The following is a 115343-nucleotide window of genomic DNA, read 5'->3' on the forward strand; positions in this document are numbered from 1 at the left end:
CCCGTGATCATCTGGTTTGCGAATCCCGGAAATCGTCGTCGTTTTATAGATGACATCCTTGAACTCACGGTGTTTCGTATCGATCGCGTCATCGATGATCGCAACGCGAACGTCCGATTTCCCACGGCTGTACTTCCAGTAAGCCGGAATTCGTGACTGATCGAGGTACGTTTGCTGGAATTGGGCAGAATCCGTCGCTTTTTTGACGTCCGTGATCGGAATCAAATCGGCGTCGATATCTTCTTCCTCGAGGTGCGCAAGGGGCTCGACGAGTGAGAATCCTTTTTGTTTCAGGGCACGGATCTCGGTCAGACCTTGATTCGCCAACCATTCTTGTTTTTGTTGTTCTGTAAAGGTTGGGTCGTATTGTACGTATTGAGACTGCGCGAAAGCAGACGTTGGCATGGCGACGATTGTCGCTAGCGTGAGTAGTGCAAGTTGCTTTTTCATGGGAACCCTGCCCTTCTCTGTTTACGCGCCGACCGAAGAATCGTTTGGACTAAAGCGGAACCGTACCGTCCGGTTCTTCGCTGACTTCAAAAGGAATGATCTTTCCGATCGTCACGTAAGCATAATAGCGTGCAAGGACCGCACGCCAACGCGTTGCATCGATACCCGTCAAATCTTCACCTAACGGGGAACCGTCGAACGTCTCGAACTGTTGGCAAAAGAACGCTTCTTCATCTTCATGCCACGTTACTTCTTCGCCGATGAACCCGGTCGAAAAGCGGACGAAGTCCGCAATCGAGGGTCCAATCACTTCTGCCGGCAAGCGTTCGCTCATCCGTCCGACCAGTTCATACCGGTCACGTTGTGCTTGTTCCGCTTCTTCAATCGAATGACACAGGAGCACTTCACGATTTATTTCTACTAACACGACATAGTCACCACTCGGTAAATTGACGTGAATCATCCCTACACCCCTTGGATTGGATTCGTGCGGCTTCTAGGTGTCATTTTTTCTTCGATAATTTATAATGTCCATTTTCGATCAAATGTTAATTCAATCGGCTCGTTATCTTTCGACTTTAACATAACGACCCGTGTCGTTTCAATTTGATCGACGAGATCCGCTTGACGAAGAGACTGAATTTCCTTCGATGAACCGGCTTCAATCCGTTCTCTGTACGGGGCAAGCAACTCTTGTTGATTGCTTGCGAGTGCGTACCAGGCAAGACGAGCGAACGGTTCATCCTTTGCTGTCTCGAGCGCATAGCTCTCGAAAATATCTGGAAGATAACTGCTAAATTGATCGAGCGCGTCAATCCGTTCTGCGACATCTAAAATCGTCAACCAGCTCGGGAGCGACAGTAAGGATTCACTTGACCACCAGTCGAGTAAATCAACATGTTCTTTAAGTAATTGCTGCGCTTCTGGTCGATCGATCATATGTTGTAGGGTCTGGATGAGTTCGTTCCAAGCAAGTGACCAGTATTCCTCTGACGGATTAGCTGAGAGGAAGAATTGACGATACACCGTCAGTAGTTCCGAAACGTCCGTTAATGGTTCGACTTCCAATCGTTGATTAAAACGACTAACTGCTTTTGTAAAATAACTTGGTTCAAGCGTCAATGCCATATAGAGTAATTTCGGTGCATTTTTAATTTCGCCTTGATCGACCGTCTCAAATAATTCTTGGATCCATTCTGGTTGTGGTTGTGTCATAATCCTTTTCCTCCGTTTAGTAAATTTGTTTACTATACCCGAAAAAAGATTAGTTGAATCATGCCCGACCTAAATTGCTCCGATTCGTTGGGCGGTTTCCTCCGAACATAAGACAATCAGCGTGCCATTTTTCGGAATCGTTTCGTCGAGACGTTGGTTCAAATCAAGCCGCTTCCCGTCAGATAAAATCGTCACCCCTTCTTCTAGCAAAGCATGAAACGCATCGCGGTATGTCGCCCATTCCGGTCGTGTCGGAATCGAGAACATTCCCTCACCATCCTTCGTTAATAGATTCGTCACGACTTTCGTTACGCCAGGATGATGGGACGCGAGGATCGCCATCCGGGCAATCGTCTCGTCACCGAGCAATACCTCATCGACCTTGACCTGTTCAAAGCTATCGAGGTGTTCTTCAAGCATCATCTCGACGATCGTGTAGATGTTCGGATTCGCCCGTTCGATGCTTGAAGCGATCAACAGTGTTCGTCCATCAGCATGGACCGGTGGAATCGAATGGTCAGCGAGGACGATCGCACGGACCGCCTTTTCGATGTGTGCTCGCTCAAGCGTCGACGTCAGCGCCGGATCACCACAGACGTAATGGAACCGGGGGTGACTGAATGGCTCTCGCTCTAGGTCGTCGACGAGGACGACATCCGTATGTTCGAGCAATGACTCGATGACGTGCTTCGAACGCCGACTGTAACCGAAGACGACCGTATGCCCTGTTTCCTTCACTTGTAACAACCCTCTTTCCTTTTGATTACGAATCAACTGGACACCGTCGACCAGTTTTGAGATCAATCCACCGACGATTCCGATCCCGAAGATGAAAACGAAAATCGTCAGAATCCGACCGGTATCCGAGTTCGGGAAGAAGTCACCGTATCCGACCGTGACGACGGTCGTCATCGTCCAGTAGACGGCGCGGAAGTAGGACCCGAACGTCTCCGGCTCAAGCGCATACATGATGCCCGCGACACCGAAGACGAAAATTAAGGACGCATACCCGAGCGTCCGCATCCGTAGAAACGAGACTTTTCGTAAAAAACGTAACCAGACCATGTTTTTTTCATTCCTTTCGAACAATCCGGTCTCTTCCCCTGTCAATAAGGGCGAAGGAGGTGATACACATGACACAAGCAGAAGAGATTAAGACGAGTCTCGTCATCGTCTTCGAGCGTAAAGACAAGGTGACAGCGAACGGTGATGCCGTCGTCGCTCGCCGCCGCTACAACGGCTTACGTTCGAATCTTCCAGCAGACGTCGTCGCTTCGATCGGGCAATCGATCGGTAGCTTACTCGACGGACGCTACGCGCTGACGGAAATCAGCCGTGACTATGCTTTACTGAAGGCATAACCCATCCTCTACATTTCATGAAAGGAGTGACCATTGATGGAACATACAATCGTCCTGACGTTCGATACGGTGACGAAAAAACCGTATCGCTTGCGCATCGCTGGTGCGAAGGAGAATGCGACCGTGGCGGAGATCAAAGCAATCGGTGACTTGTTCGTCGCCCATGACCCGTTCATGAACGGTGTCACACGTCTCGCGTCCGCCGAATTACAAAACAGTTCGGAATCGGCATTCGTCTTGTAAGCTTTTTCAGTCCATCGTCACGGGATTACGTGACGATGGCTTTTTTTTGGTATACTAGAAACATCAACCAGCTGAAAGGAAGTCAATTTATGGCCAAACGCCCACTCACTCCTCGCGAATGCGAACTCGTCGTCTGTAGTCTCTACGTAATGGAACTCATCCCGTTCGAAGGCATCATGGAACGTCTCGAATCCATTACGCTCCGAGACATCATCGGCCCCGTCGCACGTGGTGAATCGACGCGGGAGCAAGCTGCTGACGCGCTTGACCAGTACATCAAGGTCCGACGTCGCCGGTTCCGCAACGTCCCACCGGAACATCTTTGGTCGCTTGACGACCGGATTGAACAAGAGGCACTGCGGATGATCCGCAAGCGTTCGCCGCTCTCGGCAGGAGAAAAGCTCCAGCCGAAAGCCATTCCTCATGAAATGGGGGATACGGTCGAGATGAAAGTGACCGAAATTCAGGATCGCAACAACAAAGTGACCTTGATCGGGAAAGTCGGTAATGTCACGGCGAAGCTCCCGGTCGCGAACCGTCAAGCTTATAAGGGCAATAAGACGATCTCCGCCTGGATCACGGGTGTCGAGAAAAAACCTGCCTTACTTCATCTGTCGACATCCGACTACGGCAAACATCAGCCGTCAGAAGACGTCAAGGCAGCGTATGCGACTGCCGTCGCCGCGTTACGTCGCTATTTCGAGACGAACGAGCTCCCGACGACCGAAGAAGTCGATCTCGCAAAATCACTGTTTCAACGGATGATCCGCCGCGATCAGAACGATTGGTTCACGGTATACGTCGCGATGGGTCGCCCGCAACTCGATCACGTCCGGCGCTGGGTCAAGGTCATTCAGATGCTCGCCCGCTCCCTGCGCGGGGACGAGGAAGCAACACAACAACTCGCTTCGCAGGAAGATCGTTTTTTCAAGGATGCCTTATTGCGTGCCTGTAAAGCAACAGAGAAAAACTTCACGTCTTGATGCTTTCGCCTCACGACGTATCGATTCCTAGTCAAAACGAAAAAAAGAACGCTTCGCACCGGATAACTTTTTCCGATGCGAAGCGTTTTTTTAGGCAGACTGACGCGAGACCAGTTTGTAACAACCCCAGCCGAACAAGAGAATTGTCCCGATGCTACTGGCGATGACGACTACTGGTAAAATAATCGGTTGCCCAAACACCGGTACAGCGAGGTAATCCCTAAACAATACGAACACCATCAATGAATGCCCTTGTGTCAGGAGAAGAAGTGAGCGAATCGTTTCGCTCGCCATGATGCCTCCAAAGAACTTTTCAAGTATGAACGGACCAATCAACCAGATCGATGCGAGTATCAGAACAGCAAGGACATGCCGGACGAGTAACGAGAAAAACGTGAACGTCATGACTAACGAGATGCCGACCAGCCACTGCATCAAAATAGCGAGCAGATACAGTTGCCCGAATGTCAACGGATATGGAGAATCATGATAGTTAAACTGAATCGGTAACTCCCAGCCGCTCGACTGACGGAAAAATAAGAGCCACTGCACGATATTGTAAACGAGGATGATGCCAGTGACGAGCAGGATCGAGAGTGCTAATTTTGCCGTCAGGACGTCTTTGCGACCATGCTTTGAGCTATAGAGCAGTTGCAACATCCCGGTCTGCGCTTCGCGCGAAAAACTCGTCGCGGTTACTAACGTCAAGACGATCGCCAGCAACGCAAATCCTCCGACACCGAGAAATACGATGAATTGATCAAGCGTCCGGTAGTTGCCAACGTGTTGATAATCGATTTTCGCAAGCAACGACGCTTCTTGTTCGAGTTTTCGTTTTTTGATGTCAGATGTCGCAGAGCGCGCTTCTTGACGCAATTCGTCGACACGTTGCGATTGCGACTGATGCCGGCCGTCTGCCTTCAAAATCTGCAAATAAATGTCGTGTTCACGCTGTTCTGCTTTCGTGATCCCATTCTTCGTTACACGCTTTACCCCTTCTGTTGCCAGTTGCACGAAGTCCCTCGTCAATTTCCCTTCGAACGGTGCATTCGTCCGTTCCGTTCCAGGCAAGCCCATCCGACTAAATGAAAAAATCAGACCGACGATAAACACAAGGCACAGGAGAACCCACACCATCTTTTGTTGCTTTACCTTTTGCCATTCCACCTTCAATAAGTCGCGGCTCATGTCAGCTCCCTCCTTTTGACAGATCGCATCATGAATACGTAAAGGGTGACGATCAGTACAATCCAAACGAGCATCACAAAAATCGGTAAGACGAACGGTATATCTGTCTGGAACAGTTCACGCGTCAGCACGCCGCGGCTTGGGAAAAAGAAGATCAACACTTGCACGAACTCCGGGAAGAAAACGTCCGGAATGACGTAACCATATGTCAATGGTAAACCGATCAAAATCGTCACGTAAACGAAGGCGTGACTGTACTGTTTCGCGAATAACGAGGCACATAAAATAGCTGTCGCTAGCGTCACAAAGGCAAGTTCCTGATAAATGAACGTACACAGTACATATCCACCAATCGATAACGGATACGGTGCTGTAGCAAGTCTGTCCATCGCTTGCATCGGTGCCGACCAATCGATCGGTCCGAGTTGATAACGGACGACTAAAATCGTCGCAAGATACGTTAATACATGGATGATCGTCACGTACATAACGGCAGCCATCCATTTCGCACGTAATAAGAGATGTCGTCCATTCCGCGACGTCAACTGGTACTGTTCGACTCCGGTCATGCGTTCACGTGTATAACTGATTGTCACGAGCAGGAGTCCGATCAACGGGAACAGGAGTCCGGATTGATTGACGAACGTCGCTACGATTTCCGCCGGATCGTGATAGCGAATCGATGCGACGTTGATACGATTGACGAGCTTTTGCTCGAACGTATCGCTTTTTAAAACGTCGAGGCGTTGCTGCCGCTGAATTTGCGCTTCTTCCATATGTAAGATTTGAGCATAGATTTCATTCTTGTAAAATATGTCGTCTTCTCCCATTCGTGTATCTGGATCATTGATGATGTTGCCATCTGCCTCAATCCTCTGAAAGACGTCTTTCGTCGCTGGTCCTTCGAACGAAGGATAGCGGGACTTGACGACATGATCAATCGGTTCCACTAATGTCGGTAAGAAAAAGATTCCCATACCGATCAACAGCAACCAGACGATTAGCGATTTGTATAATTTATATGATTCGAATCGTAACATCGACATCACGCGCCACGCATCCGTTCATCTAAGTGATAAAGGTATAAATCTTCTAGTTGCGGCTCTTCCTGAACCGCATCTGGATGCGGTCGATCGGATGAGATGATCCGGACGCGGTTTTTACCAGACCGTGTTTGGTGAATCGCACCCATTTGGTACGTCTCCTGCAAGACGAGTAATGTCTCGTCCGATACATCGACGGACCAGATCGAGGTCGCGATCTCATCGAGCAAGGTATAGGGATTGGCTTGGCGGATGATCTTCCCTTGCTGCATCAGGATGATTTCCTTTGCGATCGACCCAACGTCCGAGACGATATGTGTCGACAGTAAGACGATTCGTTTTCGCGCAAACGTCGCGATGACGTTTCGAAAATGAATTCGTTCTTTTGGATCAAGCCCTGCCGTCGGTTCATCGATGATCAAAAAGTCCGGGTCGTTCAACAGTAGTTGCGCGATTCCGATCCGTCGTTTCATTCCACCTGAGAAGCGGCGAAGTTTCTGATTTTTTTGTTCTAGCAAATTCACATCGATCAAGGCTTGCTCAACGCGAGAGGTGATGACGGATTTAGGAACGCCCTTGACCGTTGCCAAGTACGTTAAAAACTGTGTTGCCGTGAAATCACCGTAAAGCGGTGTCTCTTGCGGCAAATACCCGATTCGTTCGCGGTACGTCTCTTCTAGCGGTGAGACGACGTGACCATCGACTCGAATCCCCCCTTGCGATGGATGTAACAGTCCAGCAAGAATCTTCATCAACGTCGTCTTCCCTGCTCCATTTTCACCAAACAAGGCATACACTCCGGCTTCCAGCGTCAACGTGATATCCTGCAACGCTTGTTTTCGATTCGGATAGATTTTTGATAACTGTTCGATTTCTAGTTTCATATCATTTTATCCTTTCAAAAAGACGTCATCCGGTTTCGGTATGACGTCTCCGTTTCATTGAACTGCAAAATCGTAGATACTCGTTCCTTTTTTCTGATTCGCATCCTTGATTTCCCCTTGGTACATCAGTTGTTCATTTTTTAAATCGATCACGGATACTTGGAATCCTTCGTTCGTCTCGGATGAGAGATAGAGCTTCATTTCGTCCGTCGAATCCAACCAATCAATCTTTTTCAAAACAAGCGGACTGCTTACACTATGCTCGGATACTCGTTTCGTTTCCAAGTCGAACATCGACCATTCGATTCGTTTCGTCTCCCCTTCCGGCAGACGGAATCCGATTAAATAACGACCGTTCGCATAGGGTGTAAACCCGATTTGTTGCTGATTTAACTCCTTGATGGACCGAACGACCTTCCCGTCATCGAGAAAATAAGATAGTTTTGTGTTCTCTTCATCGCTGTCAGACGGTTGTTCCGTGTAGACGACTTCATTTTGGTGAATCGCTAAAAATTGACGAGCGTTTTTAGGCGCTACTGGTTTTTGAAGAATGATTTCTTCGACCCGATCGCCTGCTAAATCAAGCACAAGGAGTTTCGTTTCCATGGGCTGATCGACACGATCAAGTTGGATGTAGACCTTCATCGCCTGCTTATCAACGACACTGGCTTGTAAGTCCATCCCCGTCTCAAGTTTCGTATCGTACTGAAATGTTTTCTCGAACATTTCCTCGGTCTTGAACGTAAACATCTTAAATCGTAATTTATTGTGTTTGATCTGAATCGCATACTCTGATTGTCCATCTCCACTCACATTCGTTTCCATTTGTGTCGTGAATTCGTAATATTTGTCTGGCAAATCCGCCATGCTATCTTCACGAAATAGTTGTCCGACGTAAGAGTTTGACTGTTTTTCGATGTCTCCATTTGCATTGGCATCATAAATCGTCGAACGCATTCCTTTAGTCTGTAAACGTAAATTAAAATTTTCTACTTGCGAAGATTTCCCACTGATGGTCTCGAGGGAAAAGTCTGCGCTTTTGATTGACAGTGTATAGCCGATGTAGCTTCCGATTGTTATGAAAATGATCAATCCATAGATCAGGAGTTGTCGATATCGCTTCATGAAGTCTCCTCCTTAAACGGATAGTCTCGTCTGGACTAGCCGCAGATTTTTGTATGACACGTATAACGTTAATAGTACGACGTATCCGAAATAAAATTGCATATGCAGTTGACTCAGGTTGCTTGAAATAGCTGACAATGCTAAGCCTAAAATGATATAACCACCAATCAGCGCAATCCCGTGTAATCCGACGATCAAGAACGCTTTTCCTCTTCGAAACGACCGCTCAAGTAATACTGTCATGAAGACGAACGAGATGACGATGAATGTCATTAGTAAAATGAATAAAATGTCAGTTGGGTACATCGTATAGAACAACTTCATGTAGAAGGAGTATTCGTTGATGCTGGCTGTGACCTGTTGAGCATCTGGCAATAGCCATAAGTAAAGATTGCGACTAAGTAACAACAACACCCACTGAATTCCGATCAAACTCGTAACGACAAGTAAAAGTGCCGTCATTTTCGATGCAACAATCGCCCGACGTGATCCCGGTAACAATAGTAGTCGGTAGATGTATTTCGTCTCGCCCACCCAGTCGCGATACCAAATCCAGAACGCGAACAAGAGAATCATCCCCATCGTTAAAACAATGATTGAATCGTAAAAATCCGTTGCCTGTGCGAAGGTCAACGCACCACCTGCTTGTGCAATTGCGTCCATTTCTGAAATCTGATCGATACGCATCGTTTTCTCGATCGTGCTTTGATAATCGTAAATCTGATAGAGCAGTGACGCGATTTCCGCGACGATCAATCCTGAAATCAACAACATCAGTAGTTTCGTACTTCGTTTCAGTTCTTCATTTGTTAATAACAACCAGCGTTTCATCCTTGATATACCTCCCGCATCCGGTCCTGGACCGATTGATGATGACGGCCGCGCAGCTCATCCGTCTCTTTGACTTCGACGATCTTCCCGTCCCGTAAGAACAACACTCGGTCAATCACCTGCTCGACCTCGGCAATTTCGTGAGTCGTCATCAGGATGCTCCGTCCTTCCATGAACTCACTTGAGAAAATCCAGGCAATCTGTTCCTTCATGAAGAGATCGATTCCTGCGAGCGGTTCGTCGAGTAATATGTACGGTCGATCGAGGGCGAATCCTAAGACGAGATTGAACTTCGCCTTGTTCCCTTTTGATAAGTTCGCCATTTTATCCGTCGTAAACAGCTGGAACGTCTGCAGCAACCGTTCCGCTGTCTCTTGATTCCAATCTGGATAATGATCCGCCATATACGCGAGCGCTTGTCCGATCGTCATGTAGCTCGGCATCGTCTGGAGATCAGGCACGAACGCGATCTGGTCGCGCGACGCTTTACCGTCGACCGTCACCGTCCCGGCATCTACCGGAATCAGACCGAGTATCGCTTTTAAAATCGTTGACTTCCCTTCCCCGTTCAAGCCGATCAGACATGTCACTTCGTTTAGACCGACAGAGAACGTCACGTCACGCAAGACGTGCTTCTTTCGTCCGTATCGCTTTTGTAGCCCCTTCACTTCAAGCACTAGACTTTCCCTCCTTCATTATCACCATTGTATTAAGACAATAGTACATCTGTTAACTGTATGGTACATGCCATACAGTCTAGCGTCAACCTGTTTTTTCCTGCTATCATCCAGAAAATGAAAAGGAGCCGGACAAAAATGTCCGACTCCGCGAGTATTTCGACTTCGTTTCTACTTTTTATGACCGGAAGAAAGGAGAGCGATTTGTTCACTCGAAATCACTTCCCAGGAAAACGATTCGAGATGAACAAAAAAAGAGAGGACGCCCTAATGGACGACCTCTCTGAACACGTGACTGGTGTTTCAATAAATATCAATCGTTGACTCCAGTGCCCGGCATGTCCGACGCACGGTCGGTAAGAAGTCGGTCCGTTTTGCGACACCGCCTTCAATCTGGACATGCTGAATGCCTTTCGTCCGCTGCATCGCTGTTAAGACGGTGACCAGCTCGATGAACCAATTCGAGATCAGTTCGACGACCTGTTCGTCAAAAGCGGCAGCGCCATACACATCATACCCGTTCTCGCAGAGATGGTTCGGGAAGCGGGCTTTAAACCGATGAATCAAAGTGTCCGTCGTCGGAATCAAAAATTCGTCGTAGATGACACGTTGTTCGGCATCAAGCGTTTGTTCTGTCACACCATCCATCATTAAATGTGGCTGATTGCCGATATTCAATGTCCAACTCGTCTTCTTTCGCTCGCCAGTGGAAGTGATCGTTCGCATGGTTTCATCCATCTCCTTTTGATGTGTAAGCGTTTACCCTCTCATTCTACCTGTCATTTGACCTGTTCTGCAACCGTCAACTTGACCAATTTAAACGATGACTTCGCTTGACATTCAGTCTACCAAATTCAACGCTTTTTGACGATGTCAGGAATTAACATCGTCCTTGTAAACGTAGACGGCGACGAGGTCAATCAAGACATGGATGATGATTAGCGGCCAGAGCGTTTCGAGCGCTAGATACAAGTAGCCGAATCCCGCTCCGATCAGTCCTGTCACGAGAATCGCGAACCACCCTTGATAGCGATGGGCAATCCCGAACAGGATGGCACCGATCCAGACGAAGCTGACTTCAGAAAACGGTAAAAATAATCCAAGCGTATGGAAGAGAAACCCGCGATAGATCAACTCTTCCGTCACCCCTGCCATTAGCGCGACCATTTGGAATCCGGTCCGCTCCTCTTTCGTTCGCGGCAGAATCAGTCGCTCCGCTTCACTTTGATAGAGCGGCAACAAACGTTTGCGAAACGCTGGAACGGTCGCTGTCAAAAGCAAGATGATACAAAGAAAGACGATCAGTCCGATCGTCGCGTACCAGACTGGTCCACTTGGGACAAAAAACGTCAAGCCGATTTCCGGCAATAGCGTACCGCTAATCAGCGTTCCACCGACGAGCAACAGACATAAGATTCCGCTCGACTGGACCATCGAGGGGTAGAATTCCTTGCGGGGGACGATCGTCAAATCGACCGGACGGACCGCTGCGATGATCGAAAGGACAACGAGCAACCCGAGTAATAAACCATTTACGAAGAGATACATGACTTCGACTCCTTTTTTGATTCCACACTCCCGTCACAGAAAGTGCTATTAGACCCTACTAAAATATGATACCATTCAGTGGAATCCTATATAGAGGAGAGAACAACATGCGAAAAGTTTTTCGAATCAGCATCTTGTTCGTACTGTTCGCCCTCATCGTCAGTAGCTTCATCTACTGGCAAAATCGGGAACGTGTTCAAAATGAAATGTATCGTACGTATTATGGACAGCATGGCGTACCTGCCGAGAACATCGACATCTACGAACAAGCCGCGGCACGTTACGGCATCGACTGGAAGTTGCTCGCCTCCATCCATCGCGTCGAGACGATCTTCTCAAACTCGTCAGCGATGCAATCGTCCGTTGGCGCCATCGGTCCGTTCCAATTCATGCCGAAAACATGGGTCGGTTGGGGATACGAAGGTGGCACGTCGCTCGGTGACATCGAGCATGACGGCATCGACGTGACAGATCCGGAAGCCATCGAGAAATATGGTGGTCTCGGAGTGGACGCGGACGGCGACGGGAAAGCCGATCCGACGAGTCTCGTCGACAGCGCCCACACGGCAGCGAAATACCTGAAACAACACGATGTCGAAGAGACATCCGACCGAGACACGCTCGCGACAGCACTGTTTGAATACAATCGCAGTGAACAATATGTTTCTGACGTGCTCGCCCAATATGATCGTTACCAGCAACACGTCGAGGCGATCGATGCGAACGATCTCGACCTCAAGAAGAAGACACTCGCATTCTTCCTTCGCATCAGCTCACGTTTGACCAATTAAAAGGAGGCACCACCCATGACACCAGCCGATTCTTCCGAACTCTTGATTGAGGAATCGTCGATCCGCGTCCAGACGACGTTTGATCGAGACAAGACGAAACGCTATTTACGCAGCTACATCTTTGACGACATCCCAGAAGGGACGCACGTCGCCGCTTTAATCTACACACCACGGACGACGGACGCCTTTCTCTCTGGAACGACGACACAACGTGCGTACAATTTGATGAAGAAGTATGTCAGTGATCCTGTTAAACAATATGACATCATCAGTTTGATGCCGGACCTGCTCGTCAGCGAGGATCTGCCGTTCGCGCAAGCGAGCTTCGATGAGACGAACTATGAATTCGTCGCGAAGACACTTGCTGAGGTCAAAGCGAAAAATGGCGTCGTCCTCTGTGGCTGGGGATCGCCTGGTCGACTGATGCACCACCTGCCGGCTTACGAGGATCTATTCAATGAATATGCCGACATCTTGTACTGCTCCGGCATCACGAACAAAGGTGAACCGAACCATCTGCGCTTGACGATGGACGATAGCCCGATGATCACGTACAACGACATGAAACAAAAAGCGAAAAAGTTGCGTCGTAAATGACACAATGGACCCTTCCATAACGGATAGGGTCTTTTTTTGAAACTTTTTCCATCAGCTTCGCGTATAATCAAGGTCTACATACTACATAGCAAGGAAGGTCATACGATGCCATTTTGGGATAAAGAGTTACAAGAAGAAACGATGATTTCAGTCAAAGAAACAGACATTCAACGAATCGAGCAAGCCGTTAACGGTCGACTCCCCGTCCGTTACCTCGAACAAATCCAGGAACAAAACGGTGGTGCCCCAGAAGCTATGGCCGTGATGGTCGAGTTCAAGAATACATGGTCGGACGCAGAAAGCAAATTGCACCTCCCACTCCGCTCCATGACGTCATTGACATTCGAACGGTATCTGGACGAATTGTCGGTCCTCAGGGAATGGGATGTCGAAGGAAACGTCATGATGTTCGCGGAAGGAGAAGGGAGCTATTTTTGGTACTTCCACTTCACGGAAGCTGCTGAGCCGACTGTCTGGTGCCTCGATATTTCGGATGAGACGACCCATTTCGTCGCGGCGACATATGACGAGTGGTTAACGAAGCTGAGTAGCGATGTTCCGGAAGTCGTCATGCCGGATGTCGTATTTCTGACGTTACCTGAAATCAAGGACATTCTCCGTGGAGATGACGAAAACGAAAAACTTCTCGCCTACTCCCACTGGATGATTCTCGATGAAGAACAGGAAGAACTCATCGAAGCGTTCATGACACTGATCGAACGAAACGACCAGCCTGATTTCCTCGACTCCTATGCGTATTACCTCATGGAAGTCTTGACGAACAACCCGGAGTTGTTAGAACAGAAACGAGATGACGTCACGACCTTGATCCTCAGTAAAGGTGACGATCTCGATGCAGAAGACTTGCTATCTTGGATGGATGAAGAGATAGACGAAGAGTTCTGACCTCAACCATAAAGCCAGTATTCCTCGTCCATACGGATGACGAATACTGGCTTTTTCGCATGCCTATCCAATCATTTAAGACAACATCAACTCAAGCAGGCAGTCGACGAGATCCTTCTCGAGTTCGAGTGCTTGCAACTGGTGCATCATGTTGACCGGGTCGAGCTTTTGTGACAGCAGACGGTACAAACGATCCTTCAAATCATAGCTGATTTCCGCTTGGTCGAGAAATGCATACAACCGGTCCATCTTATTCTCGTTCGTCGAGATCTCAACTTGGAGCGACAACGTGATCGTATCGGTCACTTCACCCAGTTCAACGCGAAGGGACTGCGTCGCATGATCATAGACGCCGGTGACACTCTCTCCGTCGCGCTGAACGTATCCTTCACGGACTCCACGTAAGATCAACGTAATCGAGCGGTTTTCGGGTAACAAGTCACGGTGTCCGGTTGGTGCCGCGATCGTCAACTCACGTGCTTCCCAGTCGAGCGCAAACGTCGTCTCAACGTTGACACCATCGCGGTGCGCGACACCCGTGCTATCGTCTTCGAACAACGTAAACCGGTTCGATGCTCCCGGGAAGACGACGACTTCGAGATCGTCCGGATTATGCAGGGCATTCGACTGTTCGAGATGACGACCGAGTGGAACAATCGCACCGGCTTTTGCGAGTACGCCTTGGTCTTCGAGATAACGGAACAGACGGATCTGCTTGCCGCCGCGGTATCGGTGCCCATTAAAGAAATCGAACCATTCCCCTTCCGGCAACCACGCTGTCGTCGCCGTCATGTGCAGTTTCCGGTGCATTGGTGTGACCATCGGCGCGACGATCAATTCCGTTCCGAAGTAGAACTGATTCGGAACGTTGTATGCTTGATCGTCTTCCGGATGCTCATAATACATCGGTGAGACGAGTGGCAAGCCGTCAAAGTGATTACGGGCATTCATCGTGTAGATGTACGGCACGAGCTGGTGCCGAAGTCGTAAATATTTCTTCATGACGTTCGACGCATCGGTCGAATAACGCCATGGTTCTTTCCCGTTGAAGATGCTCATCGTACTGTGCAGGCGCATGATCGGACTAAAGACACCGTACTGGAGCCAACGTGTCGATAACTCGTCATCTTTCTCCCCGCGTTGGTGACCCCCGATGTCATGGCTCCACCATCCATAACCGATGTTCGACGCCGTCGCCGTGAAATACGGCTGGAATTGGAGCGATGCCCAAGAGATGATCGTATCGCCTGAGAAACCAACCGGATAACGATGACTTCCGGGTCCCGCGTAACGCGAGAAGATCAACGGTCGATTACCATCGCGGGCAATATCAAGCGCGTGATAATGATTGAGCATCCAGAGCGGATCAAGCCCCTTCATCTTCGAGTTCGCGCCCTGCTGCCAGTCGATCCACCAGAAGTCGACGCCATCTGCCTCGTGCGGATGATGCAGCTTCGTAAAGTAGTTCTCGATGAACGTCCGGTCCGAGAAATCAAACGGGATCCGGACATCCGATTCGGGATCGACGCCCATCGCGACCGCCATCGCCTCGTAGGCTTCTTCAAACCCACGCACACCGTCCGCCGGGTGCAAGTTGAGCGTGACCATCCGGTCGTCGTCCTTCAACCATTGCAAGAATCCGCGTGGATCCGGGAATAGATCACGGTTCCACGTGTAGCCTGTCCAGCCACTTCCGTAGCGTTCCGGGATATCGGTGACGTGCCAGTCCATGTCGATGACACTGACCGAGAACGGAATGTCTTCCGTCTTGAAGCGTGTCATCAAATCCTTGTATTCCTTCTCACTATAACGCCAGTAGCGACTCCACCAGTTGCCGAGTACCTGACGTGGTAACATCGGCGTCGGTCCTGTCAGGTGGTAGAAGTCACGCAGTGCCTGTTTGTAGTCGTGACCGTATCCGAAGTAATAGATGTCATGCGTCCCGGAGCGTCGCGGTTCGACGAAGTGGTCTTCCGTCAGGACGAAGGCGTTCGAGTCGTCAATCGCCGCGTAACCTTGCCGGGAGAGAATCCCTTCTTCAAGTGGGATGACGCCGTCCGCATGGTCAAGCGTCCGTGCCGTTCCTTTTAACGTCCGGAGCGGTCCGCCGAACGTATAGCGGCTGTAGTAGGTACTGAAGTTCCCTAAGACATCGATATAGAGTGTGTTCGCAGCGAACGGTCCCTTCGTATAATGCAGATGGACGTGCTCGGTGATGATTTGCAATTCTTCCTCGTTTTCGACGATGCGGTAAGCAGGTACCGGAAAATCACGATTGAAGACCGTTTGGGTCGGTCGATCCTCGAACTGTCCATCCGCCGCGTACTCAAGTCGGATCATCCGACTCGTCAAGACCGTGAAACGGTAGACATCTCCTTGGATGATGGCGTCTGGTCGTGCTTGTGGTTTCATGTCGCGCGTGTAGAAATGGGATTCATCAATTGTTCGCATACGGGTTCGGGACTTGCGCCCCTTTCACTTCCTTCCAGGCTAAGTAGTGTGCAACCGATTACACATCTAGTGTATAAGAGTTCATGTTCCCACTTCAAGGAAGAATGAATCAAAAAAACGTCCCGCACCTGAAAATCGATGCGGGACGTTGCGTCATAATAGTGGTGAAATCAAGCGCGAGAGCGACTCAAAAATGCGGAAGCGAAGCGGACGTTTGACGTAATCGTTCGATGATAACTGAATCGACACATCGAAATCAGCGATGAAGTCACGCTCGAGCTGTTCCGTACTTTCTGTGTCGTACAAGAACGCCATCAGTTCATAGTTGAGGACAAAACTGCGAATATCCATATTCGCAGTTCCGACGGCACCAATCTTCCCGTCGACGAGAAACAGTTTCGCATGGATGAAGTGACGGTTATACGTATAAATCTTGACGCCGTCCTTCAAGAGTGGTCCGAAGTAAGACCGGGTCCCGTAATAAGACGTAAAACTATCGCCTTTACCCGGTGTCAGGATGCGAACGTCGAGTCCGGCACGTGCCGCGAGTCGGAGTAGCGTCATCGTCTCATTGTCCGGAATCAAGTACGGTGTCGCAATCCAGATCGAACGTTGCGCTGCGATGATCGCGGCAATCAACGCATTGCGAATCGCCGGGTCCTTTGAGGTCGGTCCGCTCGTGACGATTTGAATCGCCCCGTCTGACGCCACATCATGTTTCGGGAAGTACTGGTGGATTGACTCATCCCCCGCAAACGTCTCCCATGTGTCATCCGATTCGATTTGGGCATAGATCCAGTCGTCGAGGAACGTCGCTTGTAATTCTTTGACGGCACGTCCTTCGAGCCGCAAATGCGTATCACGCCAAAACCCGAACTTCTTACTCTTGCCGTCGTACTCATCCCCGACGTTCAATCCGCCGGTGAAGCCAACTTTTCCATCAACGACGACGATTTTCCGGTGATTGCGGAAGTTCGCCGTGAAGATGAACAAGGGACTCGAGATTGGATCATAGGCTGCGATATGCGCTCCAGCATCGCGTAGCGGGCGCAGGAAGTTCTCACCGAGCATATAGCTTCCAAGTCCGTCATACATGAACCGCACCGTTACTCCGGCTTCGAGTCGCTCGATCAACGCTTCACGGATTGCCTTGCCTGTCTCATCGTTCCGATAAATGTAGTACTGGATGTGGACATGATGCTGTGCTTGACGAATCGCCTCCAAAATCGCTGGGAACGTCTCTTCCCCGTTCGTCAGGATGTCACTTGCTGTATGAACGTCCACCCCGCCGCCACCGAAGTTACGAATCGTGTTCGCAAGCTTCAAGTGATTCGGTGGCAACTCACTGACAGCAAGCGACCGAACTGGACGAATCGCTTGCTTGAGCAATTTCCGTTCGTCATGCGAACGACGATTCCGACGGCGACGCCGTGGATTCCGACCGAACATCAACCAGATGATGACTCCGAGAATTGGTAAGAAAATCAGAACGAGGAACCAAGCGATCGTTGATTCTGCCGTCCGGTTTTCGATGAAAATGATCATGATGACGGCGAGCGGCACGACCGTCGCTGAAATCGTTAAGACATAAAATAAATAGCCGAGTTGATATAGTCCCCAAATGATGCCACCGGCGACTAAAAATACGAGTGCGAATTGTAAAATCCGGTTGCGCACAGATTTTCCTCCTTCAATTAACATACCTTCACTAGTATTCTTTCCCCATTCACTATGAAAATATAACAAAAAAGAGAAACCGCAGATACGGTTTCTCGAAAGATTGACCTCTTATAAAAATGTTTCTTCGTACATCTCGCGACCAGGAATTGGATCATTCAATGACGCCCAGTCCGTTTCGTCTGCTTGGACGAGACACGCATCGAATAGCGCTTCGAGCTTCTCTTGTTCTAGTCCTATGCCGATCAAGACGAGTTCGGTCCGTCGATCCTCATCTGATGCAAAACGACCAGCGTATTCCATGTTCGACGCATATCCTGCCTGATGGAACAGCAATGCCATCTCGGGACGTGTCGCAAGGAACAAGAATCCCTTCGCCCGAACGACTTCTTGCGGCCAGTCTTCGATCAAGGCAAGCAAACGCTCCGGGTGGAACGGCACGTCGCGCTTGTAGACGAACGAGCTGATCCCATACTCTTCCGTTTCCGGAATATGTTCTTCCGCATTCAACTCACGGATCCAACCAGCACTAGATGCCGCTTGTTCAAAATCAAATAGATCAACATCTAAGATGTCTGCCGGATCGACTTGACCATACGTCGTCTCGATCAAACGGGCAACTGGATTTAATGCCTTTAGATAACCGATGACGGTATGGCGCTCTTCCGGTGTCAGGCGATCGACTTTATTCAAGACGATGATGTCCGCGAACTCGACTTGATCGACGAGTAGATCGACGACTTCGCGCACGTCTGTTTCATCGACTGCCTGTTTCCGTTCAATCAACGATTCACCGGATTCAAAGTCCTTCAGGAAGCGATACCCATCGATGACCGTGACCATCGCATTGATTTTCGTGACTTGTGATAAGTCGATGGCACTGTCCGGATCTTCGTACGTGAAAGTCTGGGCGACCGGAATTGGTTCCGAGATACCACTCGACTCGATGACGATACCGTCAATATCGCCTTGGTCGACGAGGCGTTTGACTTCAAGTAATAAATCGTCACGTAACGTGCAGCAAATGCACCCGTTCGAAAGTGTGACGAACGACTCTTCCGTCCGCGAGAATCCGCCTTGCTCAATCAATGCCGCGTCAATGTTGACCTCACTCATGTCGTTGACGATGATCGCGAGGCGGCGCCCTTCGCGATTATGTAGTAAATGGTTCAATAGTGTCGTTTTACCGGATCCAAGATATCCAGATAAAACGGTGATCGATATCGGTTGCATCATCATTCATCTCCTAAAACGTAATCGTTACGTTTTATAGATTAACCGACTTTTTACCTGACGTCAATCGTAATGATTTCGATTTATTTTGTTCCCTAAAAAAGCCGATAAGCATCGACTAAAGGAGTAGACCGGGCTGACTCCAAAAAAATGACGCATCTTCTCACGCCCTTTCCTCAGGCGAGACACAAGCCAGTTTTCCTGCTTCCTTCAAGCAGGAAAGCGGGTCTTGTTTGTCTCTGACAGCGCATAATGCGCTTTTTCCTGTAGGAGTGGCGTGTGACGCGTCATTCTTTGTAGATACTGGCTTTAAAGTCAGCTCCGTCAGATATTCCGAAGCACAAGAAAAGAAACTTTTTTCGCTCGGAATCTCTTCTTAGGGAAATACAAGCAGGAGCGACCCTGCAACGAAGTGAAGCGGCGCGATGCTTGTCCCAGGAAAACGATTCGAGTGAAACGAAAAAGCGTAACCTTACTACTGACTTTGAATCGGTAAATCCCATGTCACCCCGATCAAATCCGTGATCCGTTCCGCTGCCTCATGCGAAAAACCAGCAATCGTGTAATGGTTCGTATCCGCAATCACATGATACATCCCATTCGGTAAACTGTCGGCGAACGCAGCGTGAGCCGAATTGATTTGTTCGGTCAATGCCGGATTCAACCAACTTTCCGGCATACCGCCTGCCCAGTTCGAAGCAGACAGGACGAGGACCGGCTGTGTCACGTCTTCAAGCAACGAAAGAATCAGCTGATTGTTCTCCTCGACCGTTTGCCATTCGTCGAGCGTCCCCCGCCAATGTCCAGGTGCCGCAAAATGCCGCCACATCGGTAATTGATCGGCTTCCGGTAAGACACTGAACATCTTTTTGCCGAGACGATCAGGAATCATCCAGGCGATCGGTCGGACGTGACTAAGGAAATAGAGGAATCGATTCCACTCCTCTTGTGTTCGTTCGTACCAGTTCGGTAATGCTGCATCGACATCGGGATGCGACGGATCGAGCAAGACGATGCCGCGTGTCTCGTCTGCAAACAATCGTCCACTCGCGAGTGAGATATAGGCTCCGAGCGAGTGCCCGATGAAGACATACGGTCCTTCGACACGAAGCATCCGTAAGACGTCCGCGAGCTCATCTGCTTGATGCGTAAAGAGTCGTTTGTTTTTACCACGACTCGACCGTCCATATCCGAGACGCGAATATTCAAAGACCCGTCCCCGTTTCAATAATTCAGTCCGTAACCAGCCCCACTGGTGTCGATTCGACATCATCCCGTGATCGAGGACGAATGTGACGTCCCCACTTCCTGTCAGCCGGGTATCAAAGCGACCGGCTGATGTTTCAACGATATATTCCATACACTACCCCTACTTCCATTCATTCAAATAACAAGATCTCTAGCTCGTATCCAAGGATGTTCAAATAATCAAACAGCTGAGACCGATGATGATAGAGATGCACGGCTGCTTCGATTGCCCAGCCGTTCATCGAGTCGGTAACGCCCCAGTACGTCGGACGCGTCGTAAATCCGGTCGTGACTTTCTTCTGATAGATAGAAAACGCACGATTGATTCGTTCATTTAACTGATCGCGCGGGACCGGTTCCGCATAAAACGCCTGCATCGCTTCATCCGTCGCCCCTTCTGCGATCATCAAATCGGCTTCAAGTAACACAGCGAGATGGACAGCGACTTCACCGACGGTCCGTTTCCCGGGGATTGGTCGCGCGTCCCAGTCCTGCTCCTCGATCTTCTCAAACAACGCTTTCGACGTCTTCACACCAACGCCGACATGGCGGATGAGGGCATGTTCCCAGTCAGTCATGCGCATTCCCCCAAGCGATCGCACGTTGTTCGAGTTCCTTGACGAACGCATCCTTGCCGGCGATATAGGCTTCGATCTCAAGCGGATATGTCGTTGCTAATTGTTCCTTTAATGCCCCGTAAGCAGCGGCTTCTTCTGGATGGGTACGTAAGTAATCCCGAAAGACGAGATGACGCTTTATTTCTGGATTTCCCGCCGCATAGAGATGGATGTGATGCGTCCGTTCGTCGCCGCCTTTTCGATAATAGCGGCGTCCCGGCATCCCGAACTCACCCTTCGCCTCGTAACCGAGCGCTTCCATCTGTGCGTCGAACTGCTCGATTCCCTCGAGCGTATCGACGACGGGTAAGATATCGATGATCGGTTTTGCTGCGAGTCCCGGAACTGATGTACTCCCCATATGATGGATCTGCTTAAGACGTGCTCCGAACACCTCTCGTAAACGGTCCGCTTCTCGCGTATATGCACTCGCCCATTCTGATTGATACGGTAACACATTGACTTGTCGCATGGTCGTTTCCCCCTCTCAATTCAGTATGCCAGTTTTTGGGGTAAAACAAAACGACCATCCATTTTGGAGGTCGTTGATGTTAGAGAGTCGTTAATCCGTTAAATAATCATACAGTTTCGCAGGTCCACCAAGTCGAAGATCAGCGATGATATGCTGGGCATCGACGACCTTCCGAACAGGGAAGTCAGCGAGTGGTGCCATGACATGTTCGAATAACTGAAGTCGCGCCGGTCCACGATATGCTTCTTTAATCTCAAGATCCGTGATTTGACTCCGCGTCAGTTCGGAGATAATCAACTCGCCTTGATAACCGCGATGTTGTTTGAGCATGAATTGCGGCGCACCGATGATTGATTGTGCTTCTTCAACTGCCATCGGAATATACTTGTATCCCATCGTCGCTTGAACGACACGGAGTGAATGGTAGTCAAGCGTTCCAACGAGTACATCATTATCGAGATAAAGCCGGGGTGAACCATACTTCTTCGGAAACGCAGCCACTTCACGACCAGAGGCGATTGCCGGCTGATTGTTGACATACATCGAGAGGTAAAACTCACCGACCTCGCCTTGATACCGAACCGGAATGACTTGCCCGCACTCGAGATAACTCCCAAGACCTGTGCTATCCGGCATGTTGATGATCTCAAACTTGATCTGATTACTCAGCACCTCGAGCGGTTCCGGAACGACTGCTTGTAACGCTTCGATGTCCGTCTCATAGATGATGTTCAAGTATTCCCGATTCCGAAAGAAGATATCGACCGCCGGAAAGACCGGTGCATTGATCGGTGTCGCGACGATATTTTTTACATCTTCCTGTCTCATCTGAATCCCTCCTTTATGCGTTTAACAATGCGGCAAAGCGTGCGACACTTGTTTCAAAATCTGGAACCGTCTTCGCTACTTGCGCTTCTTCGACGATTTCTTGAATGAGTGAGTTGAACGGCGTTTTGATATCATACGTGTTGCCGTACATCGTGACGATCCCATTGATGAAACGAATTTCGGTCGGTTGCCCTTTTTGTAAGTCCTGCAACATGCTCGCTTCTAAGTCACGCGACCCGTGCATCAATTGTGGCACGGTGATCAGTTTTTCATCGATATCGTCTAGTGTTGCGTAGGCTGCCGGCTCAAACGTACTCATCGGCGCGAATGTGATGCCGTGGGCGTGACCGACTTCAACGACTTCCTGCATCGTATGAATTGCTGCCCGTAACAAGACCGGATGATCAAGAACGTCGCCGTACGTACCGTTACACGCAGCGGATAACCCACTGAACGTACTATTGATGACGAGTTTTGACCATTTCGTTCCCGGTAGATTATCAGAGATTTCCGTCCCACCGATGTGATCAAGGATTTCCTTCAAGTGAATGATCCGGTCCGTCTTCTTACCGTACAGTTCACCGATTTGCATCGCATACGTCTTGAAGTGCTCGTAATCCGATGTCAGACGTGACTCGCCTGGTCCGACGTATGTCGCTCCGAACTCGACGGATCCCGCGATGATACGTTCGCGTGGAATCTGTTGTTGAATGAATTCTTCCGGTACACCGTTTTGCAAGGAGACGAGAATACCGTCTTCCTTCAAGATCGTCCGGACTTTCGCCAGGACCGGTTCATTGTAGACCTGCTTCGTTAGCAACAATACGATATCGTACATCTCCGTGATGTCATCCGGATGCATCGCATGGACGGCTTGCGTCAAATCTGGTCCAATGACATGCGCGCCTGTTGTGTTTAGCGCTTCGATATGTGCGCGATTCGTATCAATCAAATCGACATCCTCATACTGTTGACTTAAATAAGCTCCCATGATGGTTCCTAGTGATCCTGCTCCGTAAATTCCGATTTTCATTTCTATCACCTCTAGTATTTACGATATACTGGTTTCATCATAAACAGAAATATATATATTTATATATTTTAATAACCTGTAGATTATGTCAGGAGGATATCATGGAACTCTTACATTTGAATTATTTTCGTCACGTCGCGGAGGAATTGAACGTGACGCGTGCTGCCGAACGATTATTCATCAGTCAGCCTGCCCTCAGTGCGACGATCAAAAAACTGGAGCGTGAATTGAACACGACGTTGTTTCATCGAAAAGGCAGAACGATCAGCTTGACCGATAATGGACGACTTCTACTGCAGTCAGTCGAAAAAATTGAACACGAGCTGACACGGGTCCAGGAACGCATGGCGCGAAATGATGCCTCTACCGAAACGCCACTCAGCCTTGCCAGTTCGCATGGTCGCTTCATCCAATTGATTCTACGAGAATTTCTCCTGCCGCAGACGGCACCCTTGTTCAATTCGGACATCCTCTCGAATCGCGACATTTTAAGCGGCTTGCTCCATCAAGAATTCCATTTCTCGATCAGCTTCATGGAACTCAAGCATCCGCTCATTACGAGCGAACCGATCGTGGAAGAGGATATCGTCATCACCTATCCTGCTTCTTATTCAGAGAAAGAAGCGATTACGACGCTCTATACGGATGCAACGGAGACTGCCTTTTTGTTTCCCTCCCACAATAAGGACTACAACCGCTTCATCCAATTGAAGATGGCGGAACTAAACATCTATGCCGATACCTCGCACTATATTGATGACGTCTCACTGCAACTCGCCTTACGCCAGCAACGGTATTTCAGCTTCGTTCCCGTCTCCGTCTGTCGCGAGATGGGACTTCCCTTCATCACAGACGATGTGTTTACCATTACGTCACGACTCTACATGTCGCACGCGACGAATCAATTAACAGTCGAGCAAGCAACCATCTACGAACGCATTAAACGATTTCTGCTCTCACAACGCACATATCTAACCACATGAAAACGGATGCCTGCATATGCAGACATCCGTGTGACATATTACTTCGTGATGAAGTAGCGTGACTGATCGAGATGATCTTTCGCTGTATAGATGTTGAGTTTGTACGAGCCGTTCGTCAATGCCTTACGCATCTTCAAGACATAGTTCCCGTGCTGATCCGCCACGTCTTGAGCGATCAATTGATAACCAGATTCTGTTTTTTGGTAGAGTCGGACAATTTGTCGTTTTTCGACTTTACCTGTCAACGTCTTTTTGCCTGACCATTTTTTGACCGGATACGTGTTCTTGATCGTGAACGACGCCTTTTTCGTGATCTTATTCGAGATGTCTGTCGACTTGACCGTGTACGTACCTGTCGTTAGACCGTTCTTGACCGCAATCTTGAAGCCGCTTGCCGTCGTTTTCGCTTTCGCGATCTTCGTTGATCCTTTATAGAGCGTCACGTCAAGACCTTCAGTTGCTTTGCCGCGGAGGACCGTTGAACCGTAGACTGCTGACTTTTTATCGATCGCTGGTGTCGCAACGACGCCTGTTCCGACTGTGACGTTCGTTTCTGTCTTCATGAAGCTAAGTTCAGAGACGATCGTCAACTTGTCACGCAATTTGAGCGGACGTGTTCCGACTTCGTATTGACCCGCTTCGTTTGCTGTTGCTGTTCCAAGAACTTTTTCGCCAAGTTTGACTGTGACTTTCGCACCTGGAACGGCTTGACCAGTAACGACTTTTGCACCCGGTTTAACTGCTTTTGCCGAGACCGTGAAGTCTTTCATCGGAACGTTCATATTGAATTTAAGGAACGTACCTGTCTCACCTGGACGTGTTTCACCTGTGTTCGTGATGCCTTCATACCGCTTGACGTACGGTGCAGCTGCAGCCGCTGAATCAAAGCTGACCGTCGTCGGTTTGCTTGCGACGAGTGACCAGTTGTCATCGGCTTTATAATCAACCGGTTGTTTCGCTTTGATGAAGTCCGAGATGACATTACGTGTTTCGTAGGCTGATTTGTAGACGATATTCTTTCCGCCACCAAGACCTGGGAACGTCGCACTGCCTGCGCGGTAGTTGTTCGTCGCAACAAGGAATTCTTGATCGTCTGCGATCGCTTTGCCTTGATACTTGATATTTTGGACGCGATTTGCGTCTTTATTGACAACGACACCGTTAAAGTCGAACTTCGCTGGTTTCGTGATATCGATTTCATACGTCAATCCATCGAGGATATCGAAGTTGTAGCTACGGAAATCTTTGTTCAACAAGTTCGTTTGCTCACCGCCGACTTGGTTGAACTGACCGGCTGACATTTCGAGCCAGTCTTTGACGTCAGCACCTGTTACTTTGACGACTTCGAGTGTATTCGGATAAACATAGAGATCGGCGACGTTCTTGAGTGCGATTGGTCCTTTTTTGATCAATGTATAATCGGATGCGTTGACTTGGTTACGACCACCTGTCTTGAATGGTGCACCTGCTGACAACAACGGGAGATCTTTATATTTCGCGAGATCGGCATTTTCTTTGAGTTGTTTCTCGACATACCATTTCTGAGCGTTCGTTACGAACTGAACTGAATCATCGTCTTGCGCGAGAGCGAAGAAACTTTGGATGTCGTCATTAATCGTTCCGACTTCTTGACGAATGTACGCGAGTGTTCCTTCATGTGCTTTTTCAATCAACTTGACGGCACCGGCATCTGCTGTCGTGTCTTTCGTCACGTCCGCTAGTTTCGCACCTGACGTATCAACGACCCATTTCCCGTCGACTTGCTTCAACTCAAGATCGATGACACCGACGTTCTTTCCTTGTGTGTTCGCCATGACGACTGGTTTACCATTGATTAGACCTTTTTCTTTATCAACATTCGGCAATTTATTGAACGCTGAATCGACTGCCGGGAACTTTCCGTGCTGATGACCTGTCATCAAGACATCGATGTCTGCAACTTTTGTCAATGCGTAGCCGACATTCTCATCGCCGTCTTTTTGATCCGTCGTATCCCCGATACCTGTGTGTGCGAGTGCAACGACGACGTCTGCGCCAGCATCTTTTAATTTTTTCGCTGTTGCTTTAGCAGTCGGGATGATATCTTCAGCCGTGACTTTCCCCGTCAGGTTCCCCGCATCCCATGCCATGATTTGTGGCGTGACGACTCCGAACACACCCACCTTGACTGTTTTCATGTCACCGTTCTGGTCCTTGACTTGACGTTCGATGATTTGATAGTCTTTTCCATCTTTGTTGTAGTCCGCGACGATCGGCTTTTTCGTGACGGCATCCAATACGTTCGAGTTGACGAACTTGATTGAACCGCTCGAAGCACTCATCGCTGACTTGAGGAAATCAAGACCGAAGTTGAATTCATGGTTTCCGAGCGTGACCGCATCATAACCGAGGTATTCCATCAATTCGTACATCGGATGTTTGCCTTTGTTTCCTTTGTCGTACTGGTTCTTGACGTAATCGCCAAACGGCGTTCCTTGAAGTGTATCTCCGTTATCGAATAAGAAACTGTTCGTAACGCCCACTTCAGTTTGTTGCTGTTTAATGACCGTAGCCGCTTTGACGAGACCAATCGTTTCGTCCTGCGCATCCTTGAAGTAATCGTAGTTCATTGAGTTCGTATGTAAATCCGTTGTTTCTAGGAAGCGTAACTTGACGACACTGTTGTCGGCAGCAAGTGTCTTGACTTGAACGACTGGTACGAGCATCGGTGCGATCAATGTCGACGCGATGACGAGTTTCGTTGCTTTTTTCATATGGATTTTCCCCCCAGGATGTTTTGACTGCTTCATTAATTTAGCATGGTTCGATTATAGCTAATAGTCCTTTCAAATAGGTCGGACATCCGTCTTATTTAACTTACTTAACTAATTCCAAATACTGGCTTAACATTGTTGATTTTACCTTTACAAACCAAGTTTACATGGTAAAAAAAGGAGATGATGCAAATGAGATGAACCACGCAAAAAAACGATACATTTCAGGACATGAACCTGAAAACGTATCGTTTATGCTTGATGTAGAACGTAACTGTTCCTTCTCGACTCCTACAGGCAAAGAAAGCATGTTTTTCGCTTTCGTCAGGGTCAGGTGAGACCCGGTCGTAGTTTAGGATACGTGACTTACCTCTCGCCTGTGGAAAGCGAGCATGACAGCAACGTTCTTTAAACCGCTTTGTCTGGCTTCCGTCGGACGACATAACCAAGAATTCCACCAAGTAACGCAAGCCCTGCGGCGTATAGTACTGTCCAGCCTGCCGTCTGTTGAGCGAACTCGAATAAGACGTCACTGCGCCATTTCATTGCGAACTGAACGTACGAAGCTTGACTGACGATGAAGCTGATGACACCGATCGCGATCGCAAAGACGAACGGATCGATGATCGATTTGAAGCTTCGGATACTACAGACGAAGTAGATCGCAAACGTTACAAGCAACAACACCCAATACGCACTCTCACTGGAGACATTCGGTGGCGTCGCTCCTGCCGATTCCGCATCAATCACTTGAATCGTCTGCCGCGCGACGCCGTAATCAACAGGATTGAGCTTCAATTGTGTTGCTGACAAATCAGGACGTTCTCCACCGAGTAACGTCAACAATTGTTCTGTCACCCGGTCCGTGTCGATCCCATCGACGACTTTTTGGATCGAGTCATTGAGCTGATCCGTTGAGGTCTCCCCGTTCAACATCGAGACGGGGATTTCCGCATTCGCTCCAAGGACGTCTGCTTGATACACGACTTGACCGCCGTGGATCCAGTCGTACATCCCGCCACTTCCGGCGTTCAGACTCGCGACGGTGAGTGCCGTCCGTAGTGAAGAATCGCCGTCATATTCCGCTTCGTCCTGTACCGTAAAGACGAGTTGAAGCGTACTTGCGAGCATCAAAATCAGTAAGCTGGCACGTCCAGCAGCTGTCAGACCGGATAACTTTTGCGGGAAGAACGCCATCCAACCAAGCAAACTGACGACGAGAAGCGGTAAGATGCCACTCATCGCATAGCCGTCTTGTAACGAGAGGAATGGCACGTCGTTTCCGCGTCCGGCAAGGACGAACCAGATGATCCCGACGGTTAAGAAGAAACTAACCAATCGAATCGTCCACCCAAGACGACTTGCCTTAATCCGTAATACTAAAAATAACAGGACAATCAAACCGATGCCAAAAACGGAATAGAGTAACGTGCCGTAAGAGACATCAAACGTAAGTGGTGCAAGAACTTGCTTTAAGTCAATCCCAAACAACGATAAGACGTCGCCGGCAGAACTCGCATCGAGCACCTGATTGATGATCCCTTCCCGGACCGCGCTCGGCATCGTGATCGATAGCCCACCGACGAACAGAAGTATCAATGACACCGTGATGTCTGCATCTTTCCAGGAGACGTCCGCCTGTTGCATCTGCGTCACAAGATCCTGATAGTCTGAGGATGAGGTGATTTGTGAAGTCAAAAATGCCATCACACCATAGATGACACCGAAAAAGATGAGACCGATGAGGACGCCAAACAGGACATCCCAGACGGAAAACCGTCGTTGTTTCCTTTCTTGCCTTGACTCCATCCCATTTCCTCCTTTTAATGTCTGATGTTTGAATATTCCTGCTACAGCGAAACCAAAAACATCAATTTCATTCAACAGCCATTATATCCCACCTTTTCTCTGACTGTCTCCACTGATTTCCAAAATAAAAACCGACTTCTCACAGTGAGAAGCCGGTTGAACGATCAGGTGCCATGGTATTTTTTTCTCTATTAGATGCCTTCGTATGCTTGTTCCATGATCGTCCGTAACTCAGCGACAAGCGGCATCTTCGGATTCGCCGTCGTACATTGATCCTCGAAGGCATCGACTGCCATCTTATCGAGTTTTGCCTCGAAGTCTGCTTTTTGAATGCCTTGCGCCTTGAATGACATCTTGATGTTGAGACGTTGTCCAAGATCAGCAACGGCTTGGATGAGGGATTCGACCCCTTGCTCCGTCGTTGCTGCCGGAAGACCGAGGTAGCGTGCGATGTCGGCATACCGTTCATCCGCAACGAATGATTCGTATTTCGGGAATGCTGCTAGTTTCGTTGGACGTGATGCGTTATAGCGAATGACGTGTGGCATCAGGATCGCGTTCGTCCGTCCGTGTGGCGTATGGAACTCGCCACCGATTTTGTGCGCGATCGAGTGGTTGATGCCGAGGAAGGCGTTCGCGAATGCCATCCCTGCCATCGTTGACGCATTGTGCACTTTTTCGCGTGCTTCAGCGTCTGATCCGTTAGCATATGCTCGTGGCAAGTAGTCGAAGATCATCTTGATTGCTTTGAGTGCCAGTCCATCCGTGTAGTCGTTCGCAAGCACCGAGACGTATGCTTCTGTCGCATGCGTCAAGACATCCATTCCGGTATCAGCAGTGATTGAAGCTGGGACGGTCATGACGAATTCTGGATCAACGATTGCGACGTCTGGTGTCAATGCATAGTCAGCAATCGGGTATTTGACGTTTTTCTCTTTATCCGTGATGACGGTAAACGGTGTTACTTCTGAACCCGTACCAGAAGTCGTCGGAATCGCGACGAACTTCGCTTGACGACCGAGTGTCGGGAATTGATACGCCCGTTTGCGGATATCGAGGAATTTTTGACGTAAGTTTGAGAACGTTTCGTTCGGTTGTTCATAGAAGAGCCACATTCCTTTTGCAGCATCCATCGCTGAACCACCACCGAGGGCGATAATCAAGTCAGGCTTGAAATCACGCATCGCTTGAGCACCTGTCTGAACAGTCGTCACCGATGGATCTGGTTCGACTTGGTCGAAGATCCGGTAACTGACGGACTGTGGTAAGTTTTGAATTACTTTATCGGCATACCCGAACTGTACCATCGTTGGATCCGTCACGATCATGACACGTGAGACGTCAGTCATCGACCGCAAGTACTGAACGGAGTTCTTTTCGAAGTAGATTTTTTCAGGGACCTTGAACCATTGCATGTTCACGCGTCGTCTCGCCACCTTTTTGACGTTGAGTAAGTGCTTCGCTGTCACGTTTTCAGAAACAGAGTTTTTCCCGTATGATCCACAACCGAGTGTCAGTGATGGTGTCAACTCGTTGTACAGATCACCGATTCCGCCATGAGCAGATGGGCTGTTGACGAGGATCCGGCAGGCTTTCATGCGGAGTCCGAACGCTGTCATCAAGTCATCGTTCGTCGTATGAATGACGGCTGTATGACCGAGACCACCGATTTCAAGCATCTGTTCGGCAATCGTAAACGCTTCTTCGGTTGAAGCGACGCGGTACGCACCGAGGACGGGACTGAGTTTTTCATGAGACAGTGGTTCTGCTGCTCCGACGTGCTCGAGTTCCGCGACGAGCATGACCGTTGTTTCCGGAACATCGATTCCGGCTTTTTCTGCGATCCATGTCGCAGGTTTCCCGACGATGTCCGCGTTGACGGCACACGTATCGGTTTTGATGACGAGTGATTCGAGGCGTTGTTTTTCTTCCGGTGTACAGAAGTAACAACCGAGTGCTTCCATTTCCGCACGAACCGTCGCATAAATCTCTTGGTCGACGATGACGGCTTGCTCAGACGCACAAATCATCCCGTTATCAAACGTTTTTGAAAGAACAAGATCGCTGACTGCCCGTTTGACTTTCGCAGACTGTTCGATGTAACACGGAACGTTCCCTGGTCCAACACCAAGTGCCGGTTTACCTGTTGAATACGCCGATTTGACCATTCCTGCTCCACCTGTCGCAAGGACCATGGCGATTTTTTCATGGTTCATCAAGACTTTCGTTGCTTCAAGTGATGGTTCTTCGACCCATTGAATACAGTCTTTCGGTGCCCCTGCTTTGATGGCTGCGTCGCGGAGTGTTTTCGCTGCTTCAACGGAACAACGTTGTGCCGATGGGTGGAACGCGAAGACGATCGGGTTGCGCGTCTTGATCGCAATCAATGCTTTGAACATCGTCGTTGATGTCGGGTTCGTGACCGGTGTGACACCACAGACGACACCGACCGGTTCAGCGATATATGTGATGCCGTTTTGGACATCTTCTTCTAAAATCCCGACCGTTTTTTCATGACGTAGACTGTTGTAGATGTATTCTGTCGCAAACATGTTTTTAATCATCTTATCTTCAAAGACACCGCGTCCCGTCTCTTCTGACGCGAGACGAGCGAGTTCGACGTGCCGTTCAAGTCCGGCAAGTGCCATATCCCGGACGATCGTGTCGATTTTTTCTTGATCGAATGTCAGTAATTCTTGTAATGCGCGTTGCCCTTTTTCAACGATTTGTCCAACTGCTTGTTCGACCGGCGTTGCCGTCGATTTTGTTTTTTCTTTCACAGCCATGAGTGGTTTCCTCCCTGTCGTGGAACGAATCTGAGTTTGATTTGCTAACCATTATGTCAGGAATGCCAAGCTGTTTTTCAATAGTTTGTGCTTTCCTTCACAAATCAATCATAACCCCTTTTTCCTGTTTTGTGCATGACCATCCTGTGAATTCCATCACACCTTTGATAGCGTTTACAACTGTTGTGAATTCCTCTTTTTCATCGTTTTGCTTCATGTACATAGATGTGTGCGATTTGTCACACCTCGCATTTTCGTGACTTGATAGCCGTTTCATCATCTTGTATTCTGATATGGGGTACATATTAAGAGCTACCACTAAAGGAGGACACTTGAATGTCAGTTGTACAGGAAATGCTAGCCTTCAACGAGCGATTCGTCGCCGAAAAACAGTATGAACAGTTCGTCTCGGATAAGTTCCCAGACAAAAAGGTCGTCATCCTGACGTGTATGGATGCCCGCTTGACGGAGCTCCTCCCACACGCACTTGGTCTTAAGAACGGGGATGCGAAGATCATCAAAAATGCCGGTGCTATCCTATCGCACCCATTCGGTTCCGTCATGCGCTCGATTCTCGTCGCGTTGTATGCTCTTGGTGCTGAAGAAGTCGTCGTCATCGGTCACCACGACTGCGGCATGAGCACGATTGATCCTAACCACATGATCAACGAGATGAAGGATCGGGGCATCGACCAACAGATTCTTCACACGCTCGAAGTATCTGGCGTTGATTTGAATCAATGGTTGCGTGGTTTCACGTCAGTTCAAGAAAGCGTCGCTCACTCGGTCAGCCTCGTGAAGAACCACCCATTACTACCACCTGGGACGAACGTTCACGGACTCGTCATCGATCCAGGGACTGGTAAGCTCGACGTCGTCGATTGCTGATCACTCTCTATAGAAGAAACGCAAATAGATTCGGATATTCTACTCCGTCTTAATTTAAAAATAACGTGCCATATTTTCTCGTAACGGAGAAGGATGGCACGTTTTTTGTATGAGTCATTTTCAGTGATCAAAACGCTTCTCACTTCATGCTTCGGGGTATAACAGAATGTAACTTCTTGTGGAGAGCTAAAAAGCGTATCATTCATCTTTTGATTACGAGGTCAGACTTTTACTCTTGACAGCATTCCAACATGGCTGTAAGATACTTTAGTATAGTACAGTGATAACAAAAGAAAGTGTGGTTTTACTGAATGATAAACGCCGTATTGTTTGCCGTCTTTTTACTATTTATTTTAGCGATCTTCCGCGTCCACATCGTGCTCGCGATGGTCATCAGTGCGTTTGCCGGTGGTCTTGTCGGTGGTCTTGACCTGACTGCGACGACAAAAGCATTCTCCGGTGGTCTTGGTGACGGAGCAGAAATCGCCCTTAGCTACGCGATGCTCGGTGCATTTGCCGTCGCCCTCTCGAAAACAGGTTTACCGGATGCACTTGCTCACTCTTTGATTGCGCGTTCGCGTGGTAACGCAAGTGCCGCTTCCGTCAAAAAATTAAAAGGATTCATCTTGTTCGCGATTCTCTTGCTTGCGATCAGTTCACAAAACGTGTTGCCGATCCACATCGCATTCATTCCAATCATCATTCCGCCGTTGCTCGGTCTCTTTTCTCAGCTTAAGATCGATCGACGCCGGATAGCGATCATCATGACGTTCGGTCTTGTGACACCGTACATGTTCTTACCGGTTGGATTCGGAGACATTTACCTCAATCAGATTTTGCTGAAGAACCTGAAGGCAAATGGTCTCGATACTGCTGGAGCTTCCGTCATCGAAGCAATGGCGATTCCAGCACTCGGAATGGTCGTTGGTCTCTTGATCGGTTTGTACACCTACCGGAAAGAGCGGACGTATGAGATTCGCGACATCGCACCGGACGATTATGAAATTCCGGTCATCACGAAAACGAAGCTTGTCTTAAGTGGAGTCGTCGTCATCGCGACCTTGATCGTACAACTACAGACCGGATCAATGATTCTCGCTGCGACGACGGGGTTGATTCTCTTCTTGCTGCTTCGTCTCGTTCGCTTCAGTGAAGCCGATGACGTCATTACACGCGGTATGCGCATGATGTCATTCATCGGTTTCGTCATGATTTCAGCGAACGGTTTCTCAAACGTCTTGCGTAAGACGGGCGATATCGAGCCACTCGTCGAGAATTCGAAAGCGTTGATGGGCGATTCACAACTCGTTGCCGCCTTCGTCATGCTCTTGATTGGTCTTCTCGTCACGATGGGGATCGGCTCGAGTTTCTCGACCGTTCCGATCATCGCTGCCATCTTCGTTCCACTTTGTATCCAGTACGGATTCAGCTTAGAAGCGACGATTGCCATCATCGGAACATCCGGTGCTCTCGGTGACGCGGGTAGCCCGGCGTCTGACTCGACACTCGGACCAACGAGTGGTTTGAATGCTGATGGTCAGCACGATCACATGCGAGAAACGGTCATTCCGACGTTCCTGCACTACAACATTCCATTACTCATCTTCGGTACGATCGCTGCGGTCGTATTGTAAAAACAAGGCGGATTCGCTGTCATCGCGAATCCGTCTTTTGAATTGTCTCCGTTTTTTTCCTTTTCATTTCGTCCTCGGTTCTCTAAAATAAAGGAATGAACTGATACAAAGGAGTTGTCTAACGTGTTATCTCAAGTCGTCAACCAGATTTTGCTTTCGCTTGCCGATCTCGGATATTTCGGCATCGCCCTCGGGTTGATGATTGAAATCATACCGAGTGAAATCGTCCTCTCTTACGGTGGATTCATGATTTCCCAAGGAACGATCGGCTGGCCGCTCGCCATCGTCGCTGCCGTCATCGGTGGATTATTCTCGCAATTATTCTTATATTGGTTCGCTCGCTACGGCGGTCGTCCCCTTATTCTGAAATATGGAAAGTATGTTTTGATCTCAGAGCATCACTTGGATTTAGCCGAGCGTTGGTTCTTAAAGTACGGACAAGGCGTCATCTTTGGCGCCCGTTTCATCCCGGTCGTCCGTCATGCCATCTCGATTCCGGCAGGTCTTGCTAAGATGGATCAATCGAAGTTTTCTCTTTATACGGTGCTTGCGATCATTCCATGGTCGATCTTATTCCTCTATCTTGGTGAAACGCTCGGAACGAACTGGCGCTCGATCAAGGAAGTCGCTGCACCGTATACGAACGGTGTCTTAATCGCTGCTGTCGTCTTGATCATCTTCTACGTCATCTACAAACGCCGTCAACGAACGGTTTGAACGACTAGCAGTCTGTCTGACGACGGACTGTTTTTTTAAACAAACAGGAGGTCCTGCCATGCTCACATCCCCGCTTGCCCATTTTCCACTCCGTCGTTTGACTGCATCCTACCGGTCGGGTCGTTCTGTCGCGACTGGGATCACCGTCGACGGACATATTTTGATCGTCGAAGAAACCCTCGACGAAGCACGCAATGAACACGTCCTTTCCATTCATCAATTGAAGGATGATTGGCGTAAGACGACGATCGTTAAAAAAAGCGAAATTGATTTTTCGCTCGTCGATCGATTTCCGGATGGACGTTTGTTACTCGTCGCTTCCCGTTGCGATGATGACGTAGACGGAACGTGGTTGCCGAATGCCTTTATTTATGATGTTCAGGGAAATCTAGTCAATCAATTTTGTTTAGATGATGGGATTCAAAACATGCAAATCGATGAACGAGGGTGGATTTGGGTCAGTTATTTTGACGAAGGTGTCTATGCTGACGCCGTAACCAGTTCAAATGGTGCCTTTGGTCTCGTCGCTTTTGACGATACGGGCGAAGTAAAATATAAAAACCGTCAATACCCGATTGATGATTGTTACGCCTTAAACGTCTGTTCATCAAAAGAAGTCTGGTTCTTCTACTACTCTGATTACCGTTTCATTCGTATCGATCAAGAGGAAGATCTCGTCTGTGAGGCACCTACGATCGCCTTTTCTCAGTTCGCTCGGTACGACGATTTTCTGCTTGCCGCAAATTCTGATGAAGCACATTTACTCGAACGGAAAGGTACGCTCTTTGAAAGTGTTCGTTCGATTCGATTCATGACAGAACAGGGAAATACCCTGTCAGGTGACCTTACAATGCGTAATGACTTGATCGTACTAGCGACCTCGGAACACCTATATTTCGGGAGACTCGGTCAGCGACTTGTCTCTCTCTTAGCAGGCAAATGAAAGCCATTACACAGTTGTTTCATAATCTTTTTACTTTTGAAAACCTCTAACCCAAATTTTCAAAAAGACTAGCGAGTTCTATCTGAGGATAGTATACTCAGCGTTATAGTTATTCGGACAAATTGTCTGAACATTATGACGTCACAGAATTTTTTTGGGGGAAATGATGAGTTCGAATTTGAAACGAGATTTAACAGCACGACAGGTACAAATGATTGCACTCGGAGGAACGATCGGGGTCGGTCTTTTCCTTGGAGCATCTAGTACGATTGCTTGGACGGGACCATCTGTCTTACTCGCGTACATGCTAGCAGGAGTCTTTATCTTTTTTATCATGCGGGCACTTGGTGAGATGGTCTACACCCATCCTCACAGTGGTTCGTACGCAAAGTTCGCAAACGACTATATCCATCCAGCAGCTGGCTTCTTGACAGCAAGCAGTAATATCTTCAACTGGGTCGTCGTCGGGATGAGTGAAGTCATCGCTGTCGGAACCTATTTACGCTTCTGGTGGCCGGAGCTACCGACTTGGATTCCAGGCGTCGTCGTCATCATTCTCTTGACGCTTGCGAACCTTGCTTCCGTCAAGATGTTCGGTGAACTCGAGTTTTGGTTCGCCTCAATCAAGGTAATAACGATTCTTCTAATGATCGTCGCTGGACTTGGAATCATCTTCTTTGGTTTAGGGAATGACGGAAACCCGGTCGGCTTCTCGAATCTTTGGGCGAACGGTGGATTCTTCACGAATGGTTTCACCGGCTTCTTCTTTGCGCTCTCGATCGTTTTCGCCTCTTACATCGGTGTTGAGTTGATCGGCGTGACAGCTGGAGAAACGAAAGATCCAGAAAAGAACATCACGAAGGCGATCAATGGTGTCGTCTGGCGAATCTTGATTTTCTACGTCGGATCCATCTTCATCATCGTCACGGTGTATCCATGGAATGAGTTGTCGGATCTCGGCAGTCCGTTCGTTGCGACATTCGCCAAGGTCGGTGTCACGATTGCTGCCGGGATCATCAACTTCGTCGTCATCACGGCCGCTTTATCCGGTTGTAACTCCGGGATCTTCAGCGCAAGCCGGATGATCTATGCATTGGCTGAAAAAGGACAAGTGCCGTCCTTCTTCTTGAAAGTCAATAAACGCGGCATTCCATTCTACACGGTCTTCGCGATTTCAATCGGGATTTTCTTCGGTGTCATTCTCGATATCACCTTGCCACTCATTCTCGGGAAGGATACGAACATCTTCGTGTATGTCTACAGTGCTTCGGTACTACCAGGGATGGTACCGTGGTTCGCGATTTTAATCAGTCATATCCGGTATCGTAAACTCGAAAGTGAACGGACAGCCTCACATCCGTTCAAGATGCCCGGTGCGCCGGTGACGAACTATCTGTCGATCGTCGCGCTGGTGACAGTGCTAGTCGGGATGTTGTTCAACGATGAGACACGCGTCTCGATCTTAATCGGAGTCGCTTTCTTGATCTTAAGTACGGTCTATTACATCGTAAAAGTACCGAAAGTCGAAAAATAAACGTCTGTCTCTCCTCTCATGACCGCATGAGAGGAGTTTTTTGATGGAGATTATTTTCTATATTGACATTGAATAATATTCATGATAGATATTTTTTCGCGAACGCTTAAACCCTTAAGACGTCGTAACATTCTTGATTTCAATGCGTAAAGCCGTATTTCATCTACTATTTTTCTAATAAATAGATAAATTTTCAGAATAAATAGTCTTTTTATCCGAAGTGTATTTTTATGTTTTGAGTTCGTTTGAGCGGGAATATTCTCACCATACACATAATATTTCATGTGTAGAACAATCACGTTAAAACATTTTAACGACAGAAAGGAGAGATGTAACATGAACGGATTCAATCGTTTCCTACTCGTCCTGATCGGCATTCTCGGTTTAGTCAGCGTCGGTCTTCTTGTACTTGGCGTCTATGATGTTCCACGACTCAGTCATTTGATTGAACAGTGGCAAGATCAACAATGGTATAGCTACACGATTTTATCACTTGGTGGCTTCCTAGCATTCGTATTTGTCATTCTATTATTCACTGGACTACTCAGTCGTTCAAAAGGACAACGTCTCCTGATTCAAACGGGTGACGGGAATATCACGATCTCTAAGCAAACGATCGAACGAACGGCACTCGAGTCGATTCGCGGTATCAACGGCGTACGTTCGCCACGCGTCAACGCAGACATTCACTCGAAAAAAGAAACCATCGCGCTTGAAGTCGACTGTTCCGTCTTCGGTCAAGAAGGCTTGCCGACAATCGGAAAAGACATTCAAGAACGCGCCAAGAACGCGGTCGAATCGTTGCTCGAACTACCTGTCACAAAAACACGCGTCCGGATCAGTGACACGAAGACAAAAACGTCTGAACGCGTCGTCTAAGATACGAGAGGAGGAAGATCATGAAAACGAGCGAAGCACTTCGTCCGTATCGCTACCGTCTACTCGGCGGACTAGTCGGACTGATCCTCGCCACCTTGTTCTTGACGATCGGTTTTGGACCGACGTTGTTGATCATCGTATTCGCAACAATCGGTTACTTGATCGGTCAGTGGCGGGATAACGCGCTCGATGTCGAAGGATGGATTCAGTTCTTTCAACGGGATTGAGCATACAGAAAATAAAAAATCATTCAACTTACACTAAAAGGAGAGATTTCTCATGGCTAACGAAATCAACACTAAACAAAACGAAAACGAAGTAGTACACGAAAATAAACTCACATTCGAAGATCAAGTCATTAAGAAAATCGCCGGTATCGCATCAAATGATGTCAAAGGCATCCTCTCAATGAGTGGTGGCTTCATGAGTGGATTGACAGATCGTTTCCGGAGCACGGAAGATATCACAAAAGGCATCGACGCGGAAGTCGGCGAACGACAAGTCGCACTCGACTTAAAAGTCATCGTCGAGTACGGCAAAAACATCCCGTCCATCTTCCAAGACGCTGTAACGAAAATCAAAAAATCAGTCCATGATATGACAGGACTCGATGTCATCGAAATCAACATGCATGTCGAAGATGTCATGACACGTTCTGAGTTCGACGCAAAAAGTAAATCGTCGAAAGAAGAGGAAGAAAAACGCGATTTGAAATAAGACAGTCAACTAGATAGCCGCATAAAATGGACCCGCTTAAAAACGGGTCCATTTTTTTACTTTTTCAATGCCCCGCGTGCGTTCAACGCAGCAAAGATCACCATCGCAATACTGAGAACAGCAGCGACGATCAAACCTTGCCAGTAGACCGACCAATCAATTTCCGGACGAGTCAGTACACTACGCATCCCTTCCATGATATAGGTCGTCGGATTGATTGTCGCGGCAATCTTGAGCCATTCGGCTTCAATCAAGTCTTTCGGCACGAATGTCGTCGACAGGAAAATCAACGGGAAGAACAAAAGTGTTCCGGCTTGCGCGGCTTGGGCGTTCCGTGTCTTCAAAGCGACACCGACCGAGTAACCGGCAAAGGCGAGACCGAAGCCAAGCGCGAGTAAGATCGTCAAGAAAAAGCCACTGACACCGACTGGAATCGATAGACCAAGCAAGAATGCCATTCCGAAGATGAGTAATGTTTGAACGAATAATTGCAGCATCCCGGCAAGCATCGGTCCGAGGACGATTGCGGTCCGGGAGACCGGTGTCAATAAGAGTCGAGCGAAATAACCACTCTCGATGTCCTTGACGAGTGCTTGCCCCGCTCCCCCTGCTCCGCCGACAGCACCCGAGACGATCGAAACAGGCAAAATGAAGTTCAAATAATCGACGCCGTCGAACTGCGGTAAATTCGAGATTCCGGACAAACCACTCGTGTAGACGAGCAGGAAGAAGACACTGATGATCAAGTTCGGAATGAAGGAAAACGGATTACGTAACGTGACGAGGAGACTCCGACGCATCAAAAACCACGTTTCACGTATCATGTCACGATTCCTCCTTATAAGCTTGTCCCGTCAAACGAATGAAGACATCATCAAGCGACGGTTGTTTGACGACCAGTGACGTAGCGACCATTTTTCGTTCATCAAGAAAACGGACGACCGCGCGCAATGTCTCCGTTCCCCGCGAAGGAATGACGAGGCGATCTTTTTCCTGACGACCGGCAAACGTCTCTAAGACGATCCGTTCGTTCTCTTTTTCAGCTAGCGTCAATTCGATCCGCTCTTCTCCATTTGCTGCTTTCAGCTCAGCTGCCGTTCCTTCCGCAATCAATTGTCCCTCATTGATGATCGCGATTCGGTCGGCTAGCTGATCGGCTTCTTCCAAGTACTGTGTCGTCAAAAAGATCGTTGTTCCGAACTCTTCGTTTAATCGTCGGACCTCGTTCCAGATTTGTACACGGCTCGCGGGGTCGAGTCCTGTCGTTGGTTCGTCAAGGAACAAAACAGTCGGTTGATGGACGAGCGTCAATGCCAGATCAAGCCGTCGTTTCATCCCGCCGGAGTAAGTACCCGATCTGCGCTGACCGTCTTGATCGAGTCCGACGAGCTGCAACAATTCCTCTGCCCGTGTTTTTGCTTCCGTCTGACTTAATCCAAATAATTTCCCTTGTAGGACGAGTAATTCAAGCCCAGTCAAATCCTCATCGATGCCGGTATCTTGTAAGGCGACCCCAATCTGCAATCGGACCTGTTTTTCCTGTTTGACGACATCAAATTCCTGAATCGTCGCTCGACCACCGGAAATTGGAATCAACGTCGTCAGCATCTGGACGGTCGTCGACTTTCCAGCCCCGTTCGGTCCTAGAAAAGCAAAGATCTCTCCTGCCTCTACATCGAACGAGATGCCTTTGACGACATCTTTCCCGTCATACGTCTTCGTCAAATTCTCGACATGAATCATCTTCATTCCTTCTTTCCCTGAATTCAAAGTCATGTCCAAGATTTTCCCGTTTTTTCTGTTCTCGAATCAAAAAAACTTTTATACAGATGGCGTAACGTACAATCATTCCACACGAACTATTCAGCGATTTTTGCATATAAAAACGCGCTCTCAAAAGAGAACGCGAGATTAAAACATATACCTATTTCATACCTGAAATATTGTATCCTTCGATGATGTACTTTTGGAAAATCATGAAGATGATGATAATCGGGATGACCATGAAAGTAGCTCCAGCCATTTGCAATCCGTAATTCCCACCATGTTGCCCCTGCAGTAACGCTAAGCCAACAGATAGAGTGTACAATGATTCGTCATTCGCGATGATGAGTGGCCATAAGAAACTATTCCATGCTCCAATGAATGTTAAAATTCCCTGTACCGCCAGAATGGGTTTTGACATCGGAAGAACGATTGAGAAGAAAATACGCCATTCACTTGCTCCATCTAGTCGAGATGCCTCTAGCAGCTCATCTGGAATCGTCGTCATGAATTGGCGAAATAGGAACACGCCGAACGCACCAACTAATCCAGGTAAAACGATTCCTGTCATCGTATTCGTTAACCCCATTTGATTAAGCATTAAATAGACTGGAATCATTGTTACTTGACCTGGGATCATCATTGTAGCGAGTACTCCAATGAATAGTAACTTACTCCCTTTAAAACGAAATTTGGCAAATCCATAACCAGCCATCGCCGTTAAGAGTAGACCGAAAAACGATGCTAATACAATCAAAAGTGTATTTTTCAAATAGGTCAAAAAGTTTAGGTTCACGAATAAATTAACGTAATGCTCAAAAGTTAGCTCTTTTGGCCAAATCGTTAGCGGAAGTGCTAAAATTTCTGCATCCGTTTTTACTGAAGAAAGAACCATCCAAAAAAACGGTAAGAGAAAACAAAGACCTAGTAACGTCAATACCGTTGCAAGACCCCATTGAAAAGTAGCCTTCTGTCTTCTTTTCTCCGGACGTGCGATTGGTGAAAATCGAGCTTCCTTGCCTGTTACAATCACAGGTTTTTCTTTCGGAATCATCGAATCGTCCCCCCTTCCTTAGTATGGATTATCATTTTTTTGAACACGGAACTGGATCAATGTGACGGTAATGATTAAAACGAATAGGACAACGGATCCAGCAGCAGCATATCCGAAGTTACTCAGTTGGAAACCGTTTTGATAAATGAACAGCGCCAATGACGTCGTTGAATTCAACGGTCCACCTTCCGTCATAATGAACGGTTCCTCAAAAAATTGAATCCATCCAATCAATGTCGTCACCGTAACGAAGAAAATGGCATATCGTAAGAGAGGAATCGTGATCTTAAACATTTGTTGAAACGTACTGGCTCCGTCGAGTGCAGCTGCTTCATAATACGTTCTTGGAATCCCCTGTAATGCCGCAAGGAAGATAATCATGTTGATTCCGACAGCCCGCCATAAGGCTAATAGGATCAATGATAATTTTGCAACAAGTGGATCTTGCAACCATGGAACATCCGGTAGATGAATTGCATTCAGGATAAAATTAAAGAGCCCGTATTGGGGATTGAATAAGAATCCCCAAACGACGGCAACAGCAACAACGTTCGTAATCGACGGCATATAAAAGACGACACGAAACCATTCAAATACTTTTCCACGACCAAAGTTAATCGCAATGGCAATGGAGAGCGAAAGTGTAATGACAAGTGGTACACCCAAAATGACATAAAAAACCGTGTTCGTTAATGCCTTTAAGAAAACCTCATCTTTAAAAATTTCAAGATAGTTTGAAGTACCGATCCATTCGATGTTTGCATAGTTCGCGATTCCCGCTAAATCCATGTTCGTAAAACTCATCACTACGGCGACGAAAAGCGGCGTAATCGAAAACAGAAACAGTAAAATGATGGTAGGTGCAATGAACAGATAAGGCGCCTGATGGTTGAGCAACCGTCTCATTCAGAGGACTCCTTCCTTTAAGCTTCCGCTTCGATTATTTTAAGATGGTTTCTGCTTTCTTTTGGAACACTTCCACTTCTTTGTCGACCGCTGCATCGCCACGGTACATTTTCTCGAAACTCTGTAAGTAGGTTTGTGATACTTTCTCCCACGATGAGATGAGAGGCATTGGTTGAGCAGCTTTCATTTGTTCACCAAACGTCTTAAGTTTCTCGTCATTTTGAAGTGTATCGTTTTTCCATGCTTCTTTTGTTGAAGGGAGCGACTTCGTCATCTCCATCCATGCTGTTTGTGTTTCTGGTTCACTCATATACGCGATGAATTTCGCTGCTTGATCTTTTTTAGAACTACTTTCAAAGATACTCAGGTTCGCTCCACCTAGGAATGAAATATTATTTTCTTTTTTTGGAAGAACTGCAGTCCCCCATTGTGATTCAATACCCGGCATCTGTTCATTAATCAGATTGATCATCCATGGTCCACTAATGAACATTGGAACATTCGGATCCTTTGCACCAAATGCTTGTACGATATCCATTCCTAAATCAATCGGAGCATACTTTTGTTTGAAATAACTCGTTAAATATTCAGCACTTTCAATGAATTCCGGCTGATTAAATAACGGTTTGTTATCTTGAGTCAATAAGTCCGATCCATTTTGGCGTGCAAACATGAAGTTCAACATTTGATCGTTCGTATCCAAAGTAATCCCGTACATATTTTCGCCTGGACGTTTCGCAAGCTTAGCTGAAGCATCCTCGAGTTCTTCCCATGTCTCTGGCGCTTTTTTATACCCGACATCAGATAACGCATCTTTGCGATAGTAGAGAACTCGAGTATCGGTATACCAAGGCGCACCATAAACGCCATCTTTTAATTCGACTGTTTCATAAGATCCCTCATAAAAATTATCTTTTGCAAGAGATGGGTATTTCTCCACATATTTTTTCATGTCTGAAAGAGCACCAGCTTCAACGAATTCTGGCATCCAAGATGTACCCATTTGAACGACATCTGGTCCGTTCTTCGAAGCGACTGCCGTTAACAATTTATCATGTGCCGTATCCCATGGTATCGCCTGAACCTTCACTTTGACACCTTTGTTTGCTTTTTCATATTCTTTTACGAGCTTCGGTAATGCCTTTCCTTCTTCACCCATTGCCCATACCGTTAATGTCTTGTCATCTTCTCCAGATCCTGATGAACAAGCTGCTAATGTTGATACCGACAATGCGCCGACCGCAAGTGCTAGTCCGAGTTTTTTCATGGTTCCATTCCTCCATCTCGTATTAATCGAAACGTTTCGATTGTTTTCTAAAAAAATAATGTTTATACAAAGGTTTTTCCTTAAAGCAACAGGTTAAACGTTTCTATAAACATTATAAGCATACATGTATGCGCTTACAACCTATTTTTTTTTATTTCTTTTGGAGGACCGATCCTGCGACGATGAACTTTGAGTCAATCTTCGCATTCGTTCGCTCTTGTTTATCAATCAATTGAAGTAAGGCGCGAGCAGCGGACTTTCCCCAATCTAACTTCGAATAACTGACGCTTGCGATTTTCGGTTGTGTATAATTCGTAACCTCAAGCTTATCAAATCCCGTCAGTGATATATCGAGACCAATCCGAAATGATGTATTTTGTAAGACATCGTATACGCCAAGAGCCATATCATCATTCAAACAAACGATGGCATCCCCATCTTTCAACTCTTCAAGGATTTCACTTGCAGCACGGATACCAGAACGTTTCGTAAATCCACCTTCCCATATACGAACCGCAACACCTGCTAAGTCTGCCTGTTCTAGGACAACAGCACGACGTTCGAAAGCATCATGGTTTTCTTCCGGTCCATCGACGAGATGAATACAGTGTGGTTTTGTAGCGATTATCGTTCGCATCGCTTGTTGCATACCCATCTCATTATCAAGTAGCACACAACTAATATTCGGATGATCCATGTTTCGATCAAGAATCGTCAGCGGATGTCCCCGATCAGCAAATCCAAGAATTTGTTCTTGGGTGAAACGATGACCTAAAATTATCCCGCCATCGACGATCCGTTCTGTCATGAGGCGATGGGATTCCGGTCCATTACAGACGATCAGCTCATATCCCGTTTCTGACAACTCATGATTAATTCCTTTTAATAATTCGCCGTAAAACGATCCTGAATAATCTCCTAGAAAGGCACCGATGATATGCGTCTTGCGAGTCTTCAGCGTTCTAGCAGCAGCATTTGGAATGTAATTCAACTCTTCCGCGATTTTCATTATACGTTGACGTGTTTTTTCCGTCACTTTCGTACTCCCATTCAACGCATAGGAAACGGTCGAAATCGAGACGCCTGCTGCCTTTGCAATATCCTTAATTCCTGTCATTTCACTTCACTTCCTTCTTCAAAAAGTATAGCATAGGACCGCCGCGTAAGGACCGAGTTCCTCTTCACAGTAGTCCCCTACACCTATTAATGTCTTACCCATCTTTATTCGATGTCGAATTGAGTGATTCGACAAATTAACTAAAATACGAAGGGACTGTTCGCCATGAATTCGATCAAATGCGATCATCGTCGATGGCGTCTCCTGCCACCTCATTTCTCCATCCAATAAGGCAGGCTCTGTCTTGCGTATCGAAAGTAAACGTCGATACACCTGAAGGAGACTATCATCATCCAGTTGTTGATCGTGGACGTTACGATCAGCATCGGTCATTGCCTGTAACCAAGCTGATCCTGTCGAGAATCCCCCCTCTTTCGTCCACATCATCGGAAGACGTGCATGATCACGACCCTTCAGCTGAACGGACTGTATCGCTCCACCTTGCTGTAAATAATGGAGGGTTTCGATATCCTGGTAATCAGATTGCTGAATGATTCCGTTCGTCATCCCGATCTCGTCTCCTTGATAAATGAAAGGGGTTCCTCGTAATGTCAACTGGAGCAATGCCAGCATTTTTGCTGCTCTTATATCATCGTCGTACCATCTAGAGAGAACGCGAGGCTGATCATGATTGTTCCAAAATAAGCTATTCCAGCCGTCTTCTTTCATCTCATCTTGCCATTTTTTAATCGTCATTTTTAGTTCTGCTGGATCAAACGATTGGAGGTGCCATTTACTTTTACCCGCCACCTCGTCAAGAGCGCACGTCTCAAAGTTAAACACCACATCAAGTAATCTCTCTTCTTGAAGTTGACGAATTTCGGATGGAGATAGACCTCCTGCTTCGCCGACTAAAAGAAGATTTGAACGATCAACGGGTGCCAACATCTCTCGTAATCCCTCCTGTACACGTTCGAAATTTAGCCAGCGGTGCGGATGAATTTGTTTTCCGATTAAATCGATGACATCAAAACGGAATCCACGAACTCCTTTTTCAATCCAAAACGATAGAATACGTGCAAATTCTTTTGCCACTATCGGCTGATTCCAATTAAGATCCGGTTGTTCCTTCGCAAAAGAGTGGAAATAGTATTGCTGACGTATACTCGAGTACGTCCAAGCAGAACCCCCAAAAAAAGATTCCACTTCTGTCGGTTCGTCACGCCAAATATACATGTCTCCGTATGGACCGTCTGGATCATGTTCAGATGCGATGAACCATTTATGGCAGGATGAGGTATGATTCGCGACTATATCCATCATGATCGTGATATCATGCCGACTCGCTTCGTCAATCAGGGCTTCCATCTCGTCCATAGAACCGTAGAGGGGATCAATTGAAGTATAATCCGCTACGTCATACCCGTGATCATAACCAGGCGACGTGTACACTGGGCATAACCAAATCATGTCCACCCCTAACCTCTGCAGATAATCCAATCGTTTCCGAATACCGTTCAGATCTCCGACTCCGTCTCCATTCGTATCTTGAAAACTTTTCGGATATAGATGATAGACTACTTGATGCCGATGACTTTTTATCATGTCATTCACTCCATTTCTCATATGCTAAAGGACAGGACGACTTCCGCGAAGTCATCCTGTCCTACTTTAGAGCGGAAGCTCGATTTGCAGTTCGTTTCCACTTGGAAGTATCGTGTTTAACGCCTCACGTTGCAATAGATAACCACCTTGACGATAACGATTGGATTGATTTGAAAGATTGAGCAGTTCTCCATTCCATAAAATGCGTCTTTGTTCACCCCGTGTGATTCGAATACGACAAGGGATATCGAATAGGTCCATCTGGATAGTTCCGGTTATGACTGGATCAAGAACTAGTCCATCTGAACGCTCTCGAATCCCTAAGACGTTCGTCATTAATTGATTCAGCCAAATACCTGGTCCACTCGAGTAAATTCGCCATCCCCCTTTAACCGGAATCTTACCTTCTTTCAATTCGTTCCAACGTTCTTGCGCTTCGTAACGCGTCGTAAACGCAGCATCCGAGCTACTGAAATACGCATTTCTCTGACGGTGGACTGCTTTCGGCACTTTTAGATCCACAGGATTAATGACGTCAAATGCTTCCGTTATGCTCTTTTCATCAGCTCCGATTTTCGCCAGTGCTTCAATGTAACGAATATGGGCATGCACGTACTGCAGCCCAATTTCACGACCGACATTAGCAGCTTGTTCTGCCCGCATGAAATGACGACTCACACCACCACGATATTGTGCTGGTCGGTCCATCAAACGCACACCATCCGGGAACTTTAAATGTTCTTCAATGATCTTTAAGTTTTGCATAGCTTGTTCTGGTGTAACGAGTTCTCCGATGATACTACGGGTCAGCGGTAACAAACGATATTTCATTGGTAGTCCATCATCTGTGGGATGAATCATTGGATGATATCCATCTTCTTCGACTCGTAAAAATCCAGGGATGACCCCGTCCAGAATCATGTCTGACTGGAAGGATTGTTCGATGGTAGTAGCTAGTTCCGCTAATCGCATGCTTAATGACGATTGTGGTAACTCGTTTGCTAACGTACGGAATGTTTGAAATGTCAACGCTACCGTCCAAGTACTGATTAATTTTTTCTTTAACGCATCATCTGCTGGTTGTAACGTATCGTCCCAATCTCCTCCGCCGTATGCGGAAAAGACACTGTTCGGTACGAAATCCTTTTCAATCCGTGCACACGCTCGTTCCACATGATGCATGAGCGATTGTTTTAGTGTTTCCTGACCGGTCTCGGTTCGATATGGAAGCAGTTCATCGAGACATGCCCAATCGTGTGTTCGCTGAAGATAATCTGCGCATGCCTTCAGTGGCCAGACAATCACATCACCATGGCTATCCTCCTGCTGGATACCAGCATATTCATCAAACATGAACCATTGTGGCCAATGTCCTGCCTCGAATTGATGTGAAAAAATCTGAAGCAGTAATGCGCGAGCTTCTTCAAAATGACCGAACGCCAGTAAAAATTCCATCGGACCTTGCGATACGTCGCGTGTTCCCCATGCAGCACCACCGTATTGCTCTAAGCCGTGCGGTGATTGGTAATGAATCCGCATGTTTTGGATGTACCAGTCTACTTGAAACTGTAGAGCATTCGCGTCCTGCCAGACGTCTTCAAATTTGAGGTTTTTTCGATAAGCAGCCTTCCATTGATTGAAGGACTTCCGTTCTTCGTCAGCATTGAATTCACACTGCATTCCTGCACCCATTCTCATAACAAGATGATCGGTCGCTCCGACAGATAACCATACCAAATCGTCTACGATTGGCTGAGTTAACCATTCAGATGTGGAGCCCGTTGAAAAAGGCTGATCCATTTCAAGCGTGTATGTCAAATCAGGTAGAATACGTTTGCTCAATGATTCTTTAGTTGCCGTAAAATGAAGGCGTGCTCCTACCCGTTCCATTTGAAACGGCACATCATATTCTTGTGTGTGCATCGTCACTTGCTGACTGATTTTCATCGCACGCGGATATCGCGTCTTAACCGTCGTCTCAAGCACAGGTCGCTCAGCACCAATTGACGTGCGGACTTCAATCGTCTCGTCATCTAAGAAGTAGTACCAGATTACTTCGTTCCATCCCATTTCAAAAATCGAAGGTAACGCTAATAATTGATAGGCTTCCTTTTGCTCGATGTATATGCGTTGCCCAGATGTTTTAGGGATGTTCAAAGGATTTCTGACGTTCGACATCCACTTGTTGTAATTCGTATTCCCATATACGATGTGCGAATTAAAGACACCATTCATATGGACTGTTGTCGCCAATTTCTTTTCTGTTGGCGCTAAACTTCCCGCATTTAATAAGATGCTTGCATGACTACGTTCAACAAGAAGTTCCTTTTCTTTTAGAACAACATGATGACCATTAGGTGTAAAGAAGGACAACAACTGTGTTCCTTCCCATTCTTCAAGCAACCGTTCCGGATACAAACCGTCGAGTTGTTGTTTCGTCGCTGTATTCCCGACAATCGTCTTTGGTGTTTGTAAAAAAGCCGTACGGTGATGTCCCTTCCGTTCCTCCTCACGCTCATATAAAGGTATAAATTGATCAATCGATTGTTCATCAAGTGCTTCTTCCATCGAAGGAATGAACCGTAGCTCAAATTGGAAAGATAGCTCTCCAGCTGATTCTTTGACAGCTGTTCGAATCGTCGGTAATGCGAACTCATACTGATTTATTCGAGAGGGTAAGTGTGCATTTAATCCCTCTGCTACATTCGTTTGCCGAAATGACGCACCATACACATCGAAACCATCCGTCGCAAACTCTTCGATTCGATCATGCGAAAGAATCGCAACGCTCGGAAAGCCTGTCGACTGTCGCTGGTTTTGTCGAGCCAATATCCCATGCTCGATCGCGAAGTAGTCAATGTACTGTGCCATATATGCTTCATTCGTACGTACACCGGCTTCGTCAGCCAGTCCTAAATCCTGTGTATAGGTTACGTCAAATTCTCCTTCCCCAATGAGTGAGACTTTAAAATGCATTCCAGTCGTGTGAAGACTTGCGACGACCTCGTATCCGAATGTTTCGTAGTCACCTTTCCAGCTGATCGTACGCTCAGATATTGCTAGTTTACTAGGCGAATGGATACCAAGTAACGGTAAGGCCACACTGGAACCATGACGAACATATACATTCATCAAGGATTCATCAAACGGATGATGAATCAATTGATTGATCATGATACCTTGGTAACGGATTTGACGAATGTCGCCGCCTTCAGTCAGTGTCACACTAAATTCATCGTGTCGTAGATGTGGAATGGTCGTTAATGTGTTCATCAAATTGCCCCTTTTCAACAGTCTGTTTCAACCAAAATTTTTCATGTAATGCACATGTACTATCCGTACCAACATAGAGAATGAATTCACCAGCATCCGCTTTAACCGAACCGTCCGGATGTTGATACATCAACATCGAAGCATCGATACGGAATGTCACTTCTCGACTGGAACCGGCTTTCACAAGAACGCGTTCATATCCTTTTAATTGACGTAAGGGACGTGACACATCAGCAACCGGGTCTTGCACATACCATTGAACGATTTCTTCCGCTTCTAATGTGCCTTCGTTCGTAACAATAACGGATGCTTCCCATGCAGTTCCCTCCGGCTGCTCATATAGCCTTAACTGCGTATAGTTAAAATGGCTATAACTTAATCCAAAACCAAATGGAAATAACGCTTCATTTGGAGCGTCCAGGTATTTGCTTGTATAGCGTGGATCAGCGCCTTCGATCGTCATTGGTCGACCCGTCGGTAAGGCATCGTAACGTAATGGCAACTGACCGACATGATACGGAAATGAAATCGTTAGTTTTCCAGAAGGAATCACATGACCATACAGTAAACGGTGAATCGCTCGTCCTGACTCTGTTCCCGGATACCATGCTTCAAGCACTGCATCGGAATGATTAACGACATCTCTAAGATCGAGTGGTCGCCCGTTGAATAGCAAGGTCACGATCGGTTTTCCAAGTGTCGCAAGTCTTGCCAATCCATCGCGTTGTGTTTTCGGCAAACGGATATCCGTTCGACTTCCAGCTTCTCCACTCATCCAAGACGCTTCACCTAAAGCTATAAGAATCACATCTGCTTGCGCCGCTACTTCCATCGCCCAATCCCAGTCAATTTCCGTATCAATCGTTGATCCTTCTGCAAAAACATAATCAATGTTCGCTTCATCAAACGCCTCTCGAATGGAAACCGCTTCTTCACGTTTTCCGTTGCCTGCCCATGGACCAAGTACGTCCGTTGAAGCAGCAAACGGTCCAATCAACGCGATCCGCTGATCGTCTGCTAATGGCAGCACTTGATCATTTTTCAGTAAGACACAACTTTTTTCAGCTAAACGCCGTGCCGTATTCCGATGACCTTCAGATAAGTGGACTCTTTTCTCAAGTTCGGGATCAATGCCACGATAAGGATCTTCAAACAACCCAAGATCTTGCTTTAACATAAGTATTCTGCGTACTGCTTCGTCTAATAAGTCCATCGAAACGACTTGATCATCGATCTGTTGTTCCAAATGATTTAAGTAAGCACCTGACATCATATCGATATCGACGCCCGCTTTGATTCCTTTTTCTCCAGCTTCAGCAAGAGAACCCGCGACACCATGCTGGATTAATTCCTTAATAGAAGACCAATCCGAAATCGTGACCCCGTCAAACTCCCACTCTTTTCGAAGAATTTGGCGTAACAGATACGTACTAGCTGTTGCGGGAACACCATCAACGACGTTGAAGCTTGTCATGATGAGTCGGGCACCCGCTTCGATTGCCCGTAGATAAGCCGGTAAATAAAACTCTCGTAATTCACGATCCGACATATCAACCGTATTGTAATCACGACCACCTTCAGCGGCACCGTAAGCCGCAAAATGCTTGACGCAAGCTGCTAAAGAATCAGCTTGTTTTAAATCCTTTGATTGATAACCACGTACGAAGGCTGCCGCATATTCTCCATTGAGCCAAACATCCTCACCTGTCGATTCCATGACACGCCCCCAGCGCGCATCACGTACAAGATCCACCATTGGCGAAAAAGTAACATGCAGTCCCGAAGCTGTTGCTTCGATAGCAGATTGACGTGCCATCATTTCCACTTCGTCACTATCCCACATAGAAGCAAGCGCCAACGGAACTGGATAAATCGTTCGATGACCATGAACGATATCCGCCATGAACAATAGTGGAATTCCTAATCGATTATGTTTTAAATAATTTTGCTGAATGCGAAATGCCTGTTCTGCTTGATGAATTCCAATGACAGATCCTAATTCATAACGGTTATCCTCTGTCAGACCACTTTCCTCCATTAGTTGAGCCACTGGTCCAGTCACAGTATCAGATGTCTGTGGATCATAGACAGAAGGAAGAATTTGAACGAGCTGTCCGATTTTTTCCTGTAGCGTCATTTGCTGTAGTAAAGCTTCAACGTTCATCTATCAGCACCTCTTATCCCTTAAATTTATCGAAACGTTTCACTTGTTAATCAAAATTATAAGCGCTTTCATAAAAATCTTCAACCTTTCTTTCGAAACGTTTCGATAAAATGAATAAAAGTAAGAACTCTTCCTTTTCAGAAAAGAGTTCTTACTTTGTTTAGATTCTTTATGACCAAATATAAATGCCATATACGACACCAACAGACGCTACAAGCGTCGTACCGATTGACACCAGCATCATCGTTAATCCGATTCCTGTTAATCGAACGACTCGGGCTAACGCGAGACTAAATGAGAGCACTGCACCACTTGTAAATATAAGCGCCCCTCCGAATAACAACGTAGGATTAATCCATGACTCTCCGATGACAATCCATGTGTAAGTGATACCAGCAAAAAGAACGGTCATGATGAGCCATTGTCTCGCTGACACGTTTTTCAACATATTGATTCCTCCTAATTTGCTTCTATCTACTTGTTCGCCCTTTCCCACTAGATTCCTGTTACGAAAAAATCGTGCCTCCTGCTGTCAGGAGACACGATCCACTTAAGACGCCACTTGCCATTTTTCTTTTAATTGCTCCATCTCTTCTTGACCTTCGTGCGATTGCATCCACAGATTGAAGACATCAACAACGTCCCCTTCCGACTCTCGAACGAGGTAACTCTTCTCCGCCGGAATCCATTTTTCTTGAATTCTTGGTGCTGCGAGTCGCTTGTCGAGCGCTTCATAATGAATCGCCTCGACCGTATCGGTGATCATAACATCGACTTCGCCCGATGCAACCGCGTGCGGGATGTCGAGATTTTGTTCATACATGACGATGTTCGCCTTCGTGAACGTCTTACGGACGAACTGTTCATTCGTTCCCCCTGGATTTAGACCAATCGTCACGTCTGGACGATTGATTTGTTCGATCGAAGCAAGGCGTTTAGCATCTTCTTTACGGACGAGCGGTGTCTTTTGGAACGACAGATAACTCGACGTGAAGTCGCCGATGATCTCGCGCTCGATGTTTTTCGTCACACCCCCGACGACCATATCGAATTTCCCGCTAGCAAGATCAGCAGATAGCGTCGGCCATGTTGTCGGGACGAATTCGACATCGATACCGGTCGTCTTCGCGAAAGAACGGATCACTTCGATATCGAATCCTTCGTACTCGTTCGTCTTCCGGTTCAAGTACGTGAATGGTTTGTAATCCCCAGTCGTTCCGACGACGATTTTTTTCGTCGCAAAGACATTCTTCGCTTGTACACGTCGTGGTTGCTCCGATTGCCATAGCGTCAGTAAGCTCGCAAACAGGACGCCACCTCCGACGACGATCCATCCCCATTTACTCATGTGCTCCCGCTCCTTTCGCTCCGACCGTCTCACGAGTCGAGACGATGTTCCATTTTTTCTTTAGTTGTTCAACCTGTTCTTGCCCTTCTGCACTTTCAATCCAGACTCGGAAAACGTCTCCAAGCTGTTTTTGGTCCGGTTTCATCAAATACGCCATCTCAGCTGGTTCCCATGCCTCTGTCAGTTTCGGCACCGCAAGATCGAGTTCTGTCGCGTAATGCAACGCCTCGATGTCGTCCGTCACCATGACATCGACTTGTCCACTTTGAACGGCTTTTGGAATATCCAAGTTGTTCTCAAAGACGGTCACATCTGCCTTCGGAAAATGCTTCTTCACGAACGCTTCGTTCGTTCCACCCGGATTGACACCGATTTTGACTGCTGGATCATTGATTGCAGCGAGCGAATTCAAGCGTTCGACATCTTTCTTCTTTACGAGCGGTGCTTTTTGAAAGGAGAAATACGACGATGTAAAATCTCCGACGACCTCGCGCTCGACTTTCTTCGTGATGCCACCGACAGCGATATCAAACTTTCCTGATTTCGTATCCTCCGATAATGTCGGCCATGTCGTCTTGACGAACGTCACGTCAAGATTTGCTGCTTTTGCGAACGCTTGGATGACATCGATATCAAAGCCTTGATAACGATTCCGTTCCTCGTTCCAGTATGTAAAGGGCTTATAATCCCCCGTCGTTCCGACGACCAGCTTTTGGTCTTCGAAGATGTCATGTGCTTCGGCATCCGTCTGTTGATTCCAGATCATCCAAGCGGCAACGCCTGTCAAAACAAGCCCTGCCAGTAGCCATGGTTTCTTTCTCATCGTATCTCTCCTTTCTATTTCGTCGTTGCCCATTCACCGAATATTGCTACAATTTAACCCAAATGATTTTCGGTGTGGGTAATAGTCATTATCCTACCACACTTACACGTGATTTCAAGATAATTTGACGATTTTATGCATAAAAGCGTTAAAAAGATGTTTTGATGACGGTTACAGTTCTACAAGTCGTCTCTCTTTACAGAATCCCCTCGTCTTTTCCATACTGAAACAGAATCATCAAATCGTGAAATGGAGGAATGGAACATGAGTCAGATTTTCATCATTGGTGCAAATGGTAAAGTAGGTCGTCACGCTGCTCGCTTACTGCAGGATTCGGAGCACGATGTCAAAGTAGGATTACGTTCCAAGGACCAGTTCAGTGATTTTGAGAAATTAGGTTATACCCCGGTCCATCTCGATCTGGAAGCGGACGTCGCGACGATCACCGATGCATTACAAGGATCAGATGTCGTCATCTTTACGGCAGGATCCGGCGGTCACACGGGTGCGGACAAGACGATGCTGATCGACTTCGACGGTGCCGTCAAATCGATCGAAGCAGCGGAAGCAATCAATGCAAAACAGTTCATCATGGTCAGTGCCTTGAATGCCGATTCGCCGGAAACATGGTCCGACAGCATGAAACCGTATTACATTGCAAAACGCTACGCGGATCGTGTCCTGAAGGAATCGTCACTTAATTACACGATTCTTCGCCCAGGCGGACTATCAGATGAAGCCGGCACAGGAAACGTCACGACGGATCCTTCCGAACAAGCAACCAAAAAAATTCCGCGCGAGGATGTCGCACGCGTCATTCTGGCAGCAATCGGTCATGACAAGGCGTCGAAGCAAGTCGTCACACTACTCGAAGGTGACACACCGATCAACGAGTTATTCTAATACAAAAGCTCACGTCTCGATTTCCGAGACGTGAGCTTTTTTGATCAAATTAATCATTCGTATAATTGGCGATACATCACGAGCATCGTCTCACCAATGACGGGTAACGACGCCGGAATGTCGATCCAGCGCTGACTATCTTGATCAAAATACAGCCCTTCTGTACGCATCTTCTCTTTTGTGTTGATCTCATCGAACTCGAGAAACATATCCAGCTCATCATCCGCCTTTTGAAAGTCGTCCCACGGTCCGGGACCAAAATAAAAGAGTAGTCCTTCCGCATCGTAGCCAGCAAGCTCGTTCAATGCCCATTCCAAATGTGCTTCAGACTTGACAGATGTCCTGACAGAATCGGCTAGTGTTTGATGAATTCCAAATGCGTTTCCACTAAGCAAGTGACGTTGCTGATCCCATTCCCAGATGTTTTTCCAGCGTTGTACGAAAATATTAAACCGATATGCTTGTGTTGCTTCATCTCGTTCTCGCACATCATAAGACCAGGAAATCTTCTCTCCACTGATCCACATACTTACGTGAAAATTCCCCTCACGCGCTTCATCATCTTGTAAAGAAGACCAACCTGATAGCTGTTGCTCTAGATACGTGAACAACGGAAGTCGGTCTCCCGCTTTTTCTTCAAATTCAAATTCAAATCGCTCGATACGGTTCAAAACATCTTCCCCCCTGCCTCACTCAATCACAAAGTCGATTCCAATCGGTCCTTCAACCGGCATCTCGTGAAGCAACTCATACTTTTGATTCGTAATGAGCAGTTTCCCTTTATCCGGGTGTTCAGGATCAAATTCGATGAAGTATGATTTTTTCGTCTTGGGATGAATATATAAGTACTTGTACCATTTGTCTGCTTTCCAAAATTTCGGTTTGATTTTCTGGACCGAGAACGATTGACCGAACGACCATTTGACTAGGATATGGCGGTCCCGATTTTGATTATCATGAGAAAATTGTTGAACGACTTGAATCCCTTGTGTTGCATCAATCATTCGAATCGGATCGGTACTATCAAAATTCGTATTCTGAAGAAACGGATAATATTGCTCGGTTTGTTCACCTGCCTCATTGATCCGAATCATCCAGCCATCCGTACTAGCGAAGTATGCCGTATCATCTTTTCCATAAAGTGCTGAGTATGCATATGGTTCATCTCTTTTCCGATATACGACTGGTTTTTCAGTCCGCTTATCCAAAAAAATCATCGCTGCTTTTTCTTCTTGTTCATGATCGCTACCAATACTGGCATACGCTAAATGATGCTTTAATTCAATCATCATCGAGTTTCCTGGTTCGAATCGCGCAGGCGTCTCATAGTTTTCTTTCGTATCAAAATTAGAAAAGGTGTGCGAGAATCCTGTTCCTTGAGACGAGCGCTGCGTCCCGGTTTTATATGAATTCAACGTCTTGAACCATGTATTCGGACCAAAGTGTTTGATCGATTCCATCATGGGATCATGCTTGAAATACGTCACATTATGTTGAACAAACCGTCGTTTCGTAAAATCGAATGTATGGAAGTGATTCGGATATCCTGCGGAAGAGGCATACAACACATTCGGCGTACTCAGTTTTTGCACAAGCGTCATGTTCGTGATTGCAGGATCATGGACCTGACGTTCGTTTAATACCTGTCCTTTCATGTTGATCGTGACAATCGAACTATAAGCAAGTTCAGGATCATTCGTTTTCCCTTGTCCCTGTCCTGGATAGACCAACATCACGGTGTCTTGTTGAGGACTAAAATCGATGGCTGTAATCGAAGAACGTGGTATGACAGTTGCGTTTGCGCGATCCTGTTGCACTTTCATCCAGGTCGCTAAAAGGATACTTCCACTGACAAAAAACACTAGACTAAAAAAGATCCGCTTTTTACGGATAGACTTATCCATTCGATTCATGACTCCTTGACTTGTTTATTTAAACAGTTATTTCTACCTAGTTATACACTGTTTGATCGATGTATTACGTCTTTCTTACAACACTGTTAGACGAATTGACCAACTTTACAACATCCTCCTGAACTCTAACCACTAAAAAAATCCTCACGTTTCATTTAGAGACGTGAGGATTTTTGAAATCAGGTTATATTATTTTAATCTTGCTCCGCAATGGCACGCAATCCACGTAACGTTTGAATTTTACGTTCGTGGCGTTGCATCACGAATGAGAGACCCGTCACGATTGCGAGATTGAACCAGATCATCGTGTCGGTAATCGGATTAAACAAATTAATGAGTACTGCAATGATATTAACCAAAAAAACGACTTTGTAGAGTTGCAAAATCCGGTGTTCGTGATGGATCTGTGAATCAAAGTCCGAGTACAAATGAAATGGTTCATCCGAGGTCCGTTTTCTTAAGAAGACCCAGCGGAACGATGTATCCACGACTTCGATGTCCATCTCTTCCAAAAACGCAAAGTAATCCTGCGACTTCGGATGCTTTGGCATGTTTTCTAATAACTCAATTCGATACGTGTACATACCAGGTTCACCTTTTATGAATACATAACGTCCAAGTCGAAACTGCTGTAAGTACCAGCCGTTGTTTGCCATCTCGTTTAACCACACTTCTTCTTTCACATAATCAGCGTAAAAGCGATAGACCGTTTTACTGCTCACCTTGATCCACTCCCATCGTTTCTTGTCCATGTCGCACGAGTTCTTTTAATCGATCTAGCTCTACCTGTAATCTCTCCCGCCCCTGATTCGTCATGATGTACTCTTTCTTTCGCCCTGCTTCTTGCTCGATCGCTTCAATCCACCCTTTATCGACCAGACTGCTGAGTGCGCCGTACAACGTACCAGCAGCTAACTTGACCCGGTTGTTGCTCAATTCCTGGACGAATTGCATGATGCCATAGCCATGACGGGGTCGTTGAAGTGACAGTAAAATATAATAGACGGCTTCTGTTAATGCTGTCTCCTGGACTGTTCTTGCCATTTTCCCACTTCCTTATTACGCCTTCCGTTATATCGTCTCCCGATATACTAAAAATATCCTATTCCATGTAAAATGACAAGAAAAAAAAATACCTAGAGAATCTCTAGATATTTTTGATGTAGTACTTTATTTTACAATCATGACAGGGCTTTTCACGCGTTTTGCAATTTTATGACTCACACTTCCAAGCACCATCTCTTGCAAACTATTTAAACCCCTGCTGCCGATAATCGTCACATCAACTTTCTGTTTGTTCGCATGGTCAACGATTGCCGGACCCGGATCTCCTTTTAGAATCGTCACATAGTAGGAAACATTCGCTTCCTCCAGTTTTTCTTCAACCGCTGATAGTTTTTTTCGTCGGGCAACTTCGAGCGCTTCTTTTCCTTCTGTATGCAGTACATCATCTTTCACCTTCGAATAATCAGCGACGAAGACGACTTCAATTTTGCTTCTCTCACTCAGTCGAGCAACTTTGATCGCTTCTTCGGTCGCACGGACCGAATGTTCTGAACCATCAACCGCTAATAGAATATGTTCGTACATATCGTTCACTCCCTTGTATTTAATGAATAGGCATCTTCGCGGTCGGATCGTTATGAATCGCAAGGCGATCGATTAGCTTTTTACTTTCAGGATTCAATCCACTAATTTCAACATGATTTTGATTCGCCATCAGACGAATCATCACTTTGTCGATCGCCCCTACTCCAGAATCATCCCAAATTTGAGTCGACCCAAAATCAATCAAAATCTTTTCGTTTTGAATTTCGTAATCAAAGGAGGCAATGAAATGGTCAACCGATGCGAAAAATAATGGACCTTTCACGCTGTAGACGATTCTTGCCGGCTTCGTTTGTTGCGTGACCTTAATTTTTGATACTTTCGCAACAAAGAACAACGCGCTTAGAATGACGCCTGCGATAACACCGACGGACAAATCATGCGTAGCAACAACGATGAAGACGGTCGCAAGCATGACAAACGCATCTGCTTTTGGCGCTTTCTTGATATACGTAAAGGATGACCAATCAAATGTTCCGATTGATACCATGATCATGATACCGACAAGGACAGGCATCGGAATTTGAACGACTAGATCACCGAGGACAATAATCAAGAACATTAAAAAGATACCGGCGACGAGCGTTGATAATCGACCACGTCCTCCTGACTTTATATTGATGACCGATTGTCCGATCATCGCGCATCCCGCCATACCACCGAAGAATCCAGTGATGACGTTCGCGATCCCTTGCCCACGTGCTTCACGATTTTTCTCACTTTCAGTACCTGTCATGTCGTCGACGATCGTTGCTGTCAATAGTGACTCCAATAATCCAACGATCGCGAGTGCCAATGCATACGGGAAGATGATTCGTAAGGTCTCAAAATTCAAAGGAACATTTGGTAAGAAAAAGGACGGTAAAGAACGTTGAATTGCTCCTAAATCTCCGACTGTTCGCAAATCAGCATTCATGTTGATAGCTACTACTGTTAAGACGACGATGGCAATCAATGGAGCCGGAATCGCCTTGAAGAAACGCGGCACGACATAGACGATCAACAATGTAATGGCAACGAATACATAGGTCATCGTCGAGATTCCGATGAAATGTGGGACTTGAGCCATAAAAATCAAAATTGCTAATGCATTGACGAATCCGATCATCACTGCTCTTGGAATGAAACGCATGACTTTTGCTACTTTCAATACGCCAAAAATCATTTGAATGACACCGGTCAATATTGTCGCTGCTAATAAATACTCGACGCCATGTTCTTTGACAAGTGGCACCATCAGAAGCGCCATCGCTCCTGTCGCAGCTGAAATCATCCCCGGTCGTCCACCTACGAATGCGATAATGACGGCTATACAAAACGATGCATACAATCCCACCATTGGATCAACCCCGGCAATGATTGAAAATGCGATTGCTTCAGGAATCAGAGCAAGCGCCACAACGATTCCCGCTAACATGTCACCTCTAATATTTGAGAACCACTGTTCTCTTAAACTATCTTTCACTCTCATTTTCCACCTTTCCTAGCTGTATTTTTTATATTGATTTAACCATCCATCTTTGGATGAAAGATCGTCTGTGTCTATCGACAGTCTAGCACCACCGTTCCCAAAAAGGAACGTTTTTAGTTTGAATTTTTATATTTCTTTATAAAAAAAAGCGTGAGAACGCTGAAATTCAGCAGTTCTCACGCTATATCATGTGTGATTATGATAGACACTTTTTGATATGTTGATAGTTCTTGTTCCCACCTGATAAGTTGCATACATCCGTAAATCCAAGATTTTTCAAGACATTTTGCGCAGCATTCCCGGTTACCCCTTTATTACAGTAGACAATCGTCGGTAACGTCGGATCCAATTCCTTCGCGCGTGTCCGCAGTTCACCAAGCGGAATATGGATCGCTCCATCAACATGATTTTTTTCAAATTGTGCTTTCGAGCGTGTATCGATGATTTGGAACGACTTCCCATTCGCGACTTGGTCAATTAATTCGTTCGGTGTCATCAAACGCGCTGTTTTTTTGATGGCATTATCGAGTGCCATTCCCGTATAGAGAACGGGATCCTTCGTCGTCGCGAACGGTGGCGCGTAAGCTAAGTCGAGATGGAATAAGTCTTCCGCTTTCGCCTTAAAGGTAATCGCTGTCGCTAGGACATCAATCCGTTTATCGACACCTTGCGGACCTACGATCTGGGCTCCGAGAACTCGCCCTGTTGCCCGATCGGCAATCGCTTTGATCGTCATCTCTTTCCCGCCCATGTATTCCGGACGATCTGGTTTGATGTTATGCAAGACTTCGATGTCATAGCCTGACTCACGCGCTTCTTTTTCCGTCAACCCCGTTTGAGCGACAGTCAAATCGAACGCCTTAAAGATTCCTGTCCCTAAAATACCACGGTGCTCCGCTTCTTCTCCGGTAATGACCATACCGGCAATCCGTCCCATCTTGTTCGCTGTTGAACCAAGCGGACGATAAAGTGCTTCACCCGTGATGACGGAGAAACTCTCTGCGACATCGCCGACTGCATAGACATCGGCTACATTCGTCTGCATCTTACGGTTGACTGCGATCGCCCCTGTTTTACCGAGCTCCACACCAATCTGTTTCGCAAGATCGGTGTTCGGCTTGACGCCAACAGATAAAATGACAAGATCCGTCTCGATCGTTTTTCCACTCTCAAGCGCGACCTCAGAAATACGTTCTTCTCCGTTGAACGCTGTCACGGATTCGCCAAGCAAAAGGGATACCCCTTTATCTTTCAAATGATCCGCTACACGTTCTGCCATATCGCGATCAAGTGGCGGCATGACTTGCGGTAAGCGTTCGACGAGCGTGACTTGAATACCGCGATACGTCAATTGCTCTGCCATCTCGAGTCCGATGAATCCTCCGCCGACGATCGTTGCCGTTTTCGGATCATGGGCATCAATGTAGGACCGGATCGCGTCGGCATTGCGGACATTTCGAACCGTAAAGGCATTCTCATGCTCGATTCCCGGAAGTGGTGGAACGATACTTGAAGCACCGGTTGCCAGTACTAACGTATCATATGTGTCCGTGAATCGATCCCCTGTCTTAAGATTGACGATGGTAGCTGTTTTTGTCGCATGATCAATCGATTCAACTTCGTGTTGTGTATGAATATCGATGTTATACCGTTTTTTAAAGAAAGCGGCATCTCGCGGTGTCAATTCATCAATGTCAGCGATTTCGCCACCAACGAAGTAGGGAATCCCACAACCTGAGTAAGAGATGTCCTGATCCCGATCATAAATCGTGATTTGCAACTCTTCACTATTTCGACGTGCTTTTGCTCCTACTGATGTTCCCGCGGCCACTGAGCCAATAATCAATAATTTCATAACTGTTTCCTCCTAGAAATCAATAAAGTATCAAGCTGATATACAAGCCAAGTAATGTGATCGCAAGTGTCGGGATCGTCAGAATCGTTCCGATCTTAAAGTATTGACCCCAACCAATCTTCACGCCTTTCGTCCGAAGCACGTGCAACCAAAGCAATGTCGCTAGACTTCCGATCGGTGTGATCTTCGGTCCAAGATCAGATCCGATGACATTCGCATAGATGAGCGCCTCTCGAATCGTTCCGGTTGCCTGACTTAAATCAATCGCGAGCGCATCAATCATAACGGTCGGCATATTATTCATGATCGACGACAAGATGGCAGCCAAGAAGCCCATGCCAAAAGTTGCGGCTGCTAAATTCGTCGCAAAGCCATCAATGATGTCAGCGAGAACTTGTGTCAACCCGGCATTTTGAAGTCCGTAGACGACGATGTACATGCCAAGTGAGAAGAAGACGATCGCCCACGGTGCACCACCGATGACCTTTTTCGTCGGTACGCTCGGTGAACGACGTGCCATCAATAAGAAGAACAAAGCGATGATACCAGCGACAAGACTGACTGGAATGCCGATGACGTCACTCGTGAAGTATCCGACGACCAGCAAGATGAGGACGAACCAAGATAACTTGAACATCCGTTGGTCCTTGATCGCTGTCGCGGGTGCGACGAGTTGCCCGACATCGTAATTCTTTGGGATACTCTTTCGGAAATAGAGATACAAGACGATCAGACTGCCTACGACAGAAAAGAGATTGACGAATACCATCCGTGACGCATACTCCGTAAATCCGATGTTAAAGAAGTCTGCTGAGACGATATTGACGAGGTTCGAGACGACGAACGGTAAACTTGCTGTATCGGCAATGAATCCGGAAGCGAATACGTAGGCTAACACGACATAATCCGGAAGTTTCAAGTGACGAACCATCGCGAGGACGATCGGTGTCAGAATCAAGGCTGCCCCATCGTTCGCAAATAAAGCCGCAACGACAGCACCGAGCAATGTCATATATACGAATAGTTTGACACCACCACCTCGTGCGATGCGTGCCATGTGGAGTGCCGCCCATTCGAAGAATCCAATCTCATCAAGAATCAATGAGATAATGATCAGAGCGATGAACGTAAAGGTGGCATTCCAGATGATGCCCCAGACAGTTGAAACATCATCGAGATTGACGACTCCCGTCAATAGCGCAACGAGCGCCATCCCCATCGCTGAGTAACCGATGCCGAGTCCTTTCGGTTGTTTGATGATTAAGAATAAGGTGATCAGAAAAATTCCGATCGCTAGTAAATGTGTACCGGTCAATGCGTTCACTTCATTTCTGTATTAAATTTCGTTTTTACCGATTAACAATTTGATGCTCCAAGAAGAACGATTTGCTGTCCTTCAGGTGTTTCTTCCAACACAAGCGTAATATTTTCACTGACGCTCTCCAAATCACGATCAATCGCAAATAATAAGCCATCAAAGTCTTTCACTTGATCACCGTCTTCACCTATACCGAATCCAAGTCCGAAACTCGGTCCACAACATCCTTGTCCGGCTTGATATAAACGGATGCCAGGTGCTTGTTCATGCTCGACTTGTTCTTTTAAGTACGTAACTGCTTCGGGTGTAATGTGCATAGTGTTCATCCTTTCGAAAGTGTGAGTAATTGTTCGTATCCTGAGACCGGTCGGGGTTGCCATGCGACGACAGCCAACTGTCGACTTAGACGAACGACTTCTTCCAACCAAACACGTTCTGATTCTGCTTTATGACTTAAAATCGGATCACGTGTAGCCGTTGCAGCGAACGATTGATTGATAATCCATGCCATTGGTTCAATTCCGGCGCGTCGTAAGTCCTCTTGTAACCGATTGGCCTCAAAAACGGGTGTTGCCTCTGCAAGTGTCGTAATGATGACATGTGTTTTCTTTTCGTCTCGTAGTTGCGGTAGCAATGTTTTGATTGATTCTGGTACTTCACCTGTCGCCCGTTCCATTTCTTGATGGTAACTTTCTGTTGCATCAAGTAATAGCAACGTATGACCCGTCGGTGCCGTATCAATGATGACGTAACGATCCTTTGCTTGCGCAACGGTATCGGCAAAGGCACGAAAGACCGCAATTTCTTCCGTACAAGGAGACTTCAAATCTTCCTCTAATAAAGCATGCGCTTCCTCTGTTAGGTTACCTGCCGCTGCATACACTTGTTCCCTATAACGATTGATTTCGATCTTTGGATCAATTTTACTGATCTCAAGACGTGGATTTTGGTTTGTTTCAATTGTTAATTCAAGATGGGCAGCAGGATCTGTTGTCGTCAAAAGAACATCGTGTCCACGTTCTGACAAGGAAATTGCAAGCATGGATGCCATTGTCGTTTTCCCTACCCCGCCTTTCCCCATCGTCATAACGACGCCGGGACCGGCAACTTCTAGTTGTTCGACCAGATGAGATAAAGAGGGTAGATCGAGTTGCTTACGTTCTACTGTTAGATCTGGATAATTTGTTTCTTTCAACCAGTTACGAAGCTGATCGACTCCAATCAAACTCGAAGTGGCATAAGGTAAGCTAAACACTGGAACATCATGTAAAAAGATTGCTGGCAATGTATCAAGCGCCTCTTTTTGTCGACGTAAGAAAGCTTGATAATACATATCTGGACTGACTGTCATTGGCAATATACCATTGACGACTAAACGTGCGTTTTGAATGCCGATGGCTTTTAGTTCCTTATATGCGTGAGCCGCTTCCATCAGCGTCACGGGTTCCGCCCGAGCGACTAATATTAACGTTGTCTCCGCCGGATTTTCCAATAGTGTCATTGCTTGTTCATACTGCGATTTTTTTTCATTTAAACCCGCAAGTGGACCAAGACACGATGTACCCGTCGTATTTTCATCCAAATAAACATTCCATGCATTCGGCAAACTGAGTAAACGTAATGTATGTCCCGTCGGTGCCGTATCAAAGATGATATGGTCATATGTTTTTTCAGCTTCAGGCGCCGCCAGTAATCCTGTAAATTGATCAAAAGCCGCAATTTCGACAGTGCAGGCACCAGATAATTGTTCTTCCATGGAACGTATTGCGTTATCCGGTAAAATTCCCCGATAAGGACCAACGACCGTTTCTTTGTATGCTTCAGCTGCTTGTTCCGGATCAAAATTCGCAACGTGTAAGTGATCGACACCAGGAACAGCGGTCGGTTCTTCTGTTAGCTTCATTTTGAAGACATCCTGTAGATTACTCGCCGGATCTGTCGAGACAAGCAACACTTCTTTTCCGGTATCTGCAAGTTCGACCGCGAGAAGCGAGGCAGTCGACGTCTTTCCAACTCCACCTTTGCCAGTCAAAAACAAATATCGCGTCAAATGCAGTCCTTCTAACGTTAGCGGTTCCATTCTCGTCACGTCCTTACTTTAATGTCAGGCGAATTTTTGGTTTCCGTTCATCTTCGACAGCGAATCTTTTTTCATCTAATCCCGTTAATTTTGCGAATTCCGCATTAGATAGGTAACCACGGCGACGAACGATGGCACCATCCACGAGAGTGATCGGTAAGATATCAACACCCTCCGCAATGGCCTCTTTGATGAGATTATTCGTAACGAACGCCGTTGGCTCATTTGCTAAGTTGAATCGTTCTATCGGATAACCTTCTTGTTTTAAAGCGTGGACCACCATCGATATCCGTGTTAATTCAGGATCAATCGACGGTCCACATAAACCGGTCGGACAACACATCGCCGGATCATAGATTTCAATCTTTTTCATTTTCATCATAATCTACTCCTCTATATAACTAAATGGTTATAAAATATATAACGTTTTCGTTATATAATCCACAAGGGAGGTTTCCCTTTTTTTTAACGCGGCTAATTCAGCAATTTTTTGCTGGAATCGACGGCAACTCCATCGCATTCAAAATAGTCAATAGTAAATCATATTGAGGATGGTTCGGGTTGATTCGAAAATGTATCCATTGTCGTTCACGTCGCTCTAAAATGAGTTGTGATTGACGTAATAACTTCAAATGGCGACTGATTGCGGGTTGTGAGATATCAAACATCTCGACGAAATCACAGACACAATGTTCACGGACGTACAGCCTTCGTAAAATTTCAAGACGTGTTCCGTCGCTAAGTAGCTTTAAGAATTGACTCATCTCTTCAACACGATTTGTGGTTTCAATCACGAAAATACCCTCCTTTCGTATCAGACAGTCGTTTCCTCTTTTGCAAATCGTTCGATCCGTTTCTTGATTTGTTCACAGACACGTTGGAAGACGCTCCATTTCTCCTCTTCTGATCCTGTCGCACGTGCTGGATCATCAAACCCCCAGTGCTCATGACGGACATTCGGTGAGAGGACAGGACAATTATCACGGGCATCACCACACAATGTGACAACAATCGTCGCCCGCTTTAGTAATTCTCGATCGATCAGGTCGGAAGTTTGTTTGGAAATATCAACGCCCTGTTCTTGCATGACACGAACTGCCTTTGGATTTAATCCATGTTGTTCAATACCTGCTGAATAGACATCCCAATCCTTCAGGTATTGTTTAGCCCAACCTTCAGCGATCTGACTACGACATGAATTCCCTGTACATAAAAAATAAATTATCGGCTTTGACATATTAGGATGCCCCCTTTTTCATATAACCACAATATTATATAACAATTCGGTTATGCAACCCCTTTTTAGAAACTTTTTATCAAGCTCACAGATAATAAGACGTTCTCCCTCACTTTTTGCTGTGGAATAAAAAAAAGATCGTCCGCTACATTGGTGGACGATCTTGTAGTCACATTACTTTTCTCTTTTAGAAATTAACTGTTTTCAACTAACCGATTACTTTTTACCCGTACCTCTTTCCAATAGAGAAAAAGGAACGTCAACATGAAGCTACTTACACAAAGCAGTGATAAATGAAGCACCTGTGGTCCTACTGAACCATCCATGAACAGCAGACGGCTGAAACCGGAGACTGCATTCGGAACGGGCAGGAACGTTCCAAGCGATTGATAAAACGGTGCCAGCATCTTCGCCGGCACGATGTTTCCGGCAGTCATCAACTGGAACGGAATCAATGCGACGTTGACAAGCGGCGCAATCGGTCCAAATATCGCAAAGTTCATCTGCGTGACAGCGATACAGGTCGCAACAACGAGGAGTTCGAACGCCCACAGTTTGATGAACGGTGTCGTGATGTCCGTTAATACATGTGCCATGGAAACGAGCAGTAATGGAACGACCAGAAGGACGATCCCGTGCAACAGTTGGCGACTCCAAAATAGTGACCAGATCGAATGACGCTTACTTAAGATCGTGCTGACGAGATTGAATTGAATCCCCATCGTCATCGTCGCGATATAGATGACGAACCCGAGGACGAGTGGCAGCATCGACAAGGCAAAATCTGAGACGGCATGCTCCGTGACGATCGATGTCGTGAACGCCGGCTCATCATTCAACTGTTTGCCGATCGTTTCCGTTGCCCGCTCGAGAATTGCATTCGCGAATTCGGCATTCGTCTGGCTGACGTGTGCCGTCAGTTGACGAGAGGCATCATCCTTTTGTAGGACGAGATCGACTTCATTGGCATCGAGTGCTTCCAACCCTTTTGCTTCGGTCGCGAGTGCTTGGACAGTGAACGGTGCTTCCTTTAGTGATGTGACGAACGGGTCGTTCACTTCGCCAACGACACCGACGTTCAATTGATCGAGCCGTTCCGTCGTTCCTTCGTAACCAGTCATCCAGACGACGAGGAACAAGAGCGGGACGACAATCGCGAAGACGAGCCCCACTTTCGTTTGTGTCATTGACCAGACATCTTTCCATGCTTTCATATTACAATCTCCTTTTATATGCATTACTCATAATATCATGTGCAACTATATGTCCGAAGGAAAACCATTCACGTCACATTCCGGTGAATGGTCTCAAGTGTTTCCTTTAATTGCTCGATTTGCTCTCGCGATAGTCCACGGAACGCTTCGAGTTGTAGCTGATCGAGCTCTGGTCCGAGGCGATCGACGATGTCGCGTCCTTCTCGTGTCATCAAGAGCAGAACCGCTCGTCGATCCCGGGGGTCCGGCGTCCGAACGATCAGTTCTTTTTTACCGAGCTTATCCAGAATCTTACCAATCGTCGTTTGATCACGTTCTGTCACGAGTGCCAGCTGCTTTTGCGAAACACCATCTTGTTTAGCGAGTTCGCTCAGGACAGAAAACTGCTCTGGTGTCAGACCGAACGCTTCCATCCGTTTAGCAGCAGCACGTTTGAACGCATAATAACTACGGGATAATTGCATGCCCAGCGACCATTCCGATTCTTTCATCCCATCATCTCCATATAGTTGCACTACTTATTATTTATCCACTATACCTGAAGAAGAACAAGTCCGTCAACGGTCTCATTTTGCCTGGCGTTGGCGAATCCCTTCGATATGCGCTTGTTGCGTGGCACGATCGACTTGTGAATGAACCCCGAGTTTCCCTGCAATCGTATCAACTTGACTCGGTGTCAATGGTTTTCCTGTCGCGAGTTGCTCGATCGTCTTGCGAAGGACATTTCGTTTCAAGACACGGACATGCGCTGAATCGACGGTGATCTTTTTCAGTTCACAGCGTTCGCTGAAAACGATCAAGGAGTGAAAGAGCGCGGGATCCGTTCCTTCTAAGAAGCGTTGCATGCTTTTGAGATGCCCTTCATTTTGTTTGATCGGATTATAGAACCGTTGCTTGAAGCGATTCTGGAACTGCTGCGTCCACTGACGGTCCTGCTCGCGTCCGAAAATCCACCCGCTGTAGTTTTTCGATTCGAGTACATAGATGCCACTTTCATGAATGAACGTCACATCGATCTCCGTCGTTCCTTCTCCACGCGCACGTGGTAAGTATGTATTAAAGACATAAGTGCCGTATCCGGAAACTTGATCGAGTTGACGTGTCGTCAAGTATTCGCCCCATTTCCCTTTATCACGAACGATCCGTAAAAACGGTTCGCGCGTTAAACGATAATAACGACTACTGTGATACGAACTGCGTTTTACGAAGAAAAACAGACCAAACGTTCCGAAGAAGAACAGTACCATGATCAGTCCGATTTGAATCAAGAGCGGTAAAAATGTCACTAACACATTATCCACTAGATTTATCTCCTTTCCATATTAACCCTTTATTTTCCACTATATCAGCATAATCAATTTCTACATCATTTTCCACTATTTGTTATGGTGACTATCCTATGGTACGGTGAAACAAAGGAAGGTGTTCTCCATGGATTCTGTCGTCACGTTCGCACCACTAATCGTCTTATTCTTCATCTGGATGTCCTTATCTCAAAAAGCAGACGAAGCGAAACGCCGCCAACAAACGATTCTGAAGAAGCTACAACGGATCGAAGAGCACCTCGGTCTGAATGAGGTGTCACTAGAAGAAGCAGCGTTACAAGTCGAACTGGTTCAGTTGCTTCATGAAGGAAAGACGGTTGAAGCTGTCAAACGCGTTCGAGAGACGCTCGGATCGTCCTTACTCGAAGCAAAACAATACGTCGATCAACTAAAAAGCGAGCACGGAATATGATCAAAAAGACCATCGGCGATATATGCTGAATGGTCTTTTTATTACTTACTTTTTACGCAATCTTTTTCAAATGATTGAATCCTTAGTTCCTCAAGGGAAGAAGTGAGACATATCAAAATCTCTTAAAAACGATTCTTAGAAAATACATAATCAAGATGTCGAAACGATTTCTTTTACTTTCACACTAATCTTCGTGATGAACTCCTCTTCCTCTAGAGACGCAATGGAATGAAGTAGATACTCCTCATACACATCTCCGTCTATTTCAAAGTTTTGCTTTACTAATGAATCCATAAGCTGTGTATAAGCCGTATCGATATTGTCAAAAGTCCCTTTGAAATAGAGGACAGCGTATAATCCGGCCGGTTTTTTCTTCGAATGACTTGTTTCTATGCGACAAAACAAATGATGTAGATCACCTTCCTCCTGCAAGAATTTCTCTTTCTCATAAACGATTCCATGTGCAGCTGTACTTTTCACACCAAGTTCTTTTAAAAATACACTAGAGTGCTGATACAACTCTTCCATAGACAAGGACCAATCTAGTTTTTCCTCACTCAGTACAATCGATTCTTCAGCTAACTTTTTAAAATGCACTTCTCCGAACGAAATCCCTTGCATTTCATCTGTCAGTTCTACGACACGATGTAAAAAAAGCTGAATATCCTGCATTTTTTTTACTTCAAGCGCGACTTGTTCACTTTGTTTTAATGCCAGTTGTCGTAACGAACGTATCGTCGGTGTTTCAAAATATGTTTTTAATTCTTTAATCGGTACTTCTACTTGTCGTAATGAATGGATCGCCATAAATTGATCGAATTGCTCAAACGTATAGTAGCGATACCCGTTCGTATGAGTACCAGCCGGTTTAAATAAATTGATTTTATCGTAATACAAAAGTGTGTCTTTGTTGATATCAAGAAGTTTTGCAAATTCACCGGTTGTAAATTTTTTTTGCAAATAATTTTTCATCTTTCCTTTTTTGCCCCCTTTACCCTGGAGTGACTCCATAGTTTATGCTCTTTTTGTGAGAGTAACACATCCCTGCACAAACGACCATCGTGTACTCTGACTAAAAATTATTTTGAATGAGTCGCTTAGGGATTCAAATCCGCTCATTCATGTCAGGAAAGGAAGACTTCATATTATGTCGAAAACTGCTATCCCCGCAATCTTAACGATTAGTAACTTCGTCTGTGGAACGTTGTCTATCTTTGCCGTACTCGAGGAGAACTTTAGTACAGCAATTGGATTTATTTTATTCGGGTTATTGTTTGATCTGTTTGACGGTAGGATCGCTAGAAAACTAGGAACTGTATCCGAATTCGGAAAAGAACTCGATTCTTTTTCAGATTTAGTAATGTTCGGAATTGCTCCAGCGCTTTTTACTTATCATGTTTTACTAAGTGATTTTGGACAAATCGCTCTTTTCCTCGCTGTGTCATACAATGTCTGTGCATTACTTCGCTTAGCACGATTTAATACGACGCAAAGTGAGTTACCGACTTTTATCGGGTCACCCGTACCCGCGGCTGCTGTCAGTCTACTCATATCTACGATTTTCCTATCACCTATGTTCGTCGCCGTAATCATGTGCCTGCTTTCTTATTTAATGATCAGTCATGTGAAGATTCCACATGCTAAAAAAATCAGCACAGAAAAAGAACAAACAATATGATGGCTTTATTTGAAGCTATGATTACAGACTATGGATATGTCGCTATTTTTCTCGTACTGGCCTTAGGTCTATTCAGCCTTCCGATTCCAGATGAATTGATGATTTTACTCGTTGGTTATTTCACAAAAATTGGTTTTCTTCGTTATGATTTAACGTTTGTCGTCGTATGTATTGGGTCATTCGTCGGAATGATATTTAGTTATTTCATTGGACAACGAGCAGGTCGTCCTTTACTTGATTGGCTGGGACGTTGGATGAGCGCTCCTCGAAAATGGAGTAGTAAAGCTGAAACGTGGATTGGGAAGTATGGAGCAGTAGCGCTTGTCGTGAGTTATTTCGTACCGGGAATGCGTCATTTCGCTGGTTACTTCTGCGGGATGTCGCATATGTCGATAAAAACGTATTCGTTCTATACCAGTATTAGTATTGGCATATGGAGTTTAATATTTTTAACCATTGGACGCTTTTTTTAATTTTTTAGGATGAGGTGAAAACAACATGGATTCAAAAATTGAGCTATTACCCGTAACAACAGAAGACTTACCAAAATTTAAAAAGGCATTACAAGATGCCTTTATGAAAGGTTGGCAAGATAGCTGTCAATATGAAGACTTAACAGAAATGGGACCTATTCCTTCAGAGGAAGACATACAGCATTCGTTGTGTGCGAAGGGCGCTACTATTCTTCATATCGTCCTAGATGGTGAAATAGTCGGAGGTGTGGTGCTACGGATTGATGAAAAAACACAGCATAATGAAGTCGATTTTATATATATAAGTGCAGATGGAAAAGGGATTGGCATGAAAGCATGGAAAGCAATTGAAGCCACCTTTCCACAAACAAAAGTATGGGAGTTGCATACCCCATACTTTGAAAAACGTAATATTCATTTCTATGTGAATAAGTGCGGTTTCCACATCGTCGAATTCAATCATAAAGGGAACCCTGGCCCGAATGTAGAGGGCGAAGTGCCCACGTCCGATGAAGAATACGAATTCTTTCGTTTTGAAAAAGTAATGTCATCCTCAAAAACAAATTAACGATAAAAAAAACAGACGACGGATTCTCCGTCGTCTGTTGCTGTTAATCCCGTGCCGCAAGACGGTACAGGAGATCGAGTAATTCGATATAGAGCCAGATGATCGTCACGATCAATCCGAATGCTGCAACCCACTCCATCGATTTCGGAGCACCCGCACGAACTTGTTGCGAGATAAAATCGAAGTCCATCACGAGTGACAGGGATGCCACGATGACGATGACGAACTGAATACCAATCGCAAGCGGTGAGCTACCTGTCATGAATGGGAGGTCGACACCAAATAACGAGAGAATCAAGTTGACTGCATACAAGACGAAGATCGAGAGAATCGCTGCTGTTACCGCAGAACGGAAACGTTGCGTCACTTTTATCATGCCTGTCGAGTAGACGAACCACATCGCGAACGCAACGACGAAAGTCGCAACCACTGCTTTTCCGACGATACCTGGGTACATGCTTTCAAAGACGAGCGACAATGCTCCGACGGCGACACCTTCTGCCAACGCATATACCGGTGAAAGGACCGGTGCTGTTGCTGGTTTGAATGTGATGATCAAGGCAAGAATCAGACCGATGACGAATCCACCGATTAATGCCGGGAATAGGAACGCTTGGTTTTCTGCGAGGAAGAACCAACTTCCCCCTGCTGCTGCCGTGACGAGAGCGAGCATCAAGAAAATCTTGCTCATCGTCCCGCTTTTTGTCATTGGTCGTTCTCCGACACGTGCCGTATCGAATCCGCGACGCAATGCCGGGTTTACTTTAAAACGTGAAGCCATTGCTTTCACTCCTTTTTATGATTCTGTTTTCTACTACGAAGGTTTCCCGAAAAAGTTTCAAAATAACCATTGATCGAGCGCTTTTAATTGCAACATGACGACTGGGATCGAGGCTTTGGCATCGATGCGGTAAGATTTCGCTTGTCCGATCAGACCGGACGTGACGAAATCGGCACTTTCTAACGCTTCGCCAATCGGTCCAAACGCGTCACTATCGATTTGACGATGTCGGTAATGAATGAATCGTTCCGTCGTTCCTTCTTTGACTTTACAACCATCCTCGACGTCCGGACGATTCAACCCGTATTCCGCGTAATGCCAGACGGTCGTCGTATCCCAAGGAGAACCGATATGCAGAATTTGACCGTCCGCCTCGATGAAGCGTTCAATCGGTGAACCGGGACCGAAGCCATTTTCTAATGTATGATCGGCAACGAATGTCGCCGCATCTTTCCCCCAGGCGGTCACGGACCACATCGGATGGTTGCTTCGAACGACACCCGGATACGTCCGGAAGACTTCCGGGACGCGACCGATGCCGCGTGTAACCGTTTTTGCCGGTTCATATGCCGGCATTTCCCGGCGGATCGTTTCCCACCATTCTTCAGGCACAGCCGGTTGGCTCCAGTTCTTCGGATCCGAATTATCGGTACTTTGCGCCGGCATCATGATTAACCCTTCCGTCGTGACGACTTCCTGTAAGGCCTCAATCAATGCTTGTACACCGCCGGGAATCCAGCCGATTTGTTTGAGAGACGAATGGACGAACAGCTTCATGCCGGGAGCCACACCTAATTCGCGTAACGCCTCTTTGATTTGTGATTTCGTGACCATGTTTCGTGTTTCCATCGATCTTATCTCCTTACTCGACGACTAGTGCAATCGTCGACCCCGTTTTTCCTTGTTTGACTTCGATTTTTGCGTCAACTCGTGACTTCAGTTCCTGGACGTGACTGATGATTCCGACCATGCGACCGCTCGCTTGAATCGAGAGCAACGTCTCGATCGCTTGTTCGAGTGATTCCGGGTCAAGTGTTCCAAATCCTTCATCGATGAACATCGTTTCAAGTGACACGCCACCACTTGCTTCTTGAACGACTTCCGACAATCCGAGCGCAAGCGCAAGGGATGCTTTGAAGCTTTCGCCACCGGATAACGTCTTGACGTGACGTGTTTGCGACGTGTACGCGTCAAAGACATTTAAATCAAGCCCGTATTTCTTGAGTCCTTTTCCCGCCTCCGTTTTCCGTTCAAGCTGGAAACGACCAGAGGTCATCTCGTGCAGATGCCGGTTTGCGGCGAACAAGATCTCATCGAAGTATGCCGTCTGGACGTACGTCTCGAACGTCATCCGTTGCGAATTCTCCCCGACACCAACGCGAGCGAGTTCGCCGATGACTCCGTATCTCGCATCCTCGTCCTCGATTTGGCGTTGCAAGTTTTCCCAAGCCGCGATCAATTGATTGATGTGTGCGCGTTCCTTCTCAAGCCCGACACGTCGGTCGGTCCGCTCCGTCAGTTCGAGCGACGACGTCTTCACATCCATCCGCAACTGTTCGAGATCCGGACGCACTTGACCTTCTGTCTTCAAACGGGCTTGTTCCTGTTTCAGCTTCAATTCCTGCCGCGCTAGACGGTCTTGTTCCAAACGTTCTTGGAGATGACGGAGTTCGTCACGAGAACGTCTCGCATCGCGGAAGGCTTCAATCGTCGGAAACGCTTCTTCTGCCAGGACTGCGTGTAATTCGTTTTCGCGGTTCGTTAATCGGTCGTTTTGTTCAGCAGATGCCTCAGTCAATTGACGGAATCGTCCTTGGTGTTCCGCGAAGTCACGATCGAGCTGTTCCTTCTCGCGTAGCTGGCGTTGTTTGTCTTGTTTGAACTGCTCAATACGTGTTTCTGCCTGTTGTTGTTCCTCACGGAGTGCTGGTAGCGATTTCGCGGACTCTCCTGATTGACTTAGGCGACCAGACAAGTGTGCCAATTCCGATTCGATGACGGTCCGGTCTTTGATCATTGCATCGATCTTCAGTTGTAGCTGGTCCATGGATTGCTCGAGTTGTTGCAGACGAGTCTCAAGACGCGCTTTTTCCGTCTGCGCTGCCGCTAATCGGGCTTCCGTCTGTTCGACTTCCTGAAGCTGTGCTGAAACATCCGCATGAGATGACTCGTTTTCACTCGTCTTTTGCATTTCGGTCGTCAGTTGCTGCAGACGTTCGGCAACCGTCCGGTACGAGGCTTGCAATTCTTGATGCGCTTGTTGGGCTTCAAGGAACCGCTGTTGTGCTACATCGACGGATCGTTCCTTTGCGACGGCGACAGCATGCTGTGGATGCGATGTACTGCCGCAAACCGGACAAGCCGTCCCGTCCGTCAATCCTTTGGCAAGTTCAGCAGCCAGTTGTTCCCGTTCGTATCTACGCGCTTCTTCATACTGGCGCGCCGCTGCCTCTTTTTGATCCCGGACGCTCGTGCCGCGGACGATCAGCTGTTGCCGTTCTGCTTCCAATTTGTCATGTTCCACCATCTTTGTCGCTAGCTGTTGCAGGATGAAGCGCCGTTCTTGCACCTGTAAGCGCTCTGCTCCGACGTTTTGCAATGGATGCAGTTGTTCTTGAACGTTCTTTCGCTCCGTCCGTGCTTGTTCGAGTTGCTTCCGTAATGACTCTGGGTCCAGAAGCTTCAAACGTTCTACTAGTTGTTGCTGTTGTTGCCGTAAAGCCGTTTCTGCTTCCAACCGTTCGCGCTCTTCTTGAATCTTTTCGAGACGACGACTGAGTTGCTCAATCTGTGGTTCCTCCGCTAGCAATCGATCCACTTTTGCTTGGACGACCTCTTGTTGCTCTTTCAAGCGGGTGATTTGCTGTTCGGTTTCCTGTTTTCGATGCGTGAGTTGCGTCAATTGTTCTTGATCCTGTTGCCACTGGTCATAGATTGGCCCGACGATTTGAGCGCGTTCAGCCGCCATTGCTTCTTCTTGCATCTGTTTGATTTCCGGTAAGCGATCCACTAGCAACTGTTCGGTCTGTTGAAGTCGCTCCTGCTCTTGGAAAACCGCTTCGAGTTGCTCGCCTTGTTGCAACTGCGTCGTTTTCTTCTCAACGATCGCACGGATCTCTACTTCAGCTTGACGGGCAGCCGTTAACCATTCGTTCCGTTCCGTCGTCAACGCCTCCATCCGTAACCGGATGTCGCCTTCCGTCAGTTCACTCCAGTTCGCTTGCAATGGTAATTCCTCAAGTTTGGCCCATTGTTTTGTCTTTGTTTCCTTGATGCGTGCCGCAAGATCGAGCGCTTGTCGATGCAAACATTGCTGGAACTCACCGTAATGTTCCGTCTTGAACAGTTGCTTGAGAATCTGGAGTTTGTCTTTTGACTCTGCCATCAACAGTTCGCGGAACTTATTTTGCGGCAACAGGAGAATTTGTGAAAACTGTTTATGGTCGAGCTGGATCAGCTCTTGAACCCGTTGTTTGATTTCCGGAATCTTGACCGCGAGCGGTTTCCACGTCGTTCCGTCGAACCGAGCGAGCTCCGCTTCATGCGAGTAACCGGTTTTATTGACCGGATGCGGTTGACTTGGTTGGCGGATGATCCGGTACCGTTCCCCTTTCAGCGTAAACTCCAGTTCAACTTCCGTCTTTTGCTCGGGCACGGCAAAATGACTTCGCAGTTCGCTCATTTCCCGCTCACCACCAGACGTCTCGCCATACAGGGCGAACGTCAATGCGTCAAAGATCGTCGTTTTTCCTGCTCCGGTATTCCCGGAAATGACGAACATCGTCCGTCCGGCAAGTGCCGTGAAATCAATCGTCTCTTCACCAGCAAATGGTCCAAAGGCGCGTAATGTCAGTCGTTCTGGGCGCATGTCGCTTCCTCCTTCAGGACGGCTTGCATCGCTTCCGTCGGTTTCTTCTCACGGACTGCTTCATAAAACTCACTGAATAGATCCGCAACGGATGCATCCTTGACTTGCTCCCGAGACGCCTTGACCGCCCGCGTACTCTCTCGAATGAATCCGATTCGCTCGAGGTGCAAGATGTTCGGGTAGATTTTTTTCAGCTTGCCCATCGGATCCATCAAGGCTTCACCATCCGTTAGATTGATCTTTAAGTAATCATCCGTGTCTTGTGTCGCGACGAACGCCGGGTCTGTCAGCTCAGCGAGACTTCCCGTCAATTCCCGCAAATCACGTTTCGGTGCAAGTGGTTCGAACCGGCGATCGAACGTACCCGCATCGTTCAACGTCAACACATCGACCCCTTTGACGTGATGGGCTTCCGAGAATGAATATTTCAAGAGCGATCCACTGTAACGAACCGTCTCGGATTGAATCGCAAGCGGATTATGCAAATGACCGAGTGCCGTATACGTAAACGGTGCAAATTGGCTCGCACTGACCTGCCCTGCTGTTCCGACGGACAATTGCCGCTCCGAATCCGTCTCGAGTCCACCAATCACAAAGGCATGACCGACGAGGACACTCGGTCCGTCCGGAATACATCCGGCAAGGATCGTCCGCATCGCATCATCATGTGTCTTGATCGTTTCGTCCTTGTGTACGTACCGAACGGTCGCAGGATCCGCAAATGGCACCGGATAAAATGACACCCCTTTAATCGTGACCGGAGTAATGACCGGCGTTAGTTTTCCGACGAGATGCAGACCAGCCCGTTGGAGTAACGTCGTTCCGAAACTTAACCGTTCGGCCGAATCGTGATTTCCGCTGATCGCAACGACCGGGATGTCTCGATCGAGAATCAAGGCAGCGAGCGTCTCGTCAAGCAGTTCGACGGCTTCCGTTGGTGGTACAGCGCGGTCGTACAAGTCACCTGCAATGACGATCACATCCGGTTGTTCGCGGTCGACGAGTGTCAAAAAATCCGCTAAGACCGCCCGCTGGTTCTCGAGCATCGACTCGCCATGAACGATTTTGCCGAGATGCCAATCGGCAGTATGTATCCATTTCATCTTCATCACACTCACTTTTTGAATATAGTAGCTTAAGTGTAGCATGCAAGCGGTCGTTCTGCGACGAACATCCGTTTGGAACACAAAAAGCAGAAGTTTTCGTGTTGCACATCAATCCAATGATACGTAATGACGAAAAAAAGTGTAATTCTTCTCGACTAAGAGAAAAACTACACATTAGTTTCAATAGAAAATAGATAGAACGTTTACTTTTTATCTACAGTCTGTTTTAGTTTTCTTTTCCCATCTGTAACAATCAAAGTAATACCTATGATACATTCCAAAAGAATGATCCACCAAGTAAGGCTCGGAATCATGTCAATCGCATCACCTCCGACACTTTTGTACACCTCTAGCTCTCTAAGAAATAAAAACTCAGCTAAGTAAATAGATAGCCATAGCTTAGTCAAAGCTACTAATACAAAACAAAATCCCATCTTACGCAATTAAAACCCTCCTATTACTAAATAACTTAAAATTGTTTAAATTTGGTATCACATCGCTATTTTTAATTATAGAAATGAGTTAATCAATAGTATTTACTTTACCATTTAATTTTTTTATGAATCAATATTATGGCTAATATAGAAAATTTTATTAGTTTTTGAGGTCTGTATACTTTAAAGAACTGTTAAAATACAATATATACTTCTCATTTGAAAGCTAGGAGGGAAAAATATGAAACGACTTATACTGTTGATCGTATTATGTACTACTTTATCAGCCTGTAACGTAAACGATTCTAAACTCAGTTTTAGTGAACTAAAAATAGTACCTAACGCTATCCAATCGAAGATCAATCCCGCTAATACCTTGCAATTGATCAATACGAAAGACAAAGTCGCTTATGTTGTTTATCAGTCAAAGAAAACAGTTGCTACTGATCTTGAGGAACAAGGAGATACGCTAAAGATTAAATTGAATGAATCTAAAACTCATAGGAAAACGAAGCAGCATGTCTACAAGTTAACATTAGATCCTGAACATAAAATCATCGATGTTTACGTGAACAGTAAATCTACCGCATTTGATAATGTAACTAACTGATAAATCTAGATATAACAAGTAGAAACAACATACATACTAAAACCCCTCATTTCTTTTGTGAAACGAAAGGGTAACACAAAAAGCAGAAGGCGAATGCCTCCTGCTTTTTCACTCTTACGACGAACGTATTATTTCGTCCGTTGTTTTCTAAAGCGTTGAACGGAACGAATCACAGAAACCGATCCGCCGATGATCGCACCGACGCCGACGACGATGCCTGTTTTAAATTTTTTGCCCGATTGTTCTGATTTATGCGTTGCTTGATTGTGTTCAAAAAGTTGTTGGAGGGGCGACGACGTCTCGACTTCGAGAATTTTCGATGCATCCTGATGCACGTCTTCTCTACGTTCGACACTACAAGGTGACAGATAGAATGGGTTCAAGTTCGTCCGGTACCGATCCGGATTCCAGTTGGCTTGCTGAACAACTGCTTGGGCGTCTTCCGTCTGTGCTTGATCCTTGATTGGATCGAATTCTTGTTTCATCTGAATCACTCCTCTTCACGTTCAAAACCTGTAGACCGATTTACGTCTGAAGTCTTATTTACCTGTTTTTCAAACGTTTAAAACATATATATTTAAAATTAGTTTTACTGTTTTGTGAACGTTAGCCGAAATAGGCATGATAGAGCCGTTTCGCTTTGACGAGATCCGCCTCACCATGAATCAGAACACGTCCATCTCGGAAAGCGACCATCCGATGTTCGTCCGTCGTAAACGCCAGCAAATATGGATTATGGGCGGAAATCGCAGCGACCGGCTGGAGACGTTGTTTCAACTGTTCCAGATCCCGCTGTCCGTCTCCGCGGATTTGAATGGCATCCCGACCGCACAGTGCCGTGAAATGAACCGTTTGATCCGATAAGTAAGGATAGGACGGTTCGATGCCGCACGACGGGCACTCCGTTTGCTTCAGTGACTGGACGTTAATTTGTTGAAACGTATTCGACCAGACATCAAACGCAAGCAAGCGCGTCCGCATGGCGTCCGTCTTTCCGCTCAACCACTTCAATGCTTCTGTCACCTGCAAGGAAGCGACCATCTGTACAGCTGGTCCGATGATTCCCGCCGTATCACACGTCTCCTGATCACGCGGTAATTGATCGAGTAGACAATGCAGACACGGCGTCTCCCCGGGACGGACGGTAAACGTGATCCCATAACTGCCGACGCAGCCACCATAAATCCACGGAATCGAACGCATCAACGCCATGTCGTTCATCAGCAAACGAATATCGAAATTGTCCGTCGCGTCGATGATCAGATCGATATCATCGAGAAGCCACGTCAGGGCTGCCCGGTCGACGTCTACTACATGCGCTTCGATCGTCACCGTCGAATTAATCGCTTCAAGCCGTGCTTTTGCGGCAATCGCTTTTGGTACGATATGACGCGCATCCTCCTCGGTATAAAGCTGTTGTCGTTGTAGATTACTCCACTCGACATAATCGCGGTCGACGATTCGGACGACACCGACACCGGCGCGGACGAGTTGCTCTGCCGACGCCGTTCCGAGCGCTCCCATGCCGATGATCAGCACCTTCGCTGATGCCAAGCGTGCTTGTCCCGCTTCCCCGATCGGTTGAAATCGAGTTTGCCGTGAGTAACGGTTCATCGAATCAATCCACTCGTTGGACTACTCGCGACCGCATACTGTTTCTTCTCGATACGTCCCGCTTCGTATCCGAAGCGCCCTGCTTCGACAGCTAGTCGCATGGCGTGCGCCATCTTGACCGGATCTTGAGCATGGGCAACAGCGGAGTTCAATAAGACACCATCCGCTCCTAGTTCCATCGCATAGGCGACGTCGGTCGGTGAGCCGATCCCGGCGTCGACGATGACCGGGACCGTCGTCTGCTCGATGATGAATCGTAGATGAAGTGGGTTGAGAATGCCTTGCCCGGAACCGATCGGTGACGCTGCCGGCATGATGGCGTGACAACCGAGTTCCTCGAGTCGCCGTGCAAGGACGACATCGTCCGACGTATACGGTAAGACGATGAAACCTTCTTTGAGTAATTCTTCAGAAGCCCGTAACGTCTCGATCGGATCAGGTAGTAACGTCTTGTCGCAACCGATCACTTCGACCTTAACCATGTCGCACATACCGGATGCCCGCGCAAGCTTCGCAAGCCGAACAGCTTCCTCCGCCGTCTTCGCACCGGCCGTGTTCGGCAGTAAATCGTACTTCGCTAAATCAAGCGACTCCAAAAAATTCGCTTGTTGTTTGTCAAAGATGTCGAGCCGACGGACGGCGAACGTCAAGATTTGTGAAGCAGACGCATCGATTGCTTCTTGCTGTACGGTAGCATCCGTATATTTCCCTGTTCCGAGTAATAATCGTGATTCAAATGTCTTTTCTTCAATTTTCAGCATGTTTATCCTCCTCCTACGAAATGAACGATTTCAAATGTGTCATTGTCCCGAACGACTGTCTGACCATACGCCATGCGATCGATGATTTGTCGATTCTGTTCGACGATGACGAGCTTTTCCCCTAAGCCGAGTTGCGTGAGCATGTCCTCGATCGTTTTAATCTGTTCGATCGTGTGGTCATTGCCGTTAATCGTAATGTTCATCGGACTTCCTCCTTCTGAATCAACCGTAATGTATTTACCAAGACTTCCGCTGTCGTCGGTGCGAGTAAGATGCCATGCCGATGATGCCCCGTCGCTAGGAAGATCCGACGGGATGAATCGGCGACTCCGATATATGGCAAGCCGGACACCGTTTGTGGTCGTACACCGGACCAGACTTCTTCGATGACCGCGTCACGAATCGGTGGATACAGTCGTTTTGCTGCTTGAAGCAGTGACGTGATCCCAGCGACACTGACACCGACCGTCTCGTCGTACGGCAGTTCTGTCGCACCGATCAAAATTCGTCCGTCTGCTTTTGGCACAAGGTAGACAGCGTCGTCAAACAGGATCGAGCGTAACGGCTGACCCGCGAGACGGACGGCGAGACATTCCCCTTTGACCCCATATGTGGCGATCGAAATACCGACTGTATCGAGCAAGGCTTGCGACCCGCGTCCGGCAGCGACCGTCACCGTTCGTCCGGCCCACGTTCCTGCGTTCGACTCGATCCTGACGAAGTCATCGCTCTCTTCGATGCGTGTGACTTCCACCTGTTCTTCAATCGATATGCCACGTGCGTGTAAGGCATACATCAATGCAGTCGTCAGTCGTCGTGGATCGATTTGACCGACAGCCGGAAACAGATGCTCGCGCCCTTTACGTTTTAACAAAAACGGTTGTTCCCGGTACCCACAATCGATGCCTGTCTCTCGCTCGAGACGACGTGCAAGCAACGGATACAGACGACGACTACGTGCGGCAAGTGCATGCAATTCCGCTCTCAGCTCGATGTCTGTCGCAAGCATCCCGGCAGCCGCTCGGCTTGTCCCTTGTCCGCATGTTCCACGTTCTAAGACGACGACGGATTCATTCTGACAGGCGAGACCGTAAGCAAGCGTCAAACCGATGACTCCACCACCGATGATGATGTGATTCGTCATACCCGTACCCCCTGGTAACGCTTGACGGCGGCGAGCGGATCCGCTTGACCGAGAATACCCGATAAGACAGCGATTCCGGTTGCACCGGTCGCTGCGATTTCAGGCATGCGTTCTGGTGTAATCCCACCAATTGCAATGACTGGTTTCGTCGTGAAGGTTACGACTTGCTTCAAGGCGTCAATCCCTCGTGGTGGCATGTCCGGCTTCGACGCTGTTGGATAAATATGACCGTACAGCAGTCGGTCGGCTCCTTCCGCTTCTGCTGCTAGTGCCTCTGCTAGTGAATGAACGGATTTCCCGATGACGAGGTCCGGAAAATGACGTCGCACATCGCGGACACGCAAGGAACGGCGCGTCAACTGCACACCGATGCCGGCGACATGGGCGACATCGACCCGGTCATGAACGGTTAACTGATCAAGCGAATAACCATGCGCAAGGAGTGCGTCAATCAGATCAAGTAATTCTGCTGCTGACAAGTTCGGTTCACGTAGATGTAGCTGATCCGTATAAGGTTGAAGCGATTGAAAAGTCTTTATTTCGTCAATCGGATGGATGGATCCCGTCGAAATCAGATGTAGACGCATCATGTTCTTCCTTTCCATACGAAAAAGGACCACTCCCGATGTTGAAGGGAGTGGTCCGAAAATGCGCTGAAGCGCTAAGGATATCTAGGATTTCGAGCCACTTCCCTCCGCTAGTACGAACTAGATCAGGTTCAAAGGGTCCGGATACTTCCGTCTCAGTCTGCTGGGAGACTCCCCTAGTGTCTTTTCGTGTTTAATTGGCTTGCCCCATTAGTCTAGCATGAGTCGCTTTGCTTCGCTAGTCCTAGTTGAGGCTTCCACTTGCTGAATCAGCTCCGATTTCGTCGGTCGCTGTTGCTCTTGGCTGTCGGCATACGTCTGCTTCAGCTTCAGGATGCGCATTACTTTGGCATCGAGCATCTCCGGCGTCAGCGTTTTTTCTTTGACGGCTTGCATCACTTCAGCATGGACCTTTGTGTAAGCACCTGCCTCTGAAAACATCGCCATATCAGCTCCATTGACGAGCGACTGACGTGCCGCTTCTGCGAGACCATATTGTTTCGTGATCGCCCCCATGACGAGATCATCCGTGATGATGACACCGTTGAATCCGAGTTGTTGACGCAAGAGGTCAGTCAAGATCGGCTTTGAGAGCGAGGACGGATTCATATCGTCATACGCGGGATAGAGAATATGGGCGACCATCACCATCTCGGCGCCCTCTTGAATCGCTTCTTGGAACGGTAACAGCTCCGTCCGCTTCAATTCTTCCTTTGATGCCGTCACTTTCGGTAGCCCGACATGGGAATCGACACTCGTATTGCCGTGACCGGGAAAATGTTTGACGACCGGAATCGTTCCCGTCTCCTGCATCCCGTGCATCAGGGCCGTACCAAGCGTCGCGACGGTATTCGGATCAGCACTTAACGCACGGTCGCCGATGATCGGATTGTTCGGATTACTGTTGACGTCAAGGACCGGCGCGAAGTCCATGTTGAAGCCATAAAAACGTGACAAATGTCCGAGCGTACGTCCGACGTCTTCCATTTTCACTTCATCTGCTCCTTGCGCCATCCGTTGACTCGTCGGTAGACGTAATCGTTGATCCGGTACCCGGCTGACGCGTCCGCCTTCTTCATCAATCCCGACGAACGCATACGGTTTTTGGTTCGTCTCTTGAATCGCACGCGTGAACGTCAAGAGTTGCTCTTCCGACGTAATGTTTCCGCCGAGCAATAAGACCCCGCCAATCGCATGCGTCTGTAACAATTTCCGGTCAGCTGCTGAAAGTTCCGTGCCGGCGACTCCGATGTAGAGCAGTTGATCGATCTTTTCTGACGTCGACATCGCTTTAAGTTGCTGCTTTAATCGTGCTTGTTGTCGTTCCTCTTTCGTTGGTTCAGGTTTCGGTTTCTTTTCTTCTGTTGGTTGCTTCGCTTCCGGTTGTGATGATTTCGTTGGTTCCGTCGTCTCCTGCGCACACCCTGCAAGCAACAGACAACCGATCAGTACGGTTTTCTTCACAAAGGATCCTCGCTTCGCACACCATTAATCGAATAATAGACGGAAATCTCAGCGTTCAGGGATTGCGAGACCGAACAATATTTATCCTTTGATAACGAGATGGCACGACGGACCTTATCTTCCGGGAGATCACCTTCGAGCCGGTAATGAATCGAGATCGACGTAAAGCGCCGCGGATGATCCTCTGCCCGTTCTCCTTCGATATCCATTTCGAAATGGGTGATCGTCAAGCGCATCTTCTCTAAAATCGAGACGATATCAATTCCAGTACAGCCGGCAACGGCATGTAGCAAGAGTTCGGTCGGTCGTGGTGCTTGGTTTTCACCACCGTTTTCGGGTGCTGCGTCCATCGCAAGATGATGCCCTGATTCCGTCTGTCCACTAAACCCCATCTGTTTGTTCCATGTCACTGTCGCTTGCATCGTTTCCACTCCTTTATAAGTAGTCTTCTTCTGTAGTATACGCAAAAAACAGCAAGCCTGGAAATTCACACGCTATTTCGAATAATGGTTCTTTTCCCGAAATCTCGCTTTGCGATACCCGACGAAATCGTTTCATGCTATCCTGTTACTCATAGTTTCGCGCGTAAGCGCTAGAATTGAGGAATCATCCATGTCACCTACTACTCGTTTAAGTCGACACGATTGGCTCTTGATTGCTACGTTGTCGCTCCTGACATTCGTTCTCGGAACAAGCGAATTCGTCATCGTCGGGATCCTCGCTGAAATCTCCTCAGCCCTTGATATCACGATCGCAACAGCCGGTACGCTCGTCTCGGCATTTGCCATCTCCTTTGCGATTGGTACGCCGATCGTCATGTCGATGACCGGTCATCTGGAACGGCGTCGCCTGATCCTACGTCTCTTACTAGCCTGGGTCTTACTGAATCTTGCCAGTAGTTTTGCACCAAGTTACGAAGTATTGCTCGCAACCCGCATTCTGACAGCCATCCTGACTGGTGTCTTGATCTCACTCGCAATGGTCGTCGCAAGTGACGGTGTACCTGTCGCGAAGCGCGGTGTTGCCGTCTCGTTCATTTTCGGTGGTTTCACACTCGCGAACGTCCTCGGTGTCCCGATTGGAACGTTCATTGGTCAACACGCTGGCTTCGAAGCCACGTTCTGGCTGACGACGGTCATGGGAATAATCGCGTTCCTCGCTGTTTTAAAGATCGTTCCGGTCCAGCAATCGACGGGTTCTGGTTCGATTAAGGAACAGCTCGGATTGCTCGCCAACCCACGGATCCTGATCGCCTTCTTCATTCCGTCATTTGGGTTTGGGGCAACCTACGTCGTCTACACGTACCTCGTACCAATTCTGCAAACAGAACTTGGGATTGCGAAAACGTGGATCAGTCCGATCTTGCTCGCTTACGGCGTCGTCTCGATCTTCAGTAACATCCTTGCCGGAAAGATTGCTAGCAAAAATCCGATGGGACGCTTACGGTTCGTCTTCGTCGTGCAAGCAGTCGTTCTTGCTGCGTTATACTTCACGACAGCATCCTTTCCGCTTGGTCTGTTCAACATCGCCTTGATGTCGTTGATGTCGATTTTACTGACGACTTCGACACAGATCTACTTGATCGACCTTGCTGAAAAGTTCAATCCGGAAGCAAAAGGACTCGCTGCTTCATTGATGCCGGTTGCGAGTAACGTCGGGATTGCTTTTGGTTCGGCACTCGGTGGCATCGTCTATGCAAAAGGTCCGATGATGAACACGGCACTCGTCGGTGGACTGGTTGCGCTCGTTGCTGCTTTATTGACTGCAATCAGTCATCGCCTCGATCAACGCTCATGAAACCGCTACCTTACCCTTTTTTGTAACAGGTCGATGACGGTTCGATGACGTTATGATGATAGTCCCCATCTCGCTGATGATTTTTCAGTATGATGGGGACTATGTTGTAGTAGAGGAGTGTCTGAAAGTGAAAGCATTACACATCATCGGTCTCGGTCTGTTGACGATCATCCGACTCTGGCTCGGAATCCAGTGGTTCATCGCTGGAATCGGTAAGTACATCAATGGCTTTGATGCACGGCCGTTTCTTGAAGGAGCACTCGCGAAGTCAACTGGCGAAGACGCACTCGTCAGTTCGTGGTACGCGACGTGGATTGAGCAACTTGCCTTACCGAACGTCGGGCTGATCAACGCCTTGATTCCGTTCGCGGAACTCGTCGTCGGGATCCTGTTGATTCTTAGTCTGTTGACGGTTCCTGCACTGGTCGTCGGAAGCATCATGAATCTCAATTACTTACTCGCTGGGACGATTGCGTTGAACCCAGTGTTCTTAGCAACTTCAATCGCCTTACTGGCTGCAGGACGCTTTGCGTATCAAATCGGCATCGATCACTGGATCATCCGTTGGTATCGCTCGTCGCAGCAACCGCATCCCCTGGATCGGATTCCCGTCTAACGAAAATAACTCTCCCGCACGCGGGAGAGTTATTTTTTTTGCTGCTCGAGAATCGTCTGCTGTGTCGGAACCCCACCGACTGAGACTGTCCGCTCGAGGAACAGATAAGGTTTACCATCGACTTCAAAGTGACGGTCACCGAGATAACGTGCCGAGTGCCCATCCGTTGCGAGCTTTTGTTCGATGGCTGCAACATGTTCGTCGAGTGAATAAAACCGATCGTCGAACGTCATTGTGATGTTTTTCTTACGGTACCCGAGTAAGAAATTGTAGTAGAACCAATACATGGCACCTGCAAAGACGACAAAAATCAAGAATTGCATGTGAGTTCCCCCTTTGTATAGTCTTTATACGTTGGAAGAAAACGGAAGGTTTCAAATTAGGAGTGGAAAGTGGTTACTTTTATTAATTTGTAATAATTTGTTCAAGCATAAGTTTATTCTTCGATCCCTTATTTTTAATTTCTGTTTCAAATACTGTTTCGGCTGTTAATGGATTGACGACAATCGCTTTGACTGCTCCATTTTCCATCCGATATGCAATATATATATGGTCGTTTTCTGCATTAACAACTGAGTATGAAATAACTTCGTTTTTAGCAAACGATTTTAATTTTATCGTTTTAACGAACTGTCGATCAGACTCAATATCATAGATGTGCCATCTTAACTGTACTTGCTCAGAAGATTCATCCGACTCTTCAATTCCTACCAAATATCTTCCTTCTTTCATGATATAAGTACCGTTAGGAAAGTCTGCAAATCGATTTAGTTGTTTTGTTTTCTGTCCATCTTTTACAACGATTTTTACTTCCATTGTATCTGAATCTTTTAATTGGTGCATTTGTTCCACAATCATTTTTCCGTCATTAAAAGATCGAATAACATCGCCTTTCTCTAAACGACTTGGCAACTTAATTTTTGATACTGTCTCATCATTTAAATCTATACTAAAGATATTTTCTCTCACTGATTCTCGGTTAGGAATATACGATTCAATTAGCAGCATATTACCCATTCGTTGAAACGGAGAGAAACGAATGGATCGATTTTGTTGAATTTCAGAAATATCAAATGTTTTCCGAGTCAACTTTTTCGTCGATACATCCCAATATTGAAGTTCGATTTCCCCATCACCTGTAGCACGTAAGCCATACGTCACTAAATCTTGAGTGTACAAATGGGTATCGTGTTTAAAAATAAATTGACGAAATTCACGAGGAGACTCTTCCCATCTATTTTCGTCTTGAAAAATATAAAATAGGATAGATTTATCAATCCTCTGTACGTTACCTTCAATATCAATAGAATATCCGTTCGGATTACGACTCCACTCATTTAAAATAAGTCTCATGTTTTGAACAGCATCTTGCTTCGGATTACCTTTTATTGTTTCAACTACAAAATTAGTTTTATCTACTGATAACACTTGTCCTACATAGATTCCTATAGATACGATACTGACTATTCCCAGAATCAAAAAATATTTTATTGAACGCATAGTGTCCTCCTTAAACAGCAACTTTCCATTTTAGTAAACGTAGACTTCTCCAAATTACATAAGCAAAATAGAGGACAAATAAACTCACTAATAAAATAGTTTTCTCCAGATTTAATAATAAGTCTGTTCGTTCTAAGAAATATAAACTAGAAAACGTATAGGCAATTACAAAAAGAATTTCGATTCCAATTCGAATAAATCCACTCCATTTTCGATACGACCGTTCAATTAATACAAGTAAAAAAATTAAACTAACAATGAGAAAAGAAACTGAAAGAATGACTAACAAATTCGTCAGATTCATTGAGTAAATTTCGCCTAGAGTGCTTCCAAGCGTCCCAGTTCCCTCTTTTCCCATATACTCATCTTGAATGACCCATCTAAAAATAGATCGACTACCTTGAATTAAGAGCCATTGAATACCAAGGAAACTCATGATGATAAGAAATACAGATGTTAGTTTTGAAAAGAAAATACTTGCTCGATTCCCTGGAAGCATCAGCAAACGGTACATATATTTCGTCTCACCGAACCAATCCCGATACCATATTTGAATTGAATATATGATGACTAACGCCATTCCAATTAATATGACGTAACTAAACCATGAGGTTGCATCAGGAAAAGATAGTTTACCGATTTGATCAAACGTTTCATATAGAGTCACTGTATTAGACTTCATATAATCTTCGATTCTGCGCTCATGTAGTTTGACTTTTACAACGACCGACACCAGCTCAATCGCAGCCATTACAAGGACCGCAATTACATATATCTTAAAACTCCGCTTAATTTCTTCGTTCGTCAATTGTATGTATTGTTTCATCGCAAATAGACCTCCCGCATCCGGTCCTGAACCGATTTCCCGTACAGTTCTCGCATCTCTTCTGTCTCATGTTCATCGATGATCCGACCGTCCTGTAAGAAGACGACTCGATCGATCAAATGCTCGATTTCCTGAATTTCGTGTGTCGTCATCAGGATGCCGCGTCCTTCCATGAAGTGACTCGAGAATAGTCCTGCAATCTGTTCCTTCGTAAACAGATCGATCCCAGCGAATGGTTCATCGAGTAGTAAGTACGGACGATCGAGCGCAAATCCGAGGATCAAGCTAACCTTCGCCTGATTCCCTTTTGATAAGTCCGTGATCTTATCTGTCGAGAGTAGCTGGAAGATCCGAATCAGCTCATCCGCTGTCGCTTGGTTCCAGTCGGAATAATAATCCGCCATGTACGTCAGCGCATCACCAACCGTCATGTAACCGGGCATCGTCTGGATATCTGGAACGAAGGCAATCTTGTTTCGGTTGATCTCGCCATCGACGAGAACTGTTCCCGCGTTGACTGGGACGAGACCTGCGATTGCCTTCAGGATCGTTGATTTCCCCTCACCGTTCAAACCGATCAGACACGTCAATTGATCCATCGGAACAGAAAACGAGACGCCTTGAAGAACTGGTTTTTTCCCGTATTTCTTTTGTAAGCCATGGACTTCAAGCATCGATCTTCCTCCGTTCTGTTTCCTGATACACCGTCTCGATCTTCGAGACGACCTCATCGAGTGGAATTTGAATTGCCTTGACGGCATCGATGAATTCAGAGACGGCTTCTTCTAGCATCTCAGCACGTACTTTTTGGACGACTTGTGGATCGCGTGTAATCTTACTCGGGACATTCCGTTCTGTCGTAATCAATTGCTGCTCCTCCATCTCTTTGTATGCTTTTTGTGCGGTATTCGGATTGATTCCGAGCTGTGCGGCGATTTCGCGGCGGGACGGGATCTCTTGCCCGCTTTGCAATTCCTCGGTCGCGATTCGTTGTTTGAACCAACGGACGACCTGCAGATACACCGGGCTTCTTTGGTCGAACTGCATCGGTAGACCTCCCTTTCCTGTTTAATGTATTAAAACAATAATACACTTCTCTTCTGTATCATACTCACCATACAGTTTGACTGTCAAGATAGTTTGTCTTCTTTATCACGAAAAAACCACCATCCAATTTTGGATAGTGGTCACTTCACTCATTAATAGGGATTCGGATCCTCCTGCGGTGTATCCGGAATCTCGGTCGGTTCTGGAAACGTATCCGGTTCCGGCTGACGGACCGGGTCTTCCTGTGGCGTATCTGGCACCTCACTCGGTGGTGTCTGCGGTATCTCGTCCGGTTGATGATCCGGTTCGCGTTCTGGCACTTCATTCGGATTTTTCTTCATCTTGATCTCCCCCTTAAGACGTGATGTAATCGCCGCCATTGATATGAATCGTCTGACCCGTGATGTAACTTGAATCGCGAGAAGCCAGATAGACATAAGCCGGTGCATTTTCCGACGGTTGTCCCCGGCGTTTCATTAATGTATCTTCCCCATGCGACTCGACTTTCTCCTTCGAGAACGTCGCCGGAATGAGTGGCGTCCAAATCGGACCGGGTGCGACGGCATTAACGCGGATTCCCTTCTCAATCAAGCTCGAGGCGAGTGAACGTGTTAATGTCGTAATTGCCCCTTTTGTCGCTGAGTAATCGATCAACGTCGGTGCCCCACGATAAGCCGTCACCGATGAGGTATTGATGATTGCATCTTCTTTATGCAGATGCGGAAGCGCCGCTTGAATCAAATAGAACATCGAAAAGACATTCGTCTCGAACGTTTCCTTCAATTGATCTGGTGTAATCGAAAGAAAATCATCCTGCGGGAATTGTTTCCCGGCATTATTGACGACAATGTTCAATTGACCGAATTCTGCAATGACCGTATCGATGATCTCTTGTGCATTTTCCGGTTGACTGACATCTTTTGCGATTTTTAAGGCTTTGACCCCGTAGCCTTCAATCAACGATTTCGTCTTTTCCGCGTCTTTCCCCTCATTTAAGTAAACGATCGCGACGTTTGCCCCTTCTTTCGCATAAGCGACAGCAACGGCACGACCGATTCCACTATCCCCGCCCGTGATCAGCGCGACCTTCCCCGTCAGTTTTCCTGAACCGACATAGTCCGGATCATCGTAAATCGGTTCTGGTTTCATGGCGTACTCGACACCGGGTTGTTGTTCCTGCGTCTGCCCTCGTGCTTCTTGATGCATCGCTTCGAACTGTTCTTCTCTCATGAACGATCAGCTCCCTTATCACTGTTGGAATGAACTACATGATTAACCATTCCCTTGCGATACATCTATAAACGTTTTTCTGGAAAAGTCAGATGTCATTCGTCAACAGTGTTGGGAATACATTCGTTTGGAGCATGTTTGATAGTTCGCTTGGATACAATGTATACTGATCCAGTTTGTTGAACGGAACGAAGCGATACGTCAACCCTTCACCTTCTGGACCGTAAAAATCCTCTGTTAATAAAGGCAGCGGTTTTTTGCAAACGACTTCATAAAACATTCCTAGTTCATGAAACTCGTGATCAGCGTACTTAAAGAAATTTTCATGCAGGAAACGGAAGACCGGTGGCTCAATCAACTGACCTAGTTCTTCTAATATTTCACGTTCAATCGCTTTGGCACCACTTTCACCGAACTGGACGCGTCCTCCCGGTAATGACCAAAAATCATCTTCTCCTTGGCGATGAATCAACAGATGTCCATCTTGAATCAACAGCGCTACTGCGCGAATATTAAGCTTTTTTTGATTTACTGTAAACGTCAAATCCATTCCATTACCTACTCTCATCTTATTAGACTCCCATACTTTCTCATCATTTCCCACGATTGCGTTTTGTCATCAAATTCATCTCGTTGTAACACGGATTCATCTTGATTTTAAGGGATTTTGAGATTGAATATGTATTCAATATTACAACAATTGTTATTAGAATATATTTAAGCAATCAAATTGAAACACAACCGTCTGATGTTTGAATGCTATACTCTCGTTAGTCAAATGACCGCATCACTCACTTCAACACACACTAAACGCATCCACTTCTATAGATGTCATTCCGACGACAACACTAGATATTCAACTTAGGAGGAACATTCATGAAACGAACAATCACGACGTTAGCAATGAGCGCCCTCGTTGTTTCAGGTTTTGCAGCTACGGGTACAGGTAAGGTTGAAGCCGCTTCTGGCTCATCGTATAAAGTTAAAATCAAAGCAGACGGACTCCGCGTCCGGACTGGTCCATCGTTAAAACACCGCATCGTCGACGGCGTCAATGCGGGTCAAACATTCAAATACCTTGGTCGGACAGGAAACTGGACGAAGATCATGCATAAAGGCGAAAAACGCTTCGTTTATTCTGGTTACGTCAAGAAGTATAGCGCTTCTAGTAAATCAGCGAAAAAAGCATCATTCTCTTCGTCTACTGGATTCATGCGTCCAACAAGCGGATCAATCACACAAGGATACGGAAATGCTAGCGGGAAATACGGCTACACGTTCCATAACGGAATCGATTTCGGAGCACCTACTGGAACACCAGTTAAAGCAGCCGCTGCCGGAAAAGTCATCAAGTCGTCATATCAGGGAGCTTATGGTAACCATGTCATGGTCGAACATAAAGTGAACGGTATTTCGTACACAACGGTGTATGCTCACTTAAGCAAACGTTCTGTCTTCGTCGGTCAATCGATCCCGAAAGGCGCGAACATTGGAGCTGTCGGGAGCACTGGTAACTCTTCGGGATCACACTTACACTTCGAAATCCACCGTGGAAACTATGTCTACAGCGGTTCTTCAGCAGCAAGCAGTGTCAACCCACTCGCTTTCTTATAAGCATTTCCAGGTACCTCATCTGAGGTACCTTTTTTGATTTTCAGTGGGCATTTCATCTTATCCAATTCCATCCAATCTTGTCAAAGAATTTTATGGATTATTGGAAAAAGAATAAAATTAAGTCCGTTTAATATAATTTATTGAAATAATATCGAAATGTGAATGTAACATTTAAACAAATTCGTAAATGTTATACTCATCTATGAAATTTACATAACGGTTTAGTCATACAGATTACATATTCAGGAGGAATGAATCATGCATGGTTTTTGGAAAGGTGTCTCGGCGACAGCAATCGCTGTTGCAAGTTTTGCATCGTTTGCCATCCCGCGTGCGGATGCTGCAACGACGTTCTATAAGGTGAAGGTCATGGAGGACGGCTTACGCGCTCGGACGGGTCCTTCGACATCTTACGGTACGGTCACGAGCTTTGAAAAAGGTGACACATACAAGTATCTCGGACGGACAGGGAACTGGACGAAAATCCTCTATGGTTCAAAAAAAGTCTACGTCTCTTCTACATATGTTAAGAAATATTCTGTAACACGTATCTATAAGATTAAAATCAACGTCGACAATCTTCGCGTTCGTAGCAGCAACTCGACGAGCAGTGCAGTCGTCGGAAGTGTCGATAAAGGCGAAACATTCCGCTACCTCGGTCGTACAGGTGACTGGATCAAGTTCCTATACGGTGGCGACAAACGATTCGTTCACGCTGACTACGTCTCGAAATATGCTGTCTTGACACTGACAAACAGCAGTGGTGCATCAAAAGTCTCGACGTCGACGTCAAAAAGCTTCGCGACACCAACGAGTGGTCCGATCACGCAAGGATATGGTAAGGCAAGCGGTGCTTACGGCTATACGTTCCATAACGGTATCGATTATGGCGCAGCAAAAGGTACTCCAGTCTATGCGACAGCAAGCGGTAAGGTCATTACGTCTCAGTTCAAAGGCGCATACGGCAACTACGTCATGGTCTCACACACTGTCAACGGATCGCCGTTCATCAGTCTGTATGCACATATGAATAGCCGCTCCGTCTCGGTCGGTCAAACCGTCGCCCAAGGTCAAAAAGTCGGTACAGTCGGCGAGACAGGTAACGCTTTCGGAACACACTTACATTTTGAACTCCATAAGGGATCGTACGTCTACAGCGCAACATCAGCTGGTAGCAGCGTCAATCCACTCGATTACCTCTAAAAAAAGGCCCGACCCCATGACTCATCAATGACGTCATATGGTCGGGCCTTTTTTTATCCTTTTAGACGGAAGCAAGTGAAGTCTGCTCCTCTTCAATCGTCGAGACGATCGCACGTGCTGCGGCTTGTCCCCCGTAAATCGACCGAGCGAACGGTCCGACCGTCAAGTCAGCGAGGCTGCCTGTCGCGAATAAGTTCTCTCCCCATTCAAAGGTTTCTTCATCTAATAACGGTGTCCGGCAAGGAGACAATGGCAGATTCAACTCTTGCTGTACCGCTTCAAGCCAAGATCCTTCGACGACCATCGGACGGATACCCGTTGCGCAAATAATCGATTCAGCGGTGATGATGCGACCATCTGTCAGCTTCACTCCGCTTCCGATTTCCTGCTCGACTTCACCGATCTCATGAGTGATGATTCCTTCCCGAATCAGATGACGAACACGTTGAATCAAGTCCTGTGTTGCCGTTCCGGGGCGACGCTCCTGTACGATCAATGCTCGTTTTTCACTAGCCGACAAGGACTTGAATGGTGTCAATCCTTTTGGTCCCATGAACTTCCGATCGGCATCGAACGCACTTTTTTCGAGCGGACGTCGTGAAAGGAGAGTCACCTGCCCGGGATAGCGCTCGGCACATTGAATCGTATGATGCAAGGCACTGATTCCACCTCCAATGATGACGACCGGTGGTGTATCGTGCTTCGATAAGAAAACGTGACGCGCCGATTTCGCCCACTCTGGCATGACGTGATGCTCCGATTGTCCGAGGGCGAGAACGACACGGTTTGCTCGTAACTCACCTTCGTCTGTCGAGACGATCCACGTTCCGCTCTCTCGTCTTAGTCCTGTGATTTCCCCTTGGACCCAGCTCGCCTCCACTTCATTTCGTTGCGCCAATTGAAGGGCATGGTCGTTGAATAATTCCAAGGATGGTCGCCCGTATGTATCCTTGAAGGCTTGATGTGTATAATCCTGTTCTTCCGCATGATGCCTGAGACTCGTCGGATTCGTCGAAGTGTGGTGCACCCGAGTTGAACGTAGGTAAGGCATGCCGATCCGTTCGGTTTGTTTACGCCAGTTCATCAATGGTTGCCGATGACGGTCGATGATCCGTATCATCTCCCGATCGATTCCTTTTTCACGTAAGGCATTGAATACCGTCATTCCATGAATTCCTCCGCCAACAATCACCCATTCATATCGATCCGTCATCACAAAAACTCCTTTATCTGAATTAAATCGTAATCATTACGTTTTATAACGATAGCGTGTTTTTAAGAAGAATTCAAGCGTCATTCGACGAAAGCCCATAAAAAATCCGCTCCTCTCGGTAGAGGAAGCGGATTTAAACGCATCAATCAGGAAGAAGCATGTTTCGCTAGATACGCTTTCGAATAGCGGTCAGCTGCGATGATCGCATCCGCGACTTCGTCCGCCGTGACGTTGAAACCGCTGTGGATCGTCTCGCCTTCAGCAGTCGCTGCCTCGCCGACCTTGACGATGTCTTCACGCGACGCATCTTTTAGCTTGACGTCTTCGAGCGTCACCGGTAAGCCAAGATCCGTGTAGAGCGCGATGTACCGCTCGATTTCTTCTTGTGGATGTTCTTCGAGCGCCAGTTGAACGAGTGTACCAAAGGCAACTTTCTCACCGTGCGTTAAGTGGTGAATCTCACCGTCAAGCGCTGTGAACCCGTTATGGATCGCATGCGCTGCAGCTAGCCCACCACTCTCGAAACCGAGTCCACTTAAGAGCGTATTCGCCTCGACGACGGCTTCAAGTGCCGGTGTGACGACTTGCGCTTGAACGGATTCATACGCCAAGCGACCATGCTCGAACAAGACTTCCTCACACCGTTTGGCGATCGCTTGTGCCGCAATCGTCGGTCGTCCCCCTGCCATCGTTTGTCCACCAAAAGCGACGACACTCCGTACCTCAACCCACGTCGCAAGCGCATCGGCGATTCCGGACGCGAAGAAGCGCGCTGGTGCTTGGGCGATCAATTTTGTATCGACGAGAACGAGATCGGGATTCTTCTTATAGAAGCGATAACTTTCGAAAATCCCTTCGTCGGAATAGATGACGGACAGGGCACTCGTCGGTGCGTCGGTCGAAGCAAGCGTCGGAACGATGACGACGGAGACGTTCAGCTCATCCGAGACGGCTTTTGCCGTATCAAGCGTCTTTCCGCCTCCCACACCCATGACGAACCGGACATCTGCTGCTTTTGCTTGCTCAGCGATTCGTTTCACTTCATGCCGTGAGGCTTCACCACTAAAGTCCGCTTTCTCGATGCCGACATTTTCGCCGGACAACGAATGCTCAACACGTTCCTTGACGATTTTCCAAACGACATCATCCGCGATGACGAGCGCTTTTTCACCGAACGGGCTCACATATGTACCGAGCCGGTCAATGACATCCTTTCCTTGGACATACTTTGAGGGACTAATGAAGACACGTTCTGACATGTTTCAACATCCTTTCTGTAAGGGACACGATGGTCAATGACATACAATAGAGGAATTGCCTTTTCTGCTGACGTTTAAACCCCATCAAGTCGAATCATCTTGACAAAACGGGTACTCTTTCAAGAGCTTGTGTGATGAGACTCCGATCTTCTCTTAATCGCTCGTCCGGATCAGGACCGAACCATTCGAGGCTTGCCGTCAAGTGATCGAGATGAGCCGATACGTCTTCAAAGAACCGGTGATAATCGACGATACCTTCGAATAATGGAACCATCCCTTCCCGTGATCCGCTTGCCGCATAGACATTTGCTGGTTCAAAGACTGAAAATTGTTCAACATTCGCCACTGTTTTTAAATGAAGGTGATCCACACACGATGCAAGTCTGAAGTATGCTTCGACGGGATCTGCCTTTGATTCGATGACATGCAAGACGTCAAAGTTGATCCGACATGCCGGATGGTTGATCGCTTGTAGCAAACGAACCGTTGCCTCTACCGTATCTGTTGCAGTGTTCGGATGAAATTCAAGTAATAATCGCTGTCCTGCAGGATCAAGGACACGGCAAATCCCGTTCAATCGATAAACGAGTTGATCCCATTTGGCATCGGATAAGGTATGGCTCGCCTCATTACCAGCAAAGATGCGGATACGCTCAGTTCCGATTCGTGTCGCTAATTGCGAGAGTCGTTTTGTCTCCGCAAGTAGTTCTGACATCGGTGCGTTTAAATTTAAATAATGACTCAACATACTGACGTTCAGATGGGACGACTTCAGCCGATCGACTTCTTCTGTTCTTAAATGTTCAGCATGAACTCCCCAAATATCAATGGCGTCAAAGTGTTCTTCTGAAGCAAAATCGATCAAATCATTAAATGAACGCAGATGATGCCGATAGCTGATCGTACAGAGTGCGAGTTTCATGTTCAATTCCCTCCTGTCGTTGATACGCATGGAACGTGTCGACGAGTTGCCGTTTGATTGCACTCTCCCGTGCCCATTGTTCTTCGATCAATCGTTCGATTTCTAAGTACACTTCCGGTTGACGCGTTACAGCGTATTTGACAGCCCGATGCTGGATGACAGAGTATTGATTGACTAATGTTTCAACCTCATCCGTCCATTCTTCAAAATCAGATGTCTGCAAGTCGCGTCCAATCGCTTCATATAAATAAGCAAATGCATGCTCATAGGCATATTTTCGAATGGCAATCACAGGTAACTGCTTTAAGGCATTCGGTAGTCCCTCAGGTTGTTCACGATAGTGATGCACAACACGTTTGACCGCCTCAGTCAATGGATGATGTACGTTTAGACAACTCATGAAATAAGCACTTACCGTCGTCGCGTCTGGTATTCGAACATCCGTATTTCGAAAGGCAAAACCACCAGCGACAGCAGGATGGCGTACCGCTTCCAGAATACGCTCGCGTGCAACATCACCTTCATACCGAAAATCAGGATCAAGCATGTGCCATATTTCCGGATCTTCTGTCGCCTCTAACATGACGTAGTGGGGAAACACATCATGGTGAAATTTATTTTCGCGCTCAGGTAGACTAGCTAAATCCAACATGACGATCACTGACTCGTCCTTATTTTTCTGTTCGATCCGTTGAATCAGCTGAGCGATATTTTCTTCTTTTGACTGTTTGTGATCGTACCATTCTTCGACTGGGATTCCGTAAAGACGTTCATACCAAACAAGCATCTCCTGATGGTTGATTTTTTCATCATGATGCGAGAGGACATAATCGGCTGACAAGGAAAACGAAGAGTCCCACACGCCAAAGTAATAGGGACGATGGTCCGCGGCCGATCGTTTAATCGTCTCGCAGACGCAACTGACGAGACAGTGCACTTTAATCATGTATGGCCTCCTGTAAAACAGACATCAACTCTTCTACTCGCATTTTGGGAAGGACTGACATTTGCTCATCGGGAATCACTAATCCGTGTTCCAATTCAAGGTGAAGCAACAGATGAATCAAACGCATCGAATCCAGTCCTAGATCATCTCGTAGAGAGTCTGTTGTCGAGACAGCGACAGATGATGACCATTCGAGCTGTTCGCTCAGTATATCTTCGAATTGCGCAATCGTTAAACGGGACATGCTTGTTCCCCCAATCGTTTTCTACTCACTTTCCCATTCGCAGACAGTTCGATTTGCTCAACGAGTTGCCACTCCGTCGGTCGTTGATGTGGTGCGAGATGCTTCATGCAATGCTGTTTCAGTTCTTCCTCTGATGCCGTCGTCACGAGTTGAGCGCAGACGCGCTCTCCTTGAAACGAATCCATTCGTTTAAAGACGACGACAGCCTCGACGGTCGGAAGCTGATACAAGACATCTTCGACTTCCCCGGGATAGACGGATAAGCCAGACACATTGATCATCTCATCGAGTCGGCTAAGAAAGTGCAGCCCGTCTTCAACGTACATTAAATCCTTCGTACCAATCCGTACGCCTTGTTGCGAAACGACTAATTCTGCTGGTTTTCCCTTCGTTCCAGTTTCAATCTCAAGATGCTCTAGTGGAAATCCGATCGCTTGCGGACTCGGCGGATTCGGATGAAGTGCGATACAGCCGATTTCTGAACAGCCATATTGTTGAAGCAAATGATGTGTCTTACGTTCAATCGAACGGAACCACTTTTCTGGTAATGTCATCCCGGAAATCATCACTGCGTGAACTGATTCCGGGAACAAACTCATCGCATACGCCAGTCCCGGTGCCGTATAGATGATAGCGTCCGGATGCAAACGATGGATTGCTAGCACATGACGTGGCGAGAAGTCTTGTAGGATGACTGGTGTCGCTCCGCGTCTTAAAGTCGCGAACACTCCACACAGTAATCCGAATGAGTGCGTCGTCGGACAAGCAACGATCGTCGCTTTCGTCGTCAGCGGAAAACTGTTCGTATAGGCATTCAGTTCCGTCTCGATCGACTCCCATGTCCGGTGAATGATTTTGGGTTGTCCCGTCGTACCGGAACTGAATTGAATCAATCCATCCGCACGTTTTTCCGCTTCCGGAAGCGGAATGATGGTCTCTTGATAAATCAAATAGCCACATCCGGCTTGTATCGCTAATCGTTTAGCACCGGAAACAGGCGTATCCGGATGAATGGGAAGGATTGTTCCATTCATTCGTCGCATCGCAAGACAGAGGGCTAACCACGCTTTTGTATCTGACGTACAGATGGCTACGGTCTTCCCTTCCGTTATGAACGATTGCTTCACCAGTTCATGTATCGTCAATTCTTCTTCTGTCACCCATTCTTTCTCAATCCATAGCATGATCGTCTTCCTCTCCTCGTTGAACTAGTGAATTTTTTACATCGATTTGATTCGTCAAACCAAACCGTGGTGCCAGTAAGGCTTCTGCCGTTACTCTTTGTTCGTACCATCCGATTCGTTCTAGTCGGTCTCGATCAATCGGCAACCCCTCGATCGTCTGATGCATCCAATCAAAGAACGTCGCTTCATTCAAGTTCTCCGTCAGTTCAAGTTGATACGCTAGTTCCGTCAAATGATAGACGAATAATGTATCGTACAGCAGCTCGCGTAAGGCAAGCGGGTGTGACATTTCATAATAGGTATTGAGCGGTGCATCAAAATCAGGATGTAGCCTCTTAAAATCGGGTACATCCGATGGATCATCGAGCAACTCGGTGACGAACTCGACGCTATCATGAAAATCGCGGAGAATGATCCGTTCCGGCCATCCATCCCGTAAGACAAGTAACGTATTTTGTGCGTGAGCTTCCACACCGATTCCTTTCTCGGTCACAAGTCGGATGACTGGTTCGAGATAGACGCCGAAGAATCGACGGAGCCACCGTTCATGACCATATCGTTCCAACCACGGACCTAGAAAATGTCTTCCGTCGACCTCGATTTGAGCAAGTGCCGTCAAAGGCATGACTTGCTCGCCCGGTTGAGCATACGTCAAGACATTTTCTCGAAAGACACAGCCGACCCGACCCGCAAGTGGACCGCTCGAAACGACAGATGAAGCAAATTCAGATAACAGCGTCACCGGCAATTCACTCGCCTGTTTTTTCAACCAATCCGATACCGCAGGAGCTGCCACGACATTCGGAACGGAAAAAGTCCGAACGGCTGACGTTTGCTTCAAGTCTAGCGGCAATTTGATATGCGGTAGTTCGGGGTGACCTGGACAAAAAACGGTTCGAATCGACTGCGTCGCTTGTACGAAGACACCACCTTCTCCTAAGTCGACACCTCCGACTTGTGCCACTTCCTGTTGGATACGTGACCACTGCCACGGATGGACCGGAAGAATCTGATAATCGGTTTGATTGAGCTCTTCCAGTTTGACTAAAAACATATGTAGAAGCGATTCTCCAAGAATCAGTGGAATAGGTAAGATTCCATTCCCTTGAACGAGCGTAGAAGGTAAGGCAATCCAATGTAACTGGAAGCGATTGCCCGCTTCAGGTCCATATGCCTCGTGATCAGCTCGCGAAAAACCAATCCTTGATTTATAACAAGGATGATAGGGATGCCCTTCGATGATGGTCTGTTCCAACTCTTCATAATCCAAGCCTGCTCGGTGGATTGGTAGACGATGTTGCTGCGACAAGTCATCAAAATCATGTGTACGTCGCAACTCTTCCTGAAAGTCGTCCGAGATCGGCAACTGCGTCAAAAGATGCTCAAACCAGTCGTTGACGCCAGATGACTTCGATGAGCGTAACGTCTTGATGTCGAGCCGAATCCGGTCGAACGGACCGCGTTTGCCCTCGACTGTCACTTCACTATCTTTTATGTGGAATGTAAAACGATGCTTCATTCCGACAATCATTTCAGTAAAAGGAAGAATCCGTTCGAATAACAAACTCTCAAGAAGTTGTTTGCAGATACGTGTTTTGCTGTCGTAAAGCATAGTTGTCCTCCCGTAACGGATTATCCAACTCGACGAAACAAACTCGTTCTCCCTCGACTTCGAGTTCATCGAGTCCTTGTAGGCGTGTTAGTAAATTCGCCTTATATGGAAGTGTCGGCGATTCTAACAACATCAAAAGCCAAGCTCTGCCTCGCCCTTCTAGACTTTCAACTCGTACCTGACACCATTCGTGCAGTAACGCGATAGCAACTTCTTCGTTCAATAATGTATCTGCTGCCAATCGGTCGATGACACTCGCCAGATGGTTCCAAATCATGTAGTACGTCAAACGCTCAGCAATGACTTCTTCTGGGTAGAACAACGTCGTATGCTTCAATTCCGGTTCCAGCAGGATGAAGGAATCTCGATTCGTGTCTGCTAAGTAATAGCCTTGATTATCCCGGACGTGATATTGAACCGGCCATCCGTCTTCGAATGTGATGAGACTATTTTGCTGATGTGCCTCGAGACCGATTCCTTGTTCTTCATACAGTGTAACGATCGCTCCTAACGTCAACTCTAAGTACTGTTTCCACCACCGAGTGACGTGTTCCGGTTCGATTAATCCTGACTGCCGAATGAGCCGCAGCAGGAGAGATTCCGAATTCGGTAATGCCGGTTGGACGAGTGCTGCAACATTTACCGCGTGGGGTGCAGGGTCTCGCAGGATGACTTCGAATCCGGTCTCTTCTTTAGTCCGGATCGCTAAATACGCAGGATCGTGAATGAGGTCAAACGTATCAGGAAGAGACAGATGACAAAACAATCGATGCATCAAATAACCGGCCTCTAATTCGTGCCGCTTGTTGACGCGTCTTGAGTTCGTCACTTGGACAGGTATGGATAACTTCAACATATGACTTCGGTCGAGTGCTTCGACGGTCCGTATCGACGAAGTCGCGTTATAGAGTGGTCCAGTTGCGCCATGATAACGGAGAATACTTTGCTCGATCCATTGCTTGATTGTCGGCTGACGTAACAAATACTCGGCTTGAAGCGGATGAATTGGAATGACTCGCTCTTGCGCCGTCGCTTGGATTGAGTTATCCAGTTGATTTTTCATCAGCTGAGTAATCGTCTCGTTGCTACCTGAACGTTCTTCGAGCAATGTCTCATGTACTGTGAAATAGTGAAGTTGAAACGGCTGACGGAATTCAGGCGCATACGCTTTTTGTTGCCAGTCGGTCATACCGACTCTACTTTTCGGGGTCGGATGGAACCAATGACCACACCACAAGCGTTGTTCATAATCGATGAACGTCTGTTGCTCTTGTGCGTTCAGTTGTTCCTCCAAAATCAATTGCACAGTCCGGTGACTGTCAAGAACGCGAAAGAGTAAGTCCGTTTGATCCGGATGTTGATCTTGAAGCTTGATGCAACAGGTGATGATACAAGACATGGCTGAAACTTCCCGCCATCCGTTCTTTGTCTCTTCACGGATCATTCCAATCTCGTGGCGTCCGATGATGGAACGACGTTTGATTTCAATGAGATATGGCTTCATCCAATAAAAAGAGGATGTCTCGGATGCATCAAACGGTCTCTCGTTGACCCATTCGCCCGGGTTCACTTCTCTGATGTAGCTGTTCATGAACGATTGAAGCGTCACCTCGGTCGCTAATCGCTCGATTTGTTCTTCGCATGTTCGCACGCTCTGTTCCTCCCCTTATTGAAAATCATTCTCATTCCATATCAATAGAAAAACGGGTTTCCCCGTTTTTGATGGTGCGTATACGCACTTATTTTAAGTAAAACGTTTTCAAGTTTCTTCAATCCGTTTTCACAATCGATTAAATGCCAGAAGTCACATATCGTCGTGAGATTTAACACAAATCAAACAAACGATCCTCCCTAACATTCGTACGACAAGGTGACGACTTTTTAGGTTCATTTATCAGCCTTCTCTGCCTCATTGTGAACTCCATCTGTAATGATAATCATTATCAATGACGAATGACATGGATTTTCTTTTCATTCTTCATGGACAAACAAAACAGTTACTATCGCTGATATATGTATGCAATTGACGTAACATATGCATCCTCCCAAGTGGTCCCCACGGATCCCAATCTACACTGTCTGGGTGAAATATACGCCCCGTCCTAACGGCACGAAGCGTTTTCCACTCCTTCGTTCCTCGAATTCGTTCCACATCTGCAGGTTGACTCCACAGTATGAACAGACCATCCGGATCTAACTGCTGTAATGTTTCTAGGCTGATCGTCATGTAGACGGTATGCGGAAGTCCTTCCACTGCTCGTAGACCGATTTCATTGAACAGAAAATCCAACATCGTATGCCCTGTTCGTCCGTACAGTCTGATTTCTGAGTCTCTGATCCAGATGACTGCCCATGTCACATTCCGATTGAATTCGAATTGTTGCTTCACAACTGATTCAAACGTCTCGACTTCGTTGATGATATCAGTCGCTTGCTCAAGCATATCGGTTGCCGTAGCAACAGCATACAAGTAATCCTTCCAGCAAGTTTGTTTCGAAATATCGATGATCGGACAAGAGGTCAACATAGGTGGTAGTTCACCTCGTATCGGTGTCCGTAAAACGAGATCAAGATTTGATGTCTCAAACCATTCCGGTAAAATCGTTGCTGACGCGTCGTATAGTCGCGTACCTTCGATTTCACTTAAATAGTCTGGCACCCCGTTCGAACGATATTGTGTCGGAAAAGACGGTGCGATGACCGGTTGAATGCCAAGTGCCAATAAGTGATCTTGTAACAACGCTTGACTCCAGATTCCGACCCGTGGAATCAACCGTTTTCGGTACTGACTTGGTGATAGTCCCTCACGTTTTTTAAAGAGACGGCTGAAATAAAATTCATCATTGATTGATACACGTTCTGCGATCTCGGCAATCGTCCAATCTGGATGTGCAATCATCCACTCCTTCGCCCGTTGCATCCGCAATTGATGAAGCAGTTCCTTTGGTGATTGATCGTAGTACTTTTTGAATTGGCGGGAAAACGTCGGCAGTGACATGTTCAACTCACTTGCCAAGTCACTGACTGTTCTTGATCTCCCGAGTTCTTCTAACCACTGGGACGTCACTTCCTCAAACGTCTGCTCATGACGACGTTCACTTAATTGCTCCAGCAGTTGATACAGAGAGCGATGCTGTCTAAGAGAACCGGTCATTGTTTCTGGACACCCTTGCATTCGTTCTAAACACTCCACTAGTTCATTCGTTGGTTGTCGGAAGATTGGAAATGCCGTCAGGTCAACCTCTAACTGATACAAGAGACAATGTCCCTCCTGAACGATGAAACGTTCACCTGATTTCTTGACGAAACAGGCTTCTCCCGCCTCTAGACGTTTTCTTTCCGTGTAGGTAATACCAGCCCCTTGTATGACGACGATCAAACTCGGACGTAACGCCAATTGTCCTCCTGTTTGTAACGCATGTTTTCTCACGCGAAATGTATGTAGTGCTTCTGTCATTTTCAACTCACTCCTAAAAAACATTTGCTATCAGATGCTTTTTCCGTATATCAGCTTTGAATGTTTTCAACTGGATGAACATCACCTATCACCCCTTCTAATTGATAATGAATATCATTTTCGTTAACACTATAGCATCATGCTACCGCTTTTTGTCAACAACTGTTGTTAGACTATGTTTCATCGTTACAACAAAAAATCCCTTCACCCAGTGTAATCTGAGTGAAAGGATTTAATTTAAGCCACACGCGACGACGAGTGTGTCTGTGCTGTTTTCTTACCAACGACTGCTCCGATCACTCCGCCAATAATGGCTGGAACGACCCATCCGAGACTGACGGAAGCAAACGGTAATACCACGTCGAACACGTTTGTGACAGCTGAAACGTTGATCTTCGCTGTCTTTAATCCATCAAATAAGCTGACAACGAATGTCATCCACAGCGCCCCTTGATAAACGGCAGGTTTGCCTTTAAAGAGTGGATGCAAGAATGTCAGGAAGATGAGACAGATCGCCAGTGGATAAAGCGTCATCAAGACTGGTTTTGAGACAGCAAGTAATTGATTCAGACCGATGTTCGCGACGAGTGCGCTGAAGACCGATAGACCAATCGTCCATTTGACGTACGAGATTTTTGGCACGAGTGCCGAGAAGAACGCGGCACAGGCCGTAATCAACCCAACACTTGTCGTCATACAGGCGACTGTGATCATCAGACCGAGTAAGATCGCACCGTATTCACCAAAGTAATGATCCGACACAGCCGACAAGATCTCTGCTCCGTTCGCTAGTTGTCCGATTTCCGAGACACTCGAAGCACCCATGAAGGCAAGCGCCGAGTATGTGATTGCAAGCAAGGCTGCTGCGATCAATGACGCTTTCGTACAAATCAAGAGTAACTGTCGCTTCGATGTGACACCTTTTTCCTTGATCGCTGCGATGATGATGATTCCGAAGACGAAAGCACCAAGTGCATCGAGCGTCATATATCCTTCCTGGAAACCGTTAAAGAAAGCATTCGACTGATATGTCTTCAAAGGATTCTGAAAACTTCCGATCGGATGGAGGACAGCGACGACGATCAACAGACCGATGAACGTGATCTTAATCGGTGTCAGTACTTTCCCGACGACATCGACGATTTTCGTCGGATTCAATGATAAGAGACACGCAACCGTGTAGAACAAGACCGTGAAGATGAGCAACGGCCAGTGGCTCGTCGATTCACTGAAGAAAGGCTTGATTCCGATCTCATACGAGACCGTTCCGGCACGAGGAATCGCGAAGAAGGGACCGATCGCAAGATACAAAATGACCGAGAACCCGATTCCGAACGCAGGATGAACGCGTGACGCCATCGCTTGTAAATCGCGTTCCCCTGAAAACGCGAATGCAAGAATCGCAAGCAATGGTAGACCGACACCGGTGACGAGGAATCCGGCATTGGCGACCCAGACATGCTCCCCTGCGAGCTGTCCGAGCATCGGCGGAAAGATGAGATTTCCTGCCCCGAAAAATAAGGCGAAGAGCATCATGCCGATGACGATGATAAATGATGTTGGAACAGTTTTAGACATAATAAACCCCCACTGATGATGATCGACTTCATCTCGCTCCCTAAGCAGATGAAGTACTTCGTTCGAAAGGATAACATACGTTTAAGAGCTCGTGCTAGGAGTTTATCTGGAGAATATTCTGAAAATTGCGCAGAAAGTTTGGTGGAGCTACGGTCCATAGAATTTGTTACGTTTGTGCATCGAAGCATGAAACCGAATTCATAAGTTCATATGACGTAGTAGAACTTCACTTCTTGTCCCAAAAAAGATATTATAATCTAAAATCTTTACAATAATGATTTTTATCAATCGACTTAATTAGTATGTAAAATATCAAGTCTTCTTTGTCAGCAACACTTATATTGAATAGAGAAAGGAGGAGATAAATATTGCTTGAACAATTAAATCAATTGATGCACTATATCGATGAACATTTGACAGAAGAACTATCACCTGAAGATGTGACTCGATTGACAGGGCTATCCGATTATCATTTTCGAAGAATGTTTTCTTATATGTCTGGGATCACATTAACAGATTATATTAAACAACGACGTTTATCAGAAGCGAATCGCGACTTGATTCAAGGCACTTCTGTAACTACGGTCGCCTTCCAGTATGGTTTTCGTTCTGTAGAAGGGTTTTCAAGAGCTTTTCGTAACTGGTCAGGCTATTTACCATCATTTGCCATAAAAAATAAAATTCAAAAAACCTTTCCTCCTTTCACATTTTATTTAGAGATTAAAGGAGGAACTTCAATGGAATTTAAAATCGAGGAAAAAAGTTCATTTTTTATAACAGGTGTTTCTAAACGTGTACCAATACAATTTGAAGGAGTTAATGAATCCATTCTAGAGCTTGCCCAATCCATCACAACGGATCAACGAGAAAAAATGAAAGCAATGGCTGATTTTTATCCTCACCATATATTGAATGTATCTTATGATCATGAGGAACATTTTCAGGAAGAAACCGGTTCACTAACCCATATGTTAGGATATGCTACATCACAAAAATTGAGGGATTCTGATATCGGACTCGAACAACTGTATGTTGATGCTTCGACATGGGTCATTTTCCCGAATCGTGGACCTTTCCCGGCGACTTTACAAGAAACAATGGCTCGTTCATACTCCGAATGGTTACCTTCCTCTGGTTATGAATTGGTTGACTTGCCTGCCATATCCTTTACGATTCATGGTAATGACCCAGAGCAGGTATACAGTGAAGTATGGGTGGCAGTTTCAAAAAAAAATAGCGAAAATTAAGTCTAACACTATATCTAACACTATAATTGTTGGTAAACGAAAAAGCTGTCTTCTCAGTAAACGAAGACAGCTCAAATCTTATATACTCTCTTAAGTCATGAAAAACAAAAGGAGTGTTTTCATTTCTCTGAATTGATCCTATTTTAATTATCCTCTTACAGATTTTACAATTGTCGCAACCCCTTGACCGCCACCGACGCATAACGTCGCAAGACCATGCATCTCACCCGTCCGCTCGAGTTCATGGATCAGCGTAACGAGAATCCGCGCACCACTCGCACCAATCGGATGACCGAGCGCGATTGCGCCACCGTTGCGGTTGAGCTTCTCGTGCGGGAACTGTAGCTCCGCATCGACCGCGAGAGATTGTGCCGCGAATGCTTCGTTCGCTTCGATGACATCGATCTCCTCAAGCGTCAGTCCCGCTTTATCGAGTGCCTTTTGGACCGCTTGGACGGGACCGATTCCCATGATGCTCGGATCGACACCGGACGTTCCATTTGAGACGATCTCAACGAGTGGTGTCACACCGAGTTCTTTTGCCTTTGTCGCGGACATGATGACAAGTGCGGCAGCCCCGTCATTGATGCCAGATGCATTGCCTGCCGTAACCGTTCCGTCCTTTTTGAATGCCGGGCGCAAACGACTAAGTGTTTCGACAGATGTTCCGGCACGTGGAAACTCATCTTGATCAAAACGGATCGGGTCGCCTTTTCGTTGTGGAATTAACACTGGCGTGATTTCCGAGACGAACCGTTCTTCCGCTAATGCCGTCTGCGCTTTTTGCTGACTCGTCGCAGCGAACTGATCCTGGGCTTCGCGGGAGAGTTCATAGGCGTCGGCTAAATTCTCTGCCGTGATTCCCATGTGATAGTCATTAAACGCACACTCAAGTCCATCCTGGATGATCGTATCGACGAGCGGTTGGTCACCCATCTTCAGTCCAGACCGTGCGCCCGATAAGACATACGGCGCTTGGCTCATGTTCTCCATCCCACCGGCAACGATGACATCGGCTTCGCCCGACTTGATCGCCTGATACGCGAGATGGACGGCTGAGAGACCGGATCCGCAGACCTTGTTAACGGTCATCGCTGGACATGTCTCCGGTAATCCGGCAGCGAGTGCCGCCTGCCGTGCTGGATTTTGACCAAGTCCTGCTGAGAGGACGTTACCGAAAAAGACTTCGTCGACGTGATCTCCTGCGACACCAGCTTTTTCAAGTGCTGCGCGGATGACTGTCGCTCCAAGTTCCGTTGCTTTGACGTCTTTCAAACTCCCATTGAAATTCCCGATCGCCGTGCGCGTCGCACTGACGATGACGACTGCTTCACTCATCTGCTCCATCTCCTTATTGAATCGTATATCCTCCATCGAGTACGTTCGCTTGTCCCGTGATGCCTTTTGCTTTGCGGCTCGCGAGGAACAATGCATAATCCGCGATTTCCTCGACGGCGAGCAACCGTTTTTGTGGAACGAGCGGATAGATGACTTCCTCGAGTACCTTCTCAAGCTCGACGTGACGCGTCTTCGCCAAGTCTTCCATCTGATTCCGGACAAGTGGTGTATCGACGTACCCCGGGCAAATCGCGTTGACGGTGATTCCGTGTTCTGCTCCTTCAAGGGCTGCGACTTTCGTCAGACCGAGCAATCCATGCTTCGCCGAGTTATACGCCGCTTTCCCAGCAAAACCGATTAAACCATTGATCGATGCCATGTTAAGAATCCGTCCGTAGCCTTGTTCCTTCATGATTGGAAAGGCATGTTTGATAGCGATGAACGGCGCCGTCAACATGATCTTGATCATCAATTCGAACTTCTCTGTTGGAAACTCTTCAATTGGTGAGACGTGTTGAAGACCCGCGTTATTGATCAAGACGTCGAGTCGACCAAACTGTTCGACCGTCTGCTTCAAGACGGCTTCGACCTGTGCTTCATCAGTGACGTTGAGCGTCATGCCAACCGCTTCATGACCGTCTGCGCGAATCGCTGCCGCAGCCTCTTCTGCTGCTTCTGCGCGAACGTCCGTTACGACGACCTTTGCTCCTGCCGCAGCAAACGCCTTTGAGATTTCAAGACCAATTCCGCTTCCTGCACCTGTGACGAGTACGATATCTCCTTGAACCATCTGCTTCACTCCCCTACCGTCACGCGCTCGAGTTCCGGACTGACCGTGAATCGTGCTTCCGTGACTTGTTTGACGTCTTCGACCGTATGACCATTCAGCGTCTCGATCAAGACCATTCCGTCCGGTGTGAAATCAAAGACGGCCCGGTCCGTAATCAAACGGTTGACGACGGCGCGTCCTGTCAACGGCAAGGTACACGCCTGTTTGACTTTCGATTCGCCGTGTTTGTTGACATGCTCCATGATGATGACGACGCGTTTTGCTCCGTTGACGAGGTCCATCGCTCCGCCCATGCCTTTGACCATCTTTCCCGGAATCATCCAGTTCGCGAGGTCACCGTTTTGATCGACTTCCATCCCACCGAGGATCGCGAGGTCGATGTGCCCACCGCGAATCATCGCGAACGATTCGGCACTGTCGAAGTAAGATGCTCCAGATTGTGCCGTGACCGTTTCTTTACCGGCGTTGATTTCGTCGGCATCGACTTCATGATCAAGCGGATACGGTCCGATGCCAAGCAGTCCGTTTTCGGATTGCAGCATGACATGCATATCGTCCGGAATCGCATTGGCGATCAATGTCGGAATCCCAATCCCGAGGTTAACGTACATCCCGTCTTCAACTTCCTGAAGTGCGCGTTCAATGATGATCTCTCGTGTCGTTTTCATATCCGTCTCCTCCTCAAGCTTCCCGGACAGTCCGGCGTTCGATGCGTTTTTCATAATCCGTTCCGACGACGATGCGCTGAACGTAGACAGCAGGTGTATGAATCTCATTCGGGTCGAGTTCACCGACTTCGACCAGTTCTTCGACTTCAACGATCGTTACTTTTCCGGCTGTCGCGACAATCGGGTTAAAGTTGCGTGACGTCTTCCGGAAGACGAGGTTCCCGAGTCGATCTGCTTTCCATGCCTTGACGATCGCAAAATCGCCGACGATTCCTTCTTCGAGCAGATACGTCTTCCCGTCGAACTCCTTTTGTTCCTTCCCTTCAGCAATCGGTGTGCCGACGCCTGTTGGTGTATAGAAACCGGGAATGCCAGCTCCACCGGCACGGATACGTTCCGCAAGCGTACCTTGTGGGACGAGATCGACTTCGATCTCGCCACTGAGGTATTGTTGCTCGAACGTCTTGTTTTCCCCGACATACGACGAAACCATCTTCTTGATTTGTCGTGTCTGCAAGAGGAGACCGAGACCGAAGTCATCGACACCACAGTTATTACTGACGACCGTCAAATCCTTGACGCCCTTCTCTTGCAACGCGGTAATTGATTTTTCCGGGATTCCGCAGAGTCCGAAGCCCCCTACGACTAGCGTCGCCCCGTCAAAGATGTCTGCTGTCGCTTCCGCGAATGATCCGTATACTTTCCCCTGCTTCATCTGATGATGCCCCCTTTAAAAATCCTTAGTATAAACCAGTCAAGCTATACAATCCGATCATCAAGAAGACCGTCACTGTCTTGAGGATCGTAATCATGAAGATGTCCTTATACGACTGACGATGCGTCAGCCCCGTGACGGCAAGTAACGTGATGACGGCACCGTTATGCGGTAATGTATCCATCCCGCCGGACGCCATCGAGATGACGCGGTGCATGACTTCCGGTGGCACGCCACCTGATGTGATCGCTTGCGTATATTTATCCGACATCGCACTTAACGCGATTCCCATTCCGCCCGATGCGGAACCGGTGACACCGGCAAGCGTCGTCGTCGTGACGGCTCCGTTGACGAGCGGATTCGTGAACGTCTCTGAAATCCCGCTTGAGACGGACTTGAATCCTGGTAACGCTGCGATGACGCCTCCGAAACCATACTCAGCACCTGTATTCATGACCGCTAGAAGCGCGCCACCGATACTGACGTTCAAACCAGCTTGGAAGTTCGTCTTGATCTTCGGGAAGTCATACAGCATCGCTGCGAGAATTCCGATCAATAACGCCATTTGGACGGACCAGATTGCAAGAACGGCCGGCGTCTCGATTTTTCCAAATGCCTCTAGACCAATTGCTGAAAAATCGAATCCTTCTGGATACCATTTCGGAATCGAGAGTGTGAAGACTTTGTTCATGACGGCAACGAGGACGAGTGGAACGAAGGCAAGGACTTGCCGATAGACCGGTTGACGATCCGTCTCAAGTGTCATTTCCGGTTCGTTCTTCAACTCCATCTGCGGTGCGGCACTTGCCGCCGTTGCTTCAAATCCAGCGTAGCCTTCCCCTGCTTGATGGGCTTTTTTCTTACGTGACTCGAGATACCACATGCCGACGACTAGGATGAACAATCCACCGACTGTTCCCATGATTGGTGCAGCGTAGATATCCGTTTTGAAGAACGTCGTTGGGATGACGTTTTGAATCTGAGGTGTTCCTGGTAACGCATCCATCGTGAACGTGAATGCACCAAGGGCGATCGTTCCCGGGATGAGGCGTTTCGGGATGTTCGCTTCGCGGAACAAGTTCGCTGCGAACGGATAAACAGCGAAGACGACGACGAACAGGCTGACACCGCTATATGTAAGAATGGCGCCGAGTAAGACGATGGCAAGAATAGCGCGTTTCGCACCGATCATGCGGATGATCGTCTTCGCGATCGACTCCGCGATACCAGACATCTCAACGACTTTTCCGAAAATCGCTCCGAGGAGGAAGACCGGGAAGTACGCCTTGATGAAGCCGACCATCTTTTCCATGAAGATATTCGAGAAGAAGGGTAACACCCAATCCGGGTTCGTCAGTAGGACGGCGAACAAGGCACAGATTGGCGCAAATAGGATGACCGAAAAACCACGATAGGCAACGAACATCAATAAGGATAAGGCAAGAAGAATGATGACAAGTTCCATAAGTAGATCTCCTTCGATTTTAGTAAGCGCTTTCATATCGCTTCTTCATCATTTAACAACGCAGTGTCGAGGAGGTCAATTAAATTCCGTCAAACTATAAGTACAGCTTATAGAAATCATAAGTTCACATTATAGACACAATTGCATCAGATAGATTATTTTTTCAAGGAACAGGAGTTAGTCCTTTTATGGCGTATGTCTTTTAAGTAACGTACTTTTTATTTGAAAGGATGGACAATTCATGAAAAGCATCCTTTTTGACGTCTTGCATAACGTGACGCTATTAATGGCTGGTTTCTATCTGCTAGGAAAATTATCACCGCTCCCGATCACCCGTGACTCCCCACGTCCGACGCGCGTGTTGTATGGTCTTGCCCTAAGTGTCATCTCTTTATTACTCATGCAGATGACGATTGAAGCAGCACCTGGCGTCATGGTTGATTTGCGTCATATTCCGGTCGTCGTCGCTGCCTACTTTGGTGGCGCCATCCCGACAACGATCGTGACGATCGCGATCATCATCTATCGTTTCAGTTTAGGAACGAATCTAGCAGCCTTCACCGCATTCGGTTTCATCGTCGCCGTTGCCTTAGGAACAAGCTTAATCGTTCGCGAGATGCCACCCTATGCAAAACGAACATTCACACTCGTGACAATCTATGCGACGGCTTTACACGCTCTTGTCTTATGGATTGTCTTACCGAAACAGATTCTTCTAATTGAAGTGATGGCAGTCGTCATTCCTGCTTCTTTCGTCAGTAGTTGGCTCGCCCTAGTGATCATCCGTGATATTCGGTTGACCAAACAATCATTACGGATGCTTCGGCAAAAAGCGCAACTCGACTTTTTGACAGGATTAAATAATTCACGCGCCTTCAACGAATACTATACGGATGTCAAACAGCGATTGATCCTAAACAAACAGTCGGTCGTGTTGTTGACGATCGATATTGATCATTTTAAACAGGTCAACGATACGTATGGACATGAGGCTGGCGACGAGGTGCTACGGCAGTTCGCCAATCGACTGCGTGATGGAGTGTCAGAAAGCGGGTATTTATCCCGTAACGGCGGCGAGGAATTTTCGGTCCTGTTTGAGGGTGTTCTGCTTGCTGAAGTCCTGCCTTTAGCAGAACAATTACGTGAACGGATCGCTTCTAGTACGTTCCGACTAGCGACGACAGAGCTATCGCTCACGGCATCGTTTGGTTTAGCCGCGTACGATGAGACGACACTGCAAATCGACGATCTTCTACTGGATGCGGATGCTGCCCTCTATCAGGCAAAGCAACAAGGACGGAATCAAGTCGTCCTGTTTTCTCCTAATGCAGAATCTGCCGTCAGCTTTCAAGAATAACGATGGACGCCACCTCTGAAATCCGCTACCTTTAAAGAAGAGGTAGGTGATTGGCATGAAGTTAGCAAAAGGTCCCTATATCCTGATCGGCCTCATTTTAGGTCTCTTGTTCGGATTCATTGGTGACAACTTCTATTTGTATGTATCAGCAGGTATTCTCGTCGGAGCACTGCTTGAATTGTATGTTGCATACGAACAACGCAAAAAAAATAAAAAATCATGATGGAGGTACCAGCATGACATTCAGTGATCTATTCCTTTCAACGCTCTCGTATATCGGTGTCGCGACCGTACTCCTTGCAATCGGTGTCGTCCTGTTCGAGGTGACGACGAAATCAAAGGAGCTCGAACTAATCCGTAACGGAAAGAAAGCAGCCGTCTACGCCTTCGGTGGACGAATTCTTGGTCTTGCCATCGTCCTCTATTCGAGTATCTCGAACTCCGTCAGCATTCTCGATATGGTGTTATGGGGTGCACTCGCGATCGTCTTACAAATCGTCTTGTTCTATCTTGCAGATTTATTGATTCCACGTTTGAGCATGACGAAAGAGATTGATGCGAATAACGAAGCAGTCGGCTTGCTGCTCCTTTTCTTATCGATTTCGATCGGTTTGATCATTGCAGGATCGCTTACATATTAAAACACATGAAAACAGCCCTGGATCATTAGGATCTAGGGCTGTTTAGATTGAGGATAACTCCTATTTTGTATTTTAAAGGAGGAGTTTTTGTATACGCTAAAAACTAAAAAAACAGTATTCCAAGTCTTCGTGCATTATGAGAACA

Annotated in this window: 117 protein-coding genes and 1 riboswitch (1 of these 118 cut by a window edge); of the genes, 29 read left to right on the forward strand and 88 right to left on the reverse strand. The window is 47.0% G+C overall.

The window, feature by feature from the left end; all coding sequences use genetic code 11:
• The 4 genes from KNQ18_RS08360 to KNQ18_RS08375 all read right to left on the reverse strand — a co-directional run.
• Positions 1-450: the beginning of a S8 family peptidase gene (locus KNQ18_RS08360; protein WP_214804612.1), read on the reverse strand. It extends 894 nt beyond the left edge of the window; the window shows 450 of its 1344 coding nt (coding positions 1-450); its start codon is at positions 448-450; the stop codon falls past the left edge of the window.
• Between the two features lie 49 nt (positions 451-499).
• Positions 500-913: a hypothetical protein gene (locus KNQ18_RS08365; protein WP_050677067.1), complete on the reverse strand. Its 414-nt coding sequence runs from the start codon at positions 911-913 to the stop codon at positions 500-502.
• 59 nt (positions 914-972) lie between these two features.
• A complete protein-coding gene (locus KNQ18_RS08370; RefSeq protein WP_064300103.1) occupies positions 973-1665 on the reverse strand; it encodes a hypothetical protein in 693 nt (230 codons plus the stop codon).
• A 69-nt stretch (positions 1666-1734) separates the two neighbouring features.
• A complete protein-coding gene (locus KNQ18_RS08375) occupies positions 1735-2730 on the reverse strand; it encodes a potassium channel family protein (RefSeq protein ID WP_231884689.1) in 996 nt (331 codons plus the stop codon).
• A 68-nt stretch (positions 2731-2798) separates the two neighbouring features.
• On the opposite strand from KNQ18_RS08375, the gene KNQ18_RS08380 reads away from it, so the two are divergent.
• The 3 genes from KNQ18_RS08380 to KNQ18_RS08390 all read left to right on the forward strand — a co-directional run bounded on the left by KNQ18_RS08380 (position 2799) and on the right by KNQ18_RS08390 (position 4252).
• Positions 2799-3026, forward strand: coding sequence for a DUF1659 domain-containing protein (locus KNQ18_RS08380; protein WP_023467919.1), 228 nt, complete (start codon positions 2799-2801; stop codon positions 3024-3026).
• 36 nt (positions 3027-3062) lie between these two features.
• On the forward strand, positions 3063-3269 hold the full coding sequence (locus KNQ18_RS08385) for a DUF2922 family protein (RefSeq protein WP_029341392.1): 207 nt from the start codon (positions 3063-3065) through the stop codon (positions 3267-3269).
• 89 nt (positions 3270-3358) lie between these two features.
• Complete coding sequence (locus KNQ18_RS08390; RefSeq protein WP_149427138.1) at positions 3359-4252, forward strand: hypothetical protein; 894 nt, start codon at positions 3359-3361, stop codon at positions 4250-4252.
• A 90-nt stretch (positions 4253-4342) separates the two neighbouring features.
• Here KNQ18_RS08390 and KNQ18_RS08395 read toward each other — a convergent pair whose 3' ends face one another.
• The 8 genes from KNQ18_RS08395 to KNQ18_RS08430 form a co-directional block, all read right to left on the reverse strand.
• The gene (locus KNQ18_RS08395) at positions 4343-5440 is read right to left on the reverse strand and encodes an ABC transporter permease subunit (protein ID WP_215084481.1); all 1098 of its coding nucleotides are present in this window, start codon (positions 5438-5440) and stop codon (positions 4343-4345) included.
• Complete coding sequence (locus tag KNQ18_RS08400) at positions 5437-6489, reverse strand: hypothetical protein (RefSeq protein WP_215084483.1); 1053 nt, start codon at positions 6487-6489, stop codon at positions 5437-5439. Before KNQ18_RS08400 ends, KNQ18_RS08395 begins: the two co-directional genes overlap by 4 nt.
• On the reverse strand, positions 6486-7367 hold the full coding sequence (locus KNQ18_RS08405) for an ATP-binding cassette domain-containing protein (protein WP_215084485.1): 882 nt from the start codon (positions 7365-7367) through the stop codon (positions 6486-6488). Before KNQ18_RS08405 ends, KNQ18_RS08400 begins: the two co-directional genes overlap by 4 nt.
• A gap of 54 nt (positions 7368-7421) precedes the next feature.
• On the reverse strand, positions 7422-8492 hold the full coding sequence (locus KNQ18_RS08410) for a hypothetical protein (protein WP_214769484.1): 1071 nt from the start codon (positions 8490-8492) through the stop codon (positions 7422-7424).
• 12 nt (positions 8493-8504) lie between these two features.
• Complete coding sequence (locus KNQ18_RS08415) at positions 8505-9323, reverse strand: hypothetical protein (RefSeq protein ID WP_214769482.1); 819 nt, start codon at positions 9321-9323, stop codon at positions 8505-8507.
• The gene (locus KNQ18_RS08420; protein ID WP_215084487.1) at positions 9320-10000 is read right to left on the reverse strand and encodes an ABC transporter ATP-binding protein; all 681 of its coding nucleotides are present in this window, start codon (positions 9998-10000) and stop codon (positions 9320-9322) included. The genes KNQ18_RS08415 and KNQ18_RS08420 overlap by 4 nt, the downstream gene beginning before the upstream one ends.
• A 303-nt stretch (positions 10001-10303) precedes the next feature.
• Entirely contained in the window at positions 10304-10726 is a 423-nt protein-coding gene (locus KNQ18_RS08425) for a hypothetical protein (protein ID WP_055967405.1), read from the reverse strand.
• Between the two features lie 147 nt (positions 10727-10873).
• Positions 10874-11548, reverse strand: a complete 675-nt coding sequence (locus tag KNQ18_RS08430; RefSeq protein WP_215084489.1) for a CPBP family intramembrane glutamic endopeptidase — start codon at positions 11546-11548, stop codon at positions 10874-10876.
• A gap of 107 nt (positions 11549-11655) precedes the next feature.
• On the opposite strand from KNQ18_RS08430, the gene KNQ18_RS08435 reads away from it, so the two are divergent.
• From KNQ18_RS08435 to KNQ18_RS08445, 3 genes are all read left to right on the forward strand, one after another.
• Positions 11656-12339 (forward strand): lytic transglycosylase domain-containing protein, encoded by a 684-nt coding sequence (locus tag KNQ18_RS08435; protein ID WP_050677055.1) that lies wholly within the window; start codon positions 11656-11658, stop codon positions 12337-12339.
• A gap of 15 nt (positions 12340-12354) precedes the next feature.
• Complete coding sequence (locus KNQ18_RS08440; protein WP_215084491.1) at positions 12355-12936, forward strand: DUF1643 domain-containing protein; 582 nt, start codon at positions 12355-12357, stop codon at positions 12934-12936.
• A gap of 105 nt (positions 12937-13041) precedes the next feature.
• Positions 13042-13842 carry an SMI1/KNR4 family protein gene (locus KNQ18_RS08445; protein WP_215084493.1) on the forward strand — a complete coding sequence of 267 codons (801 nt, stop codon included), beginning with the start codon at positions 13042-13044 and terminating at the stop codon, positions 13840-13842.
• A 75-nt stretch (positions 13843-13917) separates the two neighbouring features.
• Here the strand turns inward: KNQ18_RS08445 and KNQ18_RS08450 are convergent, their stop codons facing one another.
• From KNQ18_RS08450 to KNQ18_RS08485, 8 genes are all read right to left on the reverse strand, one after another.
• Complete coding sequence (locus KNQ18_RS08450) at positions 13918-16293, reverse strand: glycoside hydrolase family 31 protein (protein WP_215084495.1); 2376 nt, start codon at positions 16291-16293, stop codon at positions 13918-13920.
• Positions 16294-16446: 153 nt separating this feature from the next.
• A complete protein-coding gene (locus tag KNQ18_RS08455; protein WP_214857303.1) occupies positions 16447-17970 on the reverse strand; it encodes a cardiolipin synthase in 1524 nt (507 codons plus the stop codon).
• 111 nt (positions 17971-18081) lie between these two features.
• On the reverse strand, positions 18082-19203 hold the full coding sequence (locus tag KNQ18_RS08460; RefSeq protein WP_064300410.1) for a GTP-binding protein: 1122 nt from the start codon (positions 19201-19203) through the stop codon (positions 18082-18084).
• Positions 19204-19678: 475 nt separating this feature from the next.
• The gene (locus tag KNQ18_RS08465) at positions 19679-20563 is read right to left on the reverse strand and encodes an alpha/beta fold hydrolase (RefSeq protein WP_215084497.1); all 885 of its coding nucleotides are present in this window, start codon (positions 20561-20563) and stop codon (positions 19679-19681) included.
• Between the two features lie 19 nt (positions 20564-20582).
• Positions 20583-21029, reverse strand: coding sequence for a DinB family protein (locus KNQ18_RS08470; RefSeq protein WP_215084499.1), 447 nt, complete (start codon positions 21027-21029; stop codon positions 20583-20585).
• The gene (locus KNQ18_RS08475; RefSeq protein WP_215084501.1) at positions 21022-21540 is read right to left on the reverse strand and encodes a GrpB family protein; all 519 of its coding nucleotides are present in this window, start codon (positions 21538-21540) and stop codon (positions 21022-21024) included. The genes KNQ18_RS08470 and KNQ18_RS08475 overlap by 8 nt, the downstream gene beginning before the upstream one ends.
• A 90-nt stretch (positions 21541-21630) precedes the next feature.
• Positions 21631-22368: an acetoacetate decarboxylase gene (locus KNQ18_RS08480; protein ID WP_215084504.1), complete on the reverse strand. Its 738-nt coding sequence runs from the start codon at positions 22366-22368 to the stop codon at positions 21631-21633.
• 13 nt (positions 22369-22381) lie between these two features.
• On the reverse strand, positions 22382-23401 hold the full coding sequence (locus KNQ18_RS08485) for a ketopantoate reductase family protein (protein WP_215084506.1): 1020 nt from the start codon (positions 23399-23401) through the stop codon (positions 22382-22384).
• Positions 23402-23502: 101 nt separating this feature from the next.
• Between KNQ18_RS08485 and KNQ18_RS08490 the strand changes: the two genes are divergently transcribed.
• Entirely contained in the window at positions 23503-24384 is an 882-nt protein-coding gene (locus tag KNQ18_RS08490) for a LysR family transcriptional regulator (RefSeq protein WP_215084508.1), read from the forward strand.
• 38 nt (positions 24385-24422) lie between these two features.
• On the opposite strand, the gene KNQ18_RS08495 is transcribed toward KNQ18_RS08490, so the two are convergent.
• The 3 genes from KNQ18_RS08495 to adhE all read right to left on the reverse strand — a co-directional run bounded on the left by KNQ18_RS08495 (position 24423) and on the right by adhE (position 31732).
• Positions 24423-27137 (reverse strand): bifunctional 2',3'-cyclic-nucleotide 2'-phosphodiesterase/3'-nucleotidase, encoded by a 2715-nt coding sequence (locus tag KNQ18_RS08495; protein ID WP_215084510.1) that lies wholly within the window; start codon positions 27135-27137, stop codon positions 24423-24425.
• Between the two features lie 408 nt (positions 27138-27545).
• Positions 27546-28946, reverse strand: coding sequence for a hypothetical protein (locus KNQ18_RS08500; RefSeq protein ID WP_214769450.1), 1401 nt, complete (start codon positions 28944-28946; stop codon positions 27546-27548).
• Between the two features lie 191 nt (positions 28947-29137).
• A complete protein-coding gene (gene adhE / locus KNQ18_RS08505; protein WP_214724691.1) occupies positions 29138-31732 on the reverse strand; it encodes a bifunctional acetaldehyde-CoA/alcohol dehydrogenase in 2595 nt (864 codons plus the stop codon).
• A 336-nt stretch (positions 31733-32068) separates the two neighbouring features.
• Between adhE and KNQ18_RS08510 the strand changes: the two genes are divergently transcribed.
• The 8 genes from KNQ18_RS08510 (at position 32069) to KNQ18_RS08545 (ending at position 39044) form a co-directional block, all read left to right on the forward strand.
• On the forward strand, positions 32069-32620 hold the full coding sequence (locus tag KNQ18_RS08510) for a beta-class carbonic anhydrase (RefSeq protein WP_035397969.1): 552 nt from the start codon (positions 32069-32071) through the stop codon (positions 32618-32620).
• A gap of 314 nt (positions 32621-32934) precedes the next feature.
• Positions 32935-34254 carry a Na+/H+ antiporter family protein gene (locus KNQ18_RS08515; RefSeq protein ID WP_214724763.1) on the forward strand — a complete coding sequence of 440 codons (1320 nt, stop codon included), beginning with the start codon at positions 32935-32937 and terminating at the stop codon, positions 34252-34254.
• 123 nt (positions 34255-34377) lie between these two features.
• The gene (gene uptA, locus KNQ18_RS08520; protein ID WP_214724688.1) at positions 34378-34971 is read left to right on the forward strand and encodes an undecaprenyl phosphate transporter UptA; all 594 of its coding nucleotides are present in this window, start codon (positions 34378-34380) and stop codon (positions 34969-34971) included.
• Positions 34972-35029: 58 nt separating this feature from the next.
• On the forward strand, positions 35030-35914 hold the full coding sequence (locus tag KNQ18_RS08525; protein ID WP_214724687.1) for a hypothetical protein: 885 nt from the start codon (positions 35030-35032) through the stop codon (positions 35912-35914).
• A gap of 163 nt (positions 35915-36077) precedes the next feature.
• A complete protein-coding gene (locus tag KNQ18_RS08530) occupies positions 36078-37448 on the forward strand; it encodes an amino acid permease (RefSeq protein WP_214769446.1) in 1371 nt (456 codons plus the stop codon).
• A 336-nt stretch (positions 37449-37784) separates the two neighbouring features.
• The gene (gene amaP, locus KNQ18_RS08535; protein ID WP_215084520.1) at positions 37785-38327 is read left to right on the forward strand and encodes an alkaline shock response membrane anchor protein AmaP; all 543 of its coding nucleotides are present in this window, start codon (positions 37785-37787) and stop codon (positions 38325-38327) included.
• A 20-nt stretch (positions 38328-38347) separates the two neighbouring features.
• On the forward strand, positions 38348-38554 hold the full coding sequence (locus tag KNQ18_RS08540) for a DUF2273 domain-containing protein (RefSeq protein WP_023467890.1): 207 nt from the start codon (positions 38348-38350) through the stop codon (positions 38552-38554).
• Between the two features lie 52 nt (positions 38555-38606).
• Positions 38607-39044, forward strand: a complete 438-nt coding sequence (locus KNQ18_RS08545) for an Asp23/Gls24 family envelope stress response protein (protein ID WP_214724684.1) — start codon at positions 38607-38609, stop codon at positions 39042-39044.
• A 56-nt stretch (positions 39045-39100) separates the two neighbouring features.
• Here the strand turns inward: KNQ18_RS08545 and KNQ18_RS08550 are convergent, their stop codons facing one another.
• From KNQ18_RS08550 to KNQ18_RS08605, 12 genes are all read right to left on the reverse strand, one after another.
• Complete coding sequence (locus KNQ18_RS08550) at positions 39101-39868, reverse strand: ABC transporter permease (RefSeq protein ID WP_023467885.1); 768 nt, start codon at positions 39866-39868, stop codon at positions 39101-39103.
• Position 39869: 1 nt separating this feature from the next.
• Positions 39870-40793: an ATP-binding cassette domain-containing protein gene (locus KNQ18_RS08555; RefSeq protein ID WP_241492581.1), complete on the reverse strand. Its 924-nt coding sequence runs from the start codon at positions 40791-40793 to the stop codon at positions 39870-39872.
• A 175-nt stretch (positions 40794-40968) separates the two neighbouring features.
• Positions 40969-41862: a carbohydrate ABC transporter permease gene (locus tag KNQ18_RS08560; RefSeq protein ID WP_149427120.1), complete on the reverse strand. Its 894-nt coding sequence runs from the start codon at positions 41860-41862 to the stop codon at positions 40969-40971.
• Between the two features lie 18 nt (positions 41863-41880).
• On the reverse strand, positions 41881-42768 hold the full coding sequence (locus KNQ18_RS08565) for a carbohydrate ABC transporter permease (protein ID WP_149427119.1): 888 nt from the start codon (positions 42766-42768) through the stop codon (positions 41881-41883).
• Positions 42769-42802: 34 nt separating this feature from the next.
• Positions 42803-44035: a sugar ABC transporter substrate-binding protein gene (locus KNQ18_RS08570; RefSeq protein ID WP_214769421.1), complete on the reverse strand. Its 1233-nt coding sequence runs from the start codon at positions 44033-44035 to the stop codon at positions 42803-42805.
• 151 nt (positions 44036-44186) lie between these two features.
• On the reverse strand, positions 44187-45152 hold the full coding sequence (locus tag KNQ18_RS08575; RefSeq protein ID WP_214769419.1) for a LacI family DNA-binding transcriptional regulator: 966 nt from the start codon (positions 45150-45152) through the stop codon (positions 44187-44189).
• Between the two features lie 18 nt (positions 45153-45170).
• The gene (locus KNQ18_RS08580) at positions 45171-46697 is read right to left on the reverse strand and encodes a glycoside hydrolase family 13 protein (protein ID WP_215084522.1); all 1527 of its coding nucleotides are present in this window, start codon (positions 46695-46697) and stop codon (positions 45171-45173) included.
• A 66-nt stretch (positions 46698-46763) separates the two neighbouring features.
• On the reverse strand, positions 46764-49970 hold the full coding sequence (locus KNQ18_RS08585) for a GH36-type glycosyl hydrolase domain-containing protein (protein WP_215084524.1): 3207 nt from the start codon (positions 49968-49970) through the stop codon (positions 46764-46766).
• Positions 49930-52134: a glycoside hydrolase family 3 N-terminal domain-containing protein gene (locus KNQ18_RS08590; RefSeq protein WP_215084526.1), complete on the reverse strand. Its 2205-nt coding sequence runs from the start codon at positions 52132-52134 to the stop codon at positions 49930-49932. The genes KNQ18_RS08585 and KNQ18_RS08590 overlap by 41 nt, the downstream gene beginning before the upstream one ends.
• A 169-nt stretch (positions 52135-52303) precedes the next feature.
• Positions 52304-52582 carry a hypothetical protein gene (locus KNQ18_RS08595; protein ID WP_215084528.1) on the reverse strand — a complete coding sequence of 93 codons (279 nt, stop codon included), beginning with the start codon at positions 52580-52582 and terminating at the stop codon, positions 52304-52306.
• Positions 52583-52684: 102 nt separating this feature from the next.
• Positions 52685-53482 (reverse strand): transporter substrate-binding domain-containing protein, encoded by a 798-nt coding sequence (locus KNQ18_RS08600; protein ID WP_058705140.1) that lies wholly within the window; start codon positions 53480-53482, stop codon positions 52685-52687.
• Complete coding sequence (locus tag KNQ18_RS08605; protein WP_215084530.1) at positions 53475-54305, reverse strand: transporter substrate-binding domain-containing protein; 831 nt, start codon at positions 54303-54305, stop codon at positions 53475-53477. The genes KNQ18_RS08600 and KNQ18_RS08605 overlap by 8 nt, the downstream gene beginning before the upstream one ends.
• Positions 54306-54569: 264 nt before the next feature.
• Here KNQ18_RS08605 and KNQ18_RS08610 point away from each other — a divergent pair, with 264 nt between their 5' ends.
• Positions 54570-55208 carry an SDR family oxidoreductase gene (locus tag KNQ18_RS08610; protein ID WP_215084533.1) on the forward strand — a complete coding sequence of 213 codons (639 nt, stop codon included), beginning with the start codon at positions 54570-54572 and terminating at the stop codon, positions 55206-55208.
• Between the two features lie 53 nt (positions 55209-55261).
• On the opposite strand, the gene KNQ18_RS08615 is transcribed toward KNQ18_RS08610, so the two are convergent.
• The 16 genes from KNQ18_RS08615 to KNQ18_RS08690 form a co-directional block, all read right to left on the reverse strand.
• Positions 55262-55879, reverse strand: a complete 618-nt coding sequence (locus tag KNQ18_RS08615) for a hypothetical protein (protein WP_215084535.1) — start codon at positions 55877-55879, stop codon at positions 55262-55264.
• Positions 55880-55897: 18 nt separating this feature from the next.
• Positions 55898-57112, reverse strand: coding sequence for a hypothetical protein (locus KNQ18_RS08620; RefSeq protein ID WP_215084537.1), 1215 nt, complete (start codon positions 57110-57112; stop codon positions 55898-55900).
• A gap of 203 nt (positions 57113-57315) precedes the next feature.
• The gene (locus KNQ18_RS08625) at positions 57316-57843 is read right to left on the reverse strand and encodes a DUF2812 domain-containing protein (protein ID WP_215084539.1); all 528 of its coding nucleotides are present in this window, start codon (positions 57841-57843) and stop codon (positions 57316-57318) included.
• Positions 57833-58165 carry a PadR family transcriptional regulator gene (locus tag KNQ18_RS08630; protein WP_215084541.1) on the reverse strand — a complete coding sequence of 111 codons (333 nt, stop codon included), beginning with the start codon at positions 58163-58165 and terminating at the stop codon, positions 57833-57835. Before KNQ18_RS08630 ends, KNQ18_RS08625 begins: the two co-directional genes overlap by 11 nt.
• Positions 58166-58291: 126 nt before the next feature.
• Positions 58292-58711: a universal stress protein gene (locus KNQ18_RS08635; protein WP_214769394.1), complete on the reverse strand. Its 420-nt coding sequence runs from the start codon at positions 58709-58711 to the stop codon at positions 58292-58294.
• Between the two features lie 19 nt (positions 58712-58730).
• Positions 58731-60194, reverse strand: a complete 1464-nt coding sequence (locus tag KNQ18_RS08640; protein WP_215084843.1) for a SulP family inorganic anion transporter — start codon at positions 60192-60194, stop codon at positions 58731-58733.
• 202 nt (positions 60195-60396) lie between these two features.
• Complete coding sequence (locus KNQ18_RS08645) at positions 60397-62055, reverse strand: FAD-dependent oxidoreductase (protein ID WP_215084543.1); 1659 nt, start codon at positions 62053-62055, stop codon at positions 60397-60399.
• A gap of 19 nt (positions 62056-62074) precedes the next feature.
• Positions 62075-63379: an arsenic transporter gene (locus KNQ18_RS08650; RefSeq protein WP_215084545.1), complete on the reverse strand. Its 1305-nt coding sequence runs from the start codon at positions 63377-63379 to the stop codon at positions 62075-62077.
• Positions 63380-63411: 32 nt separating this feature from the next.
• Positions 63412-63690: an adhesin gene (locus KNQ18_RS08655; protein WP_215084547.1), complete on the reverse strand. Its 279-nt coding sequence runs from the start codon at positions 63688-63690 to the stop codon at positions 63412-63414.
• 5 nt (positions 63691-63695) lie between these two features.
• Positions 63696-65453 carry an arsenical pump-driving ATPase gene (gene arsA, locus KNQ18_RS08660; protein WP_215084549.1) on the reverse strand — a complete coding sequence of 586 codons (1758 nt, stop codon included), beginning with the start codon at positions 65451-65453 and terminating at the stop codon, positions 63696-63698.
• 13 nt (positions 65454-65466) lie between these two features.
• A complete protein-coding gene (arsD, locus tag KNQ18_RS08665; protein ID WP_058705163.1) occupies positions 65467-65826 on the reverse strand; it encodes an arsenite efflux transporter metallochaperone ArsD in 360 nt (119 codons plus the stop codon).
• A 106-nt stretch (positions 65827-65932) separates the two neighbouring features.
• Positions 65933-66247, reverse strand: a complete 315-nt coding sequence (locus KNQ18_RS08670) for an ArsR/SmtB family transcription factor (protein WP_214724673.1) — start codon at positions 66245-66247, stop codon at positions 65933-65935.
• A gap of 20 nt (positions 66248-66267) precedes the next feature.
• Positions 66268-66690 carry an arsenate reductase (thioredoxin) gene (arsC, locus tag KNQ18_RS08675; RefSeq protein ID WP_214724671.1) on the reverse strand — a complete coding sequence of 141 codons (423 nt, stop codon included), beginning with the start codon at positions 66688-66690 and terminating at the stop codon, positions 66268-66270.
• A 194-nt stretch (positions 66691-66884) separates the two neighbouring features.
• A complete protein-coding gene (locus tag KNQ18_RS08680; RefSeq protein WP_215084551.1) occupies positions 66885-67904 on the reverse strand; it encodes an ABC-2 transporter permease in 1020 nt (339 codons plus the stop codon).
• Between the two features lie 68 nt (positions 67905-67972).
• Positions 67973-68395, reverse strand: coding sequence for a MarR family winged helix-turn-helix transcriptional regulator (locus KNQ18_RS08685; RefSeq protein ID WP_023467873.1), 423 nt, complete (start codon positions 68393-68395; stop codon positions 67973-67975).
• A 75-nt stretch (positions 68396-68470) separates the two neighbouring features.
• Positions 68471-69205 carry a nuclease-related domain-containing protein gene (locus tag KNQ18_RS08690; RefSeq protein ID WP_214857267.1) on the reverse strand — a complete coding sequence of 245 codons (735 nt, stop codon included), beginning with the start codon at positions 69203-69205 and terminating at the stop codon, positions 68471-68473.
• Positions 69206-69335: 130 nt separating this feature from the next.
• Here KNQ18_RS08690 and KNQ18_RS08695 point away from each other — a divergent pair, with 130 nt between their 5' ends.
• The gene (locus KNQ18_RS08695; protein ID WP_029341343.1) at positions 69336-69641 is read left to right on the forward strand and encodes a hypothetical protein; all 306 of its coding nucleotides are present in this window, start codon (positions 69336-69338) and stop codon (positions 69639-69641) included.
• Between the two features lie 150 nt (positions 69642-69791).
• Here the strand turns inward: KNQ18_RS08695 and KNQ18_RS08700 are convergent, their stop codons facing one another.
• Positions 69792-70652 carry a MerR family transcriptional regulator gene (locus KNQ18_RS08700; RefSeq protein WP_251133330.1) on the reverse strand — a complete coding sequence of 287 codons (861 nt, stop codon included), beginning with the start codon at positions 70650-70652 and terminating at the stop codon, positions 69792-69794.
• Between the two features lie 136 nt (positions 70653-70788).
• Here KNQ18_RS08700 and pssA point away from each other — a divergent pair, with 136 nt between their 5' ends.
• Genes pssA through KNQ18_RS08715 form a run of 3 tightly spaced genes read left to right on the forward strand, consistent with a single transcriptional unit; the run spans position 70789 to position 72360 of the window.
• The gene (pssA, locus tag KNQ18_RS08705; RefSeq protein WP_215084553.1) at positions 70789-71319 is read left to right on the forward strand and encodes a CDP-diacylglycerol--serine O-phosphatidyltransferase; all 531 of its coding nucleotides are present in this window, start codon (positions 70789-70791) and stop codon (positions 71317-71319) included.
• Positions 71316-71792, forward strand: coding sequence for a DedA family protein (locus KNQ18_RS08710; RefSeq protein ID WP_251133331.1), 477 nt, complete (start codon positions 71316-71318; stop codon positions 71790-71792). Before pssA ends, KNQ18_RS08710 begins: the two co-directional genes overlap by 4 nt.
• Before the next feature lie 25 nt (positions 71793-71817).
• Positions 71818-72360, forward strand: a complete 543-nt coding sequence (locus tag KNQ18_RS08715; RefSeq protein ID WP_214804557.1) for a GNAT family N-acetyltransferase — start codon at positions 71818-71820, stop codon at positions 72358-72360.
• Positions 72361-72403: 43 nt separating this feature from the next.
• On the opposite strand, the gene KNQ18_RS08720 is transcribed toward KNQ18_RS08715, so the two are convergent.
• From KNQ18_RS08720 to KNQ18_RS08740, 5 genes are all read right to left on the reverse strand, one after another.
• Positions 72404-73141 (reverse strand): Bax inhibitor-1/YccA family protein, encoded by a 738-nt coding sequence (locus tag KNQ18_RS08720; protein WP_214724661.1) that lies wholly within the window; start codon positions 73139-73141, stop codon positions 72404-72406.
• Between the two features lie 57 nt (positions 73142-73198).
• Positions 73199-73990: an AAC(3) family N-acetyltransferase gene (locus KNQ18_RS08725; protein ID WP_214804555.1), complete on the reverse strand. Its 792-nt coding sequence runs from the start codon at positions 73988-73990 to the stop codon at positions 73199-73201.
• Positions 73991-74003: 13 nt separating this feature from the next.
• Positions 74004-77009, reverse strand: coding sequence for an SbcC/MukB-like Walker B domain-containing protein (locus KNQ18_RS08730; RefSeq protein ID WP_215084555.1), 3006 nt, complete (start codon positions 77007-77009; stop codon positions 74004-74006).
• Positions 76991-78112 carry an exonuclease SbcCD subunit D gene (locus KNQ18_RS08735; protein WP_215084557.1) on the reverse strand — a complete coding sequence of 374 codons (1122 nt, stop codon included), beginning with the start codon at positions 78110-78112 and terminating at the stop codon, positions 76991-76993. The genes KNQ18_RS08730 and KNQ18_RS08735 overlap by 19 nt, the downstream gene beginning before the upstream one ends.
• A gap of 206 nt (positions 78113-78318) precedes the next feature.
• Positions 78319-78558: a hypothetical protein gene (locus KNQ18_RS08740; protein ID WP_047396064.1), complete on the reverse strand. Its 240-nt coding sequence runs from the start codon at positions 78556-78558 to the stop codon at positions 78319-78321.
• Positions 78559-78790: 232 nt separating this feature from the next.
• Here KNQ18_RS08740 and KNQ18_RS08745 point away from each other — a divergent pair, with 232 nt between their 5' ends.
• A complete protein-coding gene (locus KNQ18_RS08745; RefSeq protein ID WP_215084559.1) occupies positions 78791-79159 on the forward strand; it encodes a hypothetical protein in 369 nt (122 codons plus the stop codon).
• Between the two features lie 128 nt (positions 79160-79287).
• Here KNQ18_RS08745 and KNQ18_RS08750 read toward each other — a convergent pair whose 3' ends face one another.
• From KNQ18_RS08750 to KNQ18_RS08785, 8 genes are all read right to left on the reverse strand, one after another.
• Positions 79288-79644, reverse strand: a complete 357-nt coding sequence (locus KNQ18_RS08750) for a hypothetical protein (protein WP_023467859.1) — start codon at positions 79642-79644, stop codon at positions 79288-79290.
• A 121-nt stretch (positions 79645-79765) separates the two neighbouring features.
• A complete protein-coding gene (locus tag KNQ18_RS08755; protein WP_215084568.1) occupies positions 79766-80773 on the reverse strand; it encodes a ThiF family adenylyltransferase in 1008 nt (335 codons plus the stop codon).
• Complete coding sequence (locus KNQ18_RS08760) at positions 80770-81534, reverse strand: thiazole synthase (protein WP_215084570.1); 765 nt, start codon at positions 81532-81534, stop codon at positions 80770-80772. The genes KNQ18_RS08755 and KNQ18_RS08760 overlap by 4 nt, the downstream gene beginning before the upstream one ends.
• A gap of 2 nt (positions 81535-81536) precedes the next feature.
• A complete protein-coding gene (thiS, locus tag KNQ18_RS08765; protein WP_023467856.1) occupies positions 81537-81737 on the reverse strand; it encodes a sulfur carrier protein ThiS in 201 nt (66 codons plus the stop codon).
• Positions 81734-82678 carry an FAD-dependent oxidoreductase gene (locus KNQ18_RS08770; RefSeq protein WP_215084572.1) on the reverse strand — a complete coding sequence of 315 codons (945 nt, stop codon included), beginning with the start codon at positions 82676-82678 and terminating at the stop codon, positions 81734-81736. Before KNQ18_RS08770 ends, thiS begins: the two co-directional genes overlap by 4 nt.
• Entirely contained in the window at positions 82675-83268 is a 594-nt protein-coding gene (locus KNQ18_RS08775) for a thiamine phosphate synthase (protein WP_215084577.1), read from the reverse strand. Before KNQ18_RS08775 ends, KNQ18_RS08770 begins: the two co-directional genes overlap by 4 nt.
• Before the next feature lie 82 nt (positions 83269-83350).
• A riboswitch (TPP riboswitch) is annotated at positions 83351-83453 on the reverse strand.
• A 22-nt stretch (positions 83454-83475) separates the two neighbouring features.
• Positions 83476-84729, reverse strand: coding sequence for a beta-N-acetylhexosaminidase (gene nagZ / locus KNQ18_RS08780; protein WP_215084578.1), 1254 nt, complete (start codon positions 84727-84729; stop codon positions 83476-83478).
• A complete protein-coding gene (locus tag KNQ18_RS08785) occupies positions 84726-85151 on the reverse strand; it encodes an OsmC family protein (protein WP_023467853.1) in 426 nt (141 codons plus the stop codon). The genes nagZ and KNQ18_RS08785 overlap by 4 nt, the downstream gene beginning before the upstream one ends.
• 190 nt (positions 85152-85341) lie before the next feature.
• On the opposite strand from KNQ18_RS08785, the gene KNQ18_RS08790 reads away from it, so the two are divergent.
• Both KNQ18_RS08790 and KNQ18_RS08795 read left to right on the forward strand, forming a co-directional pair.
• Positions 85342-86526: an MFS transporter gene (locus tag KNQ18_RS08790; protein ID WP_215084579.1), complete on the forward strand. Its 1185-nt coding sequence runs from the start codon at positions 85342-85344 to the stop codon at positions 86524-86526.
• Between the two features lie 127 nt (positions 86527-86653).
• Positions 86654-87142 carry a DoxX family membrane protein gene (locus KNQ18_RS08795; protein ID WP_215084580.1) on the forward strand — a complete coding sequence of 163 codons (489 nt, stop codon included), beginning with the start codon at positions 86654-86656 and terminating at the stop codon, positions 87140-87142.
• 29 nt (positions 87143-87171) lie between these two features.
• Here KNQ18_RS08795 and KNQ18_RS08800 read toward each other — a convergent pair whose 3' ends face one another.
• The 8 genes from KNQ18_RS08800 to KNQ18_RS08835 all read right to left on the reverse strand — a co-directional run bounded on the left by KNQ18_RS08800 (position 87172) and on the right by KNQ18_RS08835 (position 92313).
• Complete coding sequence (locus tag KNQ18_RS08800) at positions 87172-87465, reverse strand: hypothetical protein (protein WP_214724641.1); 294 nt, start codon at positions 87463-87465, stop codon at positions 87172-87174.
• 82 nt (positions 87466-87547) lie between these two features.
• Positions 87548-88642 (reverse strand): hypothetical protein, encoded by a 1095-nt coding sequence (locus tag KNQ18_RS08805; RefSeq protein ID WP_215084582.1) that lies wholly within the window; start codon positions 88640-88642, stop codon positions 87548-87550.
• 10 nt (positions 88643-88652) lie between these two features.
• Entirely contained in the window at positions 88653-89468 is an 816-nt protein-coding gene (locus KNQ18_RS08810) for a hypothetical protein (protein ID WP_214724636.1), read from the reverse strand.
• Positions 89465-90142: an ATP-binding cassette domain-containing protein gene (locus KNQ18_RS08815; protein ID WP_215084584.1), complete on the reverse strand. Its 678-nt coding sequence runs from the start codon at positions 90140-90142 to the stop codon at positions 89465-89467. The genes KNQ18_RS08810 and KNQ18_RS08815 overlap by 4 nt, the downstream gene beginning before the upstream one ends.
• Complete coding sequence (locus KNQ18_RS08820; protein ID WP_029341325.1) at positions 90135-90515, reverse strand: GntR family transcriptional regulator; 381 nt, start codon at positions 90513-90515, stop codon at positions 90135-90137. The genes KNQ18_RS08815 and KNQ18_RS08820 overlap by 8 nt, the downstream gene beginning before the upstream one ends.
• Before the next feature lie 152 nt (positions 90516-90667).
• Entirely contained in the window at positions 90668-90856 is a 189-nt protein-coding gene (locus KNQ18_RS08825) for a hypothetical protein (RefSeq protein WP_029341324.1), read from the reverse strand.
• Positions 90857-90869: 13 nt separating this feature from the next.
• The gene (locus KNQ18_RS08830) at positions 90870-91745 is read right to left on the reverse strand and encodes an SDR family oxidoreductase (RefSeq protein ID WP_029341323.1); all 876 of its coding nucleotides are present in this window, start codon (positions 91743-91745) and stop codon (positions 90870-90872) included.
• An 88-nt stretch (positions 91746-91833) separates the two neighbouring features.
• On the reverse strand, positions 91834-92313 hold the full coding sequence (locus KNQ18_RS08835; protein ID WP_251133332.1) for an NUDIX hydrolase: 480 nt from the start codon (positions 92311-92313) through the stop codon (positions 91834-91836).
• 308 nt (positions 92314-92621) lie between these two features.
• On the opposite strand from KNQ18_RS08835, the gene KNQ18_RS08840 reads away from it, so the two are divergent.
• On the forward strand, positions 92622-93359 hold the full coding sequence (locus KNQ18_RS08840) for a peptidoglycan DD-metalloendopeptidase family protein (RefSeq protein WP_149427083.1): 738 nt from the start codon (positions 92622-92624) through the stop codon (positions 93357-93359).
• A 258-nt stretch (positions 93360-93617) separates the two neighbouring features.
• Positions 93618-94562: a peptidoglycan DD-metalloendopeptidase family protein gene (locus KNQ18_RS08845; RefSeq protein WP_215084586.1), complete on the forward strand. Its 945-nt coding sequence runs from the start codon at positions 93618-93620 to the stop codon at positions 94560-94562.
• A gap of 61 nt (positions 94563-94623) precedes the next feature.
• On the opposite strand, the gene KNQ18_RS08850 is transcribed toward KNQ18_RS08845, so the two are convergent.
• From KNQ18_RS08850 to brnQ, 10 genes are all read right to left on the reverse strand, one after another.
• Complete coding sequence (locus KNQ18_RS08850) at positions 94624-95775, reverse strand: FAD/NAD(P)-binding protein (RefSeq protein WP_215084588.1); 1152 nt, start codon at positions 95773-95775, stop codon at positions 94624-94626.
• Between the two features lie 146 nt (positions 95776-95921).
• Positions 95922-97034 (reverse strand): glycerol dehydrogenase, encoded by a 1113-nt coding sequence (locus KNQ18_RS08855; protein ID WP_149427081.1) that lies wholly within the window; start codon positions 97032-97034, stop codon positions 95922-95924.
• Positions 97035-97128: 94 nt separating this feature from the next.
• Positions 97129-97956 carry a sugar phosphate isomerase/epimerase family protein gene (locus KNQ18_RS08860; protein ID WP_214724626.1) on the reverse strand — a complete coding sequence of 276 codons (828 nt, stop codon included), beginning with the start codon at positions 97954-97956 and terminating at the stop codon, positions 97129-97131.
• On the reverse strand, positions 97904-98902 hold the full coding sequence (locus KNQ18_RS08865; RefSeq protein WP_215084590.1) for a DUF6005 family protein: 999 nt from the start codon (positions 98900-98902) through the stop codon (positions 97904-97906). Before KNQ18_RS08865 ends, KNQ18_RS08860 begins: the two co-directional genes overlap by 53 nt.
• Entirely contained in the window at positions 98895-99146 is a 252-nt protein-coding gene (locus tag KNQ18_RS08870; protein WP_215084592.1) for a phosphopantetheine-binding protein, read from the reverse strand. Before KNQ18_RS08870 ends, KNQ18_RS08865 begins: the two co-directional genes overlap by 8 nt.
• Positions 99134-100330 carry an AMP-binding protein gene (locus tag KNQ18_RS08875; protein ID WP_214804516.1) on the reverse strand — a complete coding sequence of 399 codons (1197 nt, stop codon included), beginning with the start codon at positions 100328-100330 and terminating at the stop codon, positions 99134-99136. Before KNQ18_RS08875 ends, KNQ18_RS08870 begins: the two co-directional genes overlap by 13 nt.
• Positions 100317-101942 (reverse strand): IucA/IucC family protein, encoded by a 1626-nt coding sequence (locus KNQ18_RS08880; RefSeq protein WP_064300162.1) that lies wholly within the window; start codon positions 101940-101942, stop codon positions 100317-100319. Before KNQ18_RS08880 ends, KNQ18_RS08875 begins: the two co-directional genes overlap by 14 nt.
• Positions 101899-103593, reverse strand: a complete 1695-nt coding sequence (locus KNQ18_RS08885; protein WP_214804514.1) for an IucA/IucC family protein — start codon at positions 103591-103593, stop codon at positions 101899-101901. Before KNQ18_RS08885 ends, KNQ18_RS08880 begins: the two co-directional genes overlap by 44 nt.
• Positions 103594-103920: 327 nt before the next feature.
• Entirely contained in the window at positions 103921-105399 is a 1479-nt protein-coding gene (locus KNQ18_RS08890) for an AraC family transcriptional regulator (protein WP_215084594.1), read from the reverse strand.
• Positions 105400-105636: 237 nt separating this feature from the next.
• Complete coding sequence (gene brnQ, locus KNQ18_RS08895; RefSeq protein WP_058705093.1) at positions 105637-106977, reverse strand: branched-chain amino acid transport system II carrier protein; 1341 nt, start codon at positions 106975-106977, stop codon at positions 105637-105639.
• Between the two features lie 368 nt (positions 106978-107345).
• Between brnQ and KNQ18_RS08900 the strand changes: the two genes are divergently transcribed.
• Positions 107346-108224, forward strand: a complete 879-nt coding sequence (locus KNQ18_RS08900; RefSeq protein WP_149427073.1) for an AraC family transcriptional regulator — start codon at positions 107346-107348, stop codon at positions 108222-108224.
• Positions 108225-108371: 147 nt separating this feature from the next.
• Here the strand turns inward: KNQ18_RS08900 and KNQ18_RS08905 are convergent, their stop codons facing one another.
• From KNQ18_RS08905 to KNQ18_RS08925, 5 genes are read right to left on the reverse strand one after another with little or no spacing between them, the layout of a single operon-like run.
• The gene (locus tag KNQ18_RS08905; protein ID WP_149427072.1) at positions 108372-109562 is read right to left on the reverse strand and encodes an acetyl-CoA C-acetyltransferase; all 1191 of its coding nucleotides are present in this window, start codon (positions 109560-109562) and stop codon (positions 108372-108374) included.
• Positions 109563-109575: 13 nt separating this feature from the next.
• The gene (locus KNQ18_RS08910) at positions 109576-110352 is read right to left on the reverse strand and encodes a 3-hydroxybutyrate dehydrogenase (protein ID WP_149427071.1); all 777 of its coding nucleotides are present in this window, start codon (positions 110350-110352) and stop codon (positions 109576-109578) included.
• A 5-nt stretch (positions 110353-110357) separates the two neighbouring features.
• Complete coding sequence (locus KNQ18_RS08915) at positions 110358-111020, reverse strand: 3-oxoacid CoA-transferase subunit B (RefSeq protein ID WP_035398057.1); 663 nt, start codon at positions 111018-111020, stop codon at positions 110358-110360.
• A 13-nt stretch (positions 111021-111033) separates the two neighbouring features.
• Entirely contained in the window at positions 111034-111735 is a 702-nt protein-coding gene (locus KNQ18_RS08920; RefSeq protein WP_149427070.1) for a CoA transferase subunit A, read from the reverse strand.
• A gap of 25 nt (positions 111736-111760) precedes the next feature.
• Complete coding sequence (locus KNQ18_RS08925) at positions 111761-113200, reverse strand: GntP family permease (RefSeq protein WP_035398062.1); 1440 nt, start codon at positions 113198-113200, stop codon at positions 111761-111763.
• A 241-nt stretch (positions 113201-113441) separates the two neighbouring features.
• Between KNQ18_RS08925 and KNQ18_RS08930 the strand changes: the two genes are divergently transcribed.
• From KNQ18_RS08930 to KNQ18_RS08940, 3 genes are read left to right on the forward strand one after another with little or no spacing between them, the layout of a single operon-like run.
• Positions 113442-114557 carry a GGDEF domain-containing protein gene (locus KNQ18_RS08930; protein WP_149427069.1) on the forward strand — a complete coding sequence of 372 codons (1116 nt, stop codon included), beginning with the start codon at positions 113442-113444 and terminating at the stop codon, positions 114555-114557.
• A gap of 55 nt (positions 114558-114612) precedes the next feature.
• Positions 114613-114780 (forward strand): hypothetical protein, encoded by a 168-nt coding sequence (locus tag KNQ18_RS08935; protein WP_023467823.1) that lies wholly within the window; start codon positions 114613-114615, stop codon positions 114778-114780.
• 13 nt (positions 114781-114793) lie between these two features.
• Positions 114794-115198: a DUF350 domain-containing protein gene (locus KNQ18_RS08940; RefSeq protein WP_023467822.1), complete on the forward strand. Its 405-nt coding sequence runs from the start codon at positions 114794-114796 to the stop codon at positions 115196-115198.
• Positions 115199-115343: the final 145 nt, after the last annotated feature.

This window comes from Exiguobacterium sp. s78 (assembly GCF_018618985.1).
In the GTDB taxonomy this organism is placed as follows: domain Bacteria; phylum Bacillota; class Bacilli; order Exiguobacteriales; family Exiguobacteriaceae; genus Exiguobacterium_A; species Exiguobacterium_A abrahamii.

Bases quoted from the DNA above. Each gene is read 5' to 3' on its own strand.
- KNQ18_RS08720 (WP_214724661.1), bottom strand. From the start codon at position 73,141: ATGGCTTCACGTTTTAAAGTAAACCCGGCATTGCGTCGCGGATTCGAT.
- KNQ18_RS08750 (WP_023467859.1), bottom strand. From the start codon at position 79,644: ATGAAACAAGAATTCGATCCAATCAAGGATCAAGCACAGACGGAAGAC.
- KNQ18_RS08810 (WP_214724636.1), bottom strand. From the start codon at position 89,468: ATGAAACAATACATACAATTGACGAACGAAGAAATTAAGCGGAGTTTT.
- KNQ18_RS08500 (WP_214769450.1), bottom strand. From the start codon at position 28,946: ATGGAGTCAAGGCAAGAAAGGAAACAACGACGGTTTTCCGTCTGGGAT.
- KNQ18_RS08405 (WP_215084485.1), bottom strand. From the start codon at position 7,367: ATGAAACTAGAAATCGAACAGTTATCAAAAATCTATCCGAATCGAAAA.
- KNQ18_RS08930 (WP_149427069.1), top strand. From the start codon at position 113,442: ATGAAAAGCATCCTTTTTGACGTCTTGCATAACGTGACGCTATTAATG.
- adhE (WP_214724691.1), bottom strand. From the start codon at position 31,732: ATGGCTGTGAAAGAAAAAACAAAATCGACGGCAACGCCGGTCGAACAA.
- KNQ18_RS08890 (WP_215084594.1), bottom strand. From the start codon at position 105,399: ATGACAGAAGCACTACATACATTTCGCGTGAGAAAACATGCGTTACAA.
- KNQ18_RS08860 (WP_214724626.1), bottom strand. From the start codon at position 97,956: ATGAAACTCGCACTCTGTACGATCAGCTATCGGCATCATCTGCGTTCA.
- KNQ18_RS08820 (WP_029341325.1), bottom strand. From the start codon at position 90,515: ATGCAGTTCGACCAAAGAAGCCCGGTGTATCTGCAGGTCGTCCGTTGG.
- KNQ18_RS08560 (WP_149427120.1), bottom strand. From the start codon at position 41,862: ATGATTCCGAAAGAAAAACCTGTGATTGTAACAGGCAAGGAAGCTCGA.
- KNQ18_RS08835 (WP_251133332.1), bottom strand. From the start codon at position 92,313: ATGAGAGTAGGTAATGGAATGGATTTGACGTTTACAGTAAATCAAAAA.
- KNQ18_RS08595 (WP_215084528.1), bottom strand. From the start codon at position 52,582: ATGTTGAAAAACGTGTCAGCGAGACAATGGCTCATCATGACCGTTCTT.
- arsD (WP_058705163.1), bottom strand. From the start codon at position 65,826: ATGAAAAAGATTGAAATCTATGATCCGGCGATGTGTTGTCCGACCGGT.
- arsA (WP_215084549.1), bottom strand. From the start codon at position 65,453: ATGGAACCGCTAACGTTAGAAGGACTGCATTTGACGCGATATTTGTTT.
- KNQ18_RS08565 (WP_149427119.1), bottom strand. From the start codon at position 42,768: ATGAGACGGTTGCTCAACCATCAGGCGCCTTATCTGTTCATTGCACCT.
- KNQ18_RS08450 (WP_215084495.1), bottom strand. From the start codon at position 16,293: ATGCGAACAATTGATGAATCCCATTTCTACACGCGCGACATGAAACCA.
- KNQ18_RS08600 (WP_058705140.1), bottom strand. From the start codon at position 53,482: ATGAGTAAATGGGGATGGATCGTCGTCGGAGGTGGCGTCCTGTTTGCG.
- KNQ18_RS08695 (WP_029341343.1), top strand. From the start codon at position 69,336: ATGGATTCTGTCGTCACGTTCGCACCACTAATCGTCTTATTCTTCATC.
- KNQ18_RS08620 (WP_215084537.1), bottom strand. From the start codon at position 57,112: ATGGATAAGTCTATCCGTAAAAAGCGGATCTTTTTTAGTCTAGTGTTT.
- KNQ18_RS08935 (WP_023467823.1), top strand. From the start codon at position 114,613: ATGAAGTTAGCAAAAGGTCCCTATATCCTGATCGGCCTCATTTTAGGT.
- KNQ18_RS08475 (WP_215084501.1), bottom strand. From the start codon at position 21,540: ATGCGACAAGTCAATGTGTTACCGTATCAATCAGAATGGGCGAGTGCA.
- KNQ18_RS08815 (WP_215084584.1), bottom strand. From the start codon at position 90,142: ATGCTTGAAGTCCATGGCTTACAAAAGAAATACGGGAAAAAACCAGTT.
- KNQ18_RS08425 (WP_055967405.1), bottom strand. From the start codon at position 10,726: ATGCGAACGATCACTTCCACTGGCGAGCGAAAGAAGACGAGTTGGACA.
- KNQ18_RS08495 (WP_215084510.1), bottom strand. From the start codon at position 27,137: ATGAAAAAAGCAACGAAACTCGTCATCGCGTCGACATTGATCGCACCG.
- KNQ18_RS08385 (WP_029341392.1), top strand. From the start codon at position 3,063: ATGGAACATACAATCGTCCTGACGTTCGATACGGTGACGAAAAAACCG.
- KNQ18_RS08430 (WP_215084489.1), bottom strand. From the start codon at position 11,548: ATGTATCTCTTCGTAAATGGTTTATTACTCGGGTTGCTCGTTGTCCTT.
- KNQ18_RS08840 (WP_149427083.1), top strand. From the start codon at position 92,622: ATGAAACGAACAATCACGACGTTAGCAATGAGCGCCCTCGTTGTTTCA.
- KNQ18_RS08435 (WP_050677055.1), top strand. From the start codon at position 11,656: ATGCGAAAAGTTTTTCGAATCAGCATCTTGTTCGTACTGTTCGCCCTC.
- amaP (WP_215084520.1), top strand. From the start codon at position 37,785: ATGAACGGATTCAATCGTTTCCTACTCGTCCTGATCGGCATTCTCGGT.
- KNQ18_RS08490 (WP_215084508.1), top strand. From the start codon at position 23,503: ATGGAACTCTTACATTTGAATTATTTTCGTCACGTCGCGGAGGAATTG.
- arsC (WP_214724671.1), bottom strand. From the start codon at position 66,690: ATGTCAAAGCCGATAATTTATTTTTTATGTACAGGGAATTCATGTCGT.
- KNQ18_RS08465 (WP_215084497.1), bottom strand. From the start codon at position 20,563: ATGGAATATATCGTTGAAACATCAGCCGGTCGCTTTGATACCCGGCTG.
- KNQ18_RS08735 (WP_215084557.1), bottom strand. From the start codon at position 78,112: ATGAAATGGATACATACTGCCGATTGGCATCTCGGCAAAATCGTTCAT.
- KNQ18_RS08570 (WP_214769421.1), bottom strand. From the start codon at position 44,035: ATGAAAAAACTCGGACTAGCACTTGCGGTCGGCGCATTGTCGGTATCA.
- KNQ18_RS08910 (WP_149427071.1), bottom strand. From the start codon at position 110,352: ATGGTTCAAGGAGATATCGTACTCGTCACAGGTGCAGGAAGCGGAATT.
- KNQ18_RS08865 (WP_215084590.1), bottom strand. From the start codon at position 98,902: ATGATTAAAGTGCACTGTCTCGTCAGTTGCGTCTGCGAGACGATTAAA.
- KNQ18_RS08730 (WP_215084555.1), bottom strand. From the start codon at position 77,009: ATGCGCCCAGAACGACTGACATTACGCGCCTTTGGACCATTTGCTGGT.
- KNQ18_RS08700 (WP_251133330.1), bottom strand. From the start codon at position 70,652: ATGGAGTCACTCCAGGGTAAAGGGGGCAAAAAAGGAAAGATGAAAAAT.
- KNQ18_RS08480 (WP_215084504.1), bottom strand. From the start codon at position 22,368: ATGAGACAGGAAGATGTAAAAAATATCGTCGCGACACCGATCAATGCA.
- KNQ18_RS08410 (WP_214769484.1), bottom strand. From the start codon at position 8,492: ATGAAGCGATATCGACAACTCCTGATCTATGGATTGATCATTTTCATA.
- KNQ18_RS08655 (WP_215084547.1), bottom strand. From the start codon at position 63,690: ATGCACATTACACCCGAAGCAGTTACGTACTTAAAAGAACAAGTCGAG.
- KNQ18_RS08825 (WP_029341324.1), bottom strand. From the start codon at position 90,856: ATGAAGAAAAATCCGAATGAAGTGCCAGAACGCGAACCGGATCATCAA.
- KNQ18_RS08485 (WP_215084506.1), bottom strand. From the start codon at position 23,401: ATGAAAATCGGAATTTACGGAGCAGGATCACTAGGAACCATCATGGGA.
- KNQ18_RS08365 (WP_050677067.1), bottom strand. From the start codon at position 913: ATGATTCACGTCAATTTACCGAGTGGTGACTATGTCGTGTTAGTAGAA.
- KNQ18_RS08680 (WP_215084551.1), bottom strand. From the start codon at position 67,904: ATGAAAGCATGGAAAGATGTCTGGTCAATGACACAAACGAAAGTGGGG.
- KNQ18_RS08585 (WP_215084524.1), bottom strand. From the start codon at position 49,970: ATGAACACATTAACGACCATTCCACATCTACGACACGATGAATTTAGT.
- KNQ18_RS08540 (WP_023467890.1), top strand. From the start codon at position 38,348: ATGAAAACGAGCGAAGCACTTCGTCCGTATCGCTACCGTCTACTCGGC.
- KNQ18_RS08460 (WP_064300410.1), bottom strand. From the start codon at position 19,203: ATGCAACCGATATCGATCACCGTTTTATCTGGATATCTTGGATCCGGT.
- KNQ18_RS08770 (WP_215084572.1), bottom strand. From the start codon at position 82,678: ATGACGAATCACATCATCATCGGTGGTGGAGTCATCGGTTTGACGCTT.
- KNQ18_RS08775 (WP_215084577.1), bottom strand. From the start codon at position 83,268: ATGATGCGTCTACATCTGATTTCGACGGGATCCATCCATCCGATTGAC.
- KNQ18_RS08530 (WP_214769446.1), top strand. From the start codon at position 36,078: ATGATGAGTTCGAATTTGAAACGAGATTTAACAGCACGACAGGTACAA.
- KNQ18_RS08790 (WP_215084579.1), top strand. From the start codon at position 85,342: ATGTCACCTACTACTCGTTTAAGTCGACACGATTGGCTCTTGATTGCT.
- KNQ18_RS08645 (WP_215084543.1), bottom strand. From the start codon at position 62,055: ATGAAATTATTGATTATTGGCTCAGTGGCCGCGGGAACATCAGTAGGA.
- KNQ18_RS08370 (WP_064300103.1), bottom strand. From the start codon at position 1,665: ATGACACAACCACAACCAGAATGGATCCAAGAATTATTTGAGACGGTC.
- KNQ18_RS08440 (WP_215084491.1), top strand. From the start codon at position 12,355: ATGACACCAGCCGATTCTTCCGAACTCTTGATTGAGGAATCGTCGATC.
- KNQ18_RS08525 (WP_214724687.1), top strand. From the start codon at position 35,030: ATGCTCACATCCCCGCTTGCCCATTTTCCACTCCGTCGTTTGACTGCA.
- KNQ18_RS08550 (WP_023467885.1), bottom strand. From the start codon at position 39,868: ATGATACGTGAAACGTGGTTTTTGATGCGTCGGAGTCTCCTCGTCACG.
- KNQ18_RS08390 (WP_149427138.1), top strand. From the start codon at position 3,359: ATGGCCAAACGCCCACTCACTCCTCGCGAATGCGAACTCGTCGTCTGT.
- KNQ18_RS08605 (WP_215084530.1), bottom strand. From the start codon at position 54,305: ATGAGAAAGAAACCATGGCTACTGGCAGGGCTTGTTTTGACAGGCGTT.
- KNQ18_RS08685 (WP_023467873.1), bottom strand. From the start codon at position 68,395: ATGAAAGAATCGGAATGGTCGCTGGGCATGCAATTATCCCGTAGTTAT.
- KNQ18_RS08630 (WP_215084541.1), bottom strand. From the start codon at position 58,165: ATGGCAAGAACAGTCCAGGAGACAGCATTAACAGAAGCCGTCTATTAT.
- KNQ18_RS08375 (WP_231884689.1), bottom strand. From the start codon at position 2,730: ATGGTCTGGTTACGTTTTTTACGAAAAGTCTCGTTTCTACGGATGCGG.
- KNQ18_RS08745 (WP_215084559.1), top strand. From the start codon at position 78,791: ATGAAACGACTTATACTGTTGATCGTATTATGTACTACTTTATCAGCC.
- KNQ18_RS08800 (WP_214724641.1), bottom strand. From the start codon at position 87,465: ATGCAATTCTTGATTTTTGTCGTCTTTGCAGGTGCCATGTATTGGTTC.
- KNQ18_RS08610 (WP_215084533.1), top strand. From the start codon at position 54,570: ATGAGTCAGATTTTCATCATTGGTGCAAATGGTAAAGTAGGTCGTCAC.
- KNQ18_RS08715 (WP_214804557.1), top strand. From the start codon at position 71,818: ATGGATTCAAAAATTGAGCTATTACCCGTAACAACAGAAGACTTACCA.
- KNQ18_RS08905 (WP_149427072.1), bottom strand. From the start codon at position 109,562: ATGAGTGAAGCAGTCGTCATCGTCAGTGCGACGCGCACGGCGATCGGG.
- KNQ18_RS08870 (WP_215084592.1), bottom strand. From the start codon at position 99,146: ATGTCCCGTTTAACGATTGCGCAATTCGAAGATATACTGAGCGAACAG.
- KNQ18_RS08785 (WP_023467853.1), bottom strand. From the start codon at position 85,151: ATGCAAGCGACAGTGACATGGAACAAACAGATGGGGTTTAGTGGACAG.
- KNQ18_RS08920 (WP_149427070.1), bottom strand. From the start codon at position 111,735: ATGAAGCAGGGGAAAGTATACGGATCATTCGCGGAAGCGACAGCAGAC.
- KNQ18_RS08545 (WP_214724684.1), top strand. From the start codon at position 38,607: ATGGCTAACGAAATCAACACTAAACAAAACGAAAACGAAGTAGTACAC.
- KNQ18_RS08575 (WP_214769419.1), bottom strand. From the start codon at position 45,152: ATGACAGGAATTAAGGATATTGCAAAGGCAGCAGGCGTCTCGATTTCG.
- KNQ18_RS08445 (WP_215084493.1), top strand. From the start codon at position 13,042: ATGCCATTTTGGGATAAAGAGTTACAAGAAGAAACGATGATTTCAGTC.
- KNQ18_RS08380 (WP_023467919.1), top strand. From the start codon at position 2,799: ATGACACAAGCAGAAGAGATTAAGACGAGTCTCGTCATCGTCTTCGAG.
- pssA (WP_215084553.1), top strand. From the start codon at position 70,789: ATGTCGAAAACTGCTATCCCCGCAATCTTAACGATTAGTAACTTCGTC.
- KNQ18_RS08395 (WP_215084481.1), bottom strand. From the start codon at position 5,440: ATGAGCCGCGACTTATTGAAGGTGGAATGGCAAAAGGTAAAGCAACAA.
- KNQ18_RS08830 (WP_029341323.1), bottom strand. From the start codon at position 91,745: ATGAGAGAAGAACAGTTCGAAGCGATGCATCAAGAAGCACGAGGGCAG.
- KNQ18_RS08755 (WP_215084568.1), bottom strand. From the start codon at position 80,773: ATGAACCGTTACTCACGGCAAACTCGATTTCAACCGATCGGGGAAGCG.
- KNQ18_RS08845 (WP_215084586.1), top strand. From the start codon at position 93,618: ATGCATGGTTTTTGGAAAGGTGTCTCGGCGACAGCAATCGCTGTTGCA.
- KNQ18_RS08940 (WP_023467822.1), top strand. From the start codon at position 114,794: ATGACATTCAGTGATCTATTCCTTTCAACGCTCTCGTATATCGGTGTC.
- KNQ18_RS08760 (WP_215084570.1), bottom strand. From the start codon at position 81,534: ATGCTGAAAATTGAAGAAAAGACATTTGAATCACGATTATTACTCGGA.
- KNQ18_RS08470 (WP_215084499.1), bottom strand. From the start codon at position 21,029: ATGACTGACTGGGAACATGCCCTCATCCGCCATGTCGGCGTTGGTGTG.
- brnQ (WP_058705093.1), bottom strand. From the start codon at position 106,977: ATGTCTAAAACTGTTCCAACATCATTTATCATCGTCATCGGCATGATG.
- thiS (WP_023467856.1), bottom strand. From the start codon at position 81,737: ATGAACATTACGATTAACGGCAATGACCACACGATCGAACAGATTAAA.
- KNQ18_RS08725 (WP_214804555.1), bottom strand. From the start codon at position 73,990: ATGGAAACACGAAACATGGTCACGAAATCACAAATCAAAGAGGCGTTA.
- KNQ18_RS08875 (WP_214804516.1), bottom strand. From the start codon at position 100,330: ATGCTATGGATTGAGAAAGAATGGGTGACAGAAGAAGAATTGACGATA.
- KNQ18_RS08805 (WP_215084582.1), bottom strand. From the start codon at position 88,642: ATGCGTTCAATAAAATATTTTTTGATTCTGGGAATAGTCAGTATCGTA.
- KNQ18_RS08915 (WP_035398057.1), bottom strand. From the start codon at position 111,020: ATGAAAACGACACGAGAGATCATCATTGAACGCGCACTTCAGGAAGTT.
- KNQ18_RS08925 (WP_035398062.1), bottom strand. From the start codon at position 113,200: ATGGAACTTGTCATCATTCTTCTTGCCTTATCCTTATTGATGTTCGTT.
- KNQ18_RS08710 (WP_251133331.1), top strand. From the start codon at position 71,316: ATGATGGCTTTATTTGAAGCTATGATTACAGACTATGGATATGTCGCT.
- KNQ18_RS08635 (WP_214769394.1), bottom strand. From the start codon at position 58,711: ATGTACGAACATATTCTATTAGCGGTTGATGGTTCAGAACATTCGGTC.
- KNQ18_RS08415 (WP_214769482.1), bottom strand. From the start codon at position 9,323: ATGAAACGCTGGTTGTTATTAACAAATGAAGAACTGAAACGAAGTACG.
- KNQ18_RS08880 (WP_064300162.1), bottom strand. From the start codon at position 101,942: ATGCTTTACGACAGCAAAACACGTATCTGCAAACAACTTCTTGAGAGT.
- KNQ18_RS08590 (WP_215084526.1), bottom strand. From the start codon at position 52,134: ATGAACGTTGAAGCTTTACTACAGCAAATGACGCTACAGGAAAAAATC.
- KNQ18_RS08510 (WP_035397969.1), top strand. From the start codon at position 32,069: ATGTCAGTTGTACAGGAAATGCTAGCCTTCAACGAGCGATTCGTCGCC.
- KNQ18_RS08850 (WP_215084588.1), bottom strand. From the start codon at position 95,775: ATGACGGATCGATATGAATGGGTGATTGTTGGCGGAGGAATTCATGGA.
- KNQ18_RS08855 (WP_149427081.1), bottom strand. From the start codon at position 97,034: ATGTCAGAACGTGTCTTCATTAGTCCCTCAAAGTATGTCCAAGGAAAG.
- KNQ18_RS08580 (WP_215084522.1), bottom strand. From the start codon at position 46,697: ATGATAAAAAGTCATCGGCATCAAGTAGTCTATCATCTATATCCGAAA.
- KNQ18_RS08555 (WP_241492581.1), bottom strand. From the start codon at position 40,793: ATGAAGATGATTCATGTCGAGAATTTGACGAAGACGTATGACGGGAAA.